Source organism: Pedobacter gandavensis (assembly GCF_032678465.1).
Lineage (GTDB): Bacteria > Bacteroidota > Bacteroidia > Sphingobacteriales > Sphingobacteriaceae > Pedobacter > Pedobacter gandavensis_B.
In genome coordinates this window covers 173,015-288,357 of sequence record NZ_JAVTSK010000001.1, presented here as the reverse complement: position 1 = coordinate 288,357, position 115,343 = coordinate 173,015, and the positions used below count along the sequence as shown (strand labels likewise).

Sequence of the window (115,343 nt, the reverse complement as noted above, 5' to 3'; positions counted from 1 at the left end):
CTCTACTTCTGTTTTTAATACGTCGAAGACCAACTCATCATGCACCTGCATGGTCATTTTTGATTGCAGGCCTTGATCCTGAATGTCCTGATGGATGTTCAGCATAGCGACTTTGATCATATCCGCAGCAGAGCCCTGTATAGGGGCATTGATCGCATTTCGCTCAGCAAAGCCACGTACAGTCTGGTTAGCAGAGTTAATGTCTCTTAAATATCTCCTTCTTCCCAGGATCGTTTCAACGAAACCATTTTCTCTGGCGAAATTCATGGTATCCGACATGTAACGCTGAATCCCTGGATATTGCTCAAAATATTGTTCAATAATAGCCGCCGCTTCTTTTCTTGGAATTCCAAGATTTTGAGACAAACCGAAAGCAGATTGACCATAGATGATTCCAAAGTTTACCGCTTTGGCATTACGACGCTGATCTGAACTTACTTCTTCAATTGATATTCCATAAACACGAGCTGCGGTTGCCGTATGAATATCAATACCTTTATTAAAAGCATCAAGCATGTTCTCTTCTTTACTGATTTCAGCGATGATCCGCAGTTCTATTTGAGAATAATCCGCAGATAGCAACACATGATTTTCATCTCTGGGGATAAACGCTTTACGTACTTCTCTACCTCTATCACTACGAATAGGAATGTTTTGCAGGTTAGGATTGTTAGAACTTAGCCTTCCTGTAGCCGCTACCGCCTGATTATAACTGGTATGCACCCTTCCTGTTTTTGGATTTACCAATAACGGCAAAGCATCCACATAGGTAGATTTCAGCTTTTGCAACTGACGGAAATCAAGGATATCTTTTACAATATCACTCTTACTGGCAAGCGCCAACAGCACATCTTCTCCAGTTTGATACTGACCGGTTTTCGTCTTTTTAGCTTTAGGATCAAGTTGTAATTTATCGAAAAGCACCTCTCCAAGTTGCTTTGGTGAAGCCAGGTTAAAAGTAACGCCGCATTTTTCGAAAACATTCTGCTCAAACTTTCTGATGTCGATTTCCAGCTCTTTTGAATAGTTGTTTAAAGTATCTACATCGATCTTTACACCTTCTTTTTCAATAGCTGCAAGCACGTAAACTAAAGGATTTTCCACTTCTCTGGCTAACCCTTCTACATTCAGTTCTTTCAACATTGGTCTGAACACATTCGCCAGCTGCAGGGTTACATCTGCATCTTCTGCTGCATAATCAACCACCTGTTCTACGGGTACATCTCTCATATTTCCCTGATTTTTTCCTTTTGCACCGATCAATTTTGTGATCGATATCGGGGTATAGCTCAGGTAATTTTCTGAAAGGACGTCCATATTATGTCTGGTATCCGGATCAATCAGGTAATGGGCAAGCATGGTATCAAAAAGTTTTCCTTTGATATTTATGCCGTACCATTTCATGATCAGGATATCATATTTTAGGTTCTGACCGATTTTTTCAATATTTTCATTTTCAAGTACTCCTCTGAACTCTTCCAGAATGGCCAATACTTCTTCCCTATCCGCAGACAAAGGAATATAATACCCTTCTCCGGGTTTAATACAGAAAGATATCCCTACTAAATCTGCAAGGTTGGCATCTGTACCGGTCGTTTCTGTATCGAAGCAAATGCTTTCTTGTTTTTCCAGCTCTTCAATCAATGATTTTCGCAATTCCGGACTGTCTACCAGTTTATAATCATGACTGGTGTTTTCTATTGATTTTGAGGCAGGAGTATCTTCAGAGAAGCTCGGAGCCGTTACGAATGTTCCGGATTTTACTTCGGGTTGCGCTATAGGACTAGCAAATAAATCTATTTGCTGAGCAGCAGCAGGCGCTTTCGCTTCATTCACATTGAATTCTTCTCCAAAAACACGCTTGCCAATCGTTCTAAATTCTAATTCTGCGAATAATGGCTCTAATAATTCCCTGCTTGGAGATTCCAATGCAAGCTCATCAGGGTTAAATTCTACCGGAACATCCAGAATAATGGTGGCCAGTTTTTTAGATAATAAACCTTGTTCAGCGTAGGTCTCCACGTTTTCACGTTGTTTTCCTTTCAGTTCATGAGCATTGGCGATGATGTTTTCCATTGAGCCATATTTCTGGATCAATGATTTTGCTGTTTTTTCTCCGATACCAGGAATTCCAGGGATATTATCCACTGCATCGCCCCATAAACCCAGGATGTCAATTACCTGTTTTACATCTTCAATTTCCCATTTCGCTTTTACTTCATCAACACCCAGAATCTCCATTTCATTACCCATACGCGCAGGTTTATAAATGAAAATTTTATCGGATACCAATTGCGCGAAATCCTTATCAGGAGTCATACAATAAACAGTAAAACCTTGTTTTTCCCCCTCTTTAGCTAAAGTTCCGATGATGTCATCTGCTTCAAAGCCATCTTTGGTGATGACCGGGATTTTAAAGCCCTCAATCAGTTTAACTACATAGGGCAAAGCCGCAGAGAGATCTTCCGGCATCGCTTGCCGGTGAGCCTTATACGCTTCAAAGTCAGTATGTCTTTCCGTTGGTGCAGCTGTATCAAAAACCACAGCAATATGACTTGGTTTTTCCTTTTTCAATACCTCCATTAAGGTGTTTGCAAAACCCATCACTGCCGATGTATTGATCCCTGTGGATGTAAACCGGGGGTTTTTACTCAATGCAAAATGCGCTCTGTAAATGAGCGCCATGCCGTCAAGAAGAAAAAGTTTTTTCATCAGTATGTCGTTTTTATTAGTGAGGAAGCCATCATCAAAGCTGATCTTCCAGTACATTTATTCTTTGTTATTCGAGGTTAATTATTCCGAATAGTCTACGAATTTCGGGATTAAGCCTATCGGATAAAGGTACTAATACTTAAATAATTGTTTGTCATTATCCATAACAACAGCAAATAATTTCCGTTATTTGATCATGATGAAAGCGATAAAGACCCTTAACCTGCTCGTTTTACTAATGATTGCAGGTATTGGCGCAATGGCGCAGGATATTGTAGTGATCAAACCAGGAGATTTCCTTCGTGGAACGATACAGGCGACCGACTATTCGACCGTTATTTTCACTAAGGAAGATGAATCTGTAGTTCAGTTAAAGGCCAGCGACATCCAGGAGTTTGTCTGGAATGGGGAAACTTACCTGAGTAAACCAATTGTCATCAACAATAAAATGCAACACAAGTTTTTCAAGATCGTTGAACATGGTGCGGTAAACTTATACGCTATTGGCGGAAATGTGGGTGTTGATGTTCCTGAGCCAAAAAGAGCCCGCATCAGACCAAGCATTGGTATTGGGGCTGGAACCGGCGGTTTTGGCAGTGGTATAGGTATAGGTGGCGGAATCTCTATTGGAGCTGGCCGCAGACAAGAAGCACCAAAAAGAAGAATGATGCCGGCAACCTTCTTTATTGAGAAATTTGGCACTGGCCCGATGTTGGAAATGCCAATTGAAGGGGCAGGTTCAGCAGAAAAAAATCAACAAATTAAGAATGCATTGCTACAGAAACTAAATAATGATGAGGAATTGGCGGAAAGAATAAAAGCGACAGAAAACTTTGATTCAAAGTCAATTATCGCTTTTGTGACCGCTTATAATGCCGCTCATAAAAAACCCGGAGATCAGAACTAAAGCAGGCTTGATTTATTTGGATATGCAGCCTTCAATATGGTCGTTCACCATGCCGGTGGCCTGCATGTGAGCATAACAAATGGTGGTTCCGAAGAATTTGAAACCTCGTTTCTTCATGTCTTTACTGATCGCATCCGATATTTCAGTACGGGCAGGAACATCCGCCATGGATTTTACCACATTCACAATGGGCTTTTTATTTGGAAGAAATCCCCAGATGAAATCAGAAAAAGAACCAAATTCTTTCTGAATTGCTATAAAAAGACGGGCATTGCCAATGGCCGCCTTTACCTTTAAACGGTTCCTAATGATCCCTGGGTCATTCATTAAACGCTCTTCATCAGCTTCCGTAAAAGCAGCGACTTTCTGTACATCGAAATCAGCAAAGGCATTTTTATATCCTTCCCTCCTTTTTAGGATGGTGATCCAGCTAAGGCCAGCCTGAGCTCCTTCCAGAATTAAGAACTCAAAAAGGATGCGATCATCATAAACAGGTTTGCCCCATTCTTCGTCGTGGTATTTAACATATAGAGGATCGGTACCACACCATCCACATCTGATCATTTCTGACATTGATTTATTGAACTAAAGGTTTAGCATTAAAAATTAAGGAAATTGCTATGGAACAGCTTCCTTTTCCAGGATTCCAGCAGATGTTCCTACAATAAAATTAGGCTGTTACTGACTCAGTTCGTCCCAATATTCAACTGCTCTTCTATAATGTGGGATCACGATGGAACCACCAACCAGATTTGCAATCATGAATACCTCATTGATCTCCTCATTACTAACTCCTTCATTGAAGCATTTCTCAAGGTGATACTTGATACAATCGTCACAACGTAATACCATAGAAGCTACAAGCCCCAACATTTCTTTAGTCTTTACATTTAGCGCCCCATCAGCATAAGTGGTGGTATCTAATGCAAAAAATCTTTTGATATTGGTATTTGCTGTCTCCATGATTCTATCGTTCATTTTGGAACGATAGTCGTTAAATTCTTCTACTAATTTTCCCATATACAAATTGATCTTATTTAATTATAATTAGCTGATTAAAGCTCTATTAAGGGATTCCAAAGCAAATTTTTAAAATTCTGCACCTTGTCATTTTTTACTACAATACCCTCTGCTTCCAACAATTCCTGCATCATTTCAGCAGTCTTAAAATGGAACTTTCCTGTAAGCATTCCGGAACTGTTAACCACCCGATGTGCAGGTACAGCTGGCTGTGCAGCTCCCGCTGTACTCATGGCATAACCAACCATACGTGCGGAACCGCCAGCACCCAGGCTCTTTGCAATCGCACCATAAGAAGACACCCTTCCTTTAGGAATGAGTCTGACCAATTCAAAAACCTGGTCATAAAAAGATTGCTCCATTGACTTTTCTTTTAAGGTTAATTGTTAAAATGAACTATTCAGCTGGCCGGTCCAAATCATCTGGCATTACTTATTATTTCCTAAGGAACCCTGCTTTTATTCAAACGAAAACTGGATGTAATTGATGTTTTTATCGTGTTTCAGATAAATACGTTCATAATGCGTTTTGATTTTTAAAACGTCATCATAAAACTCAGAAGTATACAAATGATCCGTTTTCTTATGGCAAATCAAACCTAATTCCTCCACTTTTTCAACAGTATATGCATACAAACCATCATTATCGGTCTTCAGGTTTACTCGTCCAGCGGGTTTAAGTAAGATTTTATACATCTCTAAAAAGCGATCATAAGTTAATCTTTTCTTCTCTCTGCTGTCCTGAGGCTGAGGATCAGGGAAGGTAATCCAGATCTCATCTATTTCTCCTTTTTCAAAATATTCGGTAAGGTCCTCAATCTGAATCCTTAGAAAAGCAAGGTTTTCAATGTTTTCATCTACCCCTGTTCTTGCGCCTCTCCAGATGCGATTCCCTTTCAAATCAATCCCAATGAAGTTTTTCTCTGGAAAAAATTTCGCCATATTAACGGAGTATTCGCCTTTACCACATGCCAGTTCCAGCACAATAGGCTTTTCATTTTTGAAATGTTCAGCGCCCCATTTACCTTTTAAAGGCTTTCCTTCTTCCATCTGATAGACATTGGAAAAAGTATCTATCTCTGCAAATTTTCTTAATTTATCTTTACCCACTACTAAAATATTTTTATGCAAAAATACAATTAAATCAGTCTCTTAAAGATGATGAGAACTATTTCGTAGTTTTGCCGCTATAATCGAATTTTAATTGGAAAAGAACGCAAAAATATATGTAGCTGGCCATCGTGGTATGGTAGGCTCAGCAATCTATCGTAAGCTGGTTAAGGAAGGATACACCCAACTGATCACCAGAACCTCATCGGAGCTTGATTTGCGCAATCAACAGGATGTGTCCGAATTCTTTGCAGCAGAAAAACCGGAATATGTTTTCCTTGCCGCAGCAAAAGTGGGCGGAATTATTGCTAACAACACTTATAGGGCCGACTTTCTATATGAAAACCTATGCATTCAGAACAATGTGATCCATGAGGCTTACAAAACTGGTGTTAAGAAATTAATGTTCTTAGGTTCAAGCTGTATTTATCCAAAACTGGCTCCGCAACCCTTGAAAGAAGAATACCTGCTAACTGGTCTTTTAGAAGAAACCAATGAGCCTTATGCCATTGCTAAAATTGCAGGAATCAAAATGTGTGAAGCTTACAGAGCGCAATACAACTGTAACTTTATTTCTGTGATGCCGACCAACTTATATGGCTACAACGACAATTATCATCCACAAAACTCACATGTGTTGCCTGCTCTGATCCGTAAATTTCACGAAGCAAAAGTGAATGGTACTGCAGAAGTTAACATCTGGGGTTCAGGATCACCAATGCGTGAATTTCTTTTTGCAGACGATCTGGCAGAAGCTTGTTATTTCCTCATGGAGAATTATAATGAGGCCGGTTTCGTGAATATTGGAACAGGAGAAGACCTCAGTATCAAAGATCTTGCATTAATGATCAAAAAAGTGATTGGCTTTGAGGGGGAATTGACCTTCGATAGTAGTAAACCGGACGGAACGCCTCGTAAATTAATGGATGTTTCTAAACTACATGAGCTAGGCTGGAAACATAAAATAGAACTGGAAGAGGGCATTAAATTGGCTTATCTGGATTTTTTAGCCAAACATATTTAAATCAAAAAAAGCAGAACAGCCAGTCATATAGCTTAAATTGATATCTTTGTTTAATTAGATAAATTTTAGCTATATGACCTTAGTTCAACTGGAATATATTGTTGCTGTAGATACCTACAGAAGCTTTGTTGGTGCCGCAGATAAGTGTTTTGTGACTCAGCCAACATTAAGTATGCAGGTACAAAAGCTGGAAGAGATGCTGAATGTCAAGATTTTTGACCGCAGCAAACAGCCGGTAGTTCCTACAGAGATCGGCGCCCAGATTATCGAACAGGCGAGATTGGTCCTCCAGGAAAGCCAAAAGATCAAAGAAATCATCAGCAGTCAGGAGCAAGACGTTGTTGGAGAACTTAAAGTTGGGATTATTCCTACTGTAGCGCCTTATTTATTACCCAGGGTCATCTCTGGCATGATGGAAAAATTTCCTGATCTTAAGCTCCTCATCTGGGAATATACTACCGAAGACATCATCCACCACCTAAAAACAGGTGTACTGGATTGTGGCATTCTGGCCACTCCCCTTGCCGACAATAACATCAATGAGCTTCCGCTATATTATGAGAACTTTGTCACCTACATTAGCAAAAACAGTAAGTTGTACAAAAAGAAAACCATTGATGCCACTGATTTAGAAGAAGAAAACATCTGGCTATTAAATGAGGGACACTGTATGCGTTCTCAGGTGCTTAACATTTGTCGCTCTACCAAAGACAATCGCCTGCAGGGTTTAACCTATAATACCGGAAGTGTAGAAACACTGATCCGCATGGTGGATGTCAATAACGGAGCAACGCTGCTTCCTGAACTGGCCTTAACAGATCTGAATCCCAAACAGCTCAGTAAGGTACGCCATTTTAAATCGCCGGAACCGGTTAGAGAGATCAGTCTGGTGACCCATAAAAACTTCATTAAGAAACGTATGCTGAACGCCTTAAAAGAAGAAATTCTGGCAATTATTCCGAAGTCAATGAAACAGAAAAAGAGAAAAGACGTGGTTGGCATCTAGTTTTAAAAAAAATAAATGGGTATAAAAAAACAGCCTGTAAGGAATCAAATCCCTACAGGCTGTTCTTATGAAAAACAGGTTGATTACGCTTTTTTGAAGCGATCAGCAACTGCATCCCAGTTTACTACATTCCAGAAAGCTGAAATATAGTCTGGACGTCTGTTTTGATATTTTAAGTAGTAAGCATGTTCCCATACGTCCATACCCAATAGTGGAGTACCTTTTACTTCAGCGATATCCATCAATGGACTATCCTGGTTTGGTGTAGAACATACTGCTAATTTGTTATCTGCAGTAACGATCAACCAAGCCCATCCTGAACCGAAACGGGTAGCACCAGCTTCAGCAAATTTAGTTTTGAAGTCTGCGAAAGAACCGAAAGCTGCATTAATAGCTTCAGCCAATTCTCCTTTAGGCTCACCACCTTTGTTTGGACCTAAAATTGTCCAGAATAAAGAGTGGTTATAGTGACCACCACCGTTGTTTCTTACAGCTGCAGGAAACTTAGAGATGTTTTTAACGATTTCTTCGATGCTTTGATTCGCTTCTGCTTTACCTTCTAAAGCTTTGTTTAAGTTGGTAACGTATGCCTGGTGATGCTTACCATGGTGAATTTCCATTGTAAGTTTATCAATATGCGGTTCTAGTGCATCTGTTGCGTAAGGTAACGCAGGTAATTCAAAAGCCATATTATTATATTTTAAGGTTAAATATTATTTCTTGTACAAATATAACATTCAAACATTACTATTTGTTCAATTCTTTGTCAAGTTAGCCTCTTTTGTTCGCGAAAAACCGCGTCATCAATGCGCCGCATTCCTCTGCCAGCACTCCGCCTTTCAGCACCGTTTTTGGGTGAAGCAATTTGGCATTTTTGGAGGTAAATCCACGTTTCGGTTCCGTTGCGCCATATACCAGACGGCCTATCTGGGTCCAATAGCTTGCGCCAGCACACATTACACATGGTTCAATGGTGACATATAAAACACAATCTTTTAAATACTTACCGCCCAAAGTCTGGGAAGCCGCCGTAAAAGCCTGCATTTCGGCATGAGCGGTCACATCATTCAGCTGCTCTGTCAGGTTATAACCTCTTCCCACAATCCTACCTTTACACACCACTATCGCCCCAATTGGGATCTCCTCTGCATCAAATGCTTTTTGTGCCTCCTGCAAAGCAAGACGCATATAATGTTCATCTTCTGCAGCAGGGTTTTCTTCTTCTGAAAAGTTATAATAACTCATTTACATTAATTTACTGCCGTTAGGCACAGTACCTTTTAAAGTTGTCAGCACAATATCACCATGCTCATCTGCGAAACCTGTCACCAGAAATTCCGACATAAATTTACCGATCTGTTTTTTTGGAAAATTCAGCACAGCTACAATTTGCTGACCTACCAGTTCTTCTTTCGAATAGTGCCTAGTAATTTGCGCGCTGCTCATCTTAATCCCGATATCTCCGAAATCCACTTTCAGCTTATAAGCAGGCTTTCTTGCCTCCGGAAAATCAAAGACTTCCAAAATCGTTCCTGCGCGAAGTTCGACTTTTTCAAAATCATTCCAGGTTATTTCTTCCATGTGCTAAAATTACAACTTATTGCCAAAACGCCAAGTCCTTCCTCTATCTCTATCCAGCTATAGACAAAATAATCCGCTACACTCTTCCCCAGGAATGAGGGAAATCATGGCATCAAGAAAACTAATAAAGTGCAACAAAAAACCAAGCCGATTGTCCCAATTGTGCTGCAGGTTGGGTAGGAGTTGAGTAAGAGTTGAGTAGGAGTTCAGTAGGTTAAACCCTTAGCCAACCCTAACTCAACTCCTACTCAACTCCTACTGAACCCCTCGGGAACCCGCATCTCTTCCCGAACACTTCCCTAACCCTTCCGCAATAAATCAGTCGCTCATCCTGAAGTCTGAAAGCCTAATTATTTTGTTAATTTTGTCCGCAATCAGAACACCATGGTACCCATCCAACAACTTGCTTATTTTGCTTTGGCAGCCTTAGTGCTGGTCCTCAGTCCGGGCCCAAATATGGTATACCTGATTTCCCGATCCATCACACAAGGCCGCAACGCCGGACTGGTTTCTTTAGCCGGATTAATGTGTGGTTTTCTTTTTCATATTTTTATGGTGGCCTTCGGCCTGACAGCCGTTTTATTTGCAGTTCCCCATGCCTTCACCCTGATCAAGGTTTTAGGAGTGCTGTACTTACTTTACCTGGCCTATCAATCGGTTAAACCGAATGGGAGACCCCTTTTCGAGGCCAATACCACATTAGTAAATGACCCGCCATCAAGGCTTTTCAAAATTGGCGTAATCACAACAATGCTCAATCCTAAAGTGGCGGTATTCTATTTATCTTTATTTCCCTATTTCATCAAGCCAGAATATGGATCGGTATTTATTCAAAGTATACAACTCGGACTTACACAAGTGAGCATCAGCGCTTCAATTAATTTCTTAATCGTATTGACCGCTGCACAGGTTGCCCGATTCTTTGCGAATAATCCAACCTGGGTAAAGGTTCAAAAATGGGTGATGGCGAGTGTATTGGTCGGTATGGCCATAAAAATGGCCTTGAGTGCAGCAGAATAATATCCTCTGCGGAGATCAAAGCCAGCAAACTAAAAAGAGCATTGTTTTTCCTAACTTTGCAGCATGATTGATGTAATACTTAAAAAAGGAAAAGAAAAAGCGGCAATGCTTCACCATCCCTGGATCTTTTCAGGAGCGATTGATAAAATTAAAGGGAAGCCAGAAAATGGTGAAATCGTTAAAGTTTGTGCTGCATCCGCAGAATTTCTTGCCTATGCGTATTACAATGCCGAATCCAGGGTAGCATTGAGGTTGATGGAATGGGACGAAAGCAAGACCATTGACAAATCATGGTATCAGTTAAAACTTCGTGATGCAATTGCTTCCAGACAGCATTTACTCAACGAAAATACCAATACCTGCAGGTTGGTATTCAGTGAAGCCGATTTCCTTCCTGGATTAATCGTAGATAAATATGCCGATTTCCTTTCCCTTCAAATCCTGAGCTCAGGAATGGAAAATGCAAAGCAGGAACTCATTGAAATCCTGATCGAGGAGTTAAACCCGAGAGGAATTTTTGATAAGAGTGATGCTGGTGCACGTAAACATGAAAACCTGGAAGCCACTCAAGGCTTGCTTTGGGGCGAAACGCCACCGGAATTCATTGAAGTTAAAGAGAATGGTATTTCTTACCACATCAATATTGCTGACGGACAAAAATCGGGTTTCTATTGCGACCAACGCGACAACCGCGATATTCTTGCGGCATATACCAGGGATAAAAAGGTGTTAGACTGTTTCTGCTACAGCGGCGGTTTTACTTTAAATAGCTTAAAACAAGGTGCCGCACATGTAACCAGTGTGGATAGTTCTGCATTAGCGATTGAAACCTTACAGCATAACCTATCTTTAAACGGATTGGAAGCCTCCCGCCAGGAAAGCATTCAATCAGATGTCAACAAACAGTTGCGTGCTTTTAAAGAAGAAGGTAAAAAGTTCGACGTAATTGTATTGGATCCGCCTAAATATGCTCCTTCACGTTCTGCATTAGACAGAGCTGCAAGAGCTTATAAAGATTTAAACAGGTTAGGCATGCTGTTGCTTGAAAAAGGTGGCATCCTGGCTACTTTCTCTTGCTCTGGTGCCGTAGATATGGAAACCTTCAAGCAAATCATTGCCTGGGCTGCTTTAGACGCAGGTAGAGAAGTGCAAATATTGAAACAATTTAACCAACCAGAAGATCACCCGGTAAGACTTTCTTTCCCGGAAGGTGAATACCTGAAAGGTTTATTACTGAGAGTCCTTTAGTTGGTCGGTTCTTTGGAATCTTCAGACAATTGATCATATTCCCCTTTCAGCGCATAATAGCCGAATATTACCAGGCCTGCGCTGATTGGGATAAAAATAAACAAGATAATCCCCCATTGCAAAGCCGTATTGGTCTTATGTACTCCCTCCTCGGCAAGACCTACCTTTTCATAAGCCTGCATAAATAAAAAGATGATAGATGCAGGTCCTAGCAGCATCCAAACCAATCCCAGTCCTTTTTTTAATCCATTCATAGTTTTGTAGGTTAATCTGCGATTTCTGCTTCCACAGGTTTTTTATTAGACAAATAAACAGCGCCAATTACAAAGCTCAAGGCGGCAATTCCGATAGGATACCATAGCCCGGATAATGGCGTAGAACCAGAAAAACTGGCAATCAAAGTAGCTATAAATGGAACCAATCCACCAAACACCCCATTTCCTACATGATAAGGCAGAGACATGGAAGTATACCTGATTTTTGTAGGGAACAATTCCACTAAAAAAGCAGCAATAGGCCCATAAACCATGGTCACCAATAGTATCTGGAAGAAAATCAGCAGTACAAATTTCCAGAACACCTGGGTAGATAGTTTTTTGTCCTTCAGAACCTCCGGGTGCATTTCAACCGGCTGATCGGGGGCCGCAAATTTAGTATGTGATGTTACTTTATGATAGCTGCTGCCATCAACCAGGGTCACAATTACAGTACTGGTAATTAAACTATCTGTAGTCCCCTTAACTGCGGTCCGGCTGACTACTGGCGCCTCAACATTTAAAATATCCTCCTGAGTTACTTTACTCAAATCTGTATCATCTAAAAAGATCTGGTAAATAGGCCGGTAAAAGATGATCCCCAACAACATTCCCGTAAGCATGATCCACTTTCTTCCCACCTTATCACTCCAGGAACCAAAGATCACAAAGAAAGGGGTGGCAAAAGCAATTCCCCAAAGTAAAATATACCTGGAGTCATTGAAATCAACCTTACAGGTATTCTCGATAAAGGATTGCGCATAAAATTGCCCGGTATACCAGATTACTCCTTGTCCCATTGTGGCTCCAAAAAGAGCTAAAAGCACCATTTTAAAGTTCGCTTTATGATTGAAACTCTCTTTTAAAGGGTTCTTCGAAACTTTTCCTTCTGTTTTCAATTTTGTAAACATAGGAGATTCATGCATTTTCATCCTGATATAAATGGATACACCAACCAGGAGAATTGACAATAGAAATGGAATTCTCCAACCCCAGTCGGCAAAAACATCAGCACCCAACAAGTTTTTTGTCAATACAATTACCCCTAAAGAGAGAAACAGACCTCCAGTAGCGGTCGTTTGAATCCAGCTGGTAAAAAATCCTCTTTTATTCACTGGGGCATGTTCAGCTACATAAGTGGCTGCGCCTCCATATTCTCCTCCCAATGCCAGACCTTGTACCAAACGCAAGATCAACACTAAAATCGGTGCCGCATAACCAATACTCGAATAAGAAGGGATCAGACCGATTAAAAAGGTGGAACCACCCATCAACACCAAAGTCAGCAAAAACGTGTATTTACGGCCAATTAAATCGCCAAGGCGACCAAATACAAGCGCACCAAAGGGCCTGACAATAAAACCGGCGGCAAATATAGCCAGCGTATTGATCAATGCTGAAGCTCCTGCATCTGCAGGAAAGAGCTGTGCGCCAATGATGGTGGCCAGGCTGCCAAAAATGTAAAAATCATACCATTCGATCAATGTCCCCAGAGAAGAGGCACCGATGACTTTGAAAATACTGTTCTTCTGTAGATCCGGGTTCATACGTTAAGGAAATATTTGGCTTCTGAATTAAAGCTACTATTTATTCTTAACTATTAACTGTCAATAAAAGGAATTTGCAAAAAAAGAGCCAGATCATTTATAGAATCTAAATGATTTGGCTCTTTTGATTATAATTTGATACTAAAAGAAGGCTTATTCTTCTTCTCGGAAATAGACCTTATAATAGCTCATCGACTTATCATCGTCATAGCCCTTCTCAATCAGCTCTTTATCTCCGTGGATATAGATATGAAAGTTCTTATCGAGCTTCAGCACACTTTTATAAGCCCTGGTCTGTTTTTTCACCGCAGCACCTGAGATGTCAAAGGTATCAGCAATCGGACTATCAAATTCCTCCTCATAACTCTTTTTATAGTTCTTGAAAGACTCAATTCCCTCAGCATTGCCAATTACCTCATTTGAAAACTCATCCAGGTCGAAACTCTCTTTTTCCTTGAAATATTTCATGGATTTATTCAGCAAATCAATTTTATCTGCTTTAGAAATATCAAATTCCTGATCTAGTTTTTCGGTAACAAAGTTCTTATATACCCCCAATACACTGCTTGTCTGGTTAAAGTTGTCATTTCTGATTTTCAATTTCAGGAACTCATCTTTCCAATATACTGCTTCTGCGCTTTTATTGGTCTGATCAATTACCGCTACGCGGAAACCTTGTTCCTTATCCGTATTAAAGACCAGACAACCTTTATCCAGTTTATTGATATTGATGGCGTCTTCTTCATAACCCAAACCAAAACCTCCATCTTCAGGATAGACTTTTAGAAATGGCTCCTTGGTTTCTGATTTAAAAATCCCGATGGCATCATGAAGCTCCCCTTCAATCTGCACATTTTCAAAGTACGCCACATACAATTCTCCTGGTTTAATTTTCGGGTGTCCTGAAACATCATAGAGAAACTTTGCCAGTTCCATGCTGTTTTCATGAAAGGTAGTTCCATCCTCAAAAATTTTAGCCGCAAAATGATACACCTCATTCAGATTCAGATCTACATTAGGATGGGTAAAATGATAAATCTCGTTCACCTTCGAGAAAGGACCTAAAAAATACTGCTGCAATAAATTGCTCAGCATATTGTCCTTTACAGGAATTGACTTTTCGGATAATACATAAAACTCATCTTGTGCCTTGTTTCCAATGCGATGTATTGATAATTCAGCCAGTGCGGCTTCAAAAAAAGAAATCATGCGGTAAAATTACTGGTTTTCGTGTGGAGTATTTCTAAGTTCTACTGGTTTATTGCTTTTCTTCATTTTCAGGTTCAGCATTTCTACTAAAACAGAAAAGGCCATCGCAAAATAGATATATCCCTTAGGAATGTGCTGATCTAAGCCTTCTGCAAGCAGCGAAACGCCAATCAACAGCAGAAAGGATAAAGCCAGCATTTTCACCGTCGGATGTTTGTTCACGAAATTACTAATTGCGGATGCCGATACCAACATGATCAATACGGCAATAATTACTGCTGCAATCATAATTTCGATATGATCTGCCATTCCCACAGCTGTAATTACAGAATCCAGCGAAAATACGACGTCCAAAATCAGAATCTGAATGATAATTCCCAGAAAAGAATGTACTTTTCCTTTGATTCCACCTTCTTCTTCGCCTTCCAGCTTCTGGTGGATCTCATGGGTACTCTTGTAAATCAGGAACAACCCACCGATGATGAGGATTAAATCCCTACCGGAAATTGCCAGTTTTGCCAGCCATTCTGCATGACTAATGCCAATCCAATCACCTACATTAAATAATGGTGCAGTTAGTTTCATCACCCAGGTTAACGACAATAATAACAGTACTCTGGTGATCATGGCCAATCCTAAGCCTATCTGCCGTGCTTTTTTCTGTTGATCAACAGGCAGTTTTCCTGCTAAAATTGAGATAAATACGATGTTGTCAATACCCAATACAATCTCTAGTATGGTTAAGGTAATGAGCGAGATCCAGGCCTCCGGGCTATTAAAAATTTCCATGTGATGTCAAATAAATCAAACGACTAAGATATAAAAAAAGCCTGCTGAATTTACCAGCAGACTTTGGCTTAAATCGTTTGTTTCTGACAAAAATAGAGCTTAATTAAAAGTTATTCCGCCATAATTACTCCGGATATTAATACTTCCATTTCCACCATTTCCAATTTTACCACTGTAATTTTTCGTACTTCCGTTTTCCGAAACCAATCTTGAATCTACATTCGAACCCGGTTTGAAGCCTCCATAGCTGGTTTTAACCTCAAAATCACTGTTAAAATTGCTGGCGAAACCAAGAGAGATTCCGGTATAATTAGCATTTACAGTTAAATTTCTACAGGCTGGAAGGATATTATCTACCGATAACTTGTTATAGCTCAGGTTAAAATTCCCATCTCCTTTTAAACTCCCCAATTTTACCGTTGTATACTGCGCATTGATGTTCAACTTATTGACCGTGCCAATAGTGATGTTATTGTATTGTTGTTTTATCGTCGCATTCCCATTAACAGTAGCGACATTTACGTTAGTATATTGCGCATCCAGATCCAGGTTGCTTACACTGCCGATATTCAATCCATTTCCATATTGCTGTTTAATCACAGCATCTCCTTTTATGGTACCAATCGCCACGCCCACATATTGTGCATCCAGTTCAAGGGTACCTACCGTACCTAATTTCAGGGAAGCACCATATTGCTGCCTGATCACCCCTTTGTTCAAATGACCAATATCTGTTTGGCCGTATTGCACATTGACATAGTTATTGGTACTATTTAAGCTTCCTGCAACTAATGATCCATATTGAACTCTGGCTGATATTGGCCCAGAGAAATCCGCTATGTTTAGTCCGCCATACTGGTTGCTTACCGTTAATGGCATATTTGATGGCATGTATACCACATAATTTACTTTCACTTCCCTTCTCCAAACCACTTTACCATTTTTTACCTGACTACCATAACGGCCATCTCTTATTCCAATATTTGTTTTGAAGGTAATCTGATCCCCGGACTTTCCCGCATCAATACTGGTTTCATCCAATAAACGCTGTGCATCATCGGCGTCCTTGCTATAGGCTTTGATGTCGACATCCACCTTTACTTCTCTTTTATCCCATGTTTTGATCACTACAGCACCATATTTATTGCTGATGTTCAATTTATCACCGGCGTCAACTGTAAAAGTTTTAGAGAAAGTTTTTGATTTCCCCGGATCTTCGGCATCATCCTGACGATTACTGTCCTGATGATTCATAGGAGGCAATGGTGGCAGCGGCGGCAAAGCCACAATTGGCCCTACGTTTAAATCTACCTGCAGAGGAACCATGACGGCCATCCTCGGCGCGTCGTTCAGTTCTTTTACCACCGACTGGGCGCCGGCAAAATTGGCAGCCAATAACAGGCCACTCATTCCCCAAACTAACTTTTTCATATTTGATTCTCCTCTTTGATTTGATTCACTTCATTGATGATCGACAATTGCTGATTGATCACCTGTAACTGCAGTTCCAGATTTTTTACCATTGCCCTTACTACTACCTCTTGATTCGGACTATGCTGTAATTCTTTTTTTAATTTTTCATAATCACTGTCCAGCTGGTTCAAATCTGCGCTGAACTTTGCGTACAACACAGGGTTTCGCTTTGCATACACCTGCAGGCTATCCTTCTTCTCTTCAATCAGACTGGCAAACTTCATTTCCTTCTTTCCATAACCTGGATTGATATCGGCAATTTCAAGCTCCTGTTTTCCTCCATTACGAGAGGTATACATAAAAATAACCGTCATGATCAGCATCAGCGATGCAGCTATACTGAACCAGAATGGCATTGTCGATTTTTTTTTTACTTTCTCTTTGTCTAAGCCGGCATCAATTCTTGCCCATAACTGATCAGATGGTGTTTTAAAATCAAACTCCTTTTTGTTTTCCTTAATGTACTCTTCAATACTCCTCTTGTTCATCTCTATACCCCTCTCTTTACTAATAAACCATTTAATTTCATCTTCGCCCGCATATACTGTGTTCTGGAAGTGCTCTCTGCTATTTTCAAAATATGAGCAATCTCCTCATGATCATAACCTTCAAATAAATACAGGCTGAGTACTACACGGTAACGGTCCGGAAGCTCCGCAATAGCCGCTCTTACTTCCTCGACCTTCCACTCCAGTTCTTCTTCGTCCTGGTCTACCGGTTCTGCCACATCTACTGTTTCCAGACATACAAACTCTACTTTCCGTTTCCGGAGGTAATTGATCGATTTATTGATCACAATTTGTTTCAGCCAAAGGCCGAACGTTGTATCTCCTCTAAAGCTCTCTATTCTGGTAAAAGCATCCAGAAATGCTTCCTGCAAGACATCTTCCGCCTCATCATCAAAATTCACTATCCTAAGCGCGACGTTATACATAGCCTTTGCATACAATTTGTAAATTTCAAATTGCGCTTTCCGGTTTCCTTGCCGGCACTCCTGAACGAGTGTTACGTGTTTATCGATGTATGCAGTTTCCAATGTTTTCCAATTCGCTATATATGACAAATGATTTTTTAAAACGTTGCAGCTTCAACAAAAATATTTTCAATATACTGAGCTAAATTCAATGAGGGTTGAAATATCCGGTTCAAAATCAATATTTTTGGGACTTAATACTTTTAATAATGTTAAGAACAACTACTTGCGGAGCTCTAACTATTGAGAATTTAGGTGAAAATGTAATCTTATGTGGCTGGGTACAAAAATCCAGAGACTTAGGAGGGATGACTTTTATTGACATCCGCGACAGATACGGGATTACCCAACTTGTTTTCAATATGGACGACAACCGGGAATTATGCGAGGCAGCACGTAGCCTGGGCAGGGAATTTGTAATTAAAGCCAGCGGTCTTGTAGTAGAACGCTCCAACAAAAACCTGAAAATGCCTACAGGTGAAATCGAAATTAAAATCACTGCATTAGAAATACTGAACGCAGCAAAGTTACCTCCATTCATGATCGATGATGAAACTGATGGCGGTGATGATTTGCGTATGAAATATCGTTACCTGGATTTACGTAGAAATCCAATCCGTAACAACATGGTGTTGCGCCATAAAATGGCACAAGCCGTTCGTCGTTATTTAGACAATCTGGACTTTATTGAGGTAGAAACCCCGGTATTAATCAAATCTACACCAGAAGGTGCAAGAGATTTTGTGGTACCAAGCAGAATGAACGAAGGACAGTTTTATGCCCTTCCACAGTCGCCGCAAACGTTCAAGCAGTTGCTGATGGTGTCTGGTTTCGACCGTTATTTCCAGATCGTTAAATGTTTCAGAGATGAGGATTTACGCGCAGACAGACAGCCGGAATTTACGCAGATCGATTGCGAAATGTCTTTCATCGAACAAGAAGATATCTTAAATACTTTTGAAGGATTAATCCGCACCTTGTTCAAAGATTTGAAAGACTTTGATCTACCTGAGGTTCCAAGAATGCAATATTCAGATGCCATGAAATTTTATGGTTCTGATAAACCAGATACCCGTTTCGACATGCAATTTGTGGAGCTGACGGAATTGGTAAAAGGCAAGGATTTCCCTGTTTTTGACAGTGCAGAGTTGATCATCGGAATCAATGCCAAAGGTTGCGCAAGCTATACCAGGAAACAGATGGACGAGTTAACTGAGTTTGTAAAACGTCAGCAAATTGGTGCAACAGGACTAATTTATATGCGTCATAATGAAGATGGTACTTTAAAATCTTCTGTAGATAAATTTTACAATGAGGAGGAGCTGAAAAAATGGTCGGAAGCAATGAATACCCAAGCGGGTGATTTAGTGTTGATCATGGCTGGCCTGACCGATAAAGTACGCAAGCAATTGAGTGAATTACGCCTGGAAATGGGTACACGCCTTGGTTTACGCGATAAAAATAAATTCAGTGCACTTTGGGTATTGGACTTCCCGCTATTAGAATGGGATGAAGAATCTGAACGCTACCATGCCATGCACCACCCATTCACTTCTCCAAAACCAGAAGACATTGCCTTATTGGATACCGATCCAGGAAATGTAAGAGCTAACGCTTATGATATGGTGGTTAATGGTACTGAAATTGGTGGAGGCTCAATTCGTATACACGATAGAGCGCTACAAGCCTTAATGTTCAAGCATTTAGGTTTTTCTCCAGAAGATGCACAACAACAATTTGGCTTCCTCATGGACGCTTTCGAATTTGGAGCGCCTCCACATGGTGGTATTGCTTTTGGATTTGACCGTTTATGTTCAATTTTTGCAGGATTAGAAAGCATCCGTGATGTGATCGCTTTCCCGAAAAACAACTCTGGAAGAGATGTGATGATTGATAGTCCATCTACTATTGATGAAAAACAAATGAAAGAACTGAAAATCCAAACCACAGCGTAATCGATTTTCAGGAAAAAAACTGATTCATAACTGGTTATCAACACCCTAACGATTGGTTTAAGCATAAAAAAAGGAAGCTTTTCAGCTTCCTTTTTTTTATATCTGTAATTTTAATAGGTTTCACTATCAGGTGGAATGCCGTAATCGACCTCCAGCGCTTGCTTTTCTGTTGTTTTCTTTGATTTACCAAACCAGGAAGTAACAGAATTAAATATAGCAGATAAATGCTCCGCGTCAAGCGACTTTCCTAGCTTCCCTGAAGCCAAACCAACCAAAGCCTTCGTAACGATGCCAGATCCTTTGAAAAAGGTGCTGTTCATAATTAAAGGAAGCGCCATGGAAAGGACTTTGCTACTGATGTTGAATTTATCATCAATTTTAAGAAAGGCTGATGGGGTCGCATACTTCTTTATAAATCCGTTTAAAGTAAACTGATGGAGGTATTGTTTAGCATCTCCTTTCAATGCTTCTTCCTTGCCCTTATATTGAGATTTTAGCAGACGCACCTGCAGATGTAAGTCTTCCAGGTTGTTGATATTATACTTTCGGTTCATCGTCCTCCTCCTTATCTGCTAGTTTATTAAAATAGCGTTTGATGGTAAAATTAATGATGGCCTTTTCAATGTATTTCTCTTTTGTAAAATAAACAATCAATGCCAATAAAAGGTAAATCAACGCCACACAGCCAAAACCTCTGGTATTACTACCCAGAACATCCGATAAAAACAGGGCTAAAGTAAAAGTACCAAACAGGAAGGCCAGCAAAAAGCAAATGGCCACCGCAGCATTGGTGACAAGATCAGCGAACATTTTAGAGCCACGCTCAATCAGGTATAAACGGGTATACTCCAGTCGCGTATTGACGTACTCTTTGGCATCACCTACCAATCCCTCCAGATCTTTTTCTTTATTTTCCTGCATTTTAGTTGGATTTTGCAATAATTTATGCGTGTTCTAAATCGTCCTGAAACTCTTCTTCTTCTTTACGAAGTTTCTCTTTCACACTACCTACAACTTTATCCTTTAAGCTCGCCAATTGATTAATTTCATCTGCAGCTCTATCTCTGATGGTATCCCCTAGATCTTTTAATGACTGGCTCAACTTATCTCTTGTTTCACTTCCCTTTTCCGGGGCAAACAGCAATCCCAATGCCGCACCCGCAGCTAAACCGGCTAAAAGCCCAATTAATACTTTTGAATTATCATTCATGACATTTACATTTTGTGTTGAATACTTATTTTGTTGATGCTGGAATATAGTAATTATAACGATTCCTCTTCGGAAATTGTTTTAATTCTTTCGAATCTTTCCGCCGCCAAGGCACTGCTTTCGTATATTTTGATCAATAATACGAAGTATGACAATAGCAATGGGCCGAAGACCAAACCTAATATTCCAAACAAGGGTACACCAATAACTACGCCAATTACGGTGATGATGGGGTGGATATTTCCAACTTTTTTGGCGATGATGAAACGCAAAACATTATCGATATTGATAATCACCACAAAGCCAAAGATGAGCATTGCCCAACCAGCAAAATTGTTTCCATTGGCCAGTTGCAGTAAAGCAGCAGGCACAAAAACCACTGGGGGGCCTAAGATGGGCACAAAAGAAATAAACATGGTGATCACTCCCCAGAATAAGGGGTCGGAATAACCCAGCACATAAAAAGCCAGGCTGACCAGGGATCCTTGAACAACGGTAATTAACCCTTGTCCCAACACATTGGAATAAGTAGTATTCCTCATCTCTTCTGCAAAGCGCAAGGCATTCTGTGCCCTGAAAGGGGCATATTTGATCAATGAAGCTTCGAATTTCTCCCGTTCTACCAGCATGAAGTACAATAGGAAATACATAATAATCAGGCCTAAAACGATGTTAAATGCGCCTGAAATTAAGGAAGGAAAGAGTTCCGTGGCCCAGGTTCCAGCTTTTTTTAATCCTTCTTCTACCAGATTCTGAAAATCACTATTTAATGGGATCAGGTGTTTTAACTTGAAAAGTAGGTTTTTAAAATAGATGTGATCACTTTGCAATTCCGCAATTTTCTGGATCACCATCGTACTTAATGCATAAAAAGGCAGGATCAGCACGATCACAGAGGTAAATAAAAGTAGAAGAGCAGAAAATCGTTTGTTCCATTTCTTCTCTTCTACCAGATAGATATAAGCAGGTCTCAGAATCGTAAACAAGATCAGGGTGCTTAAAATAGATCCAAAAATCCCCTGTATGGAATAAGCGATTAAGCACCCAAGGGCGATAATAATCACCAGATTGATGTTATTCCTTTGTTTGTGAGTGAATAAAGACATGCTACACGCTTAACTCTCCAAATTGATGGCTCTCATTTTATTGTAAAGGGTCTTCCTGTCGATATTCAGGATCTTTGCCGCTTTAGTTTTATTAAAATTAACTTCTCTTAATACTTTTAAAATCGCTTCATATTCTGCTTCCAGCGCTGCATTCTTCAGGTCTCTTGGTTTTTCCGTTCTCGCAATAGAGGTTTCCATCGCCGAAGCTTTGGCATAAGTAGAAATTTCCAATGGCAGGGCTTTCAATTGAATTTCTTGCGTTTCCGTCAGTAAAGAAGCTCTTCTCACAACGTTTTTCAGCTCTCTTACGTTACCTGGCCAGTTATACGTCATAAAACATTCCTCCACTTCAGGAGAGAATCCGTGAATTTTGCGATTTAACTCCTGATTTGCTCCTTTTAAAAAGGTATCAGCAAAGACCATAATGTCATTTCCACGTTGCCTCAATGGTGGGAGGCTCAAAGAGAATTCATTAAATCTATGGTATAAATCTTCTCTGAATTTCCCTTTTTGAATGGCATCCGAAAGGTTTTCATTCGTAGCCACAATGATTCTAACATCCAATTCTATTTCTTTGGTGCTGCCAATTCTCTTGATCTTACGCTCCTGAACCGTTCTTAATAAGGCTGCCTGAATCTCATAAGAGAGATTTCCTACTTCATCCAAAAATAAAGTACCCCCATTAGCCATCTCAAAATGCCCAATCTTGGTATATAATGCACCCGTGAATGAGCCTTTTTCATGACCAAAAAACTCACTTCCTGCGAGCTCTTTAGTTAAAGATCCACAGTCCATGGCCACAAAAGGCTGGTCTTTTCGCGGACTATTCAGGTGAATGGCCATCGCTACCGATTCTTTACCGGTTCCACTTTCACCAGTCAAGATCACACTATAAGTGGTTGGTGCCACCAGATGAATCTGCCTTTGCAGTTCCTTGGAAGCTCCACTCGCTCCGATCACGAAATTTTCGGTATGGTTATATTCTTGTTTATGTCCCTTCTGTTTTGGTACTTCCGTCTGAATTTCCAACCTATTTTCATTTAAGGCCATCTGTGTATCAATCGCCTTATTGATGGTATTTAAAATTTCATCCGGGTATAAAGGCTTAGTGATATAATCATAAGCGCCCAGCTTAATGAGTTCCACAGCCAGTTTAATATCAGAATATCCTGTAATAATGATTACTCCAGTGCCGGGATAGCTTTCTTTGATCTTGATCAGCATTTCCTTACCATCTGTATCTTCCAGACGGTAATCACATAAGACCAGGTCATAGCTTTCCTTTGCCAGATATTCCATCGCTGAAACACCACTTGTAGCTGTTGAGACGCTAAATGAATTTCGCGTTAAAAACTTAGATAGTAATAACCCAATGTTTATCTCGTCGTCAACAATCAATATTTTTCTCATAGGGAAATAAAATAGTTTAGTCCATTATAACTAGATAAATATAAATATTTTTTTTGTATGGGAAAAATTTTCTACACTTTTTAATCTGATGACCTATAAAAAGGGCAATTCTTATTGCATAAAAAAACCCATTGAAAAAAGATCAAATGGGTTCAATATCAGGTTAAAATAGATTTATTTCCCTAAAAATACTGCTTTCCTCTTTTCTAAGAATGCAGAAGTACCTTCTTTAAAATCATTTGTATCAAAACACTTACCAAACTCTTTAATTTCCGTCTCAAACCCATTTTCATCATAGCGAATAGCAGCATTTGTTGCCCGGATTGCACTAGCGATTGCCAATGGAGCGCGAAGTTTAATTTTTGACAGGATTTCTTCCGATTTGCTCAGCAACTCATCTGCCGGAACAACATGATTAACAAGACCAATTTTTTCGGCTTCTGCAGCAGTAATCATATCCGCAGTAGTGATCATTTCAATCGCCTTTCCTTTTCCAACCAATTGTGTAAGTCGCTGTGTACCTCCATAACCAGGAATCAGGCCTAAGGTCACTTCCGGCAAGCCTAATTTTGCACTTTCGGATGCAATACGAATATGACAGGCCATGGCCAATTCCAGGCCACCACCTAAAGCAAAACCATTAATTGCAGCTATAACGGGCTTCGGACAATTTTCAATCGCGTCAAAGACCTGATTTTGACCATTTCTCGCCAATTCTTCTCCTTCTTCCCCTGAATAGGCCGCAAATTCAGAAATATCTGCCCCCGCAACAAAAGCTTTTGCTCCGGCACCAGTTAATAAAACTGCTCTTACCTCCTCATTCTGCGCTGCATAAGCAATGACATCTGCCAATTCAGATAATGTCTCTTTATTGAGGGCATTCAATTTTTGCTCCCTGTTAATGGTCACATATAATACGGATGCTTTGATTTCTGATAAAAGATTATTGTAGGCCATAGGTTTCTTTAAAAAGTTTAAAAATTTCTGTTTTCGGCTACCCAGTTTTTGATGTAGCTGGTAATGGTTTCCATCGTTGTCCCGGGAGCAAATAATTCCCCAACGCCCATCGCCTTTAATTTGTCCATATCACTTTCAGGAATGATGCCCCCACCAGTCAGCAGGATATCCGTCAGACCTTTTTGTTTCATGATTTCTACTATTTTGGGAAAGACAGTCATGTGTGCTCCGGATAAAATCGAGACCCCAATTGCATCCACATCTTCTTGTAAAGCGGTGTTAACCACCATCTCTGGTGTTTGTCGAAGACCAGTATAAATCACTTCCATTCCGGCATCCCTCAAAGAAGTAGCAATGATTTTTGCACCTCTATCGTGCCCATCCAATCCAACTTTAGCCACTAAAACCCGAATGGGTCTGTTTAATGTGTTGCTCATAAAATATACGAATAGTAGGTTGTAAATGTAAGTAAATTAGCGGTTTTATGTTAACTTTGAAGACTAAATTTACAGTTTTTATGAGTGAGGAAAGATCATTGAACTTTATTGAAGAGATCATTGAAAACGATTTGAAGAGTGGAAAATACGAGACCCTTGTTACTCGTTTTCCACCTGAACCAAATGGTTATTTACACATCGGACACGCGAAGGCGATTTGCCTGAACTTCGGTCTGACTAAAAAGTATGGTGGCTATACAAACCTTAGGTTTGACGATACCAACCCGGTAACTGAAAAAACAGAATACGTAGATAGTCAGCAGGAAGACATTAAATGGCTTGGTTTTCAGTGGAAAAATGAACTGTATACTTCAGATTACTTTGATACTTTATATGATTTTGCCGTTAAATTGATCGAAAAAGGCCTGGCTTATATCGATGACAGTACAGCGGAAGAAATTGCTGCATTGAAAGGTACACCTACAGAACCTGGAACAGACAGCCCATACCGTTCCCGCAGTATTGCAGAAAATCTGGACCTGTTTGCCCGTATGAAAGCCGGTGAATTCCCAGATGGCGCACGTACTTTAAGGGCGAAGGCTGATATGTCCAGCCCGAATATGATCATGCGTGATCCGATTATTTATCGTATAAAACATGCAGAACATCACCGCACAGGTAACAAATGGTGCATTTATCCCATGTACGATTTTGCACACGGACAAAGTGATAGTATAGAACAGATTACACATTCGATCTGTACTTTAGAGTATGTATCTCACCGTGAGCTGTACGACTGGTTTATTGAACACCTGGAAATCTTCCCTTCCAAACAATATGAATTTGCCCGTTTAAACCTTTCTTATACGGTAATGAGTAAAAGAAAGCTACTTCAATTGGTAAATGAGGGTGTAGTAAGCGGATGGGATGACCCACGTATGCCTACCATCAGCGGCTTAAGAAGAAGAGGCTTTACTCCGGAAAGTATCCGTGAATTCTGCGAAAGAATTGGAATCGCCAAAAGAGAAAACCTGATCGAGCTAAGCTTATTGGAATTCTGTGTTCGTGAACACCTGAATAAAACGGCCAATAGAGTAATGGCGGTCTTGGATCCAATTAAATTAGTCATTACCAATTATCCTGAAGGACAGGAAGAAACTTTGCATGGTGAAAACAACCCTGAAGCAGAGGATAAAGGCGGAATCAGAGATATTCCATTCAGCAATGAATTATGGATTGAACGCGAAGATTTCATGGAGGAACCAGCTAAAAAATGGTTCAGACTAGCGCCGGGTGCTACTGTAAGACTAAAACACGCTTATATAGTGCAATGCGAAAGCTTCGTTAAAGATGCAGAAGGCAATGTCACAGAGGTTCATTGTACTTACATTCCTGAATCGAAAAGCGGTGAAGATACCAGCGGTATCAACGTGAAAGGAACGATCCATTGGGTAAGTACAAAACATGCTAAAAAAGCCGAAATCAGAACTTACGATCGCCTGTTTAGCGTAGAGTCTCCGGATTCCGAAGAAGGTGATTTCAAAGATTACCTAAACCCAGAGAGCGTTGAGGTGATCAAAGAAGCTTTTATTGAGCCTTACCTGGCCAATGCAGACCTGGATTCAAGATACCAGTTCATCCGTAAAGGATATTACTGTGTAGATAAGGATTCTACTCCTGATCATCTGATCTTTAACCGTACGGTTGGATTGAAAGATGCCTGGGCAAAAGCAAAAAAATAAGGACTTCAAATACAAATAAGGCCCGATCAACTTCATCAGTTGATCGGGCCTTATTATTTACTAGTCATTACGCTGAAGCTATAAGAGCACAACTTAGCGAAAGCTAATTATAGGTATTTAGTATATAAATTGTACAAGATGAGTTTATCAGCCGGAGTCAACACAGGACTGATATCAGTTTGTACGAAATGTATTTTGAAGGCTACAATTGCAGCGGCTACGTTACTCACATTGTAGCCGATTGCTTTCAATGCCAGATCTGTGTTAAAATCTGCAGGAGGCATTTTCAACACATCATCATACCATAATCCAAATCCTTTTTTTGCTAAAACTTTCCATGGGAAATTTAACGGATCTATTTTACGTCTTGGCGCAACATCTGAATGGCCAATAAAATTGGCTGAAGGAATATTGTATTTTTTCTTCAATGCAGCCAGCAGTGTCACCAGACTCTTGATCTGTGCATCTGCGAAAGGCTCTTTGCCATTATTATCCAGTTCAATCCCAATCGAAGAAGAGTTCAGATCGGTATCATTCCCCCATTTGCCTACTCCTGCATGGTTAGAGCGCAGGTATTCATTTACCATTTGAACCACCTTACCATCTCTGCCAACCACATAATGTGCACTCACTTCCGCTTTTTTATTCAGAAATGTTTTCACCGTTTGATTCAAAGAGTCCTGTGCAGTATGATGCAGTATGACAAAATTTGGCCGGCGCATCCCGAAATTAACAGAACCAATCCAATCCTGCATTGTAGGATCAAGTGTCTCTTTGGCTTGTTTTGAGGGCGGAGTAGATTTGATAATTTCAGCAAAACCAGTCGCCTGTTCTTTATAGATTTTATTGGTCGCAGCATACTTATTGGTAGAACACGAGGCCATAAAAAACAAGGGAAATATAAATAGAGCTGCGCTTTTAATTGGATGATTTTGTATCATAGTGGAGGTAATCGAAATGGTAAAATTACTATTTTTTACTAATTTAGTTGCCATCTTATATTCAGATCAATGCAGGATCGTGACAAAAATGCCGGCATTTGATGTAACTTTGCTACCGCTAAAAAACAAGTATCCATATGAAGAACTTAAGCAAATTAACGCTTATAATTGCCGGATGTGCGATCGCTACAGGGATTTATTCTTGTAGTAATCCTCAGGGAAACACCAATACCCATGCCAAAGAAATCAGTTCCAGTGAAGACAGCTTACAACGCTACGTTAGTGAGCGCCTTGGCATTTATGAAAAGGTGAAATTAACGACCAACCTGAACGATTTATCTGCTACTGACCGTAAGATCTTACCTTTATTGATTCAGGCTGCGCAAATTATGGATGATCTGTTCTGGAAACAGGCTTACCCTCAACGCGACAGCTTATTAAGTACGATAAAAGATGAAAAAACTAAAGCTTTTGTTTGGATAAATTACGGCCCATGGGATCGCTTAAATGGAGATCGTCCGTTTATAGCTGGCATCGGCGCAAAACCTGAAGGCGCAACATTTTATCCTGCCGGGATGAAAAAAGAAACTTTAGAGCAATCAGATCTAAAAAATAAATTCAACCAGTATTCTGTGATTAGAAAAGACAGTACAGGAAAACTAATTGAGATTCCTTACCATGTATTGTTTGCCTCAGAATTGCAAAATGCCTCTTCATTATTAAAACAAGCAGCATTGCTGACAGAAGATCTCGCATTTAAAAAATACCTGAACCTTCGCGCAGATGCTTTAACCTCAGACGATTTTACTGCCAGTGATTATGCCTGGTTAGACATGAAAACGAATACACTGGACATCATTATTGGCCCAATTGAAAATTATGAAGACAAGTTATTCAATGCCAGAGCTTCTTATGAGTCTTATGTATTGGTAAAGGATAAAGTCTGGAGTAAACGACTGGCCAAATATGTAGCTATGTTACCTCAATTACAGGAAGGCTTGCCAGTAAATGCAAAATATAAAAAAGAAAAACCTGGAATTGATTCAGAGCTAAATGCCTATGACGTGGTATATTATGCAGGAGATTGTAACGCCGGATCAAAAACTATTGCCGTTAACCTGCCTAATGACGAAATCATTCAGCAGAAAAAAGGCACCAGACGTTCTCAATTGAAAAATGCAATGAAAGCCAAATTCGATAAGATTCTGGTTCCAATTGCTAAAGAACTCATCGACAAGGACCAGCAACAATACATCAATTTTGATGCATTTTTCGCAAATGTAATGTTCCATGAAGTGGCTCATGGCCTTGGCATCAAGAAAACGGTAACTGGTAAAGGTTTTGTGAAAGAAGCTTTACAAGAACAATACTCTTGGTTGGAAGAAGGTAAAGCGGATGTATTAGGCCTTTACATGGTCACAGGCTTACTCAAAAAAGGAGAATTAGAAGGTGATTTGAAAACCTTTTATACCACATATATGGCCGGAATTTTACGCTCAGTAAGATTTGGCGCAGCAAGTGCTCATGGTAAAGCCAATATGCAATGTTTCAATTTTTTCAAAGAAAATGGAGCCTTCATCAGAAACCAGAATGGAACTTATAAAGTAAATTTTGAAAAGTTTGAATCTGCAATGAATAAGTTGAGTAACCTAATCATTACCCTTCAGGGCAATGGAGATAAAGCAGCCGTTGCTAAAGTGCAAAAGGAAAATGCAGTGATTAGTCCTGAGCTACAAAGAGACTTAGACAAACTGACCCAGAAAGGCATTCCTGTAGATATTATCTTTGAACAGGGGGTTGATGTACTGGGTGTAAAATAGACTCAGCCATTATCGCTTACAAAAAGGCAGCAACCATCACCTGATTTGCTGCCTTTTTATTTCTCAATATTTTTGGAAAGCAGCTGCTTAATCCTTTAAATGCCTGACAATGATATCTTCCAGCTCCTGAATATCAAAAGGTTTAGATAGATACCCATCAGCTCCTGCTTGTGCAGCAAGGGATTTTACGTCATTATTGGCTGTAAAATAGATGACCGGGATATTTTTTAAACGTTCATCACCTTTCAGCTCTCTCGTGGCATCAATTCCACCTACATCAGGTAGCCAATTGTCCATAAAGATGATATCTGGCATATAGGCCATCACCTGATCGATAATCTCGTTGGAAGTGGAAGAGGTCTTGATCTCATACCCTGCATCTTCCAGGATAATTGTACACAATTCCAGGATATCACTATTATCATCGAACACAAAAACCTTTTTAGAATTCCCCATTTATTTATTATTATTTACTCAATAAGTTAATATAATCTGCTATTTCTTCAATACGTAATATTCGGTCAATCTGCATCCTTTTCCTTGCTTGTTCGGGCATATAGGGTACTTGTGCAGTATCCGGATCCTGTATAGTTACAGTTCCACCCCAATTTTGTACAGTTTGCAAGCCGTTCACGCCATCTGCATTTGATCCAGAAAGCAATAAGCAAACCAATTCCTTTTTATAAGCCTCTGCTGCAGTCTGGAAAGTCACATCAATCGCTGGTCTGGAATAATTGACTTTTTCCGAGTAGTCCAAAGAGAAAGTAAAGTCCATTTCAATCAGCAAATGGTAATCCGAAGGCGCAATGTAAATGGTTCCAGGAACCATCATCTCCTTTTCATCCGCTTCTTTAACAGGCATTTTCGTTCTGGAAGACAACAGTCCTGGTAATAATGAATCGGCACCATGTTTTCTATGTATAACAATCACAATCGGAAAGGAAAGTAACGGATTAACCGCCGGAAGCATCTTTAAAAGTACTTCCAGACTTCCCGCAGATCCTCCAATTATAAATGCTTTACAGGCTTTCATTAGCGTTGTTTCCTCCAGATTTTATTTCCGGGTAATCGTTTATATTGTTTGTGAATATCCGAAAATTCGATGGTTTCTTTAGTTCCCAATGCCAGATAGCCAAGATCGTCCAAACTGTCATTAAAAAGTTCCAGGACTTTGTTTTGCAGGTCACGATCAAAATAAATCAATACGTTCCGGCAAAGGATCAGCTGAAATTCATTAAATGAGTGGTCTGAAACCAGATTATGGGTAGAAAAGATAATCTTACTTTTCAGCTCATCATCAAATTTAGCAAGAGAATAATTTGCACTGTAGTAACTGGAGAAGTCCTTAGTTCCACCAGCAGCAATATAATTCTCCGAATATTGTTTCATTTGCGACATAGAAAACATCCCCTGAGCAGCCTTTTCGAGCACTGTGGGATTTAAATCTGTGGCATAGATTAATGATTTGTGCAACAAATTAAGCTCTTTCAATACAATCGAAATCGAGTAAGCTTCCTCTCCCGTAGAACTTCCAGCCAACCAGATCCGTATAAACGGATAAGTCCCCAGCTGCGGTAATACCTGCATTCTCAATGTCTTAAAGAACTCCGGATCACGAAACATTTCAGTCACATTTACGGTAATTTGCTCAACAAATCGTTTAAAATAGATTGGATCATTGCTCAGCTTGTATCGAAATTCAGCGAAACTGAGCGATTTATCCAAAGCATACAACCTGTTAATTCTTCTCTTTAATGAAGCTTTAGAATATCCGGTAAAATCATATCCGTATTGCTCCAATAAATCTGAAAGCAAAACTTCAACCTGGTCGTCATTAACAGCAGTCGGTTCCAAAATAGCGTTAAATATAAAGCTTTAACAGGTCTGTTAATTCATCTACGTTGATCGGTTTGGAAACATAACCTACTGCTCCGGCATCGAGGCAACGTTCTCTATCCCCCAGCATGGCTTGCGCGGTTACAGCGATCACAGGAATCTCTTTAAGTTCCGGATGTTTGCTCATTTGAGCCATGGCCTGATAACCATCCATTCCTGGCATCATCATGTCCATTAACACTACCGCTATTCCTTTCTCTCTTCTCAAAAGATCCAGTCCTTCTTCCCCTCCGGTTGCAGAAACACACTGAAAGCCTTTTGATTTCAATACTGCTGAAAGCGCAAAGATATTCCTGTTGTCGTCGTCTACTATAAGTATTTTATTATCTGCCATATATCAAAAACAATTGAGCATTCTATTTTATCCGATCTCTAGCTTAAGCTTTATCATAGAGCCAGACCCTAAGTAAGGAGATAAGCTGATCAATATCAACGGGCTTGGAAATATAGTCCGAAGCACCTGCAGCAATGCATTTCTCCCGATCACCCATCATTGCTTTCGCTGTAACAGCCAAAACAGGCAATTGTTTGAAAGCAGGTATCTTTCGAATTTCTCTGGTGCTCTCATATCCGTCCATCTCCGGCATCATCATGTCCATCAGGACAACATTTACCGTCGGGTTGTCTTTAAGCAATTGTAGCGCTTCTTTGCCATCCGTAGCGGCCAGAACTTTCATTTTATGCTGTTCTAATGCTTTGGTTAAAGAAAATATATTCCGGACATCGTCATCTGCAATTAAAACGGTTTTATTGTTGAGGACTTCATAAAGTCCTCCGAGCTGTTCTGATATTTGTTTTTTATGTTTTCCTTCCGTTTCTTTTTCCTCCACGAGATGAAGAAACAAACCTGCTTCATCCAAAATTCGCTGGTAAGAATGTGCCGTTTTTAAAACGATGGAGTCCGCATATTGCTTGATTCTGATTTCCTCACCCTTTGATAAGTTCTTTCCAGTAAAAATAATAATCGGTAGGTTTTCTAAGCCCTGACTCTTTTTAATCGTTTCTAAAGTTTCATAAGCACTTTTATCGGGGATGCCCATATCCAGGATCACACAATCAACTTCCTTTTTATGTAAAGCGCCAATACTTTCCCCTACATTATCTACTACTTCCGTATGGATATTATAATTGCTAAGGAAAAAGCTCAATGCTTCTGCATGCTGTTTATTTTCTTCCACAATCAGAACTTTTTTTGGTGAGCGGCTAAAGGCATCTTCCAGTTTCTGAAAGATCTCTTTCATGTGCTCTAATGCTACAGGCTTATTGATAAAATCAACGGCTCCTTTGAGCAAGCTTTCCCTTTTTACTTCAAGAGAGGACATGATGTGAACCGGAATTGGTTTAGTGGCCGGATTAGATTTTAGCTCCTCCATCACCTGCCAACCGTCTTTTACCGGTAATTGAATATCCAGTAAAATCGCCAGCGGTTTATACTGGTTGGCGAGTTCAATCCCTACATCACCTCTTACAGCCACAATCCCTTTATAACCTCTTTTTCTGGTAAACTGCAACAGCATTTTGGCAAAATTGGTATCGTCCTCCACGATCAGGATTACTTTATCCTCAGGATGAATGGAATCCCTGTCGTCTTCAATTTCCTGAGGGATTTTTTGCACGGTAAAGCGTTCTATGGGCGCTTCAACAAGGGCTTCTGAATAAAAGGGCTTAGCGTTGATTTCCAGATCAGAGGTGTCAAGCACAGAGGTGATCGCATCAGTTTGTTTGATGGGGATCAACAGGCTAAACTCACTACCTACTTGCTCCTGGCTACTCAGTTTAATCTCTCCACCCAGTAGTTTAGCCAACTCTCGACTGATGGAAAGCCCTAGCCCTGTGCCACCAAAATTACGTCTGGTAGAGCCATCTGCCTGTTGGAAAGCTTCAAAGATCATCGCCTGTTTATTTTTTGGAATCCCAATTCCGGTATCTTTCACTTTAAAAAGCAGGAACTTTCCAGTAACATCCTTATTGATACTCAGGCTAACCTTACCGTTATTGGTGAACTTAATCGCATTGGAAAGCAGGTTTTTCAACACTTGTTCCAGACGCATTTTATCTGTCTCTACATAAGGCAGATTGTCTTCCAGTTCTAATTCGAGCTCCAGCTTCTTATCCGCAGCTAAAGGCGCAAATAAGACCCGCATGTCGGTCAACACTTCATTCATGGAGACCTCGGCAAATTCCAGCTTCATCTTTCCTGCCTCAATTTTAGAAAGGTCCAGAATTTCATCAATCAAGGCTAAAAGACCTTGTCCTGAACTTTGAATCACTTCTGCGTATTCAATATATTCTTCATCAAGGTCTTTATTATCAGACATCAGTTTAGAAAGTAACAATATCGAATTCAATGGCGTTCTCAGTTCGTGAGACATATTGGCCAGGAATTCCGATTTATACTTGGTGCTTTGCTCGAGCTGTTCAGCCTTTTGCTGAATATCCAGATTACGCTCCTGGATCAATTGGTTTTTTTCTTCCAATAAACTGGTTCGTTCTTCAAGCTCTTGATTGCTTTGCAACAACTCTTCCTGTTGCACTCTTAATTCTTCTTCAGAGGTTTGTATTTTTTGCGTTTGCGCTTCCAATTCCGCATTTAGCCCCTCTAGTTCACTATGTTGTGCTTGTAATTCTTCTGCTTGTGCCTGTGTTTCTTCCAGAAATTCCTGTAGTTTTTTGCGATTCTGAGATACGTGAATTGCAATACCGATATTGGTAGAGATCGTATGTAAAAACTCGAGGTGTAAAGGTGTAAATATATTCAGGGAGCCCAGTTCTATTACGCCCACCAGTTCTTCATGACGTAAAACAGGAATGGCTACAATATTGCGTGGTTTGGTCTTTCCGGCAGCATAACTGATACTGAGCGCTTCATCTGGAATGTCATTAATTAAAATCTGCTTGGCAGATTTCCAGGCTTGTCCGGCGAGGCCTTCACCTAGCTTTAAATTTTGTTGTTTCTCCTTCTCCAAAAGGGCGTATCCTGCAATTAATTCCAAATGCGACTCTTCTTCCAACAGATAAAAGGCCGCCACATGGCTGTTGGTATGGGCAACAATACTCTCCAAAATATCATTTGCCATTTGAGGAACACTTTTCTCGCCAACCATTTGATCATTTAAACTGGCAATCCCTGATTGTAGCCACTCCTTATCGGCCAACAGTGTAAAGGAATATTTTAAAGATTCGGCCATAGCATTGAGTGATCCAGCCACACTGCCTAATCCGTCTTCACCGTCCTGATCTAGTCTGATGTCATAATCACCATTCGAGATCTGTCCGGCAGTATGCCTAACCACCTCTATTCTACGGTCAATATCTTCATTTTTCTCCTTTAATTCTTCTTCCAGTTTTAAACGCTCATTGAAATCAAAAATAACTTTACGGTAAAAGAAGATGGTAATCATGATGGCCAGCAGCGCTGCAATTACAATCAGCATTGGAGTAAATCTGGACAGCTTATTCATGTCTGCCGTACGCTCTTCCAGCAATCTTTTTTCTTCTTTCTCCATACTGGATATCACTGCGCGGGCACTATCCATATAGGTTTTACCGTTGAGCAATTCGGAAACGCTTACATTTCCTCCACGTCTCTTGATTGTAATGGTTTGCTCAAGAACTTTTAAACGTCCGGTAATAATTTCATCCAGTTTAGCGACCTGCCTTTGCTGTAAGACATTGTCTCTGGTTAATAAACCGATATGCTGAAGCAAGGCATTCGCACGTTGCTTAGCTCCATTATAAGGATCCAGAAAGACCTCTTCACCCGTAAGCAGGTAGCCCCGCTGCCCCGTCTCCGCATCTTTCAAGGTAGAGATGATTTCTTCCAGCCCAGTAATCACCTCATTGCTATGCTGAACCAATTCAGCGCTATTGATGAGGCTGGTAATGCTTTTATAAGAAGCAAAAGAGCTAATAAATAGTATCAGCAAGGACAAGCCTAGTCCAATACGCAGTTTCCTTCTTAAAGATCGTTGCTTATTTTGCATATAATTAATTTTCTTTTACTCCTTTTCGGATGTGGCTTTAAATGGAATACTAAAATAAAATTCGGAACCTTCACCAGGAATACTTTTCACCCCTACTTCTCCCCCATGTCTTCTGATAATTTCTGCAGAAATGTAGAGTCCTATCCCTAATCCCTGAAAATGGATGGCAGTTTCTTCCACCCTATAAAACTTCTCAAATACGTTTTTCTGGAGCTCTTTATCGATTCCGATACCAAAATCCCTAACACCTAAATAAATGTATTCCCCTCGTTCCTCAACATGAATATGGACTTCAGAAGTTCCCGGCGAATATTTAATGGCATTGGTTAGAAAATTGATGATCACTTGTTCGATACGCATTTCATCTCCACAAAGCGCTCTACCCACAGATCCGGTTTTTAGCAACTTAAACTCAGGATTTGACTGGTGGATAATCTCCATTACATTAACCAGTAACTCATCTATTAAAAAAGGCTGTTTATTGAATTTTAGCTTACCGCTTTCGATTTTCGAGATATCAAGGAGGTCAGTAATGAGCTCATTCAATTTTTCCAGTTGCACCTGAGCTTTCGCCAAATGCTTCTTTAAGGTTGGCACATCACCTTTATCAATACTTCTATCAAGCAATTGAACATAACCTTTCACACTGGTCAGCGGAGTTTTTAATTCATGACTTGCAATACTAATAAACTCGTCTTTCTTCCGCTCGGCCTGCTTTCTGAACTCAATTTCGTCAAGTAATGCATTTTGAATTTCAATCAACTTGCGACTTTGCTCATAAATACGATAGAAGGTTTTCACTTTAAGCAGGAGGATACCCATATCCACCGGCTTGGTGATATAGTCAAGTCCTCCGGAAGAATAGCCTTTGGTAATAAACTTAGTTTCTGTGTTTGCCGCGGAGAGGAAAATAATTGCGGTTTCCTTGGCTTTACTATAGCCTGAAATTGCCTCAGCAACCTCGAAACCGTCCATTCCTGGCATCTGTACATCGAGGATAATCAGAACATATTCATTTTTGAGGACTTTTTTTAAAGCCTCTTCTCCTGAAGATGCAGTATCTACTTCAAAATTATGTTTCTCCAGAACCTTTTTTAATGAGATCAGGTTCTCGGGGGTATCATCTACAATTAGTATCATTATTAAATAAATAAGGCTACTGAATGATCAGTTGCCAATGCATAATTGTGCAAATAGTATATTGCTAATTTATACAAGTTTGAAGAATAAAACATGTTTAGACATGTTATATATCAAAAAACTTGCAGGAAGCCTAAAGTTGTGCGGAATTAAAGGTGTCTCCCTGACGGATATCGCCAGTATCAAAACCTTTTTTAAACCAGTACATTCTTTGGGCAGAGGTACCATGAGTAAAAGCATCAGGAACAACTTCCCCCTGAGCCTGTTTCTGAAGCTTATCGTCACCAATAGCATTTGCAGCCGTAATGGCTTCCTCAAGGTCGCCTTCCTCTAATTTGAAGTCTTTTAAATTTTGGGCATGATTCGCCCATAGACCGGCAAAGAAATCTGCCTGGAGTTCAAGTTTTACAGAGAGTTTGTTATATTCTTTTTCGCTAAGCTGCGCCTTGGCGCGTTGTACTTTCTCAGAAATTCCCAGCAAATTTTGAACGTGGTGTCCTACCTCATGAGCAATTACATAAGCTTGTGCGAAATCTCCTCCAGCACCAAATCTGCTTTGTAATTCCTGGTAAAAACTGAGGTCAATATATACTTTATGATCCCCTGGACAATAAAATGGGCCTACTGCAGCACTCGCATTTCCGCAGGCTGATTGGACATTATTGGTAAACAGCACCAGGATCGGTTCCTCATAGGTTTTTCCCATTTCCCTAAATTGCTGTTCCCATACCTGATTGGTAGATTCGAGCACTCCGTCTACAAATTTTGCTTCTTTATCTGTAGGCGCACCAGTTTTAGCCGTTCCCTGAGTCATTTCGCTGATGGGCAGCTGACTTACAAGGCCTGTTAAATCCTGTCCGAAGAGCAAGCCGAGGATGACAACTATAATTCCTACGCCACCTCCGATGGCGCCCCCACTCATTCCTCTTCTGTCTTCAATATTTCCACTTCCTTTACCGAACCATTGCATATAAATTCCGTTTAAATTGGTTTACAAAAGTCTGGGACAATTGTTATACCAATTTAAACGAAAAGTTTATTTTTATGCAAAAGCAGTTAAAGCAGTCTGTATTCTTTGGATAGTTTCTGTCGCGCCTAGCGCTATGGCAATATCAAATACAGCCGGACCAAATTTCCCACCTACCAGCATAATACGGAAAGGTAACATCAACTCTCCAGGTTTAAAACTATGCGTTGCAGCCAGTTCCTTGAACTTTTCTTCTAATTCCTGAGCAGTTAAACCATCAGTAATTACCGCAGCATAAGCATTAAAAAACTCGGCTTTTTCTGCTGACCACTTTGGTTTCACAGCTGGAAGATCAAATTCAACAGGGGCTACAAAAAAGTAAGCACTTTGAGGAACGAAATCGGTTAACAAATGACAACGATCTTTAATCAGGTCAATCACTGTGGCTAAATAAGCATCATCTTTGATTTCAGTCCCATTTGCGGCAAATTCCTGTTTAACAATTGGCATCAATGTTTCTGCTGTGCTGTTTTTGATCCATTCGTGGTTATACCATTTGGCTTTTTCAAAGTCGAACTTTGCACCGGCCTTACTGATACGCTCAATAGAGAACTTTTCAATCAGCTCTGCCATAGAGAAAATCTCTTGCTCAGTTCCGTCATTCCAACCCAACATCGCCAGTAAATTCACAAATGCTTCCGGCATAAAACCAAGTTCTTTAAATCCCTGAGTTAAATCACCAGTTTTTGGATCAGTCCAATTTTGTGCGTAAACCGGAAAGCCCAAACGGTCACCGTCACGTTTACTCAACTTGCCATTACCGTCTGGCTTAAGGATTAATGGTAAATGTACCCATTGCGGCATTTCATCCGACCAGCCAAGGTACCTCCAAAGCAGGATATGAATTGGTGCAGAAGGCAACCACTCTTCACCTCTAAAAATATGGCTGATTTCCATGGCTTTATCATCCGCAACTACGGCCAAGTGATAAGTTGGCATGCCATCAGCTTTTAAAAGGACTTTATCATCTACCAGATTGGTATCAAAAGTCACATGACCTCTGATCAAATCAGTAAAGGATACCGTTTCATCAGCAGGCATTTTTATCCGTACTACATGAGCTGCATTTGCGGCTAAAAGTGCATTTACTTCCGATTCAGATAAAGTTAGGGAATTCCTCATGTCGCCACGGGTAGAAAGTCCATAAGTGAAATTAGGAATTTCTTTACGTTTGGCCTCCAATTCTTCCGGAGTATCGAAAGCATAGTAAGCATAACCATCAGCAATTAGCTGATCTGCATATTGTTTGTAAGTAGATTTACGTTCGCTCTGGCGATATGGAGCAAATGGACCTCCAGCTTCAGGACTTTCATCCGGCTTCATGCCGCACCATTCCAGGCAGGAAGCGATATAGGCTTCTGCACCTTCTACAAAACGTGTCTGATCGGTATCTTCTACTCTAAGGACGAAGGTTCCATTGTGTTTCTTAGCAAACAAATAATTAAACAAAGCGGTGCGTACACCACCCAGATGCAACCCGCCTGTTGGGCTAGGGGCAAATCTTACTCTTACTTTCTTTTCCATCATACGAATTACAAAGATATATTTTTTAACGCGTTACCTTTCTATTCATCAATCTTTGAATGCTATTTTGTAATTTGCCCGGATAACTTATGAATCCATACGAAAAAAAGCGCCGCTGGAAATTCTTCTTACTATTTTTTGCCATTGTGATTGGTACTGCTTCTGTATTGTATAGCGATTTCTTCGTAAAAAAGATGGAACGTGAGGAAAGAATGCAATTTCAACTTTATGTAAAGGTGACTGAAAAGGCGCTGGCGATGTATGATGATGAAAATACGACGGACCTGGTAGACATCATCAGAACGAATACCAAATTACCCATTATGATCATCAATTCCGAAGGAGCCATCCTTTCGTATAATGGACTGGATTCAACAAAAACGAATTATGACCTTCAGAAAAAAGATGGGCTAACTTACGACCCCGATTACTTTTTAAGGGAGCTGAAGATCATGAAGAAACAACATCCCCCAACACCAATTATCGGCCTCGATGATACCCGTTGGTACATTTACTACAAAGATTCCCCTACTTTAACACAATTAAGGTATTTTCCATACATACAATTGGCCGTAATCGGATTATTTCTGCTCACTGCCTATGTCGCTTTTAGTTCCGCAAGGAAAGCAGAACAGGATCAGGTTTGGGTAGGTATGGCCAAAGAAACAGCCCACCAACTAGGAACACCTATATCCTCCCTGATGGCCTGGGTAGAGTTGATGAAATCGCGCTTTAATGCGGAAGATGACCCTTTGATTGCCGAAATGGAAAACGACATCAAAAGACTGGAGGTCATCACCGACCGTTTTTCCAAGATTGGATCTAAGCCGATTGTGGAGGATCATGTGGTGTACACCGTGATTCACAATTTCGTAGAATATTTTAAACTCCGTACTTCAGATAAGATCATTTTCAAGATTACCGGTGATGAGCAGGTTCGGGCATTATTGAATGTTCCTTTATTTGATTGGGTAATTGAAAATCTATTAAAAAATGCAGCCAATGCTATTGAGAATGAAGGTACGATCACGATTGACATCATTGAAAACCTTACAAAAGAAGAGGTCTTTATTGATGTAACAGATACCGGAAGAGGAATTGCCAGATCAAAATTTGATGCGGTTTTCCAACCCGGATATACCACCCGAAAACGCGGCTGGGGTCTGGGACTATCACTTACCAAAAGGATTATAGAGAACTATCATAACGGACAAATTTTTGTGAAGGAATCAGAGCTTGAAAAAGGAACGACTTTCCGCATCATCTTAAAAAGTAGCATTACTTATGAACCGACCTCAAACACATGAGTATCCCGCCTGGGCGGAGACTTACATCAGCAAAATTTCAGGAGATGACATCCTGGGAATATTAGAAAAACAGGCCACAGATTTTCCAGATTATCTGAATAACCTGATAGAAAAGGCAGATTTTGCTTACGCAGCAGGTAAATGGACGATCAAGGAAATGGCAGGACATATCATAGATACGGAACGTATCCTGGTATATCGCTTAACTTGTTTTGCCCGTGCAGAACAACATGCACTTCCTGGTTTTGATGAAGATGATTATGTAGCCAATGCCCATTTCCAGGACCGTAGTTTATTAAGCCTTTCCGAAGAGTTTACATTATTAAGAAAGGCAAATTTACACTTATTCAGGTCTTTAAATGAACATGAATTAGATCGAAGTGGCACCGCATCAGAACGCCAGATTAGCGTTAGAGCGTTGTTATTTGTTATCGCAGGACATATTGCACACCATATCAGTATAATTGAAGAAAGGTATTTATAATGTGGTATTCAGAATTTACAGTAGCGGAATTAAATGACCGCCCGAAAAATCATTTAGGAGCATTATTGGACATTCAATTCACAGAAATTGGCCCAGACTTCTTAAAAGCCAGTATGCCGGTAGATGAGCGGACACATCAACCTGCAGGAATCCTGCATGGTGGGGCGTCCGTCGTCCTTGCTGAAACCTTAGGCAGTATTGCCTCCTATATGTGTATTGATCCGGATAAATACATGCCAGTTGGTCTTGAAATTAATGCCAACCATTTAAGGCCAGTTAAAAGTGGTCTGGTAACCGGAATTTGTAAGCCATTGCATATTGGAGCCAAAACTCATGTCTGGGAAATTAAATTATACACCGATAAGGGTAAAATGAACTGCGTCAGTCGTTTGACTGTAGCCATTATCCCAAAACCTCAATCTTAAGTCTTCGCCTCTGATCCATCCCCTTATTTAACTGTTTCCAGTTTTTTTTATTTTTTTCATTTCTGCTGTAACCTCTTTCATTTTAAGGTGGTCATAGCTTACAGAACATGAGTTCAATAAAACAGATCTTTAACAAATAAATTTAAATAATATGGGACCAGAGATTTTAGTACCTATCACGTTTTTTCTTTCTACTACAGCACTAATTTTTGGCTGGAGGTATATGGTTAGTAGAGAAAAAATGGCCATGATTGAGCGAGGTATGGAGCCGGGATTGGCAAGACCTAGACCAAGTGCACCAATGCCATTTGTAAGTTTAAAATTTGGATTACTATTAGTAGGATTAGGATTAGGCTTAATTGTGGCGTTATTTACAGTAAGAGCTACCGGAATTGAAGAAGAAGAAGGTGTAGCAGTTTATTTTGGATGTCTGAGTATTTTCGGAGGAATAGGATTGATTGTCTCTTATGCAATGGAGAAAAACTGGCTGGACAAACAAAAAGACCTGTAATAATATATAAGTCTCCGTTTTTTCCAATTACACCTCTCTAAAAAAGACGCGCGTCTAATTAAAATATGCAGCATAAGCAATCGGATATCGATTTAATTACTGAAGTCCTGTCGGGCAATACCCCGGTTTACGCCGAACTGGTAAAACGTCATCAGCGCTTTGTATTTACATTGGCCTTGCGTTTCTCCAAAAACAGGGAGGATGCTGAAGAAATTGCACAGGATTGTTTCATTAAAGCCTATAAGGCTCTAGGTAGCTATAAGCAGACCGCTAAATTTTCCACCTGGCTTTACACCATCACTTACACTACCTCGATGAGCTTTTTACGAAAAAAACGTCTAGATGTGCAATCCATTGATGACGAAGGCAGTATACTTCAGCTGGAAAATCAGAGTAGCGATTTTAATGCCGATCTGGTAGAAAAAAAATCAAACTATGTTTACCTGAATCAGGCAATCTCATTGTTAGCTCCTGATGATGCCAGTATCATTACCTTATTTTATCAGGGAGAACAAAGTCTGGAGGAGATTGGAAAAACCCTCCATATGGAAAGTAATACGGTGAAAGTAAAATTGCACCGGGCAAGAATAAGATTAAAAGAGAAATTACAATATTTGTTAAAGGACGAAGTAGAAGAATTATTATGATCAGTATAGAAGATGAAATCTGGGATTATATTGATGGCACTAGCAATGAAGAACAACGACTGGCCATCGCAGCTAAAATAGCGTCTGACCCAGTTTACCGTTCCTTATATGAGGAATTGCTCGACATAAATACCCAAATGACTGAAATGGATCTTGAAGAACCCTCTATGTCATTCACCAGAAATGTAATGGAACAGGTAAAGCTGGAAACCGCTCCAATGTCTTTAAAGACGAAGGTCGATAAGCGAATTATTTATGGCATTTCTGCTTTTTTTATCACTGCGATACTGAGCATTGTGGTGTATATCCTGGTCAACAGTAACTTTACTTTTGAAAATTTCGAAATCAGTAGCTTTATCCCTAACAAATCATTGAATTTCAGTAAATATATCAGTCCAGCCTTTATTAAGGTTTTCCTTTTTATCGATCTGCTCCTTGCTCTGGTTTTTCTGGATACGCTTTTAAAAAGAAAACGAACTCAGCAAAATGCAAATTCCTAGAAAGTATTAAAATGTAGGTCAAAAAAAAATGCCTGTTCCATTGAGAACCAGGCATTTTTTTTATATAAATTAAAATTTACTTTATTTAAAAGCTATTGGCAATTCAACTGCCGTTTTATCCCAGGCAACGATCAGATTTGCACCTTCCGCTTGTGGATTAAAGGTCATAGAAAAAGTCTCTACAGGCTTTTCCATTTGCTTTACAGGCAGCTCTACCCGAACCACATCTTGTGCTTCGTCATAGGTATAAGCACCCCATTTATCAGTTTGCTTATTCAGGATCATTACCCATTTATCCTTTTCAGGAATAGCAAATAGGCTATAGGTCCCTTTTTTTATCTTTTTACCTCCAATGACCACGTTCTTAAAGAACTTGATTTCAGTTGCCTCATTAGCTCCCAATCGCCAGACTTTACCAAACTGTTCCAGGACACCGAAGATATCGCGTCCCTTTTTTCCAGGTCTGGAATACACAACCTTCATCACCGGGCTGGAATTATCTTTAGCTTTAGCCACATTTAAGGGGTAGTAAAGAATATCGGCAGGACTCGGATCTACTGCCGGTAATTTATATTCCTGCGCTTGTGAAAATGTAGCATAAAGCGCTAACATTGCAATTAAGCTGAATCTTTTCATAGGAAATAAAAGTACTTAAAATACTAATATTCGCGGTCTTTAACCAATCCGTTTAAGAACATTGCTGCTAAAATGAAACCAATAATTCCACCTAAAACAGACCATAAAAATCCGCCTGAAATTATTGCTGCAGTTAAAGTCCCGAAAAACAAGCCTAAAACATAATATACCCAATCAAAACTGTTGTTATTTTCTTCGTTAGTCATTTTTAATATACTTAGGCCCCAAAGATATTGATTTATTTCAAAATAGGAAGCAGCATTAGCAGAAGTATAGTCCTCATACTCAATTAAAGATTGTCAGTCCTATGTCAATTAAGATAGATGCTAGACTAGGGTACTTATATTATTCAATCGATTGATTAATTTTGATGCGTCAAATTTAGAAATGGAAAAAGCAGATAAAAAGGCAAGCATTCTGGAAGCTGCTGAGCGATTATTTACAGAATTGGGTTACGAGGGTACTTCTACCCGTCAAATCGCCAAAGAATCCGGAGCCAACATGTCCATGATCAACTATTACTTTGGTTCCAAAGAAGGTGTTTTCATGGAAATCATGTCTAAAAGAATCTTTGGTTTTAATGATCAGTTACTTAGTATCAGTCAGGATAAACTCTCCTGCATGGAGAAATTGCTGAAAGTAATTGAAAATTACGCCAAAAGAATCCTGTGCAATCCAGGTCTACACAAAATGATGCACCGCGAACTCACCCTTTCCCAACGGCCGGAAATGTTTTTGAAAGTAAAAAACTCCATGGCGAATAACCTGGTCATGATCGAACAAATTATTATAGACGGGATTACAGAAGGGAGTTTCCGCCCGGTAGATGTCAGAATGCTTATCGCAACCATTATGGGCACCATTAGTAATGTGGCCATCTCTCCTGCAAAAATCACCTATGGTACTACCCTCGATATCAACAACGAGGAAGATAAGACCATCATCACAGACCGTCTGATCGCTCATCTAAAAGACCTACTCATTGTGTATTTAACTCCAAATAATGATAAATAGAATCAAGTTCAGCGTCATCGCATTACTCCTGCCCGGGATGCTTTACGCACAAAACACCAAAAACCTGAGCTTATCGGAGGCCATACAGCTCGGCATTGAAAACAGCAAGAACCTCAAACGTTCGCAGAATAAGATTGATGCGGCCATCAATCAGCTGAACATTGCCAAAGATGCAAAGCTTCCAAGCGCACAGGCTTCTTTTCTGTACAACCATGCAGAAATCCCTACAAATCAACTGATCATTGGCGGTGGAGATCCCATCAACCTGCCAAAACGTGCGGATGCTTTTGTAGGAACAGCCAGCGTAAAAGAGCTCATTTATGGCGGCGGAAAACTAAGGTATGCGGAAGAGTCTACCCGTTTGCTAACAGAGGTGGCCAAATTAGATGCAGATAAAGATAAGGAGGAGATCAGCTATGCTGTGATCAACACTTATTTTTCGCTCTACAAAATCATCCAGAGTAAAAAGGTGATTGCGCAAAATCTAGAGTCCATTGCCGGCCAGCTGAAACAGGCAGAAAGGTTTTTTAGCCAGGGTATCGTCACCAAAAATGATGTGCTCAGGTTTCAGTTGCAACAAGCCAATGTCTCTCTGACGGAGATGGAGATTGAAAACAACCGAAAAATCTTAAACTACAATCTGGACGTACTCTTGGGTATCAATGAAGGCATTGAATTATTGCCTATAGACCCCACGATCAATCTTCAGGCGCTCCCTTCTTTAAACAACTATATGGATGTGGCTTTTGCGAATCGTCAGGAAATGAAACAATTTGACATCAGAAATAAAGTAGCTGATGTGAACATTAAATCTGTAAAAGCAAATACGCTCCCTACTGTAGGGATTGGTGCAGATTTGTATTACATCAATCCAAGTGGCTCTTTTATCCCGGCTAGTCATCAATTTTTAGTACCCATGACTTTAGGGGCGAATGTTTCCTGGAACATAGGCACACTCTGGACAAATAAGCACAAAGTAACTGATGCCAGAATCCAACAGAAAGATATTGAGCTTCAAAAAGATGTTTTTTCTGATCAGGTGAAAACAGAAGTCAACAGAAATTATCAAAACTATCTGTTAGCTGTAAGCAAAATCAAAGTTTTAGAAACTTCTATTGCACAGGCAACAGAAAACGACAAGTTACTAGCTTCAAAATACAAGAACAACGTCGCTTCTGCTATTGATAGAATTGATGCAGAAACACTTTTGTATCAGGCAAAGATCAATCTGGAACTGGCGAAGGCAGATGCCGGACTCGCCTATTACACTTTATTAAAATCAACAGGGAAAATCACCCAATAAAAAACGCTTATATAAGTACTCATGGAAACTGAAAAGAAAAAAAAGAATATAGTAATCCCGATCATATTGGTAGTATTGATCATCCTGGGCGGGATATTCGGTGTAAAAGAATTCATCTATTACAGCAAACACGTCGATACTGATGATGCGCAGATTGATGGCGATATCAGCCCGGTGGTGGCGCGTGTTGGTGGCTATGTAAAAGATATCAATTTTGAAGAAAACACACATGTAAAAGAAGGTGATGTATTGGTTAAACTTGACGACAGCGACTATAAAGTAAAGCTGGAACAAGCACAGGCAGGTCAGCTTGGCGCAAGTGCAGGAGTAGGCGTTTCTGAAGCTCAGATTGCCGCTACCGCAGCAAATACCAGCACTGCTAAAGCTAATATTGAAGCCGCAAGGGTAAAATTATCCTTAGCACAAAAGGATTATGCACGTTATGCAAATCTGGTAAAAGATGGTTCGATTACCCAACAGCAATTTGATCAGGCAAAAGCACAAAAAGAATCTGCGGAAGCTGCTTTTACAGCTGCAAACGATCAATATGCAGCAGCAGTAAAACAAGTAGGAACTACCCAGTCTCAATTGGCTGTAAGCCATAATGGCGTAACACAACGTCAATCGGATGTAGATTTCGCAAAATTGCAATTGTCCTATACCGAAATTAAAGCTCCTGCAACAGGAATCGTGTCTAAAAAGAATGTTCAGAAGGGTCAATTGGTTCAAGCTGGACAATCTTTATTCTCTATCGTGAACGACAACAGCATTTATGTAACCGCAAACTTCAAAGAAACTCAATTGGAAGACATCAAACCTGGCCATAAAGTAAAAGTAGAAGTAGATGCCTACCCAAATGCAGAAGTTGAAGGGGAAGTGTATAATTTCGCGCCAATTACTGGTGCAAAAGGTTCTCTCCTACCTCCTGATAATGCTACAGGTAACTTCGTAAAAGTAGTACAACGTATTCCGGTGAAAATCAAAATTACCAACGCTCCTAAAGAAATTCTGGCCAGACTTCGTCCGGGAATGAGTGTGAAAGTTTCCGTTTCTATAAAAGACTAACAAGATGGCCGAGAAAGGTTTAAAAAAGTGGGTGATCACGTTTACGGTAATCACAGCCTCCTTATTGGAGCTGATTGATACGACCATTGTGAACGTTGCCATTCCTCAGATACAGGGTAATCTGGGTGCAACCTTAGAGGATGTGGCCTGGTTATCTACGGGTTATGCGGTGGCGAATGTCATCGTCTTACCCATGTCCGGCTGGCTGGGTAGTCGCTTCGGACGTAAAAATTATTTCCTTTTTTCAATTATCCTTTTTACTATCGCATCCTTCCTTTGTGGAAACGCGACTAATCTGGAAGAACTTATCGCTTTCCGTATCCTTCAGGGACTTGCGGGAGGTGGTTTGATTTCTACCGCACAAGCCATCTTAATTGAAACCTGGCCAAGAGAAGATATTGGTATTGCCACAGCCTTATTTGGTCTTGGTGCCGTGGTAGGACCAACTGTTGGACCTACAATTGGTGGTTATTTACTGGAAGTCAGTTCCTGGCCTTTGATCTTTTACGTGAACATTCCCGTCGGAATTCTCGCGGCTTATTGTACCTATACCTTTGTCAGGGAAACGCCAAAAGAGGGAAAAGGAATGCCAGTAGATTGGTGGGGAATTATATTGCTGGCAATAGCTGTTGGTAGTTTGCAGACAGTATTAGAAAAAGGAGAAAGTGAAGATTGGTTCGCTACTCCATACATTACCGCATTAGCTGTAACTTCCGTACTAGGTTTATTGCTCTTCATATGGAGGGAATTGAGTACAGACCATCCGATTGTGAATTTTAAAATTATGAGGCACCGAAGTTTCTCTGTGGGGATGTTTACCTCTTTTATTTTAGGTTTCGGATTATATGGTTCAGTATTCGTATTCCCGGTATTTTGTCAGAATTTATTGGGTTTTTCACCCCTTCAAACAGGAGAATTGCTATTTCCAGGGGGACTCTGTACCATTGTAATGATGCCCTTCATCGGCATTATGCTCAAAAAGAATATTCCAGCGCAATTTATGGCCACCATTGGGATGTTTCTTTTCTTCGTGTTCTGTTCTATGCTGAGCAATTCAACGTTACAATCGGGAACCGGAGACTTCTTCCTTCCATTGATCATTAGAGGTATAGGTATGGCCTTGTTATTCGTACCCTTAACTACACTGGCAATTCAGGATCTTAAAGGTGCTGAAATTGGCCAGGGTTCAGGATTGAACAATATGATGAGACAATTGGGTGGTTCTTTCGGAATTGCAGCCTTAACAACATTGATTCACGTCCGTCAAGGATTCCACCGCAGCAATTTGCTGGTAAATGTAAACGAAAATAATCCCGCATTTACGGAACGCTTCAATGGCTATATTCAAAGTTTTATCGCAAAAGGCTACACTTACCTGGACGCCAAAACACTGGCTTTAAAAGCGATTGAAGGAGCGGTAACCAAACAAAGCTTATTGCTGACTTATAGTGACGCCTATTGGGTAGCCGGATTAGTCCTGCTATGCTCAATCCCATTACTATATCTTCAAAAATTCAAAAAGAATGTCGCCATCCCGGCAGATGTTCATTAAAAAAAACAGCCGTTAAGAATATCTTAACGGCTGTTTAACCCCAAAAAATTAACAATTAATTCTGCTTCCTTAGAGCACATACGCTCAATTCAGCAATTCTTTAAAAGGAATTTGTATAACCTCTATATGTCTAAGTTAATAAATTCTGACCAAAGCTGCAATTAAATTAATTTAGCTGCATTTCTCATTTTTACAAATCATTTTGGTAGCTTAAGCGCGAAAAAATGAACCATAAAGATGATGCAGAAACAACGCGCGAAAGGCCAGAGAGAGTCCGTATTCAACAATGAAGTTGTCTCCAGATTTGAACTTTACAACAGCCTTTTCCTAACCCTTCCCTTCTACAGAGTAAAAGATACCGGAACTTTACTTCCGCTCTTCATTAAGTATTGCGAAGATGGTGTCAAGAACCACGAAACACCAGCAGGAATCATTAATGCATTTTTTGAAAAGTACACCCAAAATAATTCTAAGAAAGACATTATTGATCTACTTTTCCGCTTCATTCAATACATCGAACGTCAGGTGGTATTGTTTGATGCTGTTGAAGATGCCTCCTTCAATAAACTAAATGCAGATGAAGAACACAGTGCTTTACTCGTTTATCTGAAGAAGGCCGTAGATAATCCAGTCTTAACAGAAAAAATTGAAAAATTAATTGAAGATTTTTCCCTGAGATTAGTACTTACTGCCCACCCTACCCAATTTTATCCGGGAAGTGTGCTTTCTATTATTACCGACCTGACCACAGCCATAAAAACGAATGACATTTCTACCATCAACCAATTGCTGCAGCAGTTGGGAAAGACGCCATTCTTTAATAAGCAATCTCCTACCCCTGTAGATGAAGCGCTAAGTCTGGCCTGGTATCTTGAAAATGTATTTTATTTTGCGGCAGCCAATATCCAGTCGGAAATTGATCAAAGCTTAAATGATTACAATCTGGAATCCAAAAAAATCATTGAACTGGGTTTCTGGCCTGGTGGTGATCGTGACGGAAATCCTAACGTACATGCAGATTCTACCATCCAGGTGTCCAAAATGCTGCGTCAAATTCTATATAGATGCTATTACAGGGACTTTAGAAACCTAAAACGTCGCATTACCTTTAGAGGGGTAGAAGAAAATATTGCCCTGATACAGGAAACCCTTTACGAGCAGGCCTTTAATCCTAATATTGCCAAAGAAGACATATCCGGTTGTCTGATTGAACGCCTGAATAAAATTAAAACTACGCTTTTAGAAGACCACGACGGACTGTTTACAGACCTGGTTTCCGACCTGATCAGAAAAATGGAACTCTATGGCAGTCATTTTGCCTCTTTAGACATCAGACAAGACAGCAGAGTACTTAGAGATGTCCATACCTATTGTCGCCAGAGCAAACCATTGACCAGCCTGTATCCTGAAAATTATGAAGCACTCAACGAACAGGAGAAGATCAAAGCAATGATCTTTAAAAGTGCAAAAGTTAATTATACAGAAAGTCCGAACTCCTTAATCGAAGACACGCTGCAAACCATCGCAGAGATCAAACAAATTCAGTTAATCAATGGCCCCCTAGCCTGCCATAGGTTTATCATTAGTAATTGCCAGCAGGCCAGCGACATCCTGCAACTTATAGAGCTATTCCTTTACAATGGCTGGACAGAAGATGAACTGACCATAGATTTTGTTCCTCTTTTTGAAACAGTCCATGATCTTGCGGATGCTGCCGAGATTATGGATACATTATACAGTCATCCTTTCTATAAAAAACATTTACAGAACAGAGGGGGCAAACAGCACATTATGTTGGGCTTCTCAGACAGTACAAAAGACGGCGGGTACTTAATGGCCAACTGGTCTATTTTTAATGCAAAGGTTGCCCTTACTGAAACAGCCAACAAACACAACATACAACTGGCCTTTTTTGATGGCAGAGGAGGTCCACCTTCCAGAGGAGGTGGAAAAACTCATCGTTTCTATGCTTCAATGGGCAGGGAAATTGCCAATAAGAATATTCAGTTAACCGTTCAGGGACAAAGTATCAGCTCACAATATGGTTCTATTGACAGTGCCGAATTCAATATGGAGCAATTGATCAATGCTGGGATATCTGCAGGAATGAAGGAGAAACACAATATCCTCCTGGATCCTTTGCATAAAAACCTTTTGGATGAGATGGCTAACGAAAGTTTTGATGCCTTTGTTACCCTACGTAAACATCCATTGTTCTTAAGTTATCTGGAGAAATTCTCTCCTTTAACCTTATTGTCTAAAATTACCATCAGCAGCCGACCGGTAAAGAGAAATGCCGGAGGTGCATTGAAGTTGGAGGACCTGAGGGCCATTAGCTTCGTAACTGCCTGGAGCCAGCTGAAACAAAATATACCAGGTTTCTATGGGATCGGAACTGCCTTGAAAACCCAACTGGATCTCGGAAACTGGGATAAAGTGGTAAAAACTTATCAGGAATCAGGCTACTTTAAGACCATCATCGACAATTGTATGATGTCTATGAGCAAAGCCGATTTCGCCATTACAGCCCATTTTGCCAATGATAAAGAATTTGGCGCATTCTGGACAACGCTCTACAACGAATTTGAGCTATCTAAGGAGCTCTTATTAAAACTATCCGGACATGAGAGCCTAATGGAGAATTACCCGGTTGAGAAGCGCTCTATTTCAGTTAGAGAGAAGATTGTATTGCCATTGGTATTGATTCAACACTATGCTTTAGAACAACTTCAAAGCAGTGACATCTCAGATGAAGAGCATCAATCTTTAGAAAAGCTGGCCATCAGAACGGTTTATGGCATTGTAAACGCCGGAAGAAACCTCGCTTAATAAAGTTAAAAAGCGGGACTATACGTTAAAATTAAGGACCTTCGAATTTTTACTCTGGAGTAAAAATTCCGGGATGAAAAGTATAGTCCTGCTTTTATAGTTACTGAATAGTAATTCATGCATGAACACATTTATTTTTGCTGCCTTCCAAACCTCATTTCAAAAAAAAGAAGCTTAACTATTTCCATAGCAAAGCTTCTTTTTAAGAATTCTTCTAACGGAACATCAAGTCCCGTAGAACAAATCATCTAGTAAATTACTGTACCTGCAGAAGTAACGATTGAAGCAATACGAACTGCATCAAATACTCTTTCTTCTGTTGCGCCTAAAGCAAGGATCGAGTGCTCATGTGCATTTACACACATTTCACAGCCATTAACGGCAGAAACGGCAATGCTCATCAACTCAAAAAACTCTTTCCCTGTAACCGGGCTGCTCATTATCTGCATGCGTACACGTGCAGGGATTTGTGTATATTTTTCTTTACCAGTGAAATGACGGAAACGGTAAAAAACGTTGTTTAAAGCCAATAAAGACGCACAACCTACTGCTTCAGCAATTTCTTCTGCAGTGGCTTCTTTAGCAATCGCCAATTGCTCAAAGAAATTGGTCAACACTTTATTGTTATTGTTTACAGCAATGCTCAATGCGATTAACGCGCATTCTTTATCGCTCAAATGATTTGAGCTGAAAGTGCTGCTTAAATTTAATTTTAAATCACGTACGTATCTTGAATTGCCTTTTTCTAAAAGCGTCAGGCTTTCATTTCTATAATCTGGTTCAAGACCTACTACGGCTAATAATTCCTGAATGGTTTCTGTTGCTGCTGTCATGATTAATAAATTTTTGGGTAAAAGAAATCCCTGCAAAAATGCATTTTACAGGGACTCTTAGGATTGAACAGTAAAATTATACAGTTAAAGTCTCTTGACCTTTTTCCCAGTTACATGGGCAAAGTTCATCAGTTTGCAAAGCATCTAGTACTCTGATTACTTCTTTAACGTTACGACCAACGCTTAAATCATTTACACTTGCCCAACGAACGATACCTTGAGGATCGATGATGAAAGTAGCACGGTAAGCGATTTTTTCGTTTGGCTCTAAAATATCTAAAGCTTCTGCTAAAGATTTAGAAGTATCTGCTAACATTGGGAATTTCAAATCACGTAAATCATCGTGGTGAGTTCTCCATGCAGCGTGAACGAATTCTGAATCTGTAGATGCACCGATTAAGGTAGTATCACGATCACGGAACTCATTGAAGTTGTTATTAAATTCAGCAATTTCTGTTGGGCAAACAAAAGTAAAATCTTTTGGCCACCAGAACATACAAGTCCACTGGTTGTTTTCGTTGATTAAAGAATCTGAAGTAATTGTTTCGAATTCTTTACCTTTTTCGATACTAACTACAGCAGTTTTAGAGAATGTTGGGAATTGTTGACCTATATTAATCATAGTTTTTATTTTTTTTATTTCGTGATACAAAGGTAAGGCTATATCCCCTGAAATGCAACCAAATTCAAGAGATAACAGATACTTAATACTGATACACATATAGACAAAATCTATACATAATCCCAGAATATTAGCTTTCCTCTATTTACTTTTTTAAAGTTGTTTCGAACAGTTTAAAAATCCTCTTATATTCATCCGTCCAGCTGGAAGGTTCTATAAAACCATGATCTTCAACCGGATAACTAGCGAGCTCCCAATTGTCCTTTCCTAGTTCTATTAAGCGCTGACTAAGTCTAACGATGTCCTGGTACTGTACATTCTCATCTACCACACCATGACACATCAGTAAATTCCCCTTTAAACCCTTGGCAAAGTAGATTGGAGAACTCCGTTTATAGGCCATTTCGTCATTAAAGGGCTCATTTAAGATATTAGAGGTATAACCATGGTTGTAATGTGCCCAGTCTGTAACTGACCTTAATGCAGCTCCACTGCTAAATACATCCGGCTCGTTAAATAAGCCCATCAAGGTGATAAATCCTCCGTAGGAACCGCCATATAGCCCTACATGCTTAGGATTTACGTTGTATTTATCAACCAGCATTTTCACGCCATCCACCTGATCCGTAAGGTCTTTCCCCCCCATATGTCTGTAAATTCCAGTGCGATGATCCCTTCCATAACCAGAACTGGCAGTATAATCAATGTCGATTACTGTATAACCATTATCCGCCAGCATATTGTTGAACATATATTCTCTTGAATACTGACTCCACCAGTAATGCACATTCTGGAGATAACCTGCACCATGCACAAAAACAATTGCCGGACGATTTGGATGAGGATTCTTTGTAGGGTAAACCCTGGCATACACATCAGCCCCATAACGGTTTTTAAAAGAAACCAGATCCGGTTCTCTCCATGGATACGCTTTGAATTCATCAGAGCTGGAACTTGTCACCTGAACCGCCTTAGCTCCTGGCTTATTGGCCTGAATGTATAGTTCCCAGGGCTTATTCATATAGGAATAATTGATGGCCAACCATTTTTCATCCGGCGAAAGTGTGACTTCATTTCCACCCTTCATACTGGTTAACTGCACCAGCGGACCACCATTCACCTCCAATTTATAAAAATGAGTGATTCCAGGATGGTCTTTATTTGCAGTGATATAAAATGTCTTCTTGTCTTTTGAAAGCGCTACTTTCTGAACTTCCCATTTACCGGAAGTCAATTGCTTTTTTTCGCCAGTGCTGATATTGGCAAGATACAAATGGCTATATCCTGAGGCTTCACTTTGAAAATAAAAACGGTTTTGATCTATCCAGCCAATATTTCCCCAGCCAATTCCAGGGCCACCAATCCACGCTTCATCCCTTTGACGGTCGATAATGCTCAGACTTCCTGTAGCCGCATCGAGTTTAAGTATCCAGAGATCTTTATTGTCTTGCGCATCTGCAATCATAATTGCAGCAGTGCCAGATTCATTCCAATACGGTCCGCTTATGTTTACCTGACGATCCTCATTTTTCTTCTTACGTTCTTCCAACTGCTTGGGATAGTCTTTTACGTAGTCAGGGAGATCTTTTATCCCAGGGATCTGCGCTGTATGAACACTATAAACCGTATCACGTTGCTGATCATAAATATAATTCTGATAGCTTGGTAATGGCTCTCCCACCTTAGTTCTTCCTGCGATATCTTCAGTATAGCCCGAAGCAGTAATGTAATTAGGAACAATCGTATTTACAGCCCCTGAAGCCGGAGTCATTAACTTATAACTTACATATCTGGCATCCGGACTTATCGTTAAGCCTGTCAGAAACCTTTCTTCCAGATAAATCGGTCTTAGTGTTTTCTCCTGCTTTTCAGCACTTGCCATACCAAATCTTCCTCTTGTTGGTTTTCCTTCTTTATTTCTTTTCTTAATGATGTCAAAAAGTTCAGTCTGGTCTTCCTTTAGCCAGGTATTCTGGATAGTCACTTTGTTTTTGTCAAACCCGGCTCCTGCTTTTCCTCTCACAAAATTTGTTAACTGAGTGGTTTCATTAAGCTTAAGGTTCAAGGCATACAGATTGTCCCCGCGTTGAAACACTATGGTTCCATTTTTTAGAAAACGAGGATTACTTTCTCTTTCCAGTGTACGTGTGAGGCGTTGTTCAACCTTCGTTTTTGGATAATAGAGATAGATATCTCCTGCTTTCTCAGCGATTCCAAGCGAGCCATCATTTGAATAAATATAAGCTGTACCTATCGCTTCATTCCTTATTTTCTCCTCTGATCTTTCCTTTTTCAAAGTGGAAAGCTGAACCTGATATCCTTCTGATTTTTCTTTATTTTCGGGATTCCAATCAAAAAAAAGAAGCTTACTATCCGCAGCCCAGCGGAAATTCGTAGGTGCTACACCAATCCATTTTTGGTCGCGCATGATTTTCTCCACACTGAGCGAAGTTTGTTGCTGTGCCAGACTTTGTTGTGCCTGTGTAGCCGTTCCTGCAAGGAACAAAAGGGTAAATAATTTTTTCATTTTGTTTGTTTTGATTTTCAAGCAGGCCTCACCTGATCACCCGGCCAGTTGGATCAATATTTACATTAAAAGGGTTAAGATATTCCTGCAGCAAAACCGCGAATTCCCTACGGGTAATCGGGCGTTCCAGATCAAATTCAGTATTAAAATGATATTGTGTTTTCCACCTTTTCTTCACTTCAGCAAGGGTAGTCACCGGAGCTTTATTCCCTACCTTACAAACCAGATCCAGGCTGGATCCTATGGTCATTTCAGCTGCAGTATAATCGTCGAACCAAATTTGTGCCTTGTAAAAAAAATCTTTTATTGGGGTTTTAATTTCAAGCGTACTGACCTTCTGTTCAGGATTAAATTTCAATTCACTACCCACAAGGACTCCTTTAAGAAAACCGGAAATTCCAATAAACTGAACCGCTTTCCAATTGCTATCGGTCGGATTTACATCCACAAATGGGACCAGAGAGAGACGATAGTTCATCAGCTCATTCTGAATTGCCTTTAAATTTGGCGTCCTGGCTTTCAATTTAAAAAACACTGGATATGCAGCCGTTGCCCCTGCTGCCTGTCCACCGGCAATACTTTCCTGCTCTGGATTTAGCCATACCAGTGACTCCTGACCAGGAATGAGCAGATCATATAAAGAAAGTAGATTAACGCCGGACATCCTGTCTACAAAGCCAGAAGAAAGACTTGTCCGATAACTAAGGTTCTGATAATCTAATGCTTTCCATTGTAAGCCTGGGAGTTGATTCAACGACAACAGTTCCTTAAGTTTTCCTGGAACAGCAGCGTAAACCAACATTGCTGCTTTTATATTTTGTCCATTATTCAATTGAACTGTCCAGCCAGCTCCCGACCTTTTCAATTTAGACCAGACTACTTTTCTAATGATTGTTAAGTTTTTAGTACTATCGACCCAATCTTTAATGATTGCATTTGCTTTCTGCGGATCTATATGATCCAATGAAGCACTACCTTTAATCCCCCGGTCAGTTCTCAACTTGTTCAAAAGACGAAGTTCCAGACCAGAGGCCAGACTTTGGTGCCCGGGGTCCATCAAACTCAACTCAAAATCCTCACCTTCCAGTAATAAAGTAGTTTTTACCCCAGACATGGCCGACTGAAGACCAGCGCCAAGGGCATTACTGCCATTGCCTATCACCAAAACCCCAGTCTTTAAAGTTTGACCATAGCTTAGTCCACAGCATAAAATAGCAGTAAAAATAACCAGTAATTTCCTTTTCATTTGAAACAGTATATCATGCTTATTTACAATGAGTTTAAACACTAATTCTTTCTTTTTGCTCATTCACAATTCCGGATATTTTTTTGCTGCAGACAAATCAAAATGAGTATTAAAATCGTTTCATTTTGTATATTTAGTAACCTTTCAAAAGGTCCTTTTACTAGCAAAACCTATCCTGGATTTATGATACAAACTATTAACTCCGTTTTTAAAGCACAGCAAGCGTATAAATATACACTTAGAAACAGCAATGCGACGCAACGAATTAATAAATTAAGTGCCTTAAAGAGCAGTATAGAAAAGCATGAAAAGGAAATTTATGCAGCCTTAAGGAGCGACCTCAGAAAAAGTGAGTTTGAATCTGCCATAACAGAAGTGGTATTCATTTACAGTGAAATAGATTATGCGATAAAAAACCTGAGTAATTGGATGTCTCCAATGAAAGTAGGTAAAACGATTACAGCCTTAACCGCCAAAAACCGCATTTATTATGAACCAAAAGGGGTTTGTCTAATTATTTCCCCATGGAACTATCCTTTCCAGTTGATGATGGCGCCTTTAATTTCTGCGATCGCTGCGGGGAATTGTGCCATCTTAAAGCCTTCAGAATTGAGTTCTGAAACCAGCTCTATCCTCTGTCGGGTAATAGACGAATGCTTTGAAGATTCAGAAATCTGCTGTTTTGAAGGAGATGCCGCAATCTCCACTCACCTGTTAAGCTTACCTTTTGATCACATCTTTTTTACAGGAAGTACTGCTGTTGGCAAGATCGTAATGGAGGCTGCGGCTAAAAATCTAACATCGGTAACCCTGGAACTGGGTGGTAAATCTCCAACGATTATAGATGAAACAGCCAATTTGGACGATGCAGCAGCCAAAATAGCCTGGGGAAAACTCACCAATGCCGGTCAAACCTGTATTGCGCCAGACTATATCCTGATTCCTGACCACCTGCAAGCCATATTTGTAGAAAAATATAAAGTAGCAGTTCAGAAAATGTTCTTTACTGAATCCGGTGATCTCAATCTAAATAGCTATGCTAAAATCATTAATAATCGCCATTTTAACCGCATAGAGGCATTAATTACTGATGCCATTGAAAAGGGCGCTCAAATGTCCTACGGCGGCAAGGGGGATGCATCTACACAAACCATACTTCCAACAATACTGAGCTCCCTTCCGGAAAATGCCAACATTATGAAAGAAGAAATTTTTGGACCTGTATTGCCCATTATTCCTTTCAAAAGCATTGAAGAAGCGATTTCATTGATCAATAGTATGGATAAACCGCTTGCATTGTACATCTTTAGTCAGGATAAAAAACAGACCCAGCACATGATCAAAAACACCAGTGCCGGTGGCACCTGTGTCAATGATGTACTCATCCATATCAGTAATCCCAAGCTCCCTTTTGGGGGAGTAAATGGCAGTGGTCTGGGCAGTTGCCATGGGCAATTTGGATTTAAAACCTTTTCTCATGAAAGAGCAGTTGTTTTTCAATCCAGTTTCAACATGAGCAATCTGATTTATCCTCCTTATGAGAAAAAAGGATGGGTATTAAAATGGATGAAGAAGCTCATGTAAATCAACCTACTCTTACGGAAGTCATCGTTAAAGAACCTCCAACCGCTTTATCATTGAAAAGTGAAACTCCCTCCCGCTCATTTTTTAATCCTAACGTATACATCAACGGCAAATAATGCTCAGGTGTAGGAATGGCCAGCATCGCTGCTTTTCCCAGCGACTGATAGGCCTGCAAGGGTTGATGCTCATTATTTAAAATAAGCTGTTTAAACTGTTCATTGATCTCTAAAGCCCAATCATACCCTCCGCCATTGATCATTTCCCAGCTCATCATCCTCAGGTTATGTACCATATTTCCACTTCCAAGAATCAGCACACCTTTTCTGCGAAGCTCATAAAGCTCATTAGCCAGCTCATAATGAAATCTCGCATCTTTTGTATAATCAATACTCAACTGTAGCACCGGAATATTAGCCAATGGATACATATGTCTCAATACCGTCCATGCGCCGTGATCTAAACCCCAATCGTGATCCAGACCAACCTCTACACTATGAATCAATTTTTTTGCTGCTATGGCCAGTTCAGGGCTTCCGGGAGCTGGGTATTCCACATCAAATAAAGCCTGGGGAAAGCCTCCGAAATCGTGAATTGTAGTAGGAAAGTCCATGGCGGTCAGATGTGTCCCCCTGGTAAACCAATGTGCAGAAACCACCATCACAGCAGTCGGCACCGGAATATCCTGAGCCATTACGGCCCATTTTGCACTGAATTCATTGTCTTCAATCCCATTCATCGGAGAACCATGCCCCATAAATAAAACGGGCATCAGGTAATCCTGCAAGGGTAAATTCTGACTAAAAGTTCGAAATTGAGATAAATTGGTCATGATTATAAAAACAAATGGTAAAAAATAAGGGCAGCATTGCTACCCTTATTTAAAATATAATTAGCTCGTACTTAGCAAACATCAAATTGCATTGCTATTTGTACAGTAGCACAGTCCTTATTTAGCCTGAACAAATTCCAGATTCATAGAGATTTTAACATCTTTGGCCACGCCCATTCCTGTGGGATCAAATTTGATGTTATAGTCCAGGCGATTGATTGTTGTAGTTGCCGAAAACCCCGCTTTTGTTGTCCCCTTATCATCGGTATGTGTTCCACCAAAAACCACATTGAATTTCACATCTTTGGTCACATCACGAATCGTTAGTTTACCAGCCAATTCATAGTTTTTACCATTTAACTTCTTAAAAGAAGTACTTTCAAAAGTCATATTTGGGAATTGCTCTGCATTAAAGAAATCATCGGATTTTAAATGCTTGTTACGAGGATCCACATGCGTTTCTATACTGTTTACATCCACTGTAAAGTTCACTTTAGCATTTATAAAGTCTGATTTATCAGCCTCAATAGTACCATTGAACTTAGTGAATGAACCGTCTACAAATGAAATGCCCATGTGACCTACTGAGAAGTTCACAAAAGAGTGCATTGGATCAATGGTCCATTTAGTTTGTGCGAAAGACGCAACGCTGATAGAAAGCGCAACCAGCAATAAAAATACCTTTTTCATAATTTCTATATATTAATGATTTACAAATGTATAACGATTAAAAAGTCATATTGTTGACCTATGATAAGAAATCTTGATTGGGCTTATTTCAACACATTATAGAAGTTGAACTCCGCCCTGATCATGTACATATTCTTGTTATATCGATGGTCTATGTTTCCTGCCAATTCAAATCTATAGCCTAAATCTATACGGGTTCTGCTGTTGATAATCACCTGCAACGCTGGTGCCAGATCCACATAAGATCTTCCGTTTTCAGGATTTGTCTTCCCTAAAACCTCAAAATAAAGATTCAGATTTGGCTGATTATAATTCTTATAAACGAAAGGCAGCATCAGATACCCGGATGAAAGGCTATATCCCAGCATATGATTTGGCTGAGGCATTCCTATCAATTGTTTAGACTTAGATTCGAAAGATTTGGTATAGCTTAAAGTGGCCGAAAGCGCCAGTTTATGCAGCAACTGTGTGAAAATAAGTCCTCCCTGAATCCCCGAATTGTCTCCTTCCAAATTGATATCTTCGGTATAAGTGGGCCTGTTACTGGTACTGAGTCTTCCAAATGCCGCAGCCCGGAAATGACGCTTCATATCATCGATAGAGAGAAACCTGTATTTGGCATACAAACTGGCTCCTTCAGCCTTGTAACTGCCATCCATATTGGACAGAAATCCCTGTGCATGCACCATTAGATTTTTATTGAAGCCCAGCATCAGTTCCGGACTTGTCCTGATGGCAAAATCGGGTTTCGTTCTGGCCTCATTTGTCAACCTAAAACCTAGTGATTTTGCAGGCATATTGCTGGCAGGTTCAGAAAAAACGTATAATTCCTGCGCCTGAGCAGTGTTACCTATTGCAATTGCAATAGGTAACACCAAAAATTTAAGAAATCTCATGCCCTGCTACTAAATACTTAGGTGATAAATACGTGTTTTCTTCCCGTTTACCAGGCCTGAACCACTTACATAAGTTTCAGATTTCAACTGCGCAGCTTTTTTCTTAAATGCGGCACCTGAAATAAAATCCTTATCAACCACTGTAGCCCTTACCGGACCATTTAAAGTCTGATTCTTTTGATTTAAAAACTGATATACATTAGTTCCGGCAACTGCCAAACCTTTATCGTCGACCTTTGTCTGACTAAAATTGAAAACTGCAGTTAGATTCCCCACAGAGAAACCTGCATCTTCTACCTTTTTTCTAATCTGATCAATATTTACGGATTTATCCTTTTTGAAAGTAATCGCGAAAAGGTTTTTATTCAGATCAGGGCTGATCGTCTCTACGAAATCCAGGGTCTTCAAAGATCTTTCAGTAGCTTGCGAGCACATAGAACAGGTTAAGCCTGTTACCTGAAGTTCGGCAGTAGTAATTTGTTGGGCAGATGCTTTTCCTGCAATTAATGCAATAGATAGTATGATGAGACTTTTAATAGTATTCATTTGGATATAATTTATGTGTTAAAATTGAACTCGTTGATCGCGAAATATAAACGCGTCAAAGCCCTCTGAACAAGCTTGTCCAAAGGAAAATAAATTATTCCTGCTCTAATTTCTAAATACGCAGTTGTAAGCGTGAAGGGATAGAATTGCGGATAATGGAGGGGCCTTGTTCTCTATTCTACTGAATAGGCTAGGCATCAATTCGCGGAAAACCTCAGAAATCAAGGGGCTAAATAGCATTTCAAGACTAAAATCTATTGGCAGCTTCACCTTAGTACCCGCCTGATGACTGTCTTTAATTTTCGCTTCAACAGATTTATCCTTGCAGCAATCCCCAGCTTCCTGTTTCTTTTTTGAAGCTTTACAGGCACCACAGCTTGCTGTTTCTATCCAGCGAACCTCGGAAAGCTTACCCCCACAAAAGTGCATGTTCAATGCAAATCCGATCATGGTGATCAGATAAAATGCACATAGGCCTAATGTAAGTTTTTGTCGCAGCTTCATGTTTTCCCAAAATTAGTCATAATTGAGAGAGAAAACGACTCCCCCTTTTAATAAAGGAGATTTACCTTAACTTAGCCCTAAATTTGACTAAATAATGAAGAAATTTTGCGTACTCATTTTGTGCTTATGCTTCAGCACAGCCTTTGCAGCCAAACCAAAACATCAATACGTCCGGTTAAAAACTGACCTGGGAGAATGTATCATTATGCTTTATAATGAAACCCCATTACATCGTGATAACTTTGTGAAACTAACGAAAAAAGGCATTTATAATGGTACTTTATTTCATAGGGTAATCAAAGATTTTATGATTCAGGGAGGCGACCCCGATTCAAAAAAAGCAACACCGGGCCAGCAATTGGGTGAAGGAAGTGTTGGTTATACCATTCCTGCAGAATTCCGCGATAGCCTCTTTCATAAAAAAGGTGTTTTAGCCGCCGCCCGCGACAACAATCCCGAGAAAGCTTCCAGTGGTAGTCAGTTTTACCTGGTTCAGGGTAAGAAGTTCAGCGACCTGGAACTGGATAAAACGGAAACCAATCGTTTAAAAGCAAAAATACCTGCCTATCAGCGGGAAGTTTATAAAACTCTTGGAGGTGTTCCTCATCTGGACCGCAACTATACCGTGTACGGGGAAGTTGTTAAAGGAATTGAATTAATTGACCTGATTGCAGCTGTTCCTACCGATGGTCATGACCGCCCAGACACGGATGTGAAAATGACCATCAGTCTGCTGAAACGTCGTGAAGCAAAAAAAATAGAAAAAGAAATGAGAATTAAAGAAGAGCAGAAAAACGGATCCCTGAACGCATCTTCTTAAAATAGCATTAAAACAACGCATTAAGCATTTAAACACAACAATTCTGATGAAAATCATCTCTTATAACGTCAACGGCATACGCTCTGCCACCACAAAAAACTTCATTGGCTGGCTACAAACTACAGATGCCGATATGGTTTGTCTGCAGGAAGTTAAAGCATTACCTGTTCAAATTCCTGAAATCCTGGCCTTAATAGAACAATTGGGCTATCACCATTACTGGTTCCCTGCAGAGAAAAAAGGATATAGTGGCGTAGCTATTCTAAGCCGTATTAAACCCAACCATGTAGAATATGGTTGTGGAGAAGAGTGGATCGACAAAGAAGGACGCATCATCAGGGCTGATTTCGACACTTTCTCTTTAATGAGTGTATATTTACCATCCGGATCAAGTGGAGACGAAAGACAGGTTAAAAAGTACGAATTCATGCGCTTTTTTGACCAGTATATTGCTGAGTTGCGAAAAGAATTCCCTAATCTGATCATTTCGGGAGATTACAACATCTGTCATACCGCCATCGATATTCACAACCCAAAATCTAATGCCAATTCATCTGGATTTTTACCAGAAGAAAGAGAATGGATGGAAATGTTCCTGACAAATGGCTTTATTGATACATTCAGACACTTTAACAAAGATCCACATCATTATACCTGGTGGAGTTTCAGGGCCGGCTCAAGAGGTAAGAACCTGGGTTGGCGTATTGATTACCACCTGGCCAGTAAACCGATGCTGGAAAGACTAAAAAACGTCACTATTTTAGCAGATGCTGTCCATTCCGACCATTGTCCGGTAATGTTAGAATTAAACCCATAATTTCCAAATCATGGCTTCCTTACTGATCACCCATATCGGCAGCCTTATTGGCTTGCATTCTGAAAACTTACTGATGCTCAGAGGAGCAGAAATGGCCATGCTTCCGCGTCTGGAAAATGCCTGGCTCCTTTGCGAAAACGGATTAATCAGCGATTTTGGAAGTATGGAAGCCCTTCCTGCACAACTCCCAAATGAGTTGGAGACCTTTTCTGCGGAAGGCGGCTATGTATTGCCTTCCTGGTGTGATTCTCATTCTCATATTGTCTTTGCCGCTCCGAGGGAAGAAGAGTTCGTCATGAAAATTGCAGGAAAAAGTTATGAGGAAATTGCAGCTGCAGGTGGAGGAATTTTAAACTCTGCAGCAAAGATGCAGCTCGCAACTGAAGACATGTTATTCCAGGCCGCATCCCTTCGTCTGAACGACATGATCAAACAAGGTACAGGCGCCTTAGAGATTAAAAGTGGTTACGGCCTCTCGGTAGATACTGAAATCAAAATGCTGAAGGTGATCCGAAGACTTAAGGAAAACTTTGAGCTCCCGATAAAAGCAAGCTTTTTAGCCGCTCATGCTTTCCCCCTGGCTTATAAAAACGATCATCAGGCTTATATATCCATTATTATCAACCAGATGTTGCCCCAAATTGCAACAGAAGGCCTGGCCGATTATATGGATGTGTTTTGTGAACAAGGCTTCTTTTCTGTAGAAGAAACCGATCAATTGCTAAGCGCGGCGGCAAAATATGGACTTAAACCAAAGATTCACGCCAATCAGTTGTCCGTATCAGGAGGAGTTCAGGTCGGTGTAAAACATCAGGCCGTATCTGTGGATCATTTAGAGGCAACCGATGAAGCAACCATTGCGGCATTATCAAATGGAAATACAATAGCGACCTTATTACCTTCCTGCTCATTCTATCTGGGTATCCCCTTTGCAAATGCAAGGGCTTTAATTCAGGCAAATGCCCCAGTGGCATTAGCCAGTGATTATAACCCTGGGTCTAGCCCTTCCGGTAATATGAATTTCGTCCTTTCTTTAGGCTGTATCAAATTAAAAATGCTCCCTGAAGAAGCCATCAACGCCTGTACCTTAAACGGAGCTGCAGCGATGGAGTTAAGTGCAACAACCGGTAGCATTACAAAAGGAAAAAAAGCAAACTTAATCATTACCAGAGCCATTTCATCTCTGGCCTTCTTACCTTATAGCTTCGGACAATCACAGATAAAAACGGTCATTCTCAACGGTAAAATCCAATAATGGAAACACTGGAAACATACGAAAGCGCAACAATTAAAGCGCTGGTCAATCAACGGGAAGGGGAAATAAAACTTGGAGAACAGGTCGCCCTTTTTTCTGGCTGGGAACAATTAAAAAATAGTTCTGTCAAATTTGTTCTGCTGGGAATTCCTGAAGATATTGGTGTTAGGGCCAATCATGGGATTGCCGGTGCCGCTTCGGCCTGGATTCCTGCGCTAAAGGCACTGCTCAACATTCAGAGCACCGCATTTTTTAGTGGAAAAGAGTTAATGATACTAGGTCATTTTAACTTTGAAGTACCTAAATCCAGTGGAATATCCGAACTGGAAAATGCCGTTGCGGCAATTGATGAAGCCGTTTACCCTGTGATTCAAAAGATCATTGAGGCAGGAAAAACGCCAATTATTATTGGTGGAGGGCATAATAATGCATATCCGATCTTAAAAGGATGCGCGATGGGATCAGAAAAACCGATGAATGCCTTAAATATTGATGCTCATGCCGACTTACGGCCTGTTCAGGGCAGACATAGTGGTAACGGCTTTAGTTATGCTTTACAGCATGGCTACCTGGAACGTTATGCGATTTTTGGCCTGCATCAAAACTATAACAACAGCGCAATTCTGAAAGAAATTGCGGAAAATCCAAAGATCAGCGCCGTATTTTTCGATGAGCTTTTAAGCAATGGATTATCTTATGCTGAAGCATTAAAACCACTGATTGCCGACTTCAGCAATGAAACAGGATTAGAAATAGACCTCGACTGCATAGAAAATGTCCTCTCAAGTGCATTTACGCCTTCAGGATTCCAAATTAACGACATCAGGAGGATCATCCTTCAATTGAAAAAGAAATTCGCTTATATGCATGTTTGCGAAGGTGCCATACAAATGGCAGATGGCCGAACGAGTATAGGTACTGCAAAATCCATCGCTTACCTGATCAGCGATTTTATAAAAGCACAATCGTTACTCTTCACTGAGGAGTCGATTTAGTTCAACTTTTTTTAAGAAAGAGGAAAGGTATACACCTTATCCGGGGTAAGGCATTGATCGAGTCGTACGTCATGCTCGTTGACATTGTCGATTTCCACCAATTCATCCAGAAGTGACAAACCGATTTTTTTGGTTTGTATTCCCGACAAAAACCGGTCATAAAATCCCTTTCCATAGCCCACACGGTATCCATTCTTATCAAAGGCGATCAATGGTACGATCACCATTTCGATCTCTCCAGAATGAATTTTGGCTTTTGCAGGTTCCAGAATCTGGTAGGCGTTCAGTTCAAGATCCTCCATCCCTTCAAAATAATGATGCGTCATCAGTGATGTTTCAAAGTCTGCTCTTGGGATAACAATTTTAAGCGCTGGATGATACTTTTTCAACCAATCGATGATCAGAAAAGTATTGGGCTCGTTCTGCGATTTAATAGGTAAGAAAATATGAAGGGTTTTAACCTCAGCCAGATCCAATTGCTTAAACTGGTTTAATAATTTTTCGCTAAGTTCTTGTACAACTTCAGGAGATAATCCTTTTCTGATGGGCAGAATACGTTTTCTGATGCTGGCTTTATCCATGTTTTATATCACTAATCCCGGGTTTTTCTAAACAGTCCTCCTGGAATCCTCAAGATAAAAAAACCTTTTAAAAAAAGATGGCTTCGGGAACCACTCCGAAGCCACAATCAACCTAAACCTAAAACTAAACTATGAAAATTCTTATTTTACTCTTTCTATATATTCTCCGTAACGTGTATCAATTTTGACTTTATCGCCTTGATTGACAAACAACGGAACTTTTATTTCTACACCTGTTTCCAGAGTAGCGTATTTCAATGCATTTGTAGAGGTATCGCCTTTAACAGCGGGCTCTGTATATGTAATTTCCAATTCCACATGTGAAGGTGTCTGCGCCATAATCGGCTCTTCACTTTCAAATGCGATAATTACATTCATTCCTTCTTTCAAGAATTTAACACTTTCTCCAAATAATGCTCTTGGAATGTTAAACTGCTCATAAGAGTTTGTGTCCATGACCACCAAATAATCACCATCATCATATAAATATTGGTAATCATTGGTTTCCACCCGACAAATGGTTACTTCTTCATCTGTGCGAAATCTATATTCAACCAATTTTCCGGTTTTAATATTTCGCATTTTTGCCTGATAAAAAGCCCTGAGATTTCCAGGTGTTCTGTGAAGAAATTCTTCAACTTGAACCAACTCTCCGTTAAACCGAAGAATATTTCCGCTTTTTACGTCTGATGCTTTTGCCATTTTATCTGAAATTTTGCTTAACCATCCGGCCCTCATTTCGTTCCGCAAAGGTATAAACTATTTATGAATCCTACAATAGTATTTTAAAAAAATATTTATTTATGCTGTTTTCTTCGTTTAAACGCCATTCAAGGGCGAAAAAAAATGAAAATGTTACATTATTTATAGTCAGTTACCTGAATGAAATGCTGGCAAAATGAATACTCGACCTCCTGATTTGACCCTACTATGACTAATCTTTTGTCTGTAAAGTTGGCAATTAAGCTCAAATACCAGTCTATACCCTGCTGATCAAGATTGGAAGTTGGCTCATCTAAAAGTAAGATTGGAGTATCCGTGCAGAAGGCTAATGCCAGTTTGGTGCGTTGTTTCATTCCAGAGGAGAAGTATTTTAAAGCCTTATCCTGCGACTTCTCCAGTCCAAGCAAGTCCAATACCCCTTCTTTAGACATATCTTTATACAGGCCTTTAAATTTGAAATGAAAGTCTATCGTCTCTTCCAGCGTAAACTCTTCAATCAAATCCAGATAAGGTGCTGCAAAACTCAGGTGCTGATAAATCTGTTCTACCGGTACAATTTTCTCCTTCTGATAGCTTATTTTGCCTTCAGAAGGAGATAAATTTCCAAGAATCATACTCAATAAGGTCGATTTTCCTGAACCATTTGGCCCAAGGATGGCATAACGACCAGCTTGCTCAAATTCATAACTCAGGTTACGAAAAATCCACTCCTGGTTAAACCGTCTGCCGGCCTTATCTAAGCTGATTTTCATCAATAATGATTAGCTACCTGAACCAAAGCCCTTCATCACACCTCTGTTTGAGTTTCTGATGAATTCTAAGATTTCGTCTCTAATTTCTGTTGGTGCAAATTCTGCTTCAATCATATCCAATGCTTTACTTACATTGTTATGTTTCACAAATAACACACGATAAATTTCCTGAATTTCATTGATTTGTTCCGAAGTAAAACCTCTTCTTCTCAAACCAACCGAATTAATCCCGGCATAAGAAAGCGGCTCACGAGCAGCTTTCACATATGGAGGTACGTCTTTTCTTACCAATGAACCACCGGTTACAAAGGCATGAGAACCAACTTTTACAAACTGATGAATGGCAACCAAACCAGCAAGAACTACATAGTCACCAATGGTGATGTGTCCTGCAAGTGTAGTGCTGTTCGAAAAAATACAGTGATTACCCACCTCACAATCGTGAGCAACATGAGAATAAGCCTGGATCAAACAGTTACTGCCAATTACAGTTTTCCATTTGTCTTTAGTTCCTCTATTGATGGTTACACACTCTCTGATCGTGGTATTATCGCCAATTTCTGCAGTCGTTACTTCCCCTGCAAATTTCAAATCCTGAGGCACTCCTGAGATCACAGATCCAGGAAATACACGGCAATTTTTACCAATTCTAGCGCCATCCATGATGACCACATTAGAACCGATCCAGGTTCCTTCCCCAATTTCTACATCCTTGTGTATCACTGCAAAAGGCTCAATTACTACATTATCGGCAATCTTTGCCTGCGGATGTATATACGCTAAGGGTTGTATCATGATACGGTTTCGCTTTCTTTAACTTTAACAATTTGGGCCATCATCTCTGCTTCCACAACAACTTTACCTCCTACCATACCGACACCTTTCATTTGAGCGATGCCTCTTCTGATGGGCTCCATTAAGTCACATCTGAACACGATTGTATCACCAGGAGATACCTGGGCTCTAAAACGCACATTGTCAATTTTCAAGAACAAAGTCAGGTAATTTCTTGGATCTTCTACGGTACTTAAAACTAAAATACCACCAGTTTGTGCCATTGCTTCGATCTGAATCACACCAGGAAATACTGGTGCACCAGGGAAGTGTCCTTTGAAGAACTCTTCATTCATCGTTACATTTTTAACACCAACTACGTGTGTTTTAGACAATTCCAAAATTTTATCAATAAACAGGAAGGGCTGTCTGTGTGGCAGAATATCCATGATCTGTACCACATCATAAAGTGGTTTTACAGATGGATCATAAACATGCTGCACTTTTTTATTTTTTTCTTTTTTAATGGCTGCTTTGATTTTCTTAGCAAAAGCCACATTGGCAGCATGTCCGGGACGTGCAGCCATAATATGACCTTTTAAATGAACGCCGACTAAGGCAAGATCACCGATCATATCCAATAATTTATGTCTTGCAGGCTCATTCTGATACCTCAATTCCATATTATTTAAAATGCCCTGAGGAGCCACTTCTATCGCCGCTCTATTGAAGATGGTGGCCAGATGGTCTAACTCTTCTTTAGTCACTTCTTTATCCACGATCACGATGGCATTGTTCAAATCTCCCCCTTTGATCAAGTTGTTTTGAAGTTGATATTCCAATTCATGAAGGAAACAGAAAGTTCTGCAGGAAGCAATTTCTTTTTTAAACTCGGCAATACTGGAAATACCAGCATGCTGACTACCTAAAACAGGAGAATTATAGTCGATCATACAGGTAAACCTGTAATCATCCAATGGCATCGCCACGATTTCAACTTTTCTATCTGGCTCAGTATAGGTAATGTTATGAGGAATTGTGAAATACTCACGATCTACACTTTGCAGCTGAGTTCCAACACTTTCCAATGCTTCCAGGAATAAAATGGCACTTCCATCCATGATCGGGGTTTCAGGCCCATCCAGTTTGATCAACACGTTATCCAGATCCATACCCACTAAAGAAGCCATTACATGCTCCACAGTACTGATACTAGCGCCGTTCTGCGTAATTGTAGTTCCTCTTGCAGTGTCTGTTACGTTGTCACAATCAGCATCAACAATCGGACTTCCTGGCAAATCGGTTCTTTGAAATTTAAATCCGTGATTTTCTGGTGCCGGACAAAAAGTAAGCGTCACATTTGCTCCCGTATGCAGGCCTACGCCTGAAACTGAAACTTCGCCTTTAATGGTTTTTTGCTTCACATTCATTATTTTGCTATTGTGCTGTTTTGTTCAATTAATGCTTTGAGTTCTGAGATAGTATTTTCTAATGCCATGATTCGTTTTTCTACGCTTGGCAATTGTTTAAAGATCACTGAAGCCCTCATCCAATCTCTTAAAGGCTGGGCTGGGCTGCCATGCCATTGCTTAAATTCAGTGGTAATACTAGAGTTGATTCCTGCCTGAGCACCAATCTGAGTACCTTTGGCAAGACTCAGATGACCGGCAATACCAACTTGTCCGCCGATAACAGAATTTTCTCCCACTTTAGTACTACCTGAGATTCCGGTTTGAGCAGCAACTACTGTATTTGCACCTACGTCTACATTGTGTGCAATCTGAATCAGATTGTCTAGTTTCACTCCTTTTCTAATGAAAGTTGAGCCCATTGTAGCCCTGTCTATTGCAGCATTTGCCCCAATTTCAACATCGTCTTCGATCACTACATTTCCGATCTGCGCAATCTTCGAATAAGTGCCGTCTGGTTGTGGTGCAAAACCAAAACCATCGCTGCCTATTACAGTATTGCTATGAATAACAATATTGTTTCCAAGAACAGAGCGGTTATATATTTTCACGCCAGGAAAAATCTGACAATTATTTCCAATTAAGGTATCCGGACCCACATATACTTGCGATTGGATCTTGGTATCGTCACCAATCACCACATTCTCACTGATATAACTGAAGGCTGCAATAAATACATTCTTTCCAATTTTTGCAGAAGGATGGATAAAGCTTGGCTGTTCAATTCCAGATTGAACATTCATTTGATTGATGACCTCATTGTATTTCTCCAGTAAAACGGAAAAGGCACTATAAGGATCTGCCACTTTAATTAAAGTGCTTTCTACAGGTTGAGATGGAAAAAAATCATTCCCTACGATGACTACAGAAGCCTTCGTTGAGTATAAATAGTTTTCATATTTAGGATTAGACAAAAAACATAAAGACCCAGCAGTTCCATTTTCTATCTTAGAAAGTTCTGTTACCTTAGCATTTTCATCGCCTTCAATGGTGCCATCTATAAATTCGCTTATCTGCTTGGCAGTAAATTGCATCGTACAAAGTTAAGTGTTAAATTGATATGAACAAATAAACCTATTTAGGTTATTATTATTCAATCTAAAAACGGGATTAAAAATTAATTAAATTGTTAAAAAATGCTAAATCATTCTAGGATAGCATAGTATATGTTTGGTGACCGTTTTATCCAATGATTCCAAATTAGATAAATCCGATGCTTTTGCAATGTCAATAATGGTATTATTTTTCATTAGAATGTTGATATTCCCGCTTCCTGCATTGTAGGCACGGTTCTCTATTTGATCTGTAAAGACAAAATAACCAACATCCTGGAGATTCAGTTTAAACCTTTCCGCAGTCTGATCTTTTAACTGTTGAACACGATCCGGATCTGGAGCCTCCGTACTGATTTCTACTTTATAAAGGTTGCGACGGATAAACATATTACATAATTCCGATAAAATCGGGTCAGAATGATCTGTCCAGACTTTTACCGATGCCATGATATCCTGATCATCCAGCTTGAAAAACGCTTTCAGATGAACCTCATCTTGGAAGAAACCAGCTTTATTAATGTCATTTTTAAGAAAATGCTGTAAAGCCGGCGTAGCAAAAAGAGTTGCTCCTTTAGCCGAAAGTTCCTTTGCACGTTCCAGTATTTTAACCAGCAGGTACTCTCCGGCAACCACCGTTTTATGCAGGTAAACCTGCCAGTACATGAGTCTTCTTGCAATCAGAAAATTCTCAATCGAATACATTCCCTTCTCTTCAATCACCAGTTCACCGTCCAATACATTGAACATTTTGATGATGCGATCAAAACTGATTACACCTTCACTCACCCCGGTAAAGAAACTGTCGCGGTTCAGGTAATCCATACGGTCCAGGTCCAGTTGTCCTGAAACCAGCTGAGTGAGGAATTTTTTGTGATAATCGCCTTTAAAAATGTTAATCGCCATGGTTAGACGACCCTCAAACTCTACATTTAACTTTTCCATGATCATCATGGATATCGTTTCATGATGAATGCCATTGACAAGCGTATGCTCCAGCGCATGAGAAAAAGGTCCATGTCCGATGTCATGTAAAAGAATAGCGATCGTTGCCGCTTCTTCTTCTTCCCTGCTAATTTCCTGCCCTTTACTCTTAAGGATTTCCAAAGCGAGGCTCATTAAATGCATTGCGCCCAGCGCATGATGAAACCTGGTGTGCAGGGCTCCTGGGTACACCAAATGAGTCATCCCTAATTGCTTTATATATCTTAACCGCTGAAAATAGGGATGTGAGATCAAGTCAAACACCATTTCAGAGGGGATATTTATGAAGCCATAGACAGGGTCATTTATGATTTTCTTTTTGTTCAATCCTTATAAATAAAATTATACGGTACAAAAATTGCTATTTTTATCCATACTAAGAAAGAGAAATACTTTTTTGAAAGATTTAATTTTATTTTATAAGTACAGCAATGCAGGAAACCAAAATTTTATGGGCCGACGATGAGATCAACTTATTAAAACCACACATACTATTACTAAACGAAAAAGGATACCATGTGACCACTTTTACCAACGGCAATGACGCGCTGGAAGCTTTTGGTAAAGAACACTTTGACCTGGTATTTTTAGATGAAAATATGCCGGGACTAACCGGATTGGAAACCCTTACTGCCATTAAAAACATCAGGAATGATGTTCCTGTAGTATTGATTACCAAAAGTGAGGAAGAAAACTTAATGGAAGACGCGATTGGTTCAAAAATCGATGACTATCTGATTAAGCCCGTGAACCCAAAGCAGGTATTATTGACCATTAAAAAGATCATAGACAATAAGCGTTTAGTCAGCGAAAAGACATCTATGGCTTATCAGCAGGATTTCCGCAGACTTGGGATGACCTTAAATGACAAGCTCAGTTATGAGGAATGGGTTGATGTTTACAAGAAACTGGTATTCTGGGAGCTGGAGCTGGAAAAACTGGATGACCCACAGATGCATGAAATCCTGACGATGCAAAAATCGGAAGCCAATGCACAGTTTTCAAAATTCATTGAAGACCATTATTTAGGTTGGGTGAATGGTAAAGAAAAGGCCCCTTTACTTTCAAATGATTTATTGAAAAAGAAAGCCTTCCCACTCATTAACGACAACAATGTGCCGGTGTTTTTTATCCTGATAGACAATTTAAGATACGATCAGTGGAAAATCATCAACCCTTTAATCACCGAACATTTTCGCCTGGATGAAGAAGATACGTACTCTAGTATTCTTCCAACTGCGACCCAATATGCAAGAAATTCGATTTTCTCAGGTCTTATGCCTTTGGAAATGGAGAAGCGCTTCCCTCAATTATGGCAAAATGACGATGATGAAGGCGGAAAAAACTTACATGAAGGGGCTTTCCTGACAGAAAACATTAAAAGAACTTTCCGCAAAGACTGTAAACATAGTTATCATAAGATACTCACCTATGATGATGGTAAGGCATTGAATGAGCAACTGAATAACCTCCTGCATAACGACTTTAATGCGATCGTTTATAATTTCGTAGACATGCTTTCGCATGCCCGGACAGACATGCAAATGATCCGTGAGCTGGCCAACGACGATGCTGCTTACCGTTCTTTAACCCTGTCCTGGTTTGAGCATTCTCCTTTGATGGAACTCCTGAAAAAACTTGCGCAGAAAAAAGTAAAACTAGTGATCACTACGGACCATGGAACAATTCGTGTAAAACATGCAAGCAAAGTAATTGGAGATAGAAACACCAATACAAATTTACGTTATAAGCAAGGGAGAAATCTGAATTATAACGCCAAGGAAGTGTTTTTAATTAAGAATCCACATGAAGCTCAATTGCCTAAGATCAACATCAGTTCAAACTATATTTTTGCTAAAGAAGACCGTTATTTCGTTTATCAAAACAACTACAATCAGTTTGTGAACTATTATAATGAGACCTTCCAGCATGGAGGCATCTCTTTGGAAGAAATGATCATCCCTGTGGCCACATATAGTTCAAAATAATTAAGCTTACCGAATAAGTTATATTTTAGCCAGTTTCCCTGAGTAAAAAATTCAGGGAAACTGGCTATAGAGCTTTCAGCTATAAGCCCCCTAATGGGCAACTTTTAGGGCTCTGCTAGGGCTGAGGTAGGGTCAGAGCCTTAAAAAAGTAGTACCAATCCCTCAACAACACACCTTACCTACTCAATTCTATGGCCGTTGTTGTATAACACTATAATTATTTCCTAATTTTGGGAGCGAGGATAAAACAATCCTATACATCGAATAAAACTTCATTACCGATAAAGACAACGATTAACGAATGAAAATTGAGGTTAAAAATCTAGACGGCCTGGATCAGGCGGCTCAAAAAGTACTTGAATTTGCTCAGGATGAGCGTATTTTTATCTTTGAAGGAGAGATGGGTGCCGGCAAGACAACGTTTATTAAGGCCTTGTCGAAAGCATTAGGTGTGACTGAAGTGGTCTCAAGTCCTACTTTTTCTATCGTCAATGAATATGAAGGCCATGCTGGTATCATCTATCATTTCGACTTTTACAGGATTAAAAATCTTCAGGAAGCGTACGACATTGGTTATGAAGAATACTTTTATTCAGATCATATTTGCCTGATTGAGTGGCCGGAAAAAGTATCAGAGCTCCTACCGGAGCATTATGTCAAAATTGAAATTACTGCTCCTGGAGAAACTGAAAGATTACTGTCAATTTCCAGAATTTAAATTCCAAATACACTTATTTTCAGGTATTTTGCTTAATTTCAGGTCAAATATCTATAAATAAAATGGCTACAGGATTACGGGAAGGAATGGCATCGATTGCTCAAAAAGGACTGATACAGCCCAAAGAGACCATGTCGGAAACCAACAAAAAAACCAACAGTCTTTATATTGGCATTCCAAAAGAAATCTCATTTCAGGAGAACAGAATCGCATTAACACCATTATCTGTTGCATTACTGATCAATAATGGTCACCGGGTGATTATTGAAAGTGGCGCCGGCGTTGGCGCAAATTTTTCTGATAATGATTATAGCGAACAGGGTGCCACCATTTCATTTCATAAGAAAAGTGTATTTGAAGCAGATATACTGGTCAAGATCGCACCACCAACGATAGAAGAGATTGCGATGATGCATAAAGGCCAGACCCTGATCTCTGCACTTCAGATGGGAGGCCTAAAAGAGAATTACCTGAAAGCATTATTGAATAAAAAGATCAATGCCCTTTGTTTTGAAAATTTTCGCGATGAAGGAGGAATTTTAAGTGTTGTCAGGGCAATGAGTGAAATTGTTGGTGCTACCTCTATTTTTATTGCCGCTGAATATTTGAGTTCTGCAACCGGGGGCAAAGGTTTGATGCTTGGAGGCTTCACCGGAGTCCCTCCCACCGAAATTGTCATTTTAGGGGCCGGAACGGTCGGAGAATACGCCGCGCGTACGGCACTATCTCTAGGTGCGGAAGTAAAAGTGTTCGATAGCTCACTCTATCGCCTTAGAAGGCTTCAAAATAACTTAGGGAGCAGGGTCTTTACTTCGGTTATGCAACCTATCGTTCTAAGTAAGGCAATTACCACTTGCGATGTCGTAATCGGCGCCATTCGGGCAAATCACGGCAGAAGCCCTTGTATTGTCATGGAAGAGATGGTGATGAGGATGAAACCAAATTCCGTGGTCATTGATGTGAGCATTGACCAGGGCGGTTGCTTCGAAACTTCTGAAGTGACCAATCATAGCAACCCGGTGTTCCGAAAACATGAGGTCATACATTACTGTGTTCCAAATATTGCATCGCGCGTTCCAAGAACAGCATCTTATGCACTGACAAATATTTTTGCCCCAATACTATTAGACCTCGGCGAACTTGGCGGACTAACCGGAGTCATCTGGAGTAAGCCTGGAATTAGAGAAGCTCTTTATGTATATCAGGGTCACCTTACCAATAAAGATCTTGCCGGGATGTTCAACCTACCCTATAAGGATATTGAACTTTTAGTGGTGTCCAATCAATAATAAATGATCCAGTCCATTTCCCTTATCTTATGGATCCTGGTTTTTAATCAGCAATCCGCTCCCGCAACACCGGGCCCCATAAAGGTGATCAAAAGCTTTTCGGCATATCAACGGGCTTTTCAGCGCGATTTAAATCTGGAATTACTGGAGCTCAAAAAAGAAATTCCTGGTATTGAACTGGACATCCGATACGCAACCAACAATAACTTTATGAAGATTGCGGTTTATAAACAAGCACGCGCCTTTGCAAGAAGGCCGGTAGTCATGCAATTGAAAAAAGTACAACTGGCCTTAAACAAAAAAGGTTATGGGCTCAAGATCTATGATGCTTATCGTCCCTATACTGTTACAAAGACATTGTACCTCAAAGCGAAGAATAAAAACTTTGTAGCTCCGCCAAAAATAGGATCCAGACACAACAGAGGTTGCGCAATAGACCTTACCCTCATTGATATGAAGACTGGAAAAGAGCTGGAAATGCCCACGCCATACGACAGTTTTTCTCCAATGGCTGCAGCCAATTATAAAGCCCTTCCTGCGCCTACGCTAAAAAACAGGGACCTGCTGATTCAGGTGATGCAAGCCCATGGTTTTCGTGTATTATCAAATGAATGGTGGCATTTTGACTTCCGGGATTATCGCAAATACGATTTGCTCGACATTCCTTTTGAAAAATTATAGTTTACCATAATGTCCCTCTTCCAGCTTAACCCGATCTCCATCGAGCTCAATTAGAAAAATATGACTATATTCATCTTCTGTAATTTCTTTTATATTACTCTTTGCATTAAACGCAGCAATAATGCCCAAAAGCCTATTGGAGTGACCACAGATGACGATATTTTTTCCCTTATAAGTATTTAATATGGTATCAGCCAATGCCTGGTAGGCAGTAGATTTATACAAATGAATGGGTAAATTCTGCGCAGCAGCCAAAGGAGCTAATGTTCCTTTAGTTCTTTTATAATCGGTACTGAACAAGGCAGCCATTTTTTCTCCTTTCAGGTATTTAGCCAAAGCTAATGCCCGTTCTTCTCCTGCAGAAGTTAAAGCAGGATCCTTGTCGCTAGAATTATCCAGATTCTTTTCCGCATGTCTGACCACCCAGATTTTAGTAGTTTGAGCTTCCAGACTATAACTCAGCACCAGGAGCAGTAACAACAATAGCAATCGTTTCATTTTAATCATCTTTGGTTATAAATTATAGATAAAGGTATACTAAGGTTCATAAGGACAAGAAGCTTGTATAAAGGCGACAAGTTTATTAAAAAAATAACCATTGTATTTATCCTTAATCCGATTCATCCTATGTACTAATTTATTAAATTAGTTTAATGAAATGGTCTGTATACGCGATAAATTTGTTCGGGCTAAAAACCCTTCTGCTTGTCTCTATTGTCACTTTGACCATACATGTAGGCTATGCTCAAAATTTTGAATTTCAAAATAACAGGAAAAAAGATGCCGTTAGTATGATACTGGTCAAAAATCTGATCATCATCCCTGTCTTCATTAACGAAAAAGGACCTTATAATTTCATTTTAGACACTGGTGTAGGCCCAATGATCATCTCTGACCCTAGTTTAACCGATAGTTTAAAAATCAAAGATTTACGTACCATAAAAATCGCTGGCTTAGGAAAAGGGAATGAAATTGAAGCTTATGTTTCCAGCTCCATAGATGCGCGCGTTGGAAAAGCACGTTTGGAACACGTTCCGACTGCCCTATTAAAAGAGGATTTATTTCGTTTATCGAGCTTTGTAGGAATGCCCATTCATGGCTTATTGGGCTATCACTTTTTTAAAAGCTTTATTGTAGAATTAAAGTACTCCACTAAAAGAGTGGTTTTTTACCTGCCCTCTTATGGGAAGAAGATTAAAGGGGAGCGGATTCCACTGGAAATGATCAACGATAAACCCTATACGAAAATACAAATCGAATCTCCGGAACTTGGACTATTAACGTTAAAGATGCTGGTAGACAATGGTGCCAGCCATGCAATTTCTTTGGAACTCCTGGATAAAAATCCGTTCCCCCTACCCCCTGTTTCGATCTTAGCCAACCTGGGTGTAGGATTAGGTGGCCCAATCAGTGGCCACATAGGGAGAACTCCGGAAGTAAAAATTGGCTCCTTTCAATTAAATAATGTACTCAGCTCTTTTCCAAAATATGAAGAAGTTGCAGCAAAAGTTTTGCTCAATGACCGCAACGGAAACCTGGGTGCGGATATCTTAAGTCGCTTTGACATCACTTTTGATTATGAAGATAATGCGATGTATCTAAGGAAAAACGGCAACTTTAAGCGCCCCTTTCAGCATGATATGGCTGGAATGGAAATCTATGCAGACGGAACAACACGCAAACGTTATTTTATTGGCAGAATAGAACCCGACTCTCCGGCAGAACAAGCAGGATTTCAGGCAGATGATGAAATTGTCAGTATAAATTTTGTTCCCGCGAGTAACTATTCCTTAACGGAAATCAACAAGCTTTTTAGAGAGGATAATGGAAAAACGGTCATTGTAACTGTGATGAGGGAAGGTCTCCTTCGCATCAGGGTGATAAAACTTAAACAAAGAATATAAAATCTGCCGATTCTTATAACTTTGTCTCCAATTTAAATCCATTACCATTATTTTCAAGCATGTCCAAAAAGCTCATTTATATCTCCTTAGCCGCTATTAGTATTTTTTTGAGCTGTAACTCTGAATCCAACCAGGAAAGAAGAAATCGTGCTAGAAAACTCTCTTTCGAAACGATTAAAGGGATTAAATACTATGAGGTAAAGCGCCGTTTCAGTACCGGTTTATCATTTAATGAGATGGGTTTCCAACAAGAACCCAGCTGGATCATTCAGTTTAAATCCAATGATTCGGTTATGGCTTATAGTCCGCAAAAAAAGAGAATGCAGACTTTTTTCCTGCAATATGATCATGGAGATGTTTACAACTTTGCAAAAGAATGGTTTAGAATCAAAAAGATCAGTAAAGACAGCATTTTAATGCAACGTTTACAGGTGGTAAGAAAGGAAATAGCTAAAGACATCCGATCAGATGTAAACATTACGTATTATTCTGAAGATTACATTAAAAATGTTTTAAAAACAACGGTAGCAGCCTTACAAAAACCAACCAGAGCCGATACCTTGTATATTCAAAAATTATCAGCAGCTTCCAACCAAAAGCCCTCCGATTCAAGTCTGGCTTTTGCGGGACGACAGCCGGTCGTTTTTCAACCATTGAGTGATATGATCCGCGTAGAAAAATTAAACATAGTTGACCGGATCAATGGCAAAACTGAGGCATATGATTACCTTTTCCCAACCTATAGAATAGACATTTCAAGAGCCTATGAAGATTTTGGCTATGAGTTTAGTGTTTTGGTAGATGCAAAGGGTAAAATCTACCTCAATAAGTTTCGCAGTTCAGATCCGGAGAACTACGAGCCTAGAAAGAAAACACTGGAAGCCATCGTAAATGTGTACCTACAAAACCTCTTAAAAGTGAGCCCGGGAAGCACATTGGGGATCCCACATTCCAGCGAAATTAACCTGATCGTTTCTGGTAAAAAAGCTGCCGAATAAATCCTTAAAATTTACATTTATCAAAAAATATAGCCCCTGTGTATTATTAAATATATTCCGTATCTTGCCCACTTAATTTATTAATAAATAATACAATGCAAGAAGGAACAGTAAAATTTTTTAATGTAACTAAAGGTTTCGGATTCATCATTCCATCTAATGGAGATAGCGAAATTTTTGTACATTCAACAGGCCTTATCGATGAAATTCGTGAAAACGACAAAGTTGAATACGATGTTGAAAGCGGTAAAAAAGGGTTGAATGCAGTTAATGTTAAAGTAATCTAGATTATTAAAAACATAATTGTACAGCATCGCGAAAAATCGCGATGCTTTTTTGTTTTAAAAGGAGACTATTTCCTTGTTTTTAAGAGTTCAAACAAGCGCTCAGGTTCATTGGTTGTGATGAATTCGATGTCCTGATCCAACAACCAGTTCATCTCTTCTGCGTTATTCACTGTCCATGCATTTAAAGTCAGTCCTAGGGCTTTAGATTTAGTAAACCAATCGCCGGTTTTATACACAGAGAAATGATAATCTGCCCCATAAAATCCGGAGGCTTTTAATCTTTCTAAGCTTGCATCTCCATTGAGGTAAGCCACCTTGGCTCCGGGTTGTAAGGCCAACACTTCCTCTCCGATGGCATAACTAAAACTAATGTAATCCACCCAGGCTGTTGCGCCTAATTGTTGTACCATGGCAACTGCTTTTCTCGTCATCTGCAGATCCCGCTCTCCGCTAACTTTTGCTGGTTTCAGTTCCAGAATCAGCTTAGTCTTTTTTTGTTTCTTCCCAGCTTTCAAATAGGCCTCCAATGTAGGGATATGCTCTCCGTTACTTAGTTTTTTTTCCAAAAGCTGGGCATAAGTGGAAGTTGCAATGGGCAAGCCCAGGAAATCAGGATCATGATTAACAACCAACACACTGTCGGAAGTCATATGCACATCGAATTCAGAGCCATAACAACCTAATTTTATGGCCTCATTTAAAGATGCAATTGAATTTTCTGGCAGACCTTTCTTCTTCCAGGCGCCCCGATGCGCAATGACTTGATTTTTATTCCAGGTACTTGGTTTTTCCATCTCAGGAGATTTAAATCCGATTGTGGTAAATAATGCAGCCATTGTTATGGCATAAATTGAATTTGTCATTTTGCGCGAATATTTGTTCCATGATTGCTGAATTGCGGCTCATGCTTCCCGCTTTCTAAATTCCACATCAGACAAGATCTTAAGGTTAATTTAATACTATTATATCTTTAACGCTATCAAAACCAAGATTCATTCTCTACCTTTAAGTTTCATTTGGTGCATTCATGAACAGCAATTACGAGCTTTTAATTTCAAAAGTAAATGAATTTACGCAAAAGTTTTATTTGAATAAACTATTGCGGGGTAGCATTTATGCCGCCTCTTTCCTCCTGGCTTTGTACCTGATGCTATTCTTATTGGTTTATTACACACATCCTGGTGTTTACCTTAAAACCTGCTTGTTTTTTAGTTCAATTGCCCTTTCAGCCCTGGCAATTGGTATTTGGGTTATTAAACCGGCACTAGCTTATTTTAAACTGAGTAAAAATCTGAGCCTTGAACAAGCAGCTGAACTAATTGGTAATCACTTTTTTAACGTAAAAGATAAGTTATTAAACACCTTACAGTTAAAAAACCTGGCTGATAAAAACCCAGAGCAAAATCAACTGATCATGGCTGGGATTGATCAAAAGATCAACGACCTGAAACCCATTCCGTTTAGTAGTGCAATTCGTCTGAATGACAATAGAAAATACCTTCCGTATTCATTGTTTCCTCTGAGTATTATTCTGCTGATTGCGATAATCGCTCCATCCATTTTGAAAGAAGGAACCAGCAGCTTTGTTCAATATAATAGAGAAATTTTGCCAAAAGCGCCCTTTACTTTTCAATTGATAAATGAAAACCTAATCTGTGCACAGGGAGATGACCTCCGCCTGAAGCTTAAACTTAACGGAAATGAAATCCCTCAGGAGGTATACATTTCTGATGGACTGAACACCTATAAGTTGGAAAAAAAAGACCTTACAAGCTTTGAATATACCTTCAAAAACCTTCAAAAGAATAAGGAGATCCGCTTTAGTGCAGGGGGATTTCAATCTCTTCCTTATCTGATTGAAGTAAAAGCCCGTCCAGCAATTATAGCCATGAGTGCTCATCTTCATTATCCCGCTTATTTGCATAAAAATGATGAAACCATCCCCAATGTTGGAGATCTATTGCTCCCTGATGGCACTACGGTAATCTGGAAATTCAGTACCGCAAATAGTGATCAGCTTGTTTTTAAGCTGGATAATAACCAACAAGTCCTACAATCTGCAGACAACGTTTTCAGCTTTACAAGGACCTTACGTAAGAACGGGGAATATCGCATCAGCCCAAAAAACAGCTCCTTTAACGGAACTCCGGATTCTTTAGTGCACCAAATCGGAATTATTACAGATGAATATCCTAACATTGTAGTCGCCGAATCTCCAGATTCTTTAAGTAGTAAAGCACTTTATTTCAGCGGTAAAATTTCTGACGACCATGGTTTTAGTGCATTAAAATTTAATTATCTTATTACCGAAAATGGTAAAGCAAAGCGCAAAATCAGCCAGTCAATTCCTATTAAAAAGGCACAATTGGACCATGACTTCTTCTTTTTCTGGGACCTCAAACAGGCAGGGATTAGACCTGGTCAGCAATTAGAGTATTACTTTGAAGTGGCGGATAATGATGGGGTAAATGGCCCAAAAACGACTAAATCAGCCTTGCACACTTATGAACTGCCAACAGCACAACAGGTAGCAGAGAAGATCAACCAAGGTACTCAGGCGGTCAAACAAAAAATGGATCAGGCAATTAAACTGGCCGCTGCAGTAGAAAAACAGAGTAAAAAGCTTGGTGCTACCCTATTGGACAAAAAAACATTGAGTTTTGACGATAAAAAGCAGATTCAGCAGCTATTAGATCAACAAAAACAGTTGGAAGAAAGTGTTAAAACACTCAAACAGCTGAACGAAAAAAACAATTTTGAAAAAGAGGAAAATGCAGCTGTAAAGGATGAACTCCTGGAAAAGCAAAAGCAAATCGATGAATTGTTTAAAAATGTACTGGATGATAAAACTAAGGCACTATTAGAAAAACTGCAAAGCTTAATGGATCAAAATAATAAAGATCAGACTCAACAGGAGCTTTCCAAGATGCAAATGGACAATAAATCCTTAAAAAATGAACTGGATCGAATCTTAGAGCTCTATAAACAGCTGGAATTTGAACAGGGCCTGCAAAATAATATTGACCGCCTTAAACAACTTGCAAAAGAACAGAAGTCCCTTTCTGAGCAAAGTAAAGATCAAAAACAAACAGCGGGAGATTTGAAACAACAACAGGAGGATCAACTCAAGGCATTTGAAGACATACGCAAGGAGTTGAAAAATTTACAGGAGAAAAATGAACAATTAGAACGTCCAAATCCATTCGAAAACCCGGAAAAAGAGGCAAAAGGAATTCAACAACAACAAAAGGAAAGTAAAGATAATCTGGAGAAAAATGATCGTAGGAAAGCCTCGGAAAATCAGAAAAAAGCAGCGGATCAGCTAGAACAAATGGCAAAAAAAATGGACGAGATGCAGCAGCAATCTTCAGAAATGGAGAATAACCTGAACGTTCAGGAACTCCGTCAGCTACTGGAAAATCTTTTAAAAACCTCTTTTGATCAGGAGAAAGTGATGCTTGATTTCAAAAAATTAAGCAATAATGACCCGCTATATACCAGCACTGTACAACAACAACGGACAATAAAAGACAATATGAAGACGATCGCTGATAGTCTGTTTTCATTAAGTAAAAGGGTTCCACAAATTGAAAGTACCGTGAACGAGGAAGTACAGAAGATCAATTTTAATATGGATAAAAGTCTGGATAACCTAAGCGAAAGGAATACTGCGGCAGCTAATAAAAACCAGCAGTATACCATGACTTCCATCAACAATTTGTCGTTAATGCTCAATGAAGCCCTTGAACAACTTCAAAAGATGATGAAAAATTCAAGTGCAGGAGGTAAAGGAAAGCAGAAACAAAGCATGAAACAGCTGCAACAAATGCAGCAGCAATTGAACAATAGCATGCAAAAAGCAAAGGATCAGTTGCAAAAATCAGGAAATAAAGGCAGCGTTCCCAAAGGACAGATGTCTGAGGAGTTTGCTAAAATGGCTCAACAACAACAAATGATCCGGGAAGCTCTACAAAAGATCAACAAGGAAGAAAATAAAGATGGGAAATCTGGCTTGGGTAATCTGAATCAAATGATAAAGGATATGAAAGCTACAGAAAATGATCTGGTCAACAAACGTCTGGAACAAGAAACCATCAACAGACAAAAGGACCTGTTAACAAAGCTTTTGGATGCAAATGATGCTAAAAGAGAACAGGACCAGGATTCAAAAAGAGAAAGTAAAGCCGGAAAAGATTTGCCTCCTTCGTATCTGCAGATGCTGGAAAAATTCCGTAAAAATCAAAAAAACGAGACCGAATGGATCCAAAAATTACCTCCCAGCCTAAACTACTATTACAAAAATAAAATTGCGGAGTATTTTAAATTACTAAATTTGGCCCAATAATTCTATATCCAGATGGCAAAACCTGCAGTTCATTTTTTCACAGAAGACCTTAGTTACACTTTAAAAAAGAAAACCTTACTTAAGGCCTGGATTAAAGCTATAATTGAAAAGGAAGGTTATTCCTTACAGGAACTGAACTTCATTTTATGCTCTGACGAATATTTACTACGTATAAACCAGGAATACCTTAACCATGATACTTATACTGATGTGATCACTTTTGATAACTCAGAAGAGCTTAAAATGATTGTAGGTGATATTTTCATTAGCCTGGAGCGGATACAGGAAAATGCAAAAACCTTTAAACATACTGTAGCAGACGAATTGTATCGGGTAATGGCCCATGGTACCTTACATCTTTTAGGTTATAAAGACAAAGGTAAAGCAGCTAAAACGCTAATGACCGCAAAGGAAGATGAGTCTCTTGCTCTATTCAAAACCATGGAGCAAACAACATAGTCATCGAATGCCAGATTTGGTGTTCATCGTTATTATCCCTCTGTTCGTCGAAAATAAATGACAGATGGTCTAATGAGCGTCAATTTTTGAAACGTTTCTCCTGGTCTCGCGTCTTATCTCTGAAAGATTTTAGGTCACACAAAAACCAGGAAACCATGAAAAATATGCTTAAAAAATTACTGATTGGTGGTTTAGCCATTGTCATCCTTACCGGAACAAAATTTGGATTGAAACCAGCAGAGCGAGGAGTTTGTTTAACCCATACCAGGAAATAATTACCTCATTTTCTTCGTTTAAACGCTTTAAAACCAGAGAACTTCTTAGGATACCCTGGCGATCATTGTTGCCAACTTAATTTACAAAATCCTACTTTATCGAGCTTCTAAAGCTCCAAAATACCCTTTTTTCAGGATTTTAGTTTCCCTGAACAGGAAAGCCTTCATTCCCTCGGGATTAAATTACTTAATAAATTAATCTCAATTGCCTGATTTTTAAAGGTCAAAATCGAGACATCTTCAATAGGCTCAACTATATACCTAAGAATTATTGCTTACTTTTGCGCTAGTTTCATAAATAAAATATCGTTAAACACAGACTTTGAGTACACTAATTGCAGCCGAAAACTTAGGCCATGCTTACCATGATGAATGGCTATTTAAAAATTTGACCCTGGGGATTCAACCTGGACAACGCGTTGCGTTGGTTGGTATTAACGGTGCTGGGAAAAGCACCTTACTGAAATTACTTGCTGAAAGGTTTAATCCCTTAGAAGGTAAAATCGTGAAGAATAAATCAGTTAAAATAGGATTTCTAGACCAGGAACCTTCTTTTCCAGACGGTTACTCTATTAGTGATTTCATTTTCTCAACGGAAAACAAACAGCAACAACTGATCAAAGAATATGAGGAACTAATTGAAGATCCTAACCCGGATGAGAAGAAATTGAACCGCTTATATGAAGAATTAAGCGAACACAATGCCTGGGAATATGAGCATGAAATTAAAACGATTTTAAGCCGCATGGGGATCACTCATTTGCAACAACAGATTTCTACCCTATCTGGTGGGCAGAAAAAGCGTCTGGCGCTTGCAAAACTCTTAATAGAAGATCCTGAAATCTATGTGTTGGATGAGCCAACCAACCATTTGGACATTGATACCATCGAATGGTTGGAAAAGCTATTGACTTCTGGAAATAAAACTATATTGTTAGTTACACACGATAGGTATTTCCTTGACAATGTTTGCAATACTATTGTAGAGCTCGACAGGGGGAAAATTTACAACTATAATGGAAATTATGCTTATTTCTTAGAAAAGAAATCTGAGCGTGAAATGGCTGATGAGAGCACTTTTCAAAAAAACAAGAACCTCTTAAAAAAGGAACTAGAATGGATGAGAAGAATGCCTGCTGCCCGTACAACAAAATCTCAATCCCGTATTGATGCTTTTTATGACCTGGAAAGTAAAACAAAACAAAGAACCGATAATCAAAGTGTTACATTAAACGTAAAAATGTCTCGTCAGGGAAATAAAATCCTTGAATTAGACCATATTGGTCAGTCTTTCGATGGAAAACCAATCATTAATGATTTCAGCTATACTTTTAAACGAGCAGACCGTATTGGCCTTGCTGGTAAGAATGGTACTGGAAAATCAACATTACTGAATATCATTACAGGTTTCTTAACACCAGAAAAAGGAAAAGTGAGTACTGGGGAAACCACTGTTTATGGTTATTATAAACAAGGTGGTTTAGCTTTCAATGAAAAAGAAAGAGTAATTGATATCGTAAAATCTGATGCCGAATACATCAAAATGGCCGATGGTCAGACCATCTCTGCCTCACAACTTTTAACACTATTCCTCTTCCCTCCCAAGAAACAACATGGGATGGTAGAAAAGCTTAGTGGTGGCGAAAAGAAAAGATTACACCTGATGAAGGTGTTGATGCAAAACCCTAATTTCCTTATCCTGGATGAGCCTACCAACGACCTCGACATTGATACGCTAAACGTATTGGAAGAGTTCTTAGAAAACTTCCCAGGTGTATTGATTCTTGTTTCTCACGACAGGTATTTACTTGACAAAATGAGTGAACAATTGTTCATCATGGAGGGCAACGGAGAAGTAGCAATTTACAATGGAAATTATTCTGAATATAGAATTAGTTTAGAGACTCCAAAAGAAAAAGCACCTGCTAAAATAAAGGAACAACCTGTTCAAAATAGCGTAGCTGCAGCAACTAAAAAACTATCCTTTAAAGAGCAAAAAGAGCTGGAAGAATCAGAAACGAAGATCACTGAACTGGAAACAAAAATCCAGGAACTGAGTAATTCTCTACTGACAATTGACAGTGCTGATTACACGAAAATACAAGAAGTTTCTAAAACTATTGAAAGCTTAAATCAGGAATTAGAAAAAGTTACTGAGCGTTGGTTGACGCTATCAGAGCTATAAATCCTTTTGACTATCCCCACCTTTTAGATCAATATATAGGTGGGGATAATTGATCATCTTGAGCTTCTCATGAAAAATTAATACTTAATCGATTTCATTATCGATCACAGTTAATATACAGAAATCATTGGGATGAACCTGGTATAAATCTTCCCTCCCACTGCTTTCAAAAACAATAAAAAGTTCTTTCTCATTTTTAATAGCAATAAACAACATTGAATTTTCTATTCCATTTATGACAGGAAACAAAAAATTCTATTTTTTTTATAAGCGAATTTAATAACGTTTTTGACCTAATTAAAGTCAAAAATAAAACTCCGTTTTAATAAATAATTTCATACTTCTTGCTTTTCTATAGATGAGCGCAAGAAAAAACAGGGAAATATTTAACCATCTAAGCGCCATTAAATTCGTTTTCTACAGATTGGTAATGTTCAAAATGAGTATTTATTCCTAACTAGTTTACAGCAGAAGGTATTAATTATCTAGTGGGATTGCCCTTCTTTTATTCTAATAAGCGATTCCTCTTTTGATATAAAAAACCTCAGCTTTGATAAAAACTTTATAGTTTTTCAGCTTGTCTATGATAACATTTTGAAGAGGATAATCTGTGAATTGAGGAACAATTCAAGTCCTCCACTTCCTGGAAAATCCTTGAGTATTCAAAATCTTCGGGTCAAATTAATAAAATCAAAAACGAATAAAGTGGATGTATAGATTCTCTTATCCATAAAAATAGAGTGTGGAACATCAGAATTTCAATTAAAAGTAAAACAACAATTCTGTCAGCATTTAAAGTGATGCTTTAAATTGAATATGGTATTAAGGTAAATCATACTCTACTTTGAAAACCAAGCGTTTTAAGCTTTAAAAAAAGAAAAAATCGCCCTTTAATTAGACAGAAAGGCTACCCTTCTTTAAATGGTTAAATGAAGAAGGGCAAAAAAAGAAAGAATAAAAGGAGAACGAATTAGCGTGTCTCCGCTATTAAATGATTAATTTTAACCTATTGTTTCACGTGAAACAGTCCCTCTTCACACAGGGCTTTTCATTACGTTCCACGTGAAACAAAATTTGATTGATATAAAAACACAGGTAATGTTTAAAGAATATGATGTAATAGTAGTTGGTGCCGGACACGCTGGTTGTGAAGCCGCCGCGGCCGCTGCCAATCTTGGATCTTCAGTCTTACTGATCACCATGAATATGGAGACCATTGCACAGATGAGTTGCAACCCTGCAATGGGTGGTGTAGCAAAAGGTCAGATCGTAAGAGAGATTGATGCGATGGGTGGATACTCAGGAATTATCAGCGACAAGACTACGCTGCAGTTTAGAATGCTGAACCTTTCTAAAGGTCCTGCAATGTGGAGTCCAAGAGCACAAAATGACAGAAAGAGATTTGCAGAGGAATGGAGATTAGCTTTAGAACGTACGCCAAATGTTGACTTTTGGCAAGACATGGTCGCTAGCCTAATAATTAAAAATAATACAGTAGTTGGTGTCAAAACTTCGCTAGGAATTGAAATCAAAGGGAAGTCCGTTGTACTGACCAATGGAACATTCTTAAATGGCTTAATCCATATTGGTGAAAAGAAATTTGGTGGAGGCAGAACTGCAGAAAGATCTGCAACCGGACTTACTGAACAATTAACAGAACTGGGATTTGAAGCAGGCCGAATGAAAACCGGCACCCCACCCCGCATAGACGGAAGATCATTAAACTACTCCGTAATGGAAGAACAATGGGGAGATGAAAACCCAGGCCGATTCTCCTACACAAATGTAGAACGTCCCACAGAACAACGTTGCTGCTGGATCACCTATACGAATGCAGAAGTTCATGAAACTTTAAAAGAAGGATTCGAAAAATCACCAATGTTCACCGGTCGTATTAAAGGATTAGGCCCGAGATATTGTCCGTCTATTGAAGACAAAATTAATCGTTTTGCCGAAAGAGAAAGACACCAGATATTTGTAGAACCAGAAGGATTACACACCTGTGAAATTTATGTAAATGGTTTCTCCACTTCTCTACCAGAAGATGTACAATATAAAGCGCTCACTAAAATCCCAGGATTTGAAAATGCTAAAATGTTCCGCCCTGGCTACGCGATTGAGTATGATTATTTTCCACCTACCCAACTTTCTTTAACCTTAGAGACGAAAATGATCAGCAATTTATTCTTTGCAGGTCAGATCAACGGAACCACAGGATATGAAGAAGCAGCGAGTCAAGGTTTCATTGCCGGAATCAACGCACATCAAAAAGTAAACGATCTACATGAACTAATCATGAAGCGTTCTGAATCCTACATCGGGGTACTGATTGATGATTTAGTGACTAAAGGAACAGACGAACCTTATCGCATGTTTACCTCTAGAGCTGAACACAGATTGTTACTCCGTCAGGATAATGCCGACATCCGTCTCTCTCCTATCGCCCACCAGCTGGGTTTGATTAGTGACGAACGTTTGGAATTGGTTAAACAAAAAGTTGAAAACTCGGATGCAATTGTTGCCTTTGCTAAAAAGCAAAGTATTGATATGTCTGAAGCCAATGAAACACTGGAAGAATTAGGTACCAGTACACTGACACAAAATGTAAAAATAGTAAGCTTACTGGGTAGACCACAAGTCGGCATAGAAGACATTAGAAAGATAAGTACTCCATTCAGATCATACCTTAGTTCATTCGATCAGGAGACAATAGAACAGGCGGAAATCAAAATCAAGTACGAAAGCTATTTTGAAAAGGAACAGGAAATTGTAAACAAAATGCAGAAGATGGAAGACAAAGACATCAATCCAGATTTTGATTATGCACAACTTGGATCCCTATCTAAAGAAGCGAGAGAGAAATTATTGAAAATCAAACCCCGTACTTTAGGGCAGGCATCAAGAATATCTGGTGTTTCACCATCAGATATCTCAGTTTTAATGGTTCATATGAGTAAATAAAACGTAACACACTGATAAATAGCCGGTTATATTTAATTTTTAATGAAATATAACTGGCTCATTTAAATGAGTTTTAAGGGTCTTTTAAAATTTTTTAATGATATATATTAAAAAGAGTAATAAATTTAATACAGCGCATATAAATGGCCAAAAATAGCATTCTATCGAACTTCAGGCTTTTCACTTCCCTCCTACTGCTATCATCGCTAATATATAGCTGTGCAAGCATACAGCAACCACAAGGAGGTCCGCGTGATACGGAAGCTCCTAAGGTATTGAGTATGGAGCCAAAAAATTTTACAACAAATTTTAAAGAAAAAAAAATCCTTATTGAATTTGATGAATATTTCAAACTTCAAAATGAAGCTAAGGAATTTTCAATCTCTCCTGAATTGAAAGTACCTCCTATATTAAAGGTTAAAAAGAAACTGCTGGAAATCTCTTTTCCTGACAGCCTTGAAAAAAACACAACCTATACATTGAACTTCGGGAAGCTGATAGCGGATATCAACGAAAACAACGTCCTTAAGAATTTTTCATATGTATTTTCAACAGGTCCGAAACTCGATTCCTTAAGCATTAAAGGTAAAGTCACAAATTCTGTAACCGGCGAGCCGGAAATTGAAGCCGTTGCATTTATCCTTCCATTGGAAAGAGATACCCTCTTAGGAAAAGGAAGACCATCAATTTATGCACTAACGGATAGCAGTGGAAATTATAGTCTCAACAATTTAAGAGAAGGTACTTACAAAATTTATGCATTAAAAGAAAAAGGTGGAGATAAAATCTACCAGCAAAGTACAGATGAAATCGGTTATATTAAGGAACCAATCGTACTTAAAAAAAATCTCGATTCTGTAAATATTCAGGTATTTAAAGAAAATGCCTCAGTATTCCGAATTTTGGATAAACGTTTAAATCCAGATGGAAGCATCAGTTTTGCCTTTAATCAGAAATTAGAGAAACCGGAAGTTACGGTGATCGAACCTGGAGACCTGAATGCTAAGAAATATGTGAAATTCAGCAAACACAATGATTCTTTAAAAATGTGGTTAACTGATTTAAGTTTCGATTCCACAAAAATCAGCATTAAGGATCAGGGAAAATTATTGCAAACTACCACCATTAACAGAGGGAAAAAAGAAACCTATAACAGGGTATTGACTGCAACAGATAATCTGGAAGATCGGACCTTAAATCCTAATAAAGCTTTTAAACTCACCTTCAATTTTCCTATTTTAAGTACCGATATCAATAAAATTCAATTGCTTGAAGATTCCGTTCAAAGGACAAATTTTACACTTGAAAAAGATAGTACAGATTTTCTCTCCTACTATATAAAATATCCATGGCGTGTTAAAAAATCATATGAACTGAAATTTGAAGCAGGTGCTTTTACTGGAATATTTAATACGAAAAATAAGGAATTCAAGAAAGAGTTTAAAGTTGGAAGTAAGGATGATTATGGTACCTTAATTCTAAAACTCGTTGTTCCAGAAAAAGATAAAAGTTATATAGTAGAAGTAATCGATGCCAATAAAAATCCAGTAAATTCCATTGTGATCACTAAGGACACTACTGTAAGATTTAACAATTACAAGGCAGGTAAATATTTTACCAGAATTACTTACGACACGAACAAAAATAAGAAATGGGATACCGGAAACGTAGCTGAAGGCACACAACCGGAAAAGATATGGAATGAACCCAAAGAACTCTCTATCAGAGCCCTTTGGGAAAGAAATGAAACCATCAATATTCCAAAAGAATAAAGAAGCAAACCCTGAACTTAACTGTTAAAACAGATCTGTTCTATGATTTAAACCAGTCGGCATACATAATATAATTGTCTGGTAACTTATTCAATAAAGCCCGTTGCTCTTCAGTAATGGGCTTTATTTTTTTTGCTGGCGTACCTGCATATATATATCCAGTTTCACAATGTGTATTTTCCAATACAACAGCACCTGCGGCTATAATACAATAGTCTTCCACGATTGCATTATCCATTACAATTGCACCCATACCGATGAGAATATGGTCTTTTAATATACAGCCATGAACAATGGCATTATGCCCCACAGAAACCCTGTTACCAATCACTGTTGCTGCTTTTAAATACGTAGCATGAATTACTGCTCCATCCTGGATATTACTATCGTTTCCAATTGTGATGCTATTCACATCACCACGGATCACTGCATTGAACCAGACAGAACAATTATTTCCCATTCTCACATCGCCAACAATCGTTGCATTAGGTGCAATAAAACTATTTTCACCCCATTGAGGATGCTTATCTTTAACTGGTAATATAACCGCCATAACTTAAAAAATTGTATCATTTAATTGTGCTGAATGCACTGGATAATCAGTAGTATAATGTAAGCCTCTACTCTCTTTTCTTGCCTTGGCAGACTTAATTATCATAAAGGCCACCTGTATCACATTGCGCAATTCGCAAAGCTTTACCGATACTTTATTGGCTTTATAAAAAGCTTCAGTCTCTTCATGGAGCAAAAATAAACGTCTCATTGCACGATCTAATCTAAAATCAGACCGTACGATACCTACATAGTCGCTCATTAATTTCTGAGTTTCCCGTAAATTATGTGTCACTAAAATATCTTCATCAGATTGTTTTACTCCATCGTCGTTCCATTCCGGGATGTGCTCAGGAATCACATTGTTTTTAAAAGTAGCAATAGCATCTTCATAAATACGATGCGCAAATACAGGCGCTTCAAGCAAAGAATTTGAGGCCAAACGATTTGCGCCATGTAATCCTGTTGAAGAACATTCACCGCAGGCATATAAATTTTTGATAGAAGAACGTCCGTATTCATCTACCAAAATTCCACCACACATATAATGAGCTGCTGGCGTAACCGGTATTAAATCTTTAGTCATATCTATACCTATAGATAGACACTTCGCATAAATGTTCGGGAAATGGGCTAATATATCGCTCTTTTTACGATTAGTGATATCCAGATATACAAAGTCTTCTCCAGATTTTTTCATTTCAGAATCAATAGCACGAGCCACAATATCCCTGGAGGCCAGCGATCCTCTTGGATCGTATTCGTACATAAATTCCTCTCCATTCTTTCTTTTGAGTACCCCTCCATAACCACGAACAGCTTCAGAAATAAGAAAAGCAGGATACTCTCCAGGATGATATAAAGCCGTTGGATGAAACTGAATAAATTCCATATTCCTTACTTTTCCTTTTGCACGATACACCATCGCCATTCCATCCCCAGTTGCAATTACAGGATTAGTAGTACTACTATACACATGTCCTGCTCCACCTGAAGCCATGATAGTCACATTAGCTAGTATCTTTTCCACATCGTTACGCTCTGTGTTAAAGGCATATATACCATAACAGTGGATATCTTCAGAACTCTTATCCACATGCACACCCAAATGATGCTGAGTAATTAACTCCAAACAGAAGTAATGTGTTAATATCTCTATGTTTTTATTCTGATGAATCTGCTTTAATAAAACACTTTCAATTTCATATCCGGTGACATCTTTATAGTGTAAAACACGATTTTCAGAGTGGCCACCTTCTTTTGCCAAATCATAAACTCCGGTCTGATTTTTATCAAAATTTATCCCATAATCAATAATTTCCTGAATTCTTTGTGGCCCTTCTTTTACAACAATCTCTACTATCTCTCTGTCACACAGTCCATCACCGGCAATTATTGTATCTTCAATATGTTTTTCAAAAGAGTCATCTTTATCCACAACAACTGCTACGCCACCTTGCGCATATTTTGTATTTGACTCATCCTCGTTTGATTTTGTAACTATTAAAACTTTGCCATGCTGAGCTGCTTTTAAAGCAAAACTTAAACCCGCTATACCCGACCCTATTACTAAAAAATCTACTTTTCTCATTGAAATTAAGCTACTTCCCTTACTTTGTTAACAACGTTGATATAATTGTTAATTTCTTGTCTAAACATATAGAACAAATATTTTTGAATGTTTAAAGCTAAGCTAAAAAGGGAATTTGCCACAATATTTTCAGTTATTTTTGAGCAACTTTGCAGAGGTTATCCACTTTTTACACACAAACTAACAATACACATATTACTATGGATAAGTTTTGAGGGAGAAAAATAAAATACTGTAGATCAGCTGATTTTTAGTTTAAAAAATCAACTTATTTGTGGATAACTTATTGATAACTCAAATATTCGCCTAAAAAAAAATAATTTACAAACGTTATTAACACACTAATAAACAATAGAAGTCTATCTATATTAAATAATTATAATTTATTGAACTGTTGAAAATGGATACATTTGAGGAATTAAATAGAAAAGGTTTTGTCGAAGAAAAGATTGATCCTACACTTGATCTTTTCGTGGAAATCGAAAAACTAAAAAAAGAAAAAAATGCTATAGTGCTGGCGCACTACTATCAAGAGCCTGATATTCAGGATATTGCTGACTATATTGGGGATAGTTTAGGACTATCACAAGAAGCCGCAAGAACTGATGCTGAGATGATTGTATTTGCAGGAGTGCATTTTATGGCAGAAACGGCCAAGATTCTTTCTCCTGAGAAAAAAGTTTTGTTGCCGGATTTAAAAGCAGGCTGCTCGTTGGCCGATAGTTGTCCGCCACACCTGTTTAAAAAATTCAAAGAAAAGTACCCGGACCATGTGGTAATTACCTATGTGAATTGTACGGCAGAATTGAAGGCTTTGAGTGATATCGTTTGTACTTCTACGAATGCAGTACAGATTGTAGAAAGTCTTCCGAAGGATACAAAGATCATTTTTGGTCCTGATAAAAATTTAGGTGCCTGGGTGGCTAAAAAAACGGGACGGGATTTGGTTCTTTGGAATGGTGCTTGTATGGTTCATGAAATTTTTTCGAGAGAAAAAATTACGAAATTAAAAGCTCGTCACCCGAATGCGAAATTTATTGCGCATCCTGAATGTGAAGAGACAGTATTAGAGATGGCTGATTATATTGGATCAACCACAGGATTATTAAAATATAGCACCAATAGCGATGCTCAGGAGTTTATTGTAGCTACGGAAAGCGGCATCATCCATCAGATGGAAAAGGCAAATCCGACAAAAACGTTTATTCCTGCACCACCAAATAATAACTGTGCGTGTAATGATTGTCCTTATATGAAAAGAAATACTTTGGAGAAACTCTATTTATGTTTAAAAAATGGTAGCCCTGAAGTAACTGTTCCTGCTAATATTATTGTTGAAGCACGGAAACCAATTGAAAAAATGCTGGAGATTTCCGCATCCTTAGGTTTATAGTTTAAAATAAACGGATTTTTTCGATGATTACTGCGTTCTTTTATGAAAAATAAGCAGTCTAATAATTTAAAATTAAATAGGTATAATAAATATGTTTGAGAATAAAGATCGTACTGATATCGGAGAACTTGGAGAATTTGGTCTGATTAAACACCTGACTGAGAACTTTAAAATTAGGCATGAAAGTAGTATTAAAGGGGTTGGAGATGATGCTGCAGTGTTGAACTTCCCAGATAAAGAAGTGTTGATTTCTACAGATTTATTGTTAGAGGGCATACATTTTGACCTGGCTTATGTACCCTTGATGCACCTGGGTTTTAAAGCTGTTCAAGTAAATCTGAGCGATATTTATGCCATGAATGGCATTGCTACCCAGATTACTGTTTCCATTGGAATTTCCAGTAAATTTCCTTTAGAAGCCGTTGAAGAAATATATAAAGGCATAGAGCTGGCTTGTAATAAATTTAACATTGACCTGATTGGTGGAGATACTTCATCCAGCAAGCAAGGTCTGGTTATTAGCATTACGAGTATCGGTTATGCGGATAAGAAAGATGTGGTTTACAGAAGTGGTGCACAAGAAGGAGATCTTTTATGTGTTTCAGGCGATTTAGGTGGTGCATATGTAGGTTTACAAATTCTGGAAAGGGAAAAGCAAATATTTTTGGAAAACCCTAATATTCAGCCTGATCTGGAAGGAAAGGATTACATTATTGAGCGTCAGCTGAAGCCGGAAGGAAGAAGGGATATTGTTGATTTGTTGGCTCAGATGGAAATTGTACCTACTTCTATGATTGATGTTTCTGACGGTCTTGCTTCAGAAATCATGCACATCTGCCAACAGTCGGAAAAGGGATGTACTTTATATGAGGAGAAGATTCCAATTGACCCAATGACCTATGAAACAGCACGTGAACTAGGTCTGGATCCAACGGTTTGCGCATTAAATGGTGGAGAAGATTATGAATTGCTATTTACCATTAAACAAGCTGATTATACCAAATTAAAACACGACGTAGATATTAGTGTGATTGGTCATATTACAGATAAAAATTCTGGTTGTAAAATGATTTCCAAATCCAATGTGGTTCATGAATTGAAAGCACAGGGATGGAATGCTTTTAAATTATAAGTCTTCCTCTTCTACAATTACTGTATCTAAAAATTTGGTGTCAATTTGCTTCGTCGTTTTGGCACCTAATTTTTTGATCTTTTCTGAGGTATTCGCCAGGTTTCCTGTTCCGGTAGAAAGTTTGTTTAAAGCTTTATCATAAGCATCCTGACTTTGTCTGATGTTTCTTCCAATACTCTCCATATCTGTTAAAAAACCCACAAATTTATCGTACATACTGCCGCTTAATCTGGCAATTTCCAATACATTTCTATTTTGTCTTTCTTGTTTCCAAATACTGGCAATAGTGCGTAAAGTTGCAAGTAAAGTAGAAGGACTAACTAATACTACTCTCCTGTCCCAGGCGTAGTTGAATAATTCTGTATCTTGTTGAACTGCAATGCCAAATGAAGATTCAATGGGAATAAACAGCAATACAAAATCTGGTGAATTGATTTGATAGAGGTCCTGGTAGTTCTTACCCGATAATCCCTGGATGTGGTTTTTTATAGAAAGGATATGTTGTTTCAAATGATTTTCCCTCTCTACTTCATGCTCTGAAGTAACAAGTCGCTCGTAAGCCACAAGGGAGACCTTAGAATCAACGACAATGTGTTTATCATCCGGTAGATCAATGATGACGTCAGGTTGCATCCTGTTACCTGTTGTTGTGCTTAAATTGGCTTGAATTCTATACTCCCTATCCTTAATTAATCCTGAACGTTCCAATACCTTTTCCAGGATAACCTCACCCCAGTTTCCTTGTTTTTTTGAATCGCCTTTAAGGGCTTTCGTCAGGTTATTTGCATCCTCCTGAATCTGTTTGCTTTGATCCATCAGTTGGGAAATTACACCTTTCAGGATATTACGCTCATCGGATTCTGATTTGTATACTTTTTCGACCTTCTCTTCAAATGCCTTTATATTTTCTTTAAATGGATTGAGAATGAGATCAAGATTATTTTTGTTTTCCACTGTAAACCTGGCTGTTTTCTCTTCCAGTACTTTATTGGCAATATTTTCAAATTCTAATTTGAAACGTTGTTGTAAATCAGTAATATATAATTCCTGTTCAGCTTGTTTTTCTCGTTGTGCTGCTAAAGTCTCTTCAGATTTGATGACTTTACTACGTTCTAATATAAAGTTGTTTCGAAGGTCATTCAGTTCATCTTCCAGTCTCAATTTTTCCTCTTTTAACCAGTTTAAAGATTTTTGATGTTCCTCCTCCTTTAAAGCAAGCAAGGCAATATGTTGATTTCCGGCAACTGGTTTTTTTAAAAAGAGAACAATAAGCACTACTAATATTATGATCAATAAGACTATTATTTCAGTTTCCATACTAATTTTTTTATCAAAAATGTAAAAATAAAAGTGAACCTGCAAGCAGGAATGATGAAAAATCAAAGGAGCTTTAAAAAAATATTTTTAATGAGTGGAGATTTAGGCTCGTTTTTTGATTTGTTATAAATGAAAAACATACACGACGGAAATGGGAACTTATTTATTTTTAATAATCCCGATATTACTGATTAGCATGTACGTACAATGGAAGTTTAGAACTAAATTTTCAAAGTATACTGAAATGCGTTTAAGTTCGGGATTTTCGGGAAAAGAGGTGGCGGAAAAGATGCTTCATGATTATGGAATATATGATGTGAGGGTGATGAATGCTGATGGACAGTTAACGGATCATTACAATCCTCAAGATAAAACAGTGAATCTAAGTACAGATGTTTACCATGGGAGAAGTGTAGCCGCAGCAGCAGTTGCAGCGCATGAATGTGGACATGCAGTACAACATGCCAAAGCCTATCATTGGCTGCAACTAAGGACAAGTATGGTGCCTTTAGTGAGCATTTCTTCCACGTTATTGCAATGGGTATTAATTCTTGGTGTTTTATTAATTGGCTTTACCGGAAATCCTTTTGTATTGAGCATTGGGGTAATTGGCTTAGCCTTGCTTACTATTTTTAGCGTGATTACCTTACCTGTAGAATTTGATGCCAGTAACCGGGCTTTGGTATGGTTGAAGAATAACAATGGAGTGATGAATACTCCTGAAGAAAATAGGCAGGCCAAGGATGCACTTTGGTGGGCAGCAATGACCTATGTAGTAGCCGCATTGGGCGCTTTAGCCAACCTTGTCTATTATGCTTCTATGTTATTTGGAAGGAATAAATATTAATTGAGACGATAAGGAACAATCAGGTTAAACTCTGGGATAGCTACTGTAAAATCAGTTTCATCAACGATCCGGTGCATGAGGTAATTTCCTTTCATTGCGCCCATATCTGTATTTAAGTGACTTCCGGAAACATAGGTATAGCTGGTACCAGGCTCAATCAAAGGTTGGATACCCACTACTCCTTCTCCTTCTACTTCTCTTTCAGTGCCATTAGAATCGAAAATAAACCACTGTCTCCTCATCAATTGAATCGCATAATCTGATAAATTCTCAATAGTAATCTGATAAGCAAACATAAAATGCTCATTACCAGGATTAGAATATTCATCCTGGTACATGGTTTCTACGGAAATTTTAACGCCCTGAGTGATTGCTGTAACCATTTTAAAGTAATATTTAAGGATTGTTTTTCAAAAATCAAGCCATTTCTCCATCAGGGTAAATGTGATGATATTTATCTGCCACTTCGTCCAAAATGCTATGAATTGTTTCTATATTTTCTTCTTTTACCAATAACATTCTATAAGGTTTGAAATCGGGTAAACCTTTAAAATAATTGGCATAATGGCGTCTCATTTCAAATACCCCAACCCTAGGTCCTTTCCAGTCAATAGATTTTTCAAAATGTGTTCTGCAAACATTTACGCGTTCTTCTACTGTCGGACCTGCAAGAATTTCCCCTGTTTTGAAAAAGTGTCTGATTTCCCTGAAAATCCATGGATAGCCAATGGCAGCTCTCCCAATCATAATACCATCTACTTCATATTCCAGGCGCCAATCTGCAGCTTTCTGGATGCTATCAACATCCCCATTTCCAAAAATGGGAATCTTTATTCTTGGATTTCTTTTGATTTCACGGATTAAAGTCCAGTCGGCCGAACCTTTGTACAATTGTGCGCGGGTTCTTCCGTGAATAGTTAGTGCTTGAATTCCAACATCTTGTAAGCGTTCGGCAACTTCTTCCACATTTTTGGTCGTATCATCCCATCCCAAACGGGTTTTAACGGTAACTGGCAGATGGGTTGCTTTCACAACAGCTTCTGTCATTTTTACCATTTTGTCAATATCTTGTAATAAAGCAGATCCTGCACCGCGACAGGCTACATTTTTAACCGGACAGCCATAATTAATGTCCATCAGGTCTGGTCCTGCCAGGGTAGCGATCTCTGTTGCTTCTCTCATATGGTCGATTTCGCTACCAAAAATTTGTATGCCGATTGGACGCTCATATTCGAAAATATCCAGTTTAGCTCTGCTTTTAGCGGCATCTCTAATGAGCCCTTCAGAGGAGATAAACTCAGTGTACATCATGTCCACGCCGCTTTGTTTGCATACAAAACGAAATGGGGGATCACTTACATCTTCCATTGGTGCAAGTAATAGTGGGAACTCTCCCAGATCAATATTTCCTATCTTTACAGACATTTCTCTATCTTCAAACCTAAAATCAAAGGACAAAGGTACAAATATTACGAATAATGAATTTTATAGAAAACGAAAGACCTGAAAAAAGTCCTTATGTACAATTACTTACCCTAGGTATTTATGCTGTTGCTGGACTATTGCTCACTTATTTGTTTGCCATAGGGCTATTGTATTTTTTGTATGGTGAATTAATCGATCCAGATTGGTTGACTCCAGATAATCCTAAATTCATTACGGTATCCAGGACATTAATTTCCTTACAGCAATTGGGTCTTTTTTTGTTTCCCGCCTTACTATTAGCCTGGGGAGAAAGACAGCGAATTTCTCGATTTTATGACTTTAAGCCCACAAGAACGGTTTTTTTTATAGTGGTTATTCTAATGATGGTATGTGCTATGCCTATATTGGAATGGGTAACACAATTTAATCAGAAAATGGTGTTACCAGAATTTTTAAAATCAGTACAAGCATGGATGAAAGTCCAGGAGGATACTGCTATGGCGACTACACTCGAGCTTTTAAAAATGAAGAATGCTGGAGATTACTTCATAAATATTGCCCTGATTGCATTGTTACCTGCCATTGCAGAAGAACTCATGTTTAGAGGAGCAATTCAGCGATCTCTGGGAAGAATGTTTCAAAACCCACATCTGGTAATTTGGCTTACTGCTTTTATTTTCAGTGCCATCCACGTTCAATTTTATGGTTTTTTACCTAGATTATTCCTGGGGGCAGCTTTCGGTTACATCTATTTCTGGACCAGAAGTCTGTGGTATTCCATATTTGCCCATTTTTTAAATAATGCTTATGCGGTTACTACAGCATGGTATATGCAAAAAAACAATATACCTTTGTCCGAATCTGATAAAACCACCTATTTTCAATGGTATGGTTATATCATCAGTGCGATTTTAACTTTTCTGCTATTCAGATATTTAAAAAATAAATCAACAACAGATGGAAAACAATTGGACAAAAGTATTTAGTACAGACTCTCCTTTTACAGCCGAAATATTGAAACAAGGCCTACTGGAGAATGATATACCTGCAGTTGTCATGAACCAACAAGATTCTTCTTATAAGGTTTTTGGCACCATCCACATCCTGGTACATCCAAATGATATAGAAAAGGCTAAAGCTTATATTAAAGATAACGACATCGCTTAAATTACCACAATTACACCTATATACATGAAAACAAGAGCGATTACAGCTTTCTTTTTTACCATAGTAATGTTAGGCTCTATGTTTTTAGGACCTTATGTTTATTCTGGTTTTTATTTATTATTGAGCCTGGCGGCATTATGGGAGTTTTATAAACTGATTAAAACAACTGGAATCAGACCACACCGGAATATTGCAATGCTGGTAGCCGGATTAATTTTTTTGATGACAGCTGGTTACCATTTTTTAGAGTTTGAAACGAAGTTTTTGCTCCTGTTGATTCCATTGATATTTGCAGTATTTATCTCTGAACTTTATAAAAAAGATAAAATACCATTTGCCAATATTTCTTATACTTTCGTAGGTTTCATGTATGTAACCATACCTTTTTGTTTCTTTTATGCCCTGGGTTTCATCGGGCATGTTCCTGAATATAGTTTCCATTTACCATTGGCCTTTATGCTTATGCTTTGGGCAAATGATACCGGTGCTTATCTTTTTGGTTCAAAATTTGGAAAAACAAGGTTATTTGAGCGTCATTCTCCAAAAAAATCATGGGAAGGATTTTTTGGCGGGGTTTTGACCAGTGTACTGGTCGCTTATCTCCTTTCTATTTTCTTCACAGAACTCTCATTTCCAATTTTAGGAGGAATGGCAGTACTGATATCCAGCTTTGGAACATTAGGGGATCTGGTAGAATCTATGCTGAAAAGAAGTTTAAATGTGAAAGATTCCGGAGATATATTACCTGGTCATGGAGGACTATTAGATAGATTTGACGGATTGCTGATGTCGGCACCTGTAGTGTATGTCTACCTATATCTGATTTTGTATTAAGAAAAGGAGAGCGTTTCAGCTCAAGGATCTATCATCAATAAAAAAGCAGCAGACCTCTCTGCTGCTTTTTTATTGGCTTTATTTAGATAAAATAAGCGCTTTTAAGCGATTATCTCCGGAAAGAGAGGAATTCACCTATCTTCTTTTCAAAGGCTGTAATAAGTATTCTAAACCATTCAATTTGATTTCATACAAAGTGGCTAGTAGTTCGCCAAGTTTTCCAGCCGGGAAACCCTTATTGTGAAACCAGATCAGGTAAGATTCAGGAAGGTCACACATGGTTCTGCCCTGGTATTTCCCAAAAGGCATTTTCATGGTCACCAGATCATTTAATAATTGAGGATTCATAATTTACCCTGTTAATTAGCCACCATATTTAGCATCTCTACTGCTTCATCTACTGTATTCAGATTTTCAAAAGCAATACGTAGCGAGTTTTTCACTTCTTTTAAATTACAAATTCTTGGATGCATCTGTGCAAAATGCAAAATCTGGTTAAACATTGTCGAATCGAAGAAAGAAGACTGCTTATCAGCGATGAAATAACCACGCAATATTCCTTTTTTAAAACTCAGCTTCTCAAAAGCTAGCTTCTTAGCTACCCATTGTAAACGCAATACATTGAGCATGGTTTTTACCGGCTTAGGAACAGGCCCAAAACGATCTTTCAATGCATTTTCAAAAGCTTTCAACTGTGTTTCATTTTCCAGTTTAGAAAGTTCTGTGTACAGGTTATATCTTTCCGTAATATTTGTCACATAATCATCAGGGATAAACATCTCCAGATCGGTATCTACCTGTGTAAAGGTGACAAAAGGACGAGTAGGTTCATCTTTAAATAAATCCTTAAATTCATCACCTTTCAATTCCTGGATGGCTTCATCCAAGATCTTATGATACATTTCGAAGCCAATTTCTGCTATAAAGCCACTCTGTTCTGCTCCTAAGAGGTTTCCACTACCACGGATATCCAAATCACGCATGGCGATGTTAAAACCACTGCCCAGATCCGAAAATTCTTCTATTGCACTCAATCTTTTTCTCGCTTCAGAGGTAAGTGTAGATAATGGCGGACTTAATAAATAACAGAAAGCCTTTTTATTGGATCGTCCTACCCTGCCCCTCATCTGGTGTAAATCACTCAGACCAAACATATGAGCATGATTAATGATGATGGTATTCGCATTTGGAATGTCCAGACCAGCCTCAATAATGGTAGTGGCCACCAATACATCTTTTTCTCCATTGATAAAATCAAGCATCACGTCTTCAAGAGCGTCTCCGTCCAGTTGTCCGTGTGCAATTCCAATTCTTGCTTTGGGAACCAGACCCTGGATCAGTCCGCCTAACTGTGGCAGATCATTAACCCGGTTATGGATAAAAAATACCTGTCCGCCTCTATCCAGCTCGAATTGAATGGCTTCCTGGATCAATTTATCATTGAATACATGAAGTTCAGTATTTACAGCCTGACGGTTAGGTGGTGGTGTACTCATGATCGAAAGATCTCTTGCCCCCATCAAAGAGAAATGTAGTGTTCTCGGAATCGGTGTAGCTGTTAAGGTTAATGTATCCACGTTTGCCCTTAATACCCTGAGTTTTTCTTTGGAAGTTACACCAAATTTCTGCTCTTCATCAATGATCATTATGCCCAGATCTTTGAATTTAACGTCTTTACTCAGGAGTCTATGTGTTCCAATTACAATGTCTACTTTACCTTCGGCTACTTTAGCAAGGGTTTCCTTGATTTGTTTATTCGTTTTGAAACGATTGATATAATCTACCGTACAAGGGAATTCCTTTAAACGGGCAGAAAAAGTTTTAAAATGCTGTAATGCCAAAATAGTGGTTGGTACCAATACTGCCGCCTGTTTGCCGTTGGCAACAGCTTTAAATGCAGCTCTGATCGCAATTTCTGTTTTACCAAAGCCCACGTCACCACAAATCAGTCGATCCATTGGGTGCGGTGCCTCCATGTCTTTCTTAACGTCCATAGTGGCCTTTTCCTGATCCGGGGTATCTTCATAAATGAAGGAAGCTTCCAGTTCTGTTTCCAGATAGCCATCAGGATCAAAAGCAGTACCTTTCTGAGTTTTCCTCAAAGCATAAAGCTTAATCAGGTCTCTGGCAATGTCTTTAACTTTTTTTTTAGTATTCTTTTTGAGCTTATCCCAGGCTTCTGTGCCTAGCTTATTCATTTTTGGAGCAGTTCCATCTTTGCCACTGTATTTGGCAATCCGGTTTAAGGAGTTGATGTTTACATACAGCAAATCATTGTCAGCATACACCAGACGAATCATCTCCTGTGTTTTTCCACTAACCTCTACCTTCTCCAAACCGGCATATTTTCCAATACCATGGTCAATATGGGTCACAAAATCTCCAGGTTTCAGGTCTCTTAATTCTTTCAAAGTAATGGCCTGACTACGTTGGTACCCTCTTTTCAGTTTATACTTATAGAAACGGTCGAAAATCTGATGGTCGGTATAAAAGGCCACATTTTGATGTGGATCCAGGAAACCTTCTCTCAAAGCCAGGTGGACTGGAGTAAATTTGGCGGTTTTATCGATATCCTCTAAAATCGCATACAAACGTTCTGTTTGTTTTGGCGAAGAGCTGAAAATATAATTATGTATCCCCTGCTTCTCATTTTCTTTTAAGTTATGAATGAGCAGATTGAAGTCCTTGTTGAAGGATGGCTGCGGTTTAGTATCAAAAGAAAATACATGCTCTGTTTTATAGAAAAATTGCTTTCCAAATTCCAGCAATGCAAAATCATGCACCATATCGGCCATCATTTTCTCATCAGTAAAAGCAAATTGTGGATCAATCCAGTCCAGGTTTTCAGATTTCTCTTTGGCAGGCAAAGCCAGCCAGAGTTCTTTTGCTTTTTTATAACCACCTTTAATAATGTCCAGACTAAATTCTACGTCTTTAAACCAAAGAAGAGTATCTTTTTCTATGTAATCTAATAGATTAATGTTGCTTTCTGTAAGGTATTTGGACTGTACATTTGGGATGATGGTAAAACTTTTTACATCTTCTACCGAAAGCTGACTTTCAATTTCGAAAGTCCGGATACTTTCTATCACATCTCCAAAAAATTCAATACGGTATGGTAAATCATGAGAGAAAGAGAAAATATCTACTATCCCCCCTCTAATTGAGAACTGACCAGGTTCATAGACAAATTCCGTACGTTCAAAATCATAATCGAATAGGAATTCATTGATGAAATCAATGCCCAGTTTCGTTTGGACGGCAATCTCCAGCGTATTTTTCTCCAGTACACTCCTATTAATTACCTTTTCAGCCAAAGCCTCCGGGTAAGTCACCACAATCTTGCCATATTCTGAATGGTGATTCAGCTCATTGAGTACTTCTGCCCTGGCCAATACATTTGCAGTATCTACCTGGGTGAATTCAAATGGTTTACGAAAGGATGAAGGAAAAAGCAGCACCTCTTTATCAAGGATACTTTCCAGATCGGCCATGAAATAAGAAGCCTCTTCCCGATCAGGAAGTACGAATAACATGGGCTTATGTAACAGAAAATAAATAGCAATAGCTATCGTTGCATCGGCAGAACCAACTAAGCCTTTTAGTTGAAGTTTATTACCTTTACCCGCGTTGAGGGCTTTTGCCAATGCGACAATGCGTTCGTCTGTTTTGTAATTATTAATTAGGTCACGGATGTTCACTATGCAAAGGTAAGATTTATGATGAGCTTAAATGTAACAAAGTCTCTAATAATCAATCTTAAATACAAACGAGATTAAGCGTATTGATTTCGGGATTGATTAAAGTCTATTTGATGAAAACGCTACAGCACATACCTTTAGAATTGGTCTTTTGGATTATAGCCCTGGTGTTGCTCGCAATAGCAGAGCCCATTGCGCATGGGCATGTTCATCATTTTACGCTTTGTCCATTGGCCAATTTAGGAATAGATTGGTGTCCCGGTTGTGGAATTGGAAGAGCAATTACACAATTGTTTCATGGAAATGTTAGGGAAAGTCTCGCGCATCACTGGTTTGGAATACCTGCCTTGATGATCATTGTACATCGGATTATAGAATTGATTAATAAAACAATAGATAACAAAAGAAAATTAAAATATAAGGAGGAGAGATATGTTTGATTCACCGTTTATGACATTGCCGGGTATCACACCCCAGGAATATTCGTACTTGCAGGCAGCAACTACCGGATTTAGTGAACAACAGTTGAGAGGGTTTTTAATGATTTACGGAAGTAAAAGAAGAAATCCTGATGATATGGTATTGTATTGTATCCTAGGTTTTTTTGTTCCAGGCTTACCCAGATTTTTAACAAATCAAATCGGAATGGGGGTGCTTTATTTCTTTACGATGGGTTTATGTTTTATAGGGACTATAATCGACCTGGTAAACCATAAAACCTTGGCTATGGAATATAACCAGCGCATGGTTTTTGATAGTTTACAAATGGTTAAAATGGGAAATATCCAATAAAACCTTTACGGGAAAAAAGCCGGTGCCATTTTTTGTACCGGCTTTTTTGTTTTTCAAATGCTAGAAAGCCGGAAAATGATTAAGTTTATTTTATGCGGTTCAAATCGTAAATTTACAGCTTATGAGATTATCCATTTTAATAGCACACCTGGAAGCATTTGCACCGCTGAATTATCAGGAAGATTATGACAACTCCGGCTTACTGATCGGGCAGCCTGAAATGGAAGTACATGGGGCATTAGTGGCCCTGGATTGTACGGAAGACATTGTAGATGAGGCCATCTCACAAAATTGCAATCTCATCATTACCCATCATCCTATTGTTTTCATAGGATTGAAAAAGATCACTGGAAAAACTTATGTGGAAAGGGTAGTGCTGAAAGCCATTAAAAATAACATCGCTTTGTATGCCATCCATACCAATCTGGATCATGTAAAATATGGTGTCAATGGTGTTATTGCAAAGAGACTAGAGCTAAAAAATGCCAAAATACTAAGTCCTAAAGGCGCACTCTTAAAAAAACTGGTTACTTTTTGTCCGATTGAACAGGCAGAAGAGCTGAAAGATGCGCTTTTTGCTGCAGGAGCAGGACACATCGGTGATTACAGCGAATGTAGTTTCAATGCTTCCGGGACGGGAACCTTCAAAGGAAATGAACATACCGATCCTTTTGTTGGAGAACCGGGAATTCGCCATCATGAACCAGAAATCAGGATAGAAACGGTTTTTATTGCTCAAAATGAACGAAAAATCTTATTGGCTTTATTGGAAAATCATCCTTACGAAGAAGTTGCCTACGATATTTATCATTTGGAAAATAAACTGGATACCGTAGGGGCCGGTATGATTGGCTGGCTGGAAGAGGCTATAGACGGACGCGCATTCTTAAACCTGGTTAAGGATAAGATGGATGCGGTGGTCATCAGACACACCAAATTACTGCCAAAAAAAATCAGAAAGGTCGCAGTATGTGGTGGTTCCGGAAGCTTTCTGCTGAAAGAAGCAATTGCTGCGGGAGCCGATGCTTTTGTAACCGCCGATTTTAAATACCATGAGTTTTTTGATGCCGACGAAAAATTAGTCATCGCAGATATCGGACACTTTGAGAGTGAACAATTTACATCTGATTTGTTGATAGATATTATTCAAGAAAAATTTCCTAACTTTGCAATCCGTTTAACGGAGCATAACACAAACCCCATAAATTATTTCATTTAATGGAACAAACTGTAGAGCAAAAGCTAAAAGCTTTATACGAATTACAAACCCTGCATACTAAGATCGATAAAATACGTCAAATCCGTGGTGAATTACCAATGGAAGTAGCTGATTTAGAAGATGAAGTTGCTGGCCTGGAAACACGTATACAAAAATTCAAAGGCGAATTGGATGATACTGAAGATGCCATTGTAACGCGTAAAAACATGATCAAAGAAGCTCAAAACTTGATCAAGAAATATGAGACCCAGTTAAAAGATGTTAAAAACAACCGTGAGTACGATGCCCTGACAAAAGAGGTAGAAATACAAACGCTTGAAATTCAGGTTTGTGAGAAGAAGATCAGAGAGTTCGGATTTGACATCGCAACAAAAAATGAGGTTTATGAAAAAGCATTAGCTGATTTAGAATCAAGAAAAAAAGATCTTGAAATCAAAAAAGGCGAGTTGCAAACCATTACTGCTGAAACGGAAAAAGAAGAGCAGGCCCTTGCTAAAAAATCTGAAAAAGCAGAAACGTTAATCGAAGAGAGACTTTTAACCGCTTACAACAGATTGAGAGGAAATGCAAACAATGGATTAGCAGTAGTTACAATTGATCGTGATTCATGTTCAGGTTGTTTCAACCAGATTCCGCCTCAACGTCAGCTTGACATTCGTCAACGTAAGAAAATTATCGTTTGCGAACACTGTGGAAGAATCCTTGTGGATGAAGCACTAACACAAGAAGTAGCTCCAGTATAAGTATAAACAATCGAATATAAAAAGGCCGGAATCTAATTCCGGCCTTTTTTCGTTAAGCCGGTTTTTTATCTTTGAAACATTGTCGCCAGATTGTTGTTAATCCTTATTCTTTCTATACTGTACAATGTATCCCTATGTTTGAAATAAAATCAATATTTGTTAGGTTATCACTCTTTATTCTTCTTTTAACCCTGCCTAATGCACTGTTTGCGAACTTTGATTTCAATGCAAACTGCCTGAGAGCCTATCAGAATATCTTTGAACTGAAACTCAATACGGCTAAAGCATTAATTGCAAATGAAAAGAAGGTAAACCCCAATAATTCAATTATTCCCTTGTTGGAAAACTATATTGATTATTTTCATTTACTGACTACAGAAAGTAAAACTGATTTTGATCAGTTAAAAGACAATAAATCAAAAAGACTGGATCAGATAGAAGGGGATGATAAAAATTCGCCTTATTACCTGTACGCACAGGCCGAAATTAACCTGCAATGGGCCCTAATCAGAGGTCGTTATGGGGAATATTTTGCCGCCGCCAGAGAGATAAAGAAAGCAAATGGACTACTCCAGGAAAACAGTAAAAAATTCCCTGGCTTTCACCTCAACTCAAAAGGATTGGGCGTCATTAATGCTTTCCTCGGAAATTTGCCTGATGGCATGTTAAAAAGCACATTGGCAACGTTTGGGATCAAAGGAAATCTGCAAACCGGGATGAATATGTTAGATAATCTGGCAGAAAATCTACCAAAGTCTACTTATGAGCCATTTTATGAAGAAGTCGTATTCTACTATGCATTTGTGTTGAACGACATCGCACATAGTCCGAATGCCTATCAGAAAACGATGAAGTATACGGCAAGGATGGCCGACAGCAGTTTATTGAAAGCTTATTTGCAGGCTGCAGTCTGCGCCAAAACAGGGCACAATGCAGAAGCCATACAGATTTTACAAAACCGGCCTTCAGGAAATTATTATAGCCCATTTCCATATTTAGACCTTTTATTAGGAAAAGCGCTGCTCAATAAATTGGATCTCTCTGCTACCAGTTACTTTAATAAGTTCTTACAGCAAAATAAAGGCGTCAATTACATTAAAGACACTAACCTGCACTTGGCTTGGGCTGCGCTTTTAAAAGGCGATACAGGGGCTTATTCGGCTTTTGTAAACAAAATAAAGAATAGTGGTTATCTCTTTCAGGAAAAAGACAAACAGGCACTCAGCGAAGCAAATGGGCCAAAGCCTGATTTGACCTTATTAAAAGCCAGATTATTATTTGACGGGGGCTATGATACCAAAGGGATTGCGGTTTTATCTGAGAAAAAACCAGAGGATTTTAGCGCTGGGAGAGACCGCACCGAGTATTACTATCGCCTGGGACGTTTATACGATGATATCGGTAAAGATGATATGGCTTTAACAAATTATCAATTGGCCATTAATAGCGGGAAACAATTGAAATACTATTTTGCTGCAAATGCAGCATTGCAAATGGGAAAGGTATATGAGAAGCAAAAGAATATCCCCAAAGCAAAAGAAAGTTTCAATACTGCCATTCAGATGAAAAACCATGAATATGAAAGCAGTATTGAAACTCAGGCTAAAGCCGGATTAAACCGGATAAAGTAAAGGTGTTTAATTGGTCTTTGAGTTATTTCCTTCCACAGCAAAACCCACGGCCACCAAGGCGCCAACTCCGATAATACCGGACATTGTTTTGGCATAGCCGGTGCGTTCGGTGTTGTAAAAGACATTTCCTGGGTTATTGACCAACTCTGACATTGTTTTCGGATGACTATAAGTCTTTAGCAAAGCGGAAAGATAGAAGTCCTGAGTAAGCGAAAACTCCCTTCTTTTGTGGTCTTGGGCCGTATACATGGTCAAATAGCTTTTAAAGGATAGGGGGCTGTTCAACTCGTTAAAGCTTGCTGATTTGCCCCATACACCTGCCCGGTCCGTAAGTTGGATGAAGGATTTCTGGTATAGTGAATCTGATAACGATTTATAATTGTGCTTGTCTGCAAGTTTTAAAGGGGTTTTGATCATCTTAGACTTAGGAGGAATAAAGCTGATCTCCTCAGGAAGCGTCGCATTTCCATTAAAATTTCCAGCCTGATAGCTGACATCAAACGAATTATTACTGTTATTGTTGAAATTTGTGGAACTGCCAGAAAAGTTTCCAGTAAATGTGATTTTCTTGCCGGAAAAACTAATGGCCTGATCGCCCTTAATTAAAGCCGACTTTTGCCAGTCAATATATATAGGCTCATTAAGTTTGTTATAGAATTCAATATTAATTGGTGCATTTTGTCCATTGAAATTGTAGGTAACCGATATGGTATCATTTTCAAAGGTAAATACACCAGTTTTCTCTGATTTTTTAGCGTTGGAACTTTGGAGTGTGCTGACATAATACCTGGAACAGGAGCTCAGTAGCAATGCAGCACTGAGGAACATCATTAAATTTTTCATGAGCGTTAAAATTAAATTGTTGTTAGTACAATTTACATAAAAAAAAATGATGTTCCTACGCTATATTTTTAGCGAGAATAATTTTTTCCAATAAAGTGGAATGGAATTTAAAAACGATAAACAAACGCATTGATGTGCATTCCTGCGCCAACTGAAGCAAAGACTGCATAGTCGCCCTTGTTGATCTGATAACCCTCTACATTTCCTTTCCAGACCAAATCAAGTAGGGTAGGTACGGTGGCTACTGAACTATTTCCAAGCCAGCAAATGGACATTGGAACCAGGTTTTCAGGAACGGTATCTAAATCGTATAATTTAAAAAGACGTTTCATAATCGCATGATCCATTTTTCCATTGGCCTGATGGATAAATACGATTTTAATTGCGGATATGTCAACACCCGATTTATCAATCGCTTTTTTCACCACCTGAGGGACATTGGTCACCGCAAACTCATACAATTTACGACCGTTCATTTTTAGATAAGCATTGCCATTGTCTTCCGAAGGGTTGTTACTTCTGCCCATTTGTAACAATGAACCGAAATTGACTGCAAAAGTCTGTGTTTTATGGGCAATGATCCCCAGATCTTCTGTTGAAGACTGTCCTTCAAACACCACAGCAGCGGCGCCATCAGAAAAAATCATGGAATCTCGGTCATGAGGATCGGTAATTCTGGACAAAGTTTCCGCACCAATCACCAATACCTTTTTGGCATCGCCACTTTGAATCAGGTAATTCGCCTGAATGGCGCCCTGTACCCAACCCGGACAACCAAAGATAAGGTCATATGCCACACAATCAGGATTGTTGATCTCCAGGGCTTGTTTTACCTTAGCGGCAAGTGAAGGCAGAATATCCATTCGGTTACTTCCCAGATTCACATCCCCAAAATTGTGGCAAAAGATGATATGGTCCAGACTTTCTTTATCTATATCCGCATGGTCAATTGCACGTTGCGCAGCAACGGTAGCCATGTCGCTATTGTTTAAATGGTCATCAATATATCGTCTTTCCTTAATCTCAGTGATTTCACTAAACTTATGGACGATTTCATGAATATCCTTCTCCAATGGTACACCATTATCGTAAAAAATAGAATTCACAAAGGCGTCACCTGAGATGATATTTTCTGGAATATAACTACCAGTACCTATAATAACTGAATGTATGTTTGTTTTTTCGCCCATTTTGAACCGTATACTGAATTGGTGTACAGTATAAAATTAGGATTAATTAATTGAAATGTGAAACGATTAGCTAAAATCGTCAATTAAAATTACAAATAATTCCTTAGGTCCATGCGCTCCGAGTACCAGTGTTTTTTCAATATCCGCGGTTCGGCTGGGTCCGGTGATCGTGCTGATCATCGAAGGAAGCTGATCTGCATATTTGTTTTTGATAAGCTTAAAGGCATCTTTTAGATCCAGTACCAACTGACCGGTTCTGGCAATAACGATGTGGTGGTGGGGGAAAATACTTAACCTTCTCCCAGCTGCATTTTCATTAGAAACCATCACAGAGCCGTTGCGGGCAATCAATGCTTCGCAAAGTGTAATTCCTACTTCCGCCAGTTCAAAATCCTTATCGGTCTGATAAAAGGGGAATTCATATTCTGATAAAAGGTTTTGTAATTCAGGCTCCCAGCAATAGATCTTTCTCCAATTGAATTTCTCTGCCAGTTGCAGCATATTTTCAATGAAATCCATCCCATTTTCGCAATAAATAAAATTACCGGAAACGGCTGTCAGCTCTTCAGCAAACATGATTTCCAGGAATTCATCGCTCTTAGGATACAATGGGGTATCTTCCAGATTCGGATAAGGGCTATCCCGCTTTTCTAAAAGCGCCTTCCTTATCTTTTTTAGTATTAATTCTTTAGAAGATCGGTTTTCTTGCATAAAAAAAAGGAGGAACCGCCAGCACAAAATCGTACTGGCGGTTCCTCATAAATGTGTTTAAGATTCTGTTTGAGTCGGGCTGGTAGGAGCCGATACATCGCTTGCTTCACCAACACCATGGTGCAATAGACCCTCAGCAGCAGGCTTTTGATCAGCCGTACCATTGACGAATTCATCATAGGTAGTACGGTTGTCAAACGGACGCTTGCCTAAAATCTCTTCCAGATCTGCCTGGAATAAAATCTCTTTTTCTAAAAGTTTCTGAGCCAGCTTTTCTAAACCTTCTCTCTTTTCAGTTAAGAGTTGTTTTGTTCTGTTATAAACCTCTTCTACCAGCTTACGTACTTCCACATCAATCAATTCTGATGTTTTTTCCGAGTAAGGTTTGTTGAAGTTATATTCATTCTGTGGATCATGGAAAGACACATTACCAATCACGTTATTCATACCATAGATGGTAATCATTGCGTAAGCTAATTTAGTGATGCGTTCCAGGTCATTTTGTGCACCAGTCGAAATCTTACCAAAAGTAAGATCTTCTGCCACACGACCACCCATAGTCATACACATACCATCAGTTAACTGTTCTGTAGTATATAAGAACTGCTCTTTTGGTAGGTATTGCGCATAACCTAAAGCGGCAACACCACGAGGAACAATTGATACTTTTACCAATGGATCAGCATGCTCCAGGAACCATCCTGCAATCGCATGACCAGCCTCATGATAAGCAACTATTCTTTTCTCTTCCGGAGAGATGATTTTGTTTTTCTTTTCTAATCCACCAATCACACGGTCAATTGCATCCTGGAAATCCTGCATATCTACAGATTCCTTGTTGCGACGTGCAGCGATCAAAGCGGCCTCATTACAAACATTCGCAATCTCAGCACCAGCAAAGCCTGGAGTCTGTGCAGACAGCTTTTTAGCATCCACAACTTCGTCCGTTTTAATTGGCTTCAAATGCACTTTAAAAATCTGCTCACGACCCACTAAATCTGGTTTGTCGATAGAAATCTGACGGTCAAAACGACCTGGTCTTAATAAAGCTGCATCCAGTACATCCGGACGGTTGGTTGCTGCAAGAATGATAATTCCTGAATCTGTACCAAAACCATCCATCTCAACCAATAGCTGATTTAACGTGTTTTCACGCTCATCATTTCCACCCATCATACTGTTTTTTCCTCTCGCACGACCGATTGCATCTACCTCATCAATAAAGATGATACAAGGTGCTTTATCTTTCGCCTGTTTGAACAAATCACGTACTCTGGAAGCACCAACCCCAACAAACATCTCTACGAAGTCGGAACCCGATAGAGAGAAGAAAGGAACCTGTGCTTCACCAGCTACAGCCTTCGCCAATAAGGTTTTACCAGTACCTGGGGAACCTACCAATAGTGCACCTTTAGGAATTTTACCTCCTAAATTCGTGTATTTTTTAGGGTTTTTAAGGAAATCAACAATCTCCATCACCTCTTGTTTGGCTTCTTCCAGACCTGCAACATCGTTAAAGGTTACATTCACCTGGCTTTCTTTGTCAAATAGCGTTGCTTTAGATTTCCCAATATTGAAAATCTGACCGCCACCGCCACCAGCGCCACCGCCCATACGACGCATAATGAAAATCCAGAACCCGATAAATAACAATACCGGAATAATTACGGTGAAGAACCAGGAGTTAAAAGTGCTCTGTCTTGTCTCTTTTTCTGCTAAAACCTGCTGATCCGGAGGAATATTTTTCTGAGCCTCTTTTAATTGTGCATCCAGCGCATCCATAGATCCGGCAGTGAAATACACCAATGGACCGTTTTGTGTGCCGAAATTATTTTTACTGATGTACTTTTTGTATTTCTCTTCCCCAAGTCTGTCTTTCTTTATATACACTTCAACCTTTACCAGATCTTCATGTTTATAGGCAACCAGTTTTTCAACGTCACCAGGTAAAAGCATTTGAGTTTCGAAAGTACGGTAAGTAACGTCCTTGGTCGTATCTGCACTAAATAAAAACTGCAGTAAAAATAGACCTAAAATAATTGCCCCATAAACCCAAATAATATTGAATTTAGAGCCTTTTTGAGGCTTTTTAGGAATATTCGGTAACTTCTTAATTAACTTAGGTTTTGTATTCGGGTTCTCTTTCATCTTGAGTCAAAAATGTTTTTGTGTAAATGATTAAGCGCTTTGATAGCTGGTAGATTGGGCATCACCCCATAAATCTTCTATACCATAAAACTCGCGCTTGTCAGTCTTAAATATATGAACTACCACATCGAAATAATCCAGAATGATCCAGTCTCCACCAGCTTGTCCTTCTTTTTGCCATGGATCTGTCTTTGTGTTTTTGTAGATTTCTTCTTCTACGCTATCCGCAATTGCTTTCACATGTGTAGCTGAATCTGCATTGCAGATGATGAAGTAATCAGAAACAGAACTGTTCAGTTCACGTAGGTCTAATCGCACAATATCTTTCCCTTTTTTTTCCTGCATGCCGTTTACGGCTATCTCTGAGAGTAATGTAGAAAGGTTTACATTTTTCTTTTTTACCATTAAAATTTTCTAGTTTTGATAAACAAATATACAATCAACACTTGCAAA

Annotated in this window: 111 protein-coding genes (2 of these 111 running past the window's edge); 48 read left to right on the top strand and 63 right to left on the bottom strand. The window is 39.2% G+C overall.

Going from position 1 to position 115,343, the window contains the following annotated elements; translation table 11 throughout:
• On the bottom strand, nt 1–2,712 hold the 5' portion of the coding sequence (polA, locus tag R2Q94_RS01190) for a DNA polymerase I (RefSeq protein ID WP_316819605.1). Its footprint begins 105 nt before the window's first position; only the first 2,712 of its 2,817 coding nucleotides appear in the window; it begins with the start codon at nt 2,710–2,712; its stop codon lies off the left edge, out of view.
• 151 nt (nt 2,713–2,863) lie between these two features.
• Here polA and R2Q94_RS01185 point away from each other — a divergent pair, with 151 nt between their 5' ends.
• Complete coding sequence (locus R2Q94_RS01185) at nt 2,864–3,619, top strand: hypothetical protein (RefSeq protein WP_316819604.1); 756 nt, start codon at nt 2,864–2,866, stop codon at nt 3,617–3,619.
• Nucleotides 3,620–3,631: 12 nt separating this feature from the next.
• On the opposite strand, the gene R2Q94_RS01180 is transcribed toward R2Q94_RS01185, so the two are convergent.
• The 4 genes from R2Q94_RS01180 to trmB form a co-directional block, all read right to left on the bottom strand.
• Nucleotides 3,632–4,192, bottom strand: coding sequence for a DNA-3-methyladenine glycosylase I (locus R2Q94_RS01180; RefSeq protein ID WP_316819603.1), 561 nt, complete (start codon nt 4,190–4,192; stop codon nt 3,632–3,634).
• A gap of 105 nt (nt 4,193–4,297) precedes the next feature.
• Nucleotides 4,298–4,639, bottom strand: coding sequence for a carboxymuconolactone decarboxylase family protein (locus tag R2Q94_RS01175; protein WP_316819602.1), 342 nt, complete (start codon nt 4,637–4,639; stop codon nt 4,298–4,300).
• 35 nt (nt 4,640–4,674) lie between these two features.
• The gene (locus R2Q94_RS01170; RefSeq protein ID WP_316819601.1) at nt 4,675–5,001 is read right to left on the bottom strand and encodes an MGMT family protein; all 327 of its coding nucleotides are present in this window, start codon (nt 4,999–5,001) and stop codon (nt 4,675–4,677) included.
• A gap of 96 nt (nt 5,002–5,097) precedes the next feature.
• Nucleotides 5,098–5,748 carry a tRNA (guanosine(46)-N7)-methyltransferase TrmB gene (gene trmB / locus R2Q94_RS01165; RefSeq protein WP_316819968.1) on the bottom strand — a complete coding sequence of 217 codons (651 nt, stop codon included), beginning with the start codon at nt 5,746–5,748 and terminating at the stop codon, nt 5,098–5,100.
• Between the two features lie 94 nt (nt 5,749–5,842).
• Here trmB and R2Q94_RS01160 point away from each other — a divergent pair, with 94 nt between their 5' ends.
• Together R2Q94_RS01160 and R2Q94_RS01155 are read left to right on the top strand one after the other, a co-directional pair.
• Nucleotides 5,843–6,772 (top strand): GDP-L-fucose synthase, encoded by a 930-nt coding sequence (locus R2Q94_RS01160; RefSeq protein ID WP_316819600.1) that lies wholly within the window; start codon nt 5,843–5,845, stop codon nt 6,770–6,772.
• Between the two features lie 73 nt (nt 6,773–6,845).
• The gene (locus R2Q94_RS01155; RefSeq protein WP_316819599.1) at nt 6,846–7,778 is read left to right on the top strand and encodes a hydrogen peroxide-inducible genes activator; all 933 of its coding nucleotides are present in this window, start codon (nt 6,846–6,848) and stop codon (nt 7,776–7,778) included.
• 83 nt (nt 7,779–7,861) lie between these two features.
• Here R2Q94_RS01155 and R2Q94_RS01150 read toward each other — a convergent pair whose 3' ends face one another.
• The 3 genes from R2Q94_RS01150 to R2Q94_RS01140 form a co-directional block, all read right to left on the bottom strand.
• Nucleotides 7,862–8,467 (bottom strand): superoxide dismutase, encoded by a 606-nt coding sequence (locus R2Q94_RS01150; protein ID WP_316819598.1) that lies wholly within the window; start codon nt 8,465–8,467, stop codon nt 7,862–7,864.
• A gap of 82 nt (nt 8,468–8,549) precedes the next feature.
• On the bottom strand, nt 8,550–9,023 hold the full coding sequence (locus tag R2Q94_RS01145) for a nucleoside deaminase (protein ID WP_316819597.1): 474 nt from the start codon (nt 9,021–9,023) through the stop codon (nt 8,550–8,552).
• Complete coding sequence (locus R2Q94_RS01140; protein ID WP_316819596.1) at nt 9,024–9,359, bottom strand: tRNA-binding protein; 336 nt, start codon at nt 9,357–9,359, stop codon at nt 9,024–9,026. It lies immediately after the preceding gene.
• Between the two features lie 384 nt (nt 9,360–9,743).
• Between R2Q94_RS01140 and R2Q94_RS01135 the strand changes: the two genes are divergently transcribed.
• Both R2Q94_RS01135 and R2Q94_RS01130 read left to right on the top strand, forming a co-directional pair.
• Nucleotides 9,744–10,379 (top strand): LysE family translocator, encoded by a 636-nt coding sequence (locus R2Q94_RS01135; RefSeq protein ID WP_316819595.1) that lies wholly within the window; start codon nt 9,744–9,746, stop codon nt 10,377–10,379.
• A gap of 63 nt (nt 10,380–10,442) precedes the next feature.
• Entirely contained in the window at nt 10,443–11,627 is a 1,185-nt protein-coding gene (locus R2Q94_RS01130) for a class I SAM-dependent rRNA methyltransferase (RefSeq protein WP_316819594.1), read from the top strand.
• On the opposite strand, the gene R2Q94_RS01125 is transcribed toward R2Q94_RS01130, so the two are convergent.
• The 7 genes from R2Q94_RS01125 to R2Q94_RS01095 all read right to left on the bottom strand — a co-directional run bounded on the left by R2Q94_RS01125 (nt 11,624) and on the right by R2Q94_RS01095 (nt 17,935).
• Entirely contained in the window at nt 11,624–11,881 is a 258-nt protein-coding gene (locus tag R2Q94_RS01125) for a DUF6814 family protein (RefSeq protein WP_316819593.1), read from the bottom strand. The genes R2Q94_RS01130 and R2Q94_RS01125 overlap by 4 nt on opposite strands.
• A gap of 11 nt (nt 11,882–11,892) precedes the next feature.
• Nucleotides 11,893–13,428, bottom strand: coding sequence for an MFS transporter (locus R2Q94_RS01120; RefSeq protein WP_316819592.1), 1,536 nt, complete (start codon nt 13,426–13,428; stop codon nt 11,893–11,895).
• 153 nt (nt 13,429–13,581) lie between these two features.
• The gene (locus R2Q94_RS01115) at nt 13,582–14,637 is read right to left on the bottom strand and encodes a nucleoid-associated protein (protein ID WP_316819591.1); all 1,056 of its coding nucleotides are present in this window, start codon (nt 14,635–14,637) and stop codon (nt 13,582–13,584) included.
• Between the two features lie 9 nt (nt 14,638–14,646).
• Nucleotides 14,647–15,426 carry a TerC family protein gene (locus R2Q94_RS01110; protein ID WP_316819590.1) on the bottom strand — a complete coding sequence of 260 codons (780 nt, stop codon included), beginning with the start codon at nt 15,424–15,426 and terminating at the stop codon, nt 14,647–14,649.
• A gap of 99 nt (nt 15,427–15,525) precedes the next feature.
• The gene (locus R2Q94_RS01105; RefSeq protein WP_316819589.1) at nt 15,526–16,857 is read right to left on the bottom strand and encodes a hypothetical protein; all 1,332 of its coding nucleotides are present in this window, start codon (nt 16,855–16,857) and stop codon (nt 15,526–15,528) included.
• Entirely contained in the window at nt 16,854–17,387 is a 534-nt protein-coding gene (locus R2Q94_RS01100; protein ID WP_316819588.1) for a hypothetical protein, read from the bottom strand. The genes R2Q94_RS01105 and R2Q94_RS01100 overlap by 4 nt, the downstream gene beginning before the upstream one ends.
• Nucleotides 17,388–17,389: 2 nt before the next feature.
• Complete coding sequence (locus tag R2Q94_RS01095) at nt 17,390–17,935, bottom strand: RNA polymerase sigma factor (RefSeq protein ID WP_316819587.1); 546 nt, start codon at nt 17,933–17,935, stop codon at nt 17,390–17,392.
• Nucleotides 17,936–18,081: 146 nt separating this feature from the next.
• Here R2Q94_RS01095 and aspS point away from each other — a divergent pair, with 146 nt between their 5' ends.
• Nucleotides 18,082–19,827, top strand: coding sequence for an aspartate--tRNA ligase (gene aspS, locus R2Q94_RS01090; RefSeq protein ID WP_316819586.1), 1,746 nt, complete (start codon nt 18,082–18,084; stop codon nt 19,825–19,827).
• Between the two features lie 110 nt (nt 19,828–19,937).
• On the opposite strand, the gene R2Q94_RS01085 is transcribed toward aspS, so the two are convergent.
• From R2Q94_RS01085 to R2Q94_RS01055, 7 genes are all read right to left on the bottom strand, one after another.
• Nucleotides 19,938–20,381, bottom strand: coding sequence for a hypothetical protein (locus R2Q94_RS01085; RefSeq protein ID WP_316819585.1), 444 nt, complete (start codon nt 20,379–20,381; stop codon nt 19,938–19,940).
• Nucleotides 20,365–20,748, bottom strand: coding sequence for a phage holin family protein (locus R2Q94_RS01080; protein WP_316819584.1), 384 nt, complete (start codon nt 20,746–20,748; stop codon nt 20,365–20,367). Before R2Q94_RS01080 ends, R2Q94_RS01085 begins: the two co-directional genes overlap by 17 nt.
• A gap of 22 nt (nt 20,749–20,770) precedes the next feature.
• On the bottom strand, nt 20,771–21,037 hold the full coding sequence (locus R2Q94_RS01075) for a YtxH domain-containing protein (protein ID WP_316819583.1): 267 nt from the start codon (nt 21,035–21,037) through the stop codon (nt 20,771–20,773).
• 53 nt (nt 21,038–21,090) lie between these two features.
• A complete protein-coding gene (locus R2Q94_RS01070) occupies nt 21,091–22,143 on the bottom strand; it encodes an AI-2E family transporter (RefSeq protein WP_316819582.1) in 1,053 nt (350 codons plus the stop codon).
• A 9-nt stretch (nt 22,144–22,152) separates the two neighbouring features.
• A complete protein-coding gene (locus R2Q94_RS01065; RefSeq protein WP_316819581.1) occupies nt 22,153–23,553 on the bottom strand; it encodes a sigma-54 dependent transcriptional regulator in 1,401 nt (466 codons plus the stop codon).
• A gap of 174 nt (nt 23,554–23,727) precedes the next feature.
• Nucleotides 23,728–24,510 (bottom strand): enoyl-CoA hydratase/isomerase family protein, encoded by a 783-nt coding sequence (locus tag R2Q94_RS01060; protein WP_316819580.1) that lies wholly within the window; start codon nt 24,508–24,510, stop codon nt 23,728–23,730.
• 17 nt (nt 24,511–24,527) lie between these two features.
• Nucleotides 24,528–24,947 carry a cobalamin B12-binding domain-containing protein gene (locus R2Q94_RS01055; protein WP_316819579.1) on the bottom strand — a complete coding sequence of 140 codons (420 nt, stop codon included), beginning with the start codon at nt 24,945–24,947 and terminating at the stop codon, nt 24,528–24,530.
• 80 nt (nt 24,948–25,027) lie between these two features.
• On the opposite strand from R2Q94_RS01055, the gene R2Q94_RS01050 reads away from it, so the two are divergent.
• Nucleotides 25,028–26,689: a glutamine--tRNA ligase/YqeY domain fusion protein gene (locus R2Q94_RS01050; RefSeq protein WP_316819578.1), complete on the top strand. Its 1,662-nt coding sequence runs from the start codon at nt 25,028–25,030 to the stop codon at nt 26,687–26,689.
• Between the two features lie 107 nt (nt 26,690–26,796).
• Here R2Q94_RS01050 and R2Q94_RS01045 read toward each other — a convergent pair whose 3' ends face one another.
• On the bottom strand, nt 26,797–27,630 hold the full coding sequence (locus R2Q94_RS01045; RefSeq protein ID WP_316819967.1) for an N-acetylmuramoyl-L-alanine amidase: 834 nt from the start codon (nt 27,628–27,630) through the stop codon (nt 26,797–26,799).
• A 137-nt stretch (nt 27,631–27,767) separates the two neighbouring features.
• Between R2Q94_RS01045 and R2Q94_RS01040 the strand changes: the two genes are divergently transcribed.
• Nucleotides 27,768–29,450 carry a dipeptidyl-peptidase 3 family protein gene (locus R2Q94_RS01040; protein ID WP_316819577.1) on the top strand — a complete coding sequence of 561 codons (1,683 nt, stop codon included), beginning with the start codon at nt 27,768–27,770 and terminating at the stop codon, nt 29,448–29,450.
• Nucleotides 29,451–29,537: 87 nt separating this feature from the next.
• Here R2Q94_RS01040 and R2Q94_RS01035 read toward each other — a convergent pair whose 3' ends face one another.
• From R2Q94_RS01035 to gltX, 8 genes are all read right to left on the bottom strand, one after another.
• Nucleotides 29,538–29,906, bottom strand: coding sequence for a response regulator (locus R2Q94_RS01035; RefSeq protein WP_316819576.1), 369 nt, complete (start codon nt 29,904–29,906; stop codon nt 29,538–29,540).
• A 10-nt stretch (nt 29,907–29,916) separates the two neighbouring features.
• Nucleotides 29,917–30,483, bottom strand: a complete 567-nt coding sequence (locus R2Q94_RS01030) for a chemotaxis protein CheB (protein ID WP_316819575.1) — start codon at nt 30,481–30,483, stop codon at nt 29,917–29,919.
• Nucleotides 30,483–31,307: a protein-glutamate O-methyltransferase CheR gene (locus R2Q94_RS01025; protein ID WP_316819966.1), complete on the bottom strand. Its 825-nt coding sequence runs from the start codon at nt 31,305–31,307 to the stop codon at nt 30,483–30,485. The genes R2Q94_RS01030 and R2Q94_RS01025 overlap by 1 nt, the downstream gene beginning before the upstream one ends.
• 4 nt (nt 31,308–31,311) lie before the next feature.
• Nucleotides 31,312–31,680 carry a response regulator gene (locus R2Q94_RS01020; protein ID WP_316819574.1) on the bottom strand — a complete coding sequence of 123 codons (369 nt, stop codon included), beginning with the start codon at nt 31,678–31,680 and terminating at the stop codon, nt 31,312–31,314.
• A 43-nt stretch (nt 31,681–31,723) separates the two neighbouring features.
• Nucleotides 31,724–35,329 carry a response regulator gene (locus R2Q94_RS01015; protein ID WP_316819573.1) on the bottom strand — a complete coding sequence of 1,202 codons (3,606 nt, stop codon included), beginning with the start codon at nt 35,327–35,329 and terminating at the stop codon, nt 31,724–31,726.
• Between the two features lie 15 nt (nt 35,330–35,344).
• A complete protein-coding gene (locus R2Q94_RS01010; protein WP_316819572.1) occupies nt 35,345–36,469 on the bottom strand; it encodes a hybrid sensor histidine kinase/response regulator in 1,125 nt (374 codons plus the stop codon).
• A gap of 133 nt (nt 36,470–36,602) precedes the next feature.
• The gene (locus tag R2Q94_RS01005; protein ID WP_316819571.1) at nt 36,603–37,439 is read right to left on the bottom strand and encodes a neutral zinc metallopeptidase; all 837 of its coding nucleotides are present in this window, start codon (nt 37,437–37,439) and stop codon (nt 36,603–36,605) included.
• Nucleotides 37,440–37,511: 72 nt separating this feature from the next.
• Nucleotides 37,512–39,020, bottom strand: a complete 1,509-nt coding sequence (gene gltX / locus R2Q94_RS01000) for a glutamate--tRNA ligase (protein WP_316819965.1) — start codon at nt 39,018–39,020, stop codon at nt 37,512–37,514.
• A gap of 89 nt (nt 39,021–39,109) precedes the next feature.
• Here gltX and R2Q94_RS00995 point away from each other — a divergent pair, with 89 nt between their 5' ends.
• From R2Q94_RS00995 to R2Q94_RS00970, 6 genes are all read left to right on the top strand, one after another.
• On the top strand, nt 39,110–40,327 hold the full coding sequence (locus tag R2Q94_RS00995) for a HAMP domain-containing sensor histidine kinase (protein ID WP_316819570.1): 1,218 nt from the start codon (nt 39,110–39,112) through the stop codon (nt 40,325–40,327).
• Entirely contained in the window at nt 40,305–40,811 is a 507-nt protein-coding gene (locus R2Q94_RS00990) for a DinB family protein (RefSeq protein ID WP_316819569.1), read from the top strand. Before R2Q94_RS00995 ends, R2Q94_RS00990 begins: the two co-directional genes overlap by 23 nt.
• Nucleotides 40,811–41,236 carry a hotdog fold thioesterase gene (locus R2Q94_RS00985; RefSeq protein WP_316819568.1) on the top strand — a complete coding sequence of 142 codons (426 nt, stop codon included), beginning with the start codon at nt 40,811–40,813 and terminating at the stop codon, nt 41,234–41,236. The genes R2Q94_RS00990 and R2Q94_RS00985 overlap by 1 nt, the downstream gene beginning before the upstream one ends.
• Before the next feature lie 151 nt (nt 41,237–41,387).
• Nucleotides 41,388–41,747 carry a DUF6249 domain-containing protein gene (locus tag R2Q94_RS00980; RefSeq protein WP_316819567.1) on the top strand — a complete coding sequence of 120 codons (360 nt, stop codon included), beginning with the start codon at nt 41,388–41,390 and terminating at the stop codon, nt 41,745–41,747.
• A 65-nt stretch (nt 41,748–41,812) separates the two neighbouring features.
• Entirely contained in the window at nt 41,813–42,394 is a 582-nt protein-coding gene (locus tag R2Q94_RS00975) for a sigma-70 family RNA polymerase sigma factor (RefSeq protein ID WP_316819566.1), read from the top strand.
• On the top strand, nt 42,391–42,894 hold the full coding sequence (locus R2Q94_RS00970) for a hypothetical protein (protein ID WP_316819565.1): 504 nt from the start codon (nt 42,391–42,393) through the stop codon (nt 42,892–42,894). Before R2Q94_RS00975 ends, R2Q94_RS00970 begins: the two co-directional genes overlap by 4 nt.
• A gap of 81 nt (nt 42,895–42,975) precedes the next feature.
• Here R2Q94_RS00970 and R2Q94_RS00965 read toward each other — a convergent pair whose 3' ends face one another.
• On the bottom strand, nt 42,976–43,530 hold the full coding sequence (locus R2Q94_RS00965) for a DUF2911 domain-containing protein (RefSeq protein WP_316819564.1): 555 nt from the start codon (nt 43,528–43,530) through the stop codon (nt 42,976–42,978).
• Between the two features lie 23 nt (nt 43,531–43,553).
• Nucleotides 43,554–43,736 (bottom strand): hypothetical protein, encoded by a 183-nt coding sequence (locus R2Q94_RS00960; RefSeq protein WP_316819563.1) that lies wholly within the window; start codon nt 43,734–43,736, stop codon nt 43,554–43,556.
• A 181-nt stretch (nt 43,737–43,917) separates the two neighbouring features.
• On the opposite strand from R2Q94_RS00960, the gene R2Q94_RS00955 reads away from it, so the two are divergent.
• The 5 genes from R2Q94_RS00955 (at nt 43,918) to R2Q94_RS00935 (ending at nt 51,293) form a co-directional block, all read left to right on the top strand.
• Complete coding sequence (locus R2Q94_RS00955; protein WP_316819562.1) at nt 43,918–44,544, top strand: TetR/AcrR family transcriptional regulator; 627 nt, start codon at nt 43,918–43,920, stop codon at nt 44,542–44,544.
• Entirely contained in the window at nt 44,534–45,847 is a 1,314-nt protein-coding gene (locus tag R2Q94_RS00950) for a TolC family protein (protein ID WP_316819561.1), read from the top strand. Before R2Q94_RS00955 ends, R2Q94_RS00950 begins: the two co-directional genes overlap by 11 nt.
• A gap of 21 nt (nt 45,848–45,868) precedes the next feature.
• A complete protein-coding gene (locus tag R2Q94_RS00945; protein ID WP_316819560.1) occupies nt 45,869–46,912 on the top strand; it encodes an HlyD family secretion protein in 1,044 nt (347 codons plus the stop codon).
• 4 nt (nt 46,913–46,916) lie between these two features.
• Nucleotides 46,917–48,464 (top strand): DHA2 family efflux MFS transporter permease subunit, encoded by a 1,548-nt coding sequence (locus R2Q94_RS00940; RefSeq protein WP_316819559.1) that lies wholly within the window; start codon nt 46,917–46,919, stop codon nt 48,462–48,464.
• 237 nt (nt 48,465–48,701) lie between these two features.
• Nucleotides 48,702–51,293 carry a phosphoenolpyruvate carboxylase gene (locus R2Q94_RS00935; RefSeq protein WP_316819558.1) on the top strand — a complete coding sequence of 864 codons (2,592 nt, stop codon included), beginning with the start codon at nt 48,702–48,704 and terminating at the stop codon, nt 51,291–51,293.
• 248 nt (nt 51,294–51,541) lie between these two features.
• Here the strand turns inward: R2Q94_RS00935 and R2Q94_RS00930 are convergent, their stop codons facing one another.
• From R2Q94_RS00930 to R2Q94_RS00915, 4 genes are all read right to left on the bottom strand, one after another.
• Entirely contained in the window at nt 51,542–52,126 is a 585-nt protein-coding gene (locus tag R2Q94_RS00930; RefSeq protein ID WP_316819557.1) for a carboxymuconolactone decarboxylase family protein, read from the bottom strand.
• A 76-nt stretch (nt 52,127–52,202) separates the two neighbouring features.
• Nucleotides 52,203–52,748: a peroxiredoxin gene (locus R2Q94_RS00925; RefSeq protein ID WP_316819556.1), complete on the bottom strand. Its 546-nt coding sequence runs from the start codon at nt 52,746–52,748 to the stop codon at nt 52,203–52,205.
• A 145-nt stretch (nt 52,749–52,893) separates the two neighbouring features.
• Nucleotides 52,894–55,275 carry a prolyl oligopeptidase family serine peptidase gene (locus R2Q94_RS00920; RefSeq protein WP_316819555.1) on the bottom strand — a complete coding sequence of 794 codons (2,382 nt, stop codon included), beginning with the start codon at nt 55,273–55,275 and terminating at the stop codon, nt 52,894–52,896.
• Between the two features lie 28 nt (nt 55,276–55,303).
• Nucleotides 55,304–56,521 carry a hypothetical protein gene (locus R2Q94_RS00915; RefSeq protein ID WP_316819554.1) on the bottom strand — a complete coding sequence of 406 codons (1,218 nt, stop codon included), beginning with the start codon at nt 56,519–56,521 and terminating at the stop codon, nt 55,304–55,306.
• A 183-nt stretch (nt 56,522–56,704) separates the two neighbouring features.
• On the opposite strand from R2Q94_RS00915, the gene R2Q94_RS00910 reads away from it, so the two are divergent.
• Nucleotides 56,705–58,105: an aldehyde dehydrogenase family protein gene (locus R2Q94_RS00910; protein ID WP_316819553.1), complete on the top strand. Its 1,401-nt coding sequence runs from the start codon at nt 56,705–56,707 to the stop codon at nt 58,103–58,105.
• A 1-nt stretch (nt 58,106) separates the two neighbouring features.
• Here the strand turns inward: R2Q94_RS00910 and ygiD are convergent, their stop codons facing one another.
• The 5 genes from ygiD to R2Q94_RS00885 all read right to left on the bottom strand — a co-directional run bounded on the left by ygiD (nt 58,107) and on the right by R2Q94_RS00885 (nt 61,570).
• On the bottom strand, nt 58,107–58,934 hold the full coding sequence (gene ygiD / locus R2Q94_RS00905; protein WP_316819552.1) for a 4,5-DOPA dioxygenase extradiol: 828 nt from the start codon (nt 58,932–58,934) through the stop codon (nt 58,107–58,109).
• Between the two features lie 117 nt (nt 58,935–59,051).
• Nucleotides 59,052–59,624: a YceI family protein gene (locus tag R2Q94_RS00900; RefSeq protein WP_316819551.1), complete on the bottom strand. Its 573-nt coding sequence runs from the start codon at nt 59,622–59,624 to the stop codon at nt 59,052–59,054.
• A gap of 83 nt (nt 59,625–59,707) precedes the next feature.
• A complete protein-coding gene (locus R2Q94_RS00895) occupies nt 59,708–60,520 on the bottom strand; it encodes a hypothetical protein (RefSeq protein ID WP_316819550.1) in 813 nt (270 codons plus the stop codon).
• 9 nt (nt 60,521–60,529) lie between these two features.
• Nucleotides 60,530–61,066 carry a heavy-metal-associated domain-containing protein gene (locus R2Q94_RS00890; RefSeq protein ID WP_316819549.1) on the bottom strand — a complete coding sequence of 179 codons (537 nt, stop codon included), beginning with the start codon at nt 61,064–61,066 and terminating at the stop codon, nt 60,530–60,532.
• 105 nt (nt 61,067–61,171) lie between these two features.
• Nucleotides 61,172–61,570 carry an HYC_CC_PP family protein gene (locus R2Q94_RS00885; RefSeq protein WP_316819548.1) on the bottom strand — a complete coding sequence of 133 codons (399 nt, stop codon included), beginning with the start codon at nt 61,568–61,570 and terminating at the stop codon, nt 61,172–61,174.
• 94 nt (nt 61,571–61,664) lie between these two features.
• On the opposite strand from R2Q94_RS00885, the gene R2Q94_RS00880 reads away from it, so the two are divergent.
• Genes R2Q94_RS00880 through R2Q94_RS00865 form a run of 4 tightly spaced genes read left to right on the top strand, consistent with a single transcriptional unit; the run spans nt 61,665 to nt 65,457 of the window.
• Nucleotides 61,665–62,390 carry a peptidylprolyl isomerase gene (locus R2Q94_RS00880; RefSeq protein WP_316819547.1) on the top strand — a complete coding sequence of 242 codons (726 nt, stop codon included), beginning with the start codon at nt 61,665–61,667 and terminating at the stop codon, nt 62,388–62,390.
• A 46-nt stretch (nt 62,391–62,436) separates the two neighbouring features.
• Nucleotides 62,437–63,207 (top strand): exodeoxyribonuclease III, encoded by a 771-nt coding sequence (locus tag R2Q94_RS00875; protein ID WP_316819546.1) that lies wholly within the window; start codon nt 62,437–62,439, stop codon nt 63,205–63,207.
• Between the two features lie 10 nt (nt 63,208–63,217).
• On the top strand, nt 63,218–64,462 hold the full coding sequence (gene hutI / locus R2Q94_RS00870) for an imidazolonepropionase (protein ID WP_316819545.1): 1,245 nt from the start codon (nt 63,218–63,220) through the stop codon (nt 64,460–64,462).
• Complete coding sequence (locus R2Q94_RS00865; protein ID WP_316819544.1) at nt 64,462–65,457, top strand: formimidoylglutamase; 996 nt, start codon at nt 64,462–64,464, stop codon at nt 65,455–65,457. The genes hutI and R2Q94_RS00865 overlap by 1 nt, the downstream gene beginning before the upstream one ends.
• A gap of 11 nt (nt 65,458–65,468) precedes the next feature.
• On the opposite strand, the gene R2Q94_RS00860 is transcribed toward R2Q94_RS00865, so the two are convergent.
• The 7 genes from R2Q94_RS00860 to R2Q94_RS00830 all read right to left on the bottom strand — a co-directional run bounded on the left by R2Q94_RS00860 (nt 65,469) and on the right by R2Q94_RS00830 (nt 72,119).
• Nucleotides 65,469–66,038 (bottom strand): 5-formyltetrahydrofolate cyclo-ligase, encoded by a 570-nt coding sequence (locus R2Q94_RS00860; protein WP_316819543.1) that lies wholly within the window; start codon nt 66,036–66,038, stop codon nt 65,469–65,471.
• Nucleotides 66,039–66,179: 141 nt separating this feature from the next.
• Entirely contained in the window at nt 66,180–66,740 is a 561-nt protein-coding gene (gene efp, locus R2Q94_RS00855) for an elongation factor P (protein WP_316819542.1), read from the bottom strand.
• A 158-nt stretch (nt 66,741–66,898) separates the two neighbouring features.
• A complete protein-coding gene (locus tag R2Q94_RS00850; protein WP_316819541.1) occupies nt 66,899–67,513 on the bottom strand; it encodes an ABC transporter ATP-binding protein in 615 nt (204 codons plus the stop codon).
• Nucleotides 67,514–67,522: 9 nt separating this feature from the next.
• The gene (gene lpxA / locus R2Q94_RS00845; protein WP_316819540.1) at nt 67,523–68,308 is read right to left on the bottom strand and encodes an acyl-ACP--UDP-N-acetylglucosamine O-acyltransferase; all 786 of its coding nucleotides are present in this window, start codon (nt 68,306–68,308) and stop codon (nt 67,523–67,525) included.
• The gene (locus R2Q94_RS00840) at nt 68,305–69,717 is read right to left on the bottom strand and encodes a bifunctional UDP-3-O-[3-hydroxymyristoyl] N-acetylglucosamine deacetylase/3-hydroxyacyl-ACP dehydratase (RefSeq protein WP_316819539.1); all 1,413 of its coding nucleotides are present in this window, start codon (nt 69,715–69,717) and stop codon (nt 68,305–68,307) included. Before R2Q94_RS00840 ends, lpxA begins: the two co-directional genes overlap by 4 nt.
• Nucleotides 69,717–70,790: a UDP-3-O-(3-hydroxymyristoyl)glucosamine N-acyltransferase gene (gene lpxD, locus R2Q94_RS00835; RefSeq protein WP_316819538.1), complete on the bottom strand. Its 1,074-nt coding sequence runs from the start codon at nt 70,788–70,790 to the stop codon at nt 69,717–69,719. Before lpxD ends, R2Q94_RS00840 begins: the two co-directional genes overlap by 1 nt.
• A gap of 105 nt (nt 70,791–70,895) precedes the next feature.
• Nucleotides 70,896–72,119, bottom strand: coding sequence for an HD domain-containing protein (locus tag R2Q94_RS00830; RefSeq protein ID WP_316819537.1), 1,224 nt, complete (start codon nt 72,117–72,119; stop codon nt 70,896–70,898).
• A 104-nt stretch (nt 72,120–72,223) separates the two neighbouring features.
• Here R2Q94_RS00830 and R2Q94_RS00825 point away from each other — a divergent pair, with 104 nt between their 5' ends.
• The 4 genes from R2Q94_RS00825 to R2Q94_RS00810 all read left to right on the top strand — a co-directional run bounded on the left by R2Q94_RS00825 (nt 72,224) and on the right by R2Q94_RS00810 (nt 76,468).
• A complete protein-coding gene (locus R2Q94_RS00825; RefSeq protein WP_316819536.1) occupies nt 72,224–73,780 on the top strand; it encodes a bifunctional response regulator/alkaline phosphatase family protein in 1,557 nt (518 codons plus the stop codon).
• Nucleotides 73,781–74,081: 301 nt separating this feature from the next.
• Nucleotides 74,082–74,498 (top strand): tRNA (adenosine(37)-N6)-threonylcarbamoyltransferase complex ATPase subunit type 1 TsaE, encoded by a 417-nt coding sequence (gene tsaE / locus R2Q94_RS00820; RefSeq protein WP_316819535.1) that lies wholly within the window; start codon nt 74,082–74,084, stop codon nt 74,496–74,498.
• 62 nt (nt 74,499–74,560) lie between these two features.
• Nucleotides 74,561–75,787 (top strand): alanine dehydrogenase, encoded by a 1,227-nt coding sequence (locus R2Q94_RS00815; protein ID WP_316819534.1) that lies wholly within the window; start codon nt 74,561–74,563, stop codon nt 75,785–75,787.
• Nucleotides 75,788–75,790: 3 nt separating this feature from the next.
• Nucleotides 75,791–76,468 (top strand): M15 family metallopeptidase, encoded by a 678-nt coding sequence (locus tag R2Q94_RS00810; protein WP_316819533.1) that lies wholly within the window; start codon nt 75,791–75,793, stop codon nt 76,466–76,468.
• On the opposite strand, the gene R2Q94_RS00805 is transcribed toward R2Q94_RS00810, so the two are convergent.
• Entirely contained in the window at nt 76,463–76,966 is a 504-nt protein-coding gene (locus tag R2Q94_RS00805; RefSeq protein WP_316819532.1) for a histidine phosphatase family protein, read from the bottom strand. The genes R2Q94_RS00810 and R2Q94_RS00805 overlap by 6 nt on opposite strands.
• Nucleotides 76,967–77,259: 293 nt before the next feature.
• On the opposite strand from R2Q94_RS00805, the gene R2Q94_RS00800 reads away from it, so the two are divergent.
• The 3 genes from R2Q94_RS00800 to R2Q94_RS00790 all read left to right on the top strand — a co-directional run bounded on the left by R2Q94_RS00800 (nt 77,260) and on the right by R2Q94_RS00790 (nt 79,657).
• On the top strand, nt 77,260–78,372 hold the full coding sequence (locus tag R2Q94_RS00800; RefSeq protein ID WP_316819531.1) for an aspartyl protease family protein: 1,113 nt from the start codon (nt 77,260–77,262) through the stop codon (nt 78,370–78,372).
• Nucleotides 78,373–78,431: 59 nt separating this feature from the next.
• A complete protein-coding gene (locus R2Q94_RS00795; protein ID WP_316819530.1) occupies nt 78,432–79,370 on the top strand; it encodes a hypothetical protein in 939 nt (312 codons plus the stop codon).
• Nucleotides 79,371–79,465: 95 nt separating this feature from the next.
• The gene (locus R2Q94_RS00790; RefSeq protein WP_316819529.1) at nt 79,466–79,657 is read left to right on the top strand and encodes a cold-shock protein; all 192 of its coding nucleotides are present in this window, start codon (nt 79,466–79,468) and stop codon (nt 79,655–79,657) included.
• Between the two features lie 65 nt (nt 79,658–79,722).
• On the opposite strand, the gene R2Q94_RS00785 is transcribed toward R2Q94_RS00790, so the two are convergent.
• Nucleotides 79,723–80,520, bottom strand: a complete 798-nt coding sequence (locus R2Q94_RS00785) for a glycerophosphodiester phosphodiesterase (RefSeq protein WP_316819528.1) — start codon at nt 80,518–80,520, stop codon at nt 79,723–79,725.
• A 164-nt stretch (nt 80,521–80,684) separates the two neighbouring features.
• On the opposite strand from R2Q94_RS00785, the gene R2Q94_RS00780 reads away from it, so the two are divergent.
• The 5 genes from R2Q94_RS00780 to R2Q94_RS00760 all read left to right on the top strand — a co-directional run bounded on the left by R2Q94_RS00780 (nt 80,685) and on the right by R2Q94_RS00760 (nt 91,654).
• Nucleotides 80,685–84,002, top strand: coding sequence for a DUF4175 family protein (locus R2Q94_RS00780; RefSeq protein WP_316819527.1), 3,318 nt, complete (start codon nt 80,685–80,687; stop codon nt 84,000–84,002).
• Between the two features lie 12 nt (nt 84,003–84,014).
• Nucleotides 84,015–84,461 carry an rRNA maturation RNase YbeY gene (ybeY, locus tag R2Q94_RS00775; protein ID WP_316819526.1) on the top strand — a complete coding sequence of 149 codons (447 nt, stop codon included), beginning with the start codon at nt 84,015–84,017 and terminating at the stop codon, nt 84,459–84,461.
• 597 nt (nt 84,462–85,058) lie between these two features.
• Nucleotides 85,059–86,921: an ABC-F family ATP-binding cassette domain-containing protein gene (locus R2Q94_RS00770; protein ID WP_316819525.1), complete on the top strand. Its 1,863-nt coding sequence runs from the start codon at nt 85,059–85,061 to the stop codon at nt 86,919–86,921.
• Nucleotides 86,922–88,019: 1,098 nt separating this feature from the next.
• On the top strand, nt 88,020–89,882 hold the full coding sequence (mnmG, locus tag R2Q94_RS00765; protein WP_316819524.1) for a tRNA uridine-5-carboxymethylaminomethyl(34) synthesis enzyme MnmG: 1,863 nt from the start codon (nt 88,020–88,022) through the stop codon (nt 89,880–89,882).
• Between the two features lie 143 nt (nt 89,883–90,025).
• Nucleotides 90,026–91,654: an Ig-like domain-containing protein gene (locus R2Q94_RS00760; protein ID WP_316819523.1), complete on the top strand. Its 1,629-nt coding sequence runs from the start codon at nt 90,026–90,028 to the stop codon at nt 91,652–91,654.
• A 40-nt stretch (nt 91,655–91,694) separates the two neighbouring features.
• Here the strand turns inward: R2Q94_RS00760 and R2Q94_RS00755 are convergent, their stop codons facing one another.
• Nucleotides 91,695–92,207 carry a gamma carbonic anhydrase family protein gene (locus R2Q94_RS00755; protein WP_316819522.1) on the bottom strand — a complete coding sequence of 171 codons (513 nt, stop codon included), beginning with the start codon at nt 92,205–92,207 and terminating at the stop codon, nt 91,695–91,697.
• A 3-nt stretch (nt 92,208–92,210) separates the two neighbouring features.
• Nucleotides 92,211–93,797, bottom strand: a complete 1,587-nt coding sequence (nadB, locus tag R2Q94_RS00750) for an L-aspartate oxidase (RefSeq protein WP_316819521.1) — start codon at nt 93,795–93,797, stop codon at nt 92,211–92,213.
• A 400-nt stretch (nt 93,798–94,197) separates the two neighbouring features.
• On the opposite strand from nadB, the gene nadA reads away from it, so the two are divergent.
• Both nadA and thiL read left to right on the top strand, forming a co-directional pair.
• The gene (gene nadA, locus R2Q94_RS00745; protein ID WP_316819520.1) at nt 94,198–95,190 is read left to right on the top strand and encodes a quinolinate synthase NadA; all 993 of its coding nucleotides are present in this window, start codon (nt 94,198–94,200) and stop codon (nt 95,188–95,190) included.
• 91 nt (nt 95,191–95,281) lie between these two features.
• Complete coding sequence (gene thiL, locus R2Q94_RS00740) at nt 95,282–96,322, top strand: thiamine-phosphate kinase (RefSeq protein ID WP_316819519.1); 1,041 nt, start codon at nt 95,282–95,284, stop codon at nt 96,320–96,322.
• Here the strand turns inward: thiL and R2Q94_RS00735 are convergent.
• Nucleotides 96,317–97,639: a DNA recombination protein RmuC gene (locus R2Q94_RS00735; protein ID WP_316819518.1), complete on the bottom strand. Its 1,323-nt coding sequence runs from the start codon at nt 97,637–97,639 to the stop codon at nt 96,317–96,319. The genes thiL and R2Q94_RS00735 overlap by 6 nt on opposite strands.
• Nucleotides 97,640–97,790: 151 nt before the next feature.
• Between R2Q94_RS00735 and R2Q94_RS00730 the strand changes: the two genes are divergently transcribed.
• Nucleotides 97,791–98,486, top strand: coding sequence for a zinc metallopeptidase (locus R2Q94_RS00730; RefSeq protein ID WP_316819517.1), 696 nt, complete (start codon nt 97,791–97,793; stop codon nt 98,484–98,486).
• On the opposite strand, the gene apaG is transcribed toward R2Q94_RS00730, so the two are convergent.
• Nucleotides 98,483–98,869 (bottom strand): Co2+/Mg2+ efflux protein ApaG, encoded by a 387-nt coding sequence (gene apaG / locus R2Q94_RS00725; RefSeq protein ID WP_316819516.1) that lies wholly within the window; start codon nt 98,867–98,869, stop codon nt 98,483–98,485. The two genes, R2Q94_RS00730 and apaG, sit on opposite strands and share 4 nt — an antisense overlap.
• 34 nt (nt 98,870–98,903) lie before the next feature.
• Nucleotides 98,904–99,911: a tRNA dihydrouridine synthase DusB gene (dusB, locus tag R2Q94_RS00720; protein WP_316819515.1), complete on the bottom strand. Its 1,008-nt coding sequence runs from the start codon at nt 99,909–99,911 to the stop codon at nt 98,904–98,906.
• Between the two features lie 53 nt (nt 99,912–99,964).
• On the opposite strand from dusB, the gene R2Q94_RS00715 reads away from it, so the two are divergent.
• The 3 genes from R2Q94_RS00715 to R2Q94_RS00705 are packed head-to-tail and all read left to right on the top strand — an operon-like array spanning nt 99,965 to nt 101,912.
• Nucleotides 99,965–100,897, top strand: coding sequence for a CPBP family intramembrane glutamic endopeptidase (locus R2Q94_RS00715; protein ID WP_316819514.1), 933 nt, complete (start codon nt 99,965–99,967; stop codon nt 100,895–100,897).
• Entirely contained in the window at nt 100,869–101,078 is a 210-nt protein-coding gene (locus tag R2Q94_RS00710) for a DUF2007 domain-containing protein (protein WP_316819513.1), read from the top strand. The genes R2Q94_RS00715 and R2Q94_RS00710 overlap by 29 nt, the downstream gene beginning before the upstream one ends.
• Before the next feature lie 24 nt (nt 101,079–101,102).
• Nucleotides 101,103–101,912: a phosphatidate cytidylyltransferase gene (locus R2Q94_RS00705; protein WP_316819512.1), complete on the top strand. Its 810-nt coding sequence runs from the start codon at nt 101,103–101,105 to the stop codon at nt 101,910–101,912.
• A gap of 135 nt (nt 101,913–102,047) precedes the next feature.
• Here R2Q94_RS00705 and R2Q94_RS00700 read toward each other — a convergent pair whose 3' ends face one another.
• Together R2Q94_RS00700 and mfd are read right to left on the bottom strand one after the other, a co-directional pair.
• Complete coding sequence (locus R2Q94_RS00700) at nt 102,048–102,260, bottom strand: DUF3820 family protein (RefSeq protein ID WP_316819511.1); 213 nt, start codon at nt 102,258–102,260, stop codon at nt 102,048–102,050.
• An 11-nt stretch (nt 102,261–102,271) separates the two neighbouring features.
• Nucleotides 102,272–105,613, bottom strand: a complete 3,342-nt coding sequence (gene mfd / locus R2Q94_RS00695) for a transcription-repair coupling factor (protein ID WP_316819510.1) — start codon at nt 105,611–105,613, stop codon at nt 102,272–102,274.
• A 113-nt stretch (nt 105,614–105,726) separates the two neighbouring features.
• Between mfd and R2Q94_RS00690 the strand changes: the two genes are divergently transcribed.
• From R2Q94_RS00690 to R2Q94_RS00670, 5 genes are all read left to right on the top strand, one after another.
• Nucleotides 105,727–106,053 carry a DUF2752 domain-containing protein gene (locus R2Q94_RS00690; RefSeq protein WP_316819509.1) on the top strand — a complete coding sequence of 109 codons (327 nt, stop codon included), beginning with the start codon at nt 105,727–105,729 and terminating at the stop codon, nt 106,051–106,053.
• A complete protein-coding gene (locus R2Q94_RS00685; protein WP_316819508.1) occupies nt 106,046–106,405 on the top strand; it encodes a TM2 domain-containing protein in 360 nt (119 codons plus the stop codon). Before R2Q94_RS00690 ends, R2Q94_RS00685 begins: the two co-directional genes overlap by 8 nt.
• Before the next feature lie 121 nt (nt 106,406–106,526).
• Entirely contained in the window at nt 106,527–107,624 is a 1,098-nt protein-coding gene (locus tag R2Q94_RS00680; protein ID WP_316819507.1) for a Nif3-like dinuclear metal center hexameric protein, read from the top strand.
• Nucleotides 107,624–108,367 (top strand): zinc ribbon domain-containing protein, encoded by a 744-nt coding sequence (locus R2Q94_RS00675; RefSeq protein WP_316819506.1) that lies wholly within the window; start codon nt 107,624–107,626, stop codon nt 108,365–108,367. The genes R2Q94_RS00680 and R2Q94_RS00675 overlap by 1 nt, the downstream gene beginning before the upstream one ends.
• Nucleotides 108,368–108,501: 134 nt before the next feature.
• Nucleotides 108,502–109,998, top strand: coding sequence for a tetratricopeptide repeat protein (locus R2Q94_RS00670; protein WP_316819505.1), 1,497 nt, complete (start codon nt 108,502–108,504; stop codon nt 109,996–109,998).
• A gap of 6 nt (nt 109,999–110,004) precedes the next feature.
• Here the strand turns inward: R2Q94_RS00670 and R2Q94_RS00665 are convergent, their stop codons facing one another.
• From R2Q94_RS00665 to rsfS, 5 genes are all read right to left on the bottom strand, one after another.
• Complete coding sequence (locus R2Q94_RS00665; RefSeq protein WP_316819504.1) at nt 110,005–110,841, bottom strand: hypothetical protein; 837 nt, start codon at nt 110,839–110,841, stop codon at nt 110,005–110,007.
• Between the two features lie 107 nt (nt 110,842–110,948).
• Nucleotides 110,949–112,031, bottom strand: a complete 1,083-nt coding sequence (locus R2Q94_RS00660) for a ketoacyl-ACP synthase III (RefSeq protein ID WP_316819503.1) — start codon at nt 112,029–112,031, stop codon at nt 110,949–110,951.
• Nucleotides 112,032–112,097: 66 nt separating this feature from the next.
• Entirely contained in the window at nt 112,098–112,742 is a 645-nt protein-coding gene (locus tag R2Q94_RS00655) for a lactate utilization protein C (protein ID WP_316819502.1), read from the bottom strand.
• Nucleotides 112,743–112,799: 57 nt separating this feature from the next.
• Entirely contained in the window at nt 112,800–114,890 is a 2,091-nt protein-coding gene (gene ftsH, locus R2Q94_RS00650; protein WP_316819501.1) for an ATP-dependent zinc metalloprotease FtsH, read from the bottom strand.
• A 30-nt stretch (nt 114,891–114,920) separates the two neighbouring features.
• Nucleotides 114,921–115,295 carry a ribosome silencing factor gene (gene rsfS, locus R2Q94_RS00645; RefSeq protein WP_316819500.1) on the bottom strand — a complete coding sequence of 125 codons (375 nt, stop codon included), beginning with the start codon at nt 115,293–115,295 and terminating at the stop codon, nt 114,921–114,923.
• Nucleotides 115,296–115,336: 41 nt separating this feature from the next.
• Between rsfS and R2Q94_RS00640 the strand changes: the two genes are divergently transcribed.
• Nucleotides 115,337–115,343, top strand: the 5' portion of a protein-coding gene (locus R2Q94_RS00640) for a biotin--[acetyl-CoA-carboxylase] ligase (RefSeq protein ID WP_316819499.1). Its footprint extends 773 nt past the window's final position; the window shows 7 of its 780 coding nt (coding positions 1–7); its start codon is at nt 115,337–115,339; the stop codon falls past the right edge of the window.

Coding starts and splice junctions, on each gene's coding strand:
- R2Q94_RS01180 (WP_316819603.1), bottom strand. CDS start 4,192: ATGTCAGAAATGATCAGATGTGGATGGTGTGGTACCGATCCTCTATAT.
- R2Q94_RS01175 (WP_316819602.1), bottom strand. CDS start 4,639: ATGGGAAAATTAGTAGAAGAATTTAACGACTATCGTTCCAAAATGAAC.
- R2Q94_RS01170 (WP_316819601.1), bottom strand. CDS start 5,001: ATGGAGCAATCTTTTTATGACCAGGTTTTTGAATTGGTCAGACTCATT.
- R2Q94_RS01155 (WP_316819599.1), top strand. CDS start 6,846: ATGACCTTAGTTCAACTGGAATATATTGTTGCTGTAGATACCTACAGA.
- R2Q94_RS01150 (WP_316819598.1), bottom strand. CDS start 8,467: ATGGCTTTTGAATTACCTGCGTTACCTTACGCAACAGATGCACTAGAA.
- R2Q94_RS01145 (WP_316819597.1), bottom strand. CDS start 9,023: ATGAGTTATTATAACTTTTCAGAAGAAGAAAACCCTGCTGCAGAAGAT.
- R2Q94_RS01140 (WP_316819596.1), bottom strand. CDS start 9,359: ATGGAAGAAATAACCTGGAATGATTTTGAAAAAGTCGAACTTCGCGCA.
- R2Q94_RS01135 (WP_316819595.1), top strand. CDS start 9,744: ATGGTACCCATCCAACAACTTGCTTATTTTGCTTTGGCAGCCTTAGTG.
- R2Q94_RS01130 (WP_316819594.1), top strand. CDS start 10,443: ATGATTGATGTAATACTTAAAAAAGGAAAAGAAAAAGCGGCAATGCTT.
- R2Q94_RS01125 (WP_316819593.1), bottom strand. CDS start 11,881: ATGAATGGATTAAAAAAAGGACTGGGATTGGTTTGGATGCTGCTAGGA.
- R2Q94_RS01120 (WP_316819592.1), bottom strand. CDS start 13,428: ATGAACCCGGATCTACAGAAGAACAGTATTTTCAAAGTCATCGGTGCC.
- R2Q94_RS01115 (WP_316819591.1), bottom strand. CDS start 14,637: ATGATTTCTTTTTTTGAAGCCGCACTGGCTGAATTATCAATACATCGC.
- R2Q94_RS01110 (WP_316819590.1), bottom strand. CDS start 15,426: ATGGAAATTTTTAATAGCCCGGAGGCCTGGATCTCGCTCATTACCTTA.
- R2Q94_RS01105 (WP_316819589.1), bottom strand. CDS start 16,857: ATGAAAAAGTTAGTTTGGGGAATGAGTGGCCTGTTATTGGCTGCCAAT.
- R2Q94_RS01100 (WP_316819588.1), bottom strand. CDS start 17,387: ATGAACAAGAGGAGTATTGAAGAGTACATTAAGGAAAACAAAAAGGAG.
- aspS (WP_316819586.1), top strand. CDS start 18,082: ATGTTAAGAACAACTACTTGCGGAGCTCTAACTATTGAGAATTTAGGT.
- R2Q94_RS01085 (WP_316819585.1), bottom strand. CDS start 20,381: ATGAACCGAAAGTATAATATCAACAACCTGGAAGACTTACATCTGCAG.
- R2Q94_RS01080 (WP_316819584.1), bottom strand. CDS start 20,748: ATGCAGGAAAATAAAGAAAAAGATCTGGAGGGATTGGTAGGTGATGCC.
- R2Q94_RS01075 (WP_316819583.1), bottom strand. CDS start 21,037: ATGAATGATAATTCAAAAGTATTAATTGGGCTTTTAGCCGGTTTAGCT.
- R2Q94_RS01070 (WP_316819582.1), bottom strand. CDS start 22,143: ATGTCTTTATTCACTCACAAACAAAGGAATAACATCAATCTGGTGATT.
- R2Q94_RS01065 (WP_316819581.1), bottom strand. CDS start 23,553: ATGAGAAAAATATTGATTGTTGACGACGAGATAAACATTGGGTTATTA.
- R2Q94_RS01060 (WP_316819580.1), bottom strand. CDS start 24,510: ATGGCCTACAATAATCTTTTATCAGAAATCAAAGCATCCGTATTATAT.
- R2Q94_RS01055 (WP_316819579.1), bottom strand. CDS start 24,947: ATGAGCAACACATTAAACAGACCCATTCGGGTTTTAGTGGCTAAAGTT.
- R2Q94_RS01050 (WP_316819578.1), top strand. CDS start 25,028: ATGAGTGAGGAAAGATCATTGAACTTTATTGAAGAGATCATTGAAAAC.
- R2Q94_RS01045 (WP_316819967.1), bottom strand. CDS start 27,630: ATGATACAAAATCATCCAATTAAAAGCGCAGCTCTATTTATATTTCCC.
- R2Q94_RS01040 (WP_316819577.1), top strand. CDS start 27,768: ATGAAGAACTTAAGCAAATTAACGCTTATAATTGCCGGATGTGCGATC.
- R2Q94_RS01035 (WP_316819576.1), bottom strand. CDS start 29,906: ATGGGGAATTCTAAAAAGGTTTTTGTGTTCGATGATAATAGTGATATC.
- R2Q94_RS01030 (WP_316819575.1), bottom strand. CDS start 30,483: ATGAAAGCCTGTAAAGCATTTATAATTGGAGGATCTGCGGGAAGTCTG.
- R2Q94_RS01020 (WP_316819574.1), bottom strand. CDS start 31,680: ATGGCAGATAATAAAATACTTATAGTAGACGACGACAACAGGAATATC.
- R2Q94_RS01015 (WP_316819573.1), bottom strand. CDS start 35,329: ATGCAAAATAAGCAACGATCTTTAAGAAGGAAACTGCGTATTGGACTA.
- R2Q94_RS01010 (WP_316819572.1), bottom strand. CDS start 36,469: ATGATACTAATTGTAGATGATACCCCCGAGAACCTGATCTCATTAAAA.
- R2Q94_RS01005 (WP_316819571.1), bottom strand. CDS start 37,439: ATGCAATGGTTCGGTAAAGGAAGTGGAAATATTGAAGACAGAAGAGGA.
- gltX (WP_316819965.1), bottom strand. CDS start 39,020: ATGGAAAAGAAAGTAAGAGTAAGATTTGCCCCTAGCCCAACAGGCGGG.
- R2Q94_RS00995 (WP_316819570.1), top strand. CDS start 39,110: ATGAATCCATACGAAAAAAAGCGCCGCTGGAAATTCTTCTTACTATTT.
- R2Q94_RS00990 (WP_316819569.1), top strand. CDS start 40,305: ATGAACCGACCTCAAACACATGAGTATCCCGCCTGGGCGGAGACTTAC.
- R2Q94_RS00985 (WP_316819568.1), top strand. CDS start 40,811: ATGTGGTATTCAGAATTTACAGTAGCGGAATTAAATGACCGCCCGAAA.
- R2Q94_RS00980 (WP_316819567.1), top strand. CDS start 41,388: ATGGGACCAGAGATTTTAGTACCTATCACGTTTTTTCTTTCTACTACA.
- R2Q94_RS00975 (WP_316819566.1), top strand. CDS start 41,813: ATGCAGCATAAGCAATCGGATATCGATTTAATTACTGAAGTCCTGTCG.
- R2Q94_RS00970 (WP_316819565.1), top strand. CDS start 42,391: ATGATCAGTATAGAAGATGAAATCTGGGATTATATTGATGGCACTAGC.
- R2Q94_RS00965 (WP_316819564.1), bottom strand. CDS start 43,530: ATGAAAAGATTCAGCTTAATTGCAATGTTAGCGCTTTATGCTACATTT.
- R2Q94_RS00960 (WP_316819563.1), bottom strand. CDS start 43,736: ATGACTAACGAAGAAAATAACAACAGTTTTGATTGGGTATATTATGTT.
- R2Q94_RS00955 (WP_316819562.1), top strand. CDS start 43,918: ATGGAAAAAGCAGATAAAAAGGCAAGCATTCTGGAAGCTGCTGAGCGA.
- R2Q94_RS00950 (WP_316819561.1), top strand. CDS start 44,534: ATGATAAATAGAATCAAGTTCAGCGTCATCGCATTACTCCTGCCCGGG.
- R2Q94_RS00945 (WP_316819560.1), top strand. CDS start 45,869: ATGGAAACTGAAAAGAAAAAAAAGAATATAGTAATCCCGATCATATTG.
- R2Q94_RS00940 (WP_316819559.1), top strand. CDS start 46,917: ATGGCCGAGAAAGGTTTAAAAAAGTGGGTGATCACGTTTACGGTAATC.
- R2Q94_RS00935 (WP_316819558.1), top strand. CDS start 48,702: ATGATGCAGAAACAACGCGCGAAAGGCCAGAGAGAGTCCGTATTCAAC.
- R2Q94_RS00930 (WP_316819557.1), bottom strand. CDS start 52,126: ATGACAGCAGCAACAGAAACCATTCAGGAATTATTAGCCGTAGTAGGT.
- R2Q94_RS00925 (WP_316819556.1), bottom strand. CDS start 52,748: ATGATTAATATAGGTCAACAATTCCCAACATTCTCTAAAACTGCTGTA.
- R2Q94_RS00920 (WP_316819555.1), bottom strand. CDS start 55,275: ATGAAAAAATTATTTACCCTTTTGTTCCTTGCAGGAACGGCTACACAG.
- R2Q94_RS00915 (WP_316819554.1), bottom strand. CDS start 56,521: ATGAAAAGGAAATTACTGGTTATTTTTACTGCTATTTTATGCTGTGGA.
- R2Q94_RS00910 (WP_316819553.1), top strand. CDS start 56,705: ATGATACAAACTATTAACTCCGTTTTTAAAGCACAGCAAGCGTATAAA.
- ygiD (WP_316819552.1), bottom strand. CDS start 58,934: ATGACCAATTTATCTCAATTTCGAACTTTTAGTCAGAATTTACCCTTG.
- R2Q94_RS00900 (WP_316819551.1), bottom strand. CDS start 59,624: ATGAAAAAGGTATTTTTATTGCTGGTTGCGCTTTCTATCAGCGTTGCG.
- R2Q94_RS00895 (WP_316819550.1), bottom strand. CDS start 60,520: ATGAGATTTCTTAAATTTTTGGTGTTACCTATTGCAATTGCAATAGGT.
- R2Q94_RS00890 (WP_316819549.1), bottom strand. CDS start 61,066: ATGAATACTATTAAAAGTCTCATCATACTATCTATTGCATTAATTGCA.
- R2Q94_RS00885 (WP_316819548.1), bottom strand. CDS start 61,570: ATGAAGCTGCGACAAAAACTTACATTAGGCCTATGTGCATTTTATCTG.
- R2Q94_RS00880 (WP_316819547.1), top strand. CDS start 61,665: ATGAAGAAATTTTGCGTACTCATTTTGTGCTTATGCTTCAGCACAGCC.
- R2Q94_RS00875 (WP_316819546.1), top strand. CDS start 62,437: ATGAAAATCATCTCTTATAACGTCAACGGCATACGCTCTGCCACCACA.
- hutI (WP_316819545.1), top strand. CDS start 63,218: ATGGCTTCCTTACTGATCACCCATATCGGCAGCCTTATTGGCTTGCAT.
- R2Q94_RS00865 (WP_316819544.1), top strand. CDS start 64,462: ATGGAAACACTGGAAACATACGAAAGCGCAACAATTAAAGCGCTGGTC.
- R2Q94_RS00860 (WP_316819543.1), bottom strand. CDS start 66,038: ATGGATAAAGCCAGCATCAGAAAACGTATTCTGCCCATCAGAAAAGGA.
- efp (WP_316819542.1), bottom strand. CDS start 66,740: ATGGCAAAAGCATCAGACGTAAAAAGCGGAAATATTCTTCGGTTTAAC.
- R2Q94_RS00850 (WP_316819541.1), bottom strand. CDS start 67,513: ATGAAAATCAGCTTAGATAAGGCCGGCAGACGGTTTAACCAGGAGTGG.
- lpxA (WP_316819540.1), bottom strand. CDS start 68,308: ATGATACAACCCTTAGCGTATATACATCCGCAGGCAAAGATTGCCGAT.
- R2Q94_RS00840 (WP_316819539.1), bottom strand. CDS start 69,717: ATGAATGTGAAGCAAAAAACCATTAAAGGCGAAGTTTCAGTTTCAGGC.
- lpxD (WP_316819538.1), bottom strand. CDS start 70,790: ATGCAATTTACTGCCAAGCAGATAAGCGAATTTATAGATGGCACCATT.
- R2Q94_RS00825 (WP_316819536.1), top strand. CDS start 72,224: ATGCAGGAAACCAAAATTTTATGGGCCGACGATGAGATCAACTTATTA.
- tsaE (WP_316819535.1), top strand. CDS start 74,082: ATGAAAATTGAGGTTAAAAATCTAGACGGCCTGGATCAGGCGGCTCAA.
- R2Q94_RS00815 (WP_316819534.1), top strand. CDS start 74,561: ATGGCTACAGGATTACGGGAAGGAATGGCATCGATTGCTCAAAAAGGA.
- R2Q94_RS00810 (WP_316819533.1), top strand. CDS start 75,791: ATGATCCAGTCCATTTCCCTTATCTTATGGATCCTGGTTTTTAATCAG.
- R2Q94_RS00805 (WP_316819532.1), bottom strand. CDS start 76,966: ATGAAACGATTGCTATTGTTGTTACTGCTCCTGGTGCTGAGTTATAGT.
- R2Q94_RS00800 (WP_316819531.1), top strand. CDS start 77,260: ATGATACTGGTCAAAAATCTGATCATCATCCCTGTCTTCATTAACGAA.
- R2Q94_RS00795 (WP_316819530.1), top strand. CDS start 78,432: ATGTCCAAAAAGCTCATTTATATCTCCTTAGCCGCTATTAGTATTTTT.
- R2Q94_RS00790 (WP_316819529.1), top strand. CDS start 79,466: ATGCAAGAAGGAACAGTAAAATTTTTTAATGTAACTAAAGGTTTCGGA.
- R2Q94_RS00785 (WP_316819528.1), bottom strand. CDS start 80,520: ATGACAAATTCAATTTATGCCATAACAATGGCTGCATTATTTACCACA.
- R2Q94_RS00780 (WP_316819527.1), top strand. CDS start 80,685: ATGAACAGCAATTACGAGCTTTTAATTTCAAAAGTAAATGAATTTACG.
- ybeY (WP_316819526.1), top strand. CDS start 84,015: ATGGCAAAACCTGCAGTTCATTTTTTCACAGAAGACCTTAGTTACACT.
- mnmG (WP_316819524.1), top strand. CDS start 88,020: ATGTTTAAAGAATATGATGTAATAGTAGTTGGTGCCGGACACGCTGGT.
- R2Q94_RS00760 (WP_316819523.1), top strand. CDS start 90,026: ATGGCCAAAAATAGCATTCTATCGAACTTCAGGCTTTTCACTTCCCTC.
- R2Q94_RS00755 (WP_316819522.1), bottom strand. CDS start 92,207: ATGGCGGTTATATTACCAGTTAAAGATAAGCATCCTCAATGGGGTGAA.
- nadB (WP_316819521.1), bottom strand. CDS start 93,797: ATGAGAAAAGTAGATTTTTTAGTAATAGGGTCGGGTATAGCGGGTTTA.
- nadA (WP_316819520.1), top strand. CDS start 94,198: ATGGATACATTTGAGGAATTAAATAGAAAAGGTTTTGTCGAAGAAAAG.
- thiL (WP_316819519.1), top strand. CDS start 95,282: ATGTTTGAGAATAAAGATCGTACTGATATCGGAGAACTTGGAGAATTT.
- R2Q94_RS00735 (WP_316819518.1), bottom strand. CDS start 97,639: ATGGAAACTGAAATAATAGTCTTATTGATCATAATATTAGTAGTGCTT.
- R2Q94_RS00730 (WP_316819517.1), top strand. CDS start 97,791: ATGGGAACTTATTTATTTTTAATAATCCCGATATTACTGATTAGCATG.
- apaG (WP_316819516.1), bottom strand. CDS start 98,869: ATGGTTACAGCAATCACTCAGGGCGTTAAAATTTCCGTAGAAACCATG.
- dusB (WP_316819515.1), bottom strand. CDS start 99,911: ATGTCTGTAAAGATAGGAAATATTGATCTGGGAGAGTTCCCACTATTA.
- R2Q94_RS00715 (WP_316819514.1), top strand. CDS start 99,965: ATGAATTTTATAGAAAACGAAAGACCTGAAAAAAGTCCTTATGTACAA.
- R2Q94_RS00710 (WP_316819513.1), top strand. CDS start 100,869: ATGGAAAACAATTGGACAAAAGTATTTAGTACAGACTCTCCTTTTACA.
- R2Q94_RS00705 (WP_316819512.1), top strand. CDS start 101,103: ATGAAAACAAGAGCGATTACAGCTTTCTTTTTTACCATAGTAATGTTA.
- R2Q94_RS00700 (WP_316819511.1), bottom strand. CDS start 102,260: ATGAATCCTCAATTATTAAATGATCTGGTGACCATGAAAATGCCTTTT.
- R2Q94_RS00690 (WP_316819509.1), top strand. CDS start 105,727: ATGAAAACGCTACAGCACATACCTTTAGAATTGGTCTTTTGGATTATA.
- R2Q94_RS00685 (WP_316819508.1), top strand. CDS start 106,046: ATGTTTGATTCACCGTTTATGACATTGCCGGGTATCACACCCCAGGAA.
- R2Q94_RS00680 (WP_316819507.1), top strand. CDS start 106,527: ATGAGATTATCCATTTTAATAGCACACCTGGAAGCATTTGCACCGCTG.
- R2Q94_RS00675 (WP_316819506.1), top strand. CDS start 107,624: ATGGAACAAACTGTAGAGCAAAAGCTAAAAGCTTTATACGAATTACAA.
- R2Q94_RS00670 (WP_316819505.1), top strand. CDS start 108,502: ATGTTTGAAATAAAATCAATATTTGTTAGGTTATCACTCTTTATTCTT.
- R2Q94_RS00665 (WP_316819504.1), bottom strand. CDS start 110,841: ATGAAAAATTTAATGATGTTCCTCAGTGCTGCATTGCTACTGAGCTCC.
- R2Q94_RS00660 (WP_316819503.1), bottom strand. CDS start 112,031: ATGGGCGAAAAAACAAACATACATTCAGTTATTATAGGTACTGGTAGT.
- R2Q94_RS00655 (WP_316819502.1), bottom strand. CDS start 112,742: ATGCAAGAAAACCGATCTTCTAAAGAATTAATACTAAAAAAGATAAGG.
- ftsH (WP_316819501.1), bottom strand. CDS start 114,890: ATGAAAGAGAACCCGAATACAAAACCTAAGTTAATTAAGAAGTTACCG.
- rsfS (WP_316819500.1), bottom strand. CDS start 115,295: ATGGTAAAAAAGAAAAATGTAAACCTTTCTACATTACTCTCAGAGATA.